The following is a 97,747-nucleotide window of genomic DNA, read 5'->3' on the forward strand; positions in this document are numbered from 1 at the left end:
GCGGGGGCGGTGACGGCGGTGGCGGCGGCGGCCTTGACGACCGTGCGCCGCGTGGGGGCGGGAGATATGGAGTGACTGGTCACGGCCAGTCAGATTACTGACGGGTATGAAAGGTTGACAGGCAGAAGCGGAAAGTTTTCCGGAGCTTCGCCCGCCGCTCACGACGATCTCCCGACGGCCCCTCGCTCCCCGGCCCGCGCGGGCCGGGAAGCGGAGGAGAGGCGTCAGCCGCCGAGGACCGGCGTGAGGGCGGCGTTGAACTCCTCGACGGTCAGCGGCGGGTTCTGCGAGCCCGCCGCCGTGAGGGTCTTGCCGTCCATCTTCAGCGTCGGGGTGCCCGTCACCCCGCTCTCGTCGAAGGTCTTCGACATCTTCATCGCCCAGGCGTCGAAGGTGCCGTCCTCCACGTTCTTCTTGAAGGCGGCGTCGGCCTTCAGGGCCGGGACGGTGTCCGCGACCTCCAGGAGGTAGGAGTCCTTCGCGAACTTGTCCTCGCTCTCCTCCGGGTGCCACTTCGCGGAGTAGAGCGCCGCCTTGTAGTCGAGGAAGGCCTCCGGGCTCACGTCGAGCGCCGCGCCCAGCGCCGACAGGGCGTTCTTCGAGCCCTCGCCCTGGTCCATGTTGTCGATGAAGGTGGCGCCGACGTACTTGACCTTGTACTTGCCGGCCTCGACGTCCTTCTCGACGGTGGGGCCGACGGACTGCTCGAAGGTCGCGCAGACCGGGCAGCGGGAGTCCTCGTACAGCTCCAGGGTCTTCTTCGCGGAGTCCTTGCCGATGACGACGGTCGTGCCGTTCTCGCCCTCGGTGTTCTTCGGAGCCGTGATCGTCTTCGCGTCGGCGGCGGTCTCCCACGCGGTGGGCTGGTTGGCCTGGACGACGGCGTAGCCGATGCCTCCGGCGGCGGCGAGCACGGCCACCGCCGAGACGCCGACGACCAGCTGCCGGCGGGCCCGGTCCTTCTTGGCCTGGGCCTCGCGCTCGGCGCGCAGACGCTCGCGGGCGGCAGCCTTGTTGGCCTGGTTGTTGCGTGCACTCATGATCGTGGTTCTCCGGAGAGGTGAAGGAGGTGAGGGGAGGGCCGGGGGAGCGCTCAGACGAGAGCGAGCGCCGCCCGCGGCGGTCCCCGCCGCCCCACGGAGTGCACCAGGAGACGCGTACGGGACGGGAGCGGCCGGGGCCCGGGGCGCGCCGGACCCGGCGCCGTCGGACGGTCCGCGCCCAGCAGGGCCGCGACCAGCCCCAGCGGCCGGAAGGCCGAGGCCGCCGCCGCGCCGAGCAGCCGGGCGAGCGCCCGCTCCCCGCCGCGCAGCCAGCCGGCCGCCGCGAGGCCGACCGTCACGTGGGCGCCGAGCAGCAGCCACGGCAGCGCCGGGTCGGGGGAGGCGAGCACCGCGGCGGCGCCGCCCCCGGGCGCCGCGACCCCGGGCAGCGGGGTGCCGACGGCCCCGCCGCACAGCACCTCCACCCCGAAGGACCGCAGCGCGCCCGCGACCGGCCCGCCGGCGGGGCCGTAACAGACGGCCTGGCCGGAGGTGAAGAGGGTGTCGGCGGCCAGCTCCAGCGGGACGAGCAGCCCCGCGATGGGGCCGAAGCCGCGCTCCCGGCCGGCCAGCGCGTACGCCACGGCGAAGACGCCGACGGCGACCGGGGCGACCGTGCCCAGCGGCAGCGGCGCCCGGGAGAGCAGCACATGGGAAGCCACGGACAGCGTCACGACCAGTGCCGTGAAGACCGCCGCCCGCAGCGCCCTCAGCCGCGTCCCTGCCATGTCCATCGGTGAACGAGTGTGCCATGGCCGGTCATAAGGGGCCCCTAAGAAGAAGCTGTGGCTCCGGTTACAGCGGGGCCCCGCCCGGGGGAGCGGCTCACAGACCCGGTATCCGGCCGTTGCGGAAGAGGTCCACGAAGACCTGGTGGTCGGCACGCGCGCGTGCGCCGTACGCGTGGGCGAAGTCCACCAGGAGCTCCACGAACCCCTCCTCGTCGGCCGCGATCGCGCCGTCGATGGCCCGCTCCGTGGAGAACGGCACCAGCGAGTGGCCGCTGGACTCGTCCGCCGCCGCGTGCATCGTCGCGGTCGCCCGGCCCAGGTCGGCCACGGTCGCCGCGATGTCCTCGGGGTCGTCGATGTCCGACCAGTCCAGATCGACCGCGTACGGCGACACCTCGGCGACCAGCTGGCCCGCGCCGTCCAGCTCCGTCCACCCCAGCCACGGGTCCGCGTGCGCCTGGAGCGCCCGCTGGGAGATCACGGTCCGGTGCCCCTCGTGCCGGAAGTAGCCCCGCACCGCCGGATCCGTGACGTGTCGCGAGACCGCCGGGGTCTGCGCCTGCTTGAGGTAGATCACCACGTCGTTCTCCAGGGCGTCGCTGTGCCCCTCCAGGAGGACGTTGTACGAGGGGAGGCCGGCCGAGCCGATGCCGATCCCGCGCCGCCCGACCACGTCCTTCACCCGGTACGAGTCCGGGCGGACCAGGCTCGACTCGGGCAGGGTCTCCAGATAGCCGTCGAAGGCCGCGAGCACCTTGGAGCGGGTCACCGCGTCCAGCTCGATCGACCCGCCGCCGGGCGCGAAGCGGCGCTCGTACCCGCGGATCTCGGTCATCGAGTCGAGCAGCCCGAAGCGGGTCTTCGCCCGCGCCTGGCGCAGCGCGCCGAGCAGCGCCCCGTCGGCGGTCTCCAGGGTGAAGGGTGCCCCGCCGTCGCCGTTGGGGCCGGAGGCCAGGGCGCGTATCCGCTCCCGGTAGGCCGCCGCGTAGATCCGGACCAGGCGGGTGATCTGCCCGTCGCTGAGCGCCTTGGTGTAGCCGATCAGGGCGAGCGAGGCGGCGAGCCGCTTGAGGTCCCAGGTGAAGGGGCCGACGTACGCCTCGTCGAAGTCGTTGACGTTGAAGATCAGCCGGCCGTTGGCGTCCATGTACGTGCCGAAGTTCTCGGCGTGGAGGTCGCCGTGGATCCACACCCGGCCGGTCCGCCCGTCCAGGAACGGGCCGCCGTCGGCCTCCTCCTCCAGGTCCTTGTAGAAGAGGCAGGCGGTGCCCCGGTAGAAGGCGAAGGCGGAGCCGGCCATCTTCCGGAACTTGACCCGGAAGGCCGCCGGGTCGGCGGCGAGCAGCTCTCCGAAGGCCGTGTCGAAGACGGAGAGGATCCGCTCGCCGCGCTCGGCGGCGGCGGGCTGGGGGACCGGCATCGAAGGTGCCTCCTGGTGCGTGACAGGGTCCGGACAAATGGGGCGGGTGTTCACTGACTCACAACGCGCGACCCTAGCCCTCGGTGCCCGACTCCTGTCACTCGGCCGACGTAGACTTCGACGTCGTCCCCCCAGAAGTTCATAGCCGGAGGCACCCCCTGTGACCAAGCCGCCCTTCACGCACCTCCACGTCCACACCCAGTACTCCCTGCTGGACGGTGCCGCGCGGCTGAAGGACATGTTCAACGCGTGCAACGAGATGGGCATGACCCACATCGCCATGTCCGACCACGGCAACCTGCACGGCGCGTACGACTTCTTCCACAGCGCCAAGAAGGCCGGCGTGACGCCGATCATCGGCATCGAGGCGTACGTCGCCCCCGAGTCCCGGCGCAACAAGCGCAAGATCCAGTGGGGCCAGCCGCACCAGAAGCGGGACGACGTCTCCGGCTCCGGCGGTTACACCCACAAGACGATCTGGGCGGCGAACTCCACCGGACTGCACAACCTCTTCAAGCTCTCCTCCGACGCCTACGCCGAGGGCTGGCTCCAGAAGTGGCCCCGGATGGACAAGGAGACCATCTCCCAGTGGTCGGAGGGGCTGATCGCCTCCACCGGCTGCCCCTCCGGCGAGCTCCAGACCCGGCTGCGCCTGGGCCAGTTCGACGAGGCCCTGAAGTCGGCCTCCGAGTACCAGGACATCTTCGGCAAGGACCGCTACTTCCTGGAGCTGATGGACCACGGCATCGAGATCGAGCGCCGGGTCCGCGACGGCCTCCTGGAGATCGGCAAGAAGCTCGGCATCCCGCCGCTGGTCACCAACGACTCGCACTACACCTACGCGCACGAGGCGACCGCCCACGACGCCCTGCTGTGCATCCAGACCGGCAAGAACCTCTCCGACCCGGACCGCTTCAAGTTCGACGGCACCGGCTACTACCTCAAGTCCACGGACGAGATGTACGCCATCGACTCCTCGGACGCCTGGCAGGAGGGGTGCGCCAACACCCTCCTGGTCGCCGAGCAGATCGACACCACCGGCATGTTCGAGGCGAAGAACCTCATGCCGAAGTTCGACATCCCCGAGGGGTACACCGAGGTCTCCTGGTTCCGCGAGGAGACCATGCGGGGCATGCACCGACGGTTCCCGGACGGCATCCCCGAGGACCGGCTCAAGCAGGTCGAGTACGAGATGGACACCATCATCTCGATGGGCTTCCCCGGCTACTTCCTCGTCGTCGCCGACTTCATCATGTGGGCGAAGAAGCAGGGCATCGCCGTGGGCCCCGGCCGGGGCTCCGCGGCCGGCTCGATCGTCGCGTACGCCATGGGCATCACCGACCTCGACCCCATCCCGCACGGCCTGATCTTCGAGCGCTTCCTCAATCCCGAGCGCATCTCCATGCCCGACGTCGACATCGACTTCGACGAGCGCCGGCGCGTCGAGGTGATCCGGTACGTGACCGAGAAGTACGGCGCCGACAAGGTCGCCATGATCGGCACCTACGGCAAGATCAAGGCCAAGAACGCGATCAAGGACTCCGCCCGCGTCCTCGGCTACCCCTACGCCATGGGCGACCGGCTCACCAAGGCCATGCCCGCCGACGTCCTCGGCAAGGGCATCGACCTCGACGGCATCACCAACCCCTCGCACCCGCGCTACAGCGAGGCGGGCGAGATCCGGGCGATGTACGAGAACGAGCCGGACGTGAAGAAGGTCATCGACACCGCCAAGGGCGTCGAGGGCCTGGTCCGCCAGATGGGCGTGCACGCCGCCGGCGTGATCATGTCCAGCGAGCCGATCGTCGACCACGCCCCCATCTGGGTGCGGCACACCGACGGCGTCACCATCACGCAGTGGGACTACCCGCAGTGCGAGTCGCTCGGCCTGCTGAAGATGGACTTCCTCGGCCTGCGCAACCTCACGATCATGGACGACGCCGTCAAGATGGTGAAGGCCAACAAGGGGATCGACCTCGACCTCCTGGCCCTGCCGCTCGACGACCCGAAGACCTTCGAACTGCTCCAGCGCGGCGACACCCTCGGCGTCTTCCAGTTCGACGGCGGCCCCATGCGGTCCCTGCTGCGGCTGATGAAGCCCGACAACTTCGAAGACATCTCCGCCGTGTCCGCGCTCTACCGCCCGGGCCCGATGGGCATGAACTCGCACACGAACTACGCCCTGCGCAAGAACGGCCAGCAGGAGATCACCCCGATCCACCCCGAGCTGGAGAAGCCGCTCGAAGAGGTGCTCGCGGTCACCTACGGCCTCATCGTCTACCAGGAGCAGGTGCAGAAGGCCGCCCAGATCATCGCCGGCTACTCGCTCGGCGAGGCCGACATCCTCCGCCGCGTCATGGGCAAGAAGAAGCCCGACGAGCTGGCGAAGAACTTCACCATCTTCCAGGCCGGCGCCCAGAAGAACGGCTACAGCGACGAGGCCATCCAGGCCCTCTGGGACGTCCTGGTCCCCTTCGCCGGCTACGCCTTCAACAAGGCGCACTCCGCCGCGTACGGCCTGGTCTCCTACTGGACCGCCTACCTCAAGGCGAACTACCCCGCCGAGTACATGGCGGGCCTGCTGACCTCGGTCAAGGACGACAAGGACAAGTCCGCCGTCTACCTGAACGAGTGCCGCCGCATGGGCATCAGGGTCCTGCCGCCGAACGTGAACGAGTCGGAGGCGAACTTCGCCGCCCAGGGCGACGACGTCATCCTCTTCGGCCTCACCGCCGTCCGGAACGTCGGCGCCAACGTCGTCGAGTCGATCATCAAGACCCGCAAGGCCAAGGGGAAGTACTCCTCCTTCCCCGACTTCCTCGACAAGGTCGAGGCCGTGGTCTGCAACAAGCGCACCATCGAGTCGCTGATCAAGGCCGGCGCCTTCGACACCATGGGCCACACCCGCAAGGGCCTCGTCGCCCAGCACGAGCCCATGATCGACACCGTGGTCGCGGTCAAGCGCAAGGAGGCCGAGGGACAGTTCGACCTCTTCGGCGGCATGGGCGAGGAGGAGAGCAGCGAGCCCGGCTTCGGCCTCGACGTCACCTTCACCGACGACGAGTGGGACAAGACCTACCTGCTCGCGCAGGAGCGCGAGATGCTCGGCCTGTACGTCTCCGACCACCCCCTCTTCGGCCTGGAGCACGTCCTCTCCGACAAGACCGACGCGGGCATCTCGCAGCTCACCGGCGGCGAGCACGCCGACGGCGCGGTCGTCACCATCGGCGGCATCATCTCCGGCCTCCAGCGGAAGATGACCAAGCAGGGCAACGCCTGGGCGATCGCCACCGTCGAGGACCTCGCCGGCTCCATCGAGTGCATGTTCTTCCCCGCCACCTACCAGCTGGTCTCCACCCAGCTGGTCGAGGACGCCGTCGTCTTCGTCAAGGGCCGGCTCGACAAGCGCGAGGACGTGCCCCGCCTCGTCGCCATGGAGCTGATGGTCCCCGACCTCTCCAACGCCGGGACCAACGCCCCCGTGATCCTCACCATCCCGGCCCTCAAGGTCACTCCGCCGATGGTGAGCCGACTGGACGAGATCCTCCGCCACCACAAGGGCAACACCGAGGTGCGGATCAAGCTCCAGGGCCCCCGCTCCACCACCGTGCTCCGCCTCGACCGGCACCGGGTCCAGCCCGACCCCGCCCTCTTCGGCGACCTGAAGGTGCTGCTCGGCCCCTCCTGCCTGGCCGGATAGGCAGGGACCCCACCCGCGCGCAAGGGGCGCGCCCGTCGTCACGGGCGCGCCCCTTTGCCGATGCTCCCGGCGTCGGCCGGGCGTCAGTTGTGCCCGAAGCGCTTCTGACGGCCCTTCCGCGCCATGTCACCGGGGGTGACCTGGGAGGCGCGGCTCTCGGCCTGGGACTCCATCGACGACTGCTGCGCCTGCTGGGCACCGCGCTCGGCCGGCGACTGCTGCTGCTTCTGACGGTTCTGGTTGCGGTTCTTGGCCATGGGGATGATGCCTCCTCGAAGGGATCTAGGGGCCAGGGCCGCTGTCAGACTCACATACGGGAGAAACCACCGCATGTTGGATCATTACGGTGCGTGAGGGACGCCCCTCGCGGGGGCGGGTTCCGGCTCCGCCACGCCGATGATCCAGTTCCGGCCGTCAACCCCCGGGCCGTCGGGCAGACTCGAAGGAACCCGGAACACCTGAGATCCCGACAGGGCCGAGATCCGAAAGAAGGTGGAGCACGTGGACCGATGCGTCGTCCTGGTGGACGCCGGCTATCTGCTGGGAGCCGCCGCCAGCCTGCTCGCCGGAGAACCGGCCCGCTCCCGCATCACCGTCGACCACGCGGGCCTCATCCGGCAGCTCAGGGAGCGGGCCGAGACCGAGACCGGCCTCCCGCTGCTGCGGATCTACTGGTTCGACGGCGCCCCCGACCGGGTGCCCCAGCCCGAACACCGCAGGCTGCGCGTGATGCCCCGGGTCACCGTCCGGCTGGGCGCCCTGACCCGCAGCGACGGCCGCTGGGCCCAGAAGGGCGTCGACGCGGCCATGCACACCGAGCTCACCGAGCTGGCCCGCAACCGCGCCTGCACCGACATCGTCCTCGTCACCGGCGACGGCGACCTGCTGCCCGGCCTCATGTCCGCCAAGGAGCACGGCGTCGCCGTCCACCTCTGGGCCGTCCAGGCCGCCGACGGCGACTACAACCAGTCGGAGGACCTGGTCGCCGAGGCCGACGAGCGGCGCGTCCTCGACCGGAGCTGGATCACCCGGGCCGTCCGCGCCAAGGACCTCGCCGGCCTCTGCTCCCCGCCGCCGGCGCCCCGCCCCGAGATCGCCGCCATCCTCTCGGCGCCGCTGCCCGAGGCCGCCCTCGCCTCCGCCGAACGCGCCGCGGAGGCCGCGGAGGCCGCCGCGGCCTCGCGGAACGGCGGCCCGTCCTCCGACCGGGCGCCCGCCCCCGCCGTCGACGGCCACGCGCACGGCCCCGGAACCACCGCCGTCCCGCCGCCCGCCGCGGGGAAGTCCGTCCCCACCCCCAAGGACCTCGCCGGGCTGCGCTCCGCCGCCGCTCCGCACCCCACCGCGCCCCAGTCCGCGAGCGCCCTGCGCTGGTCCTCCGACCGGGGCTGGGTCGAGCGGCCCCCGGCCGCCCTCGGCGAGCCCGCCGAGACCGCCTCGTTGCCCACCCTCGCCCACCTCACCAGCGCCGAGCAGCGCTGGGCCGACCGCGAGGAGGACATCACCACCGTCGGCGGCGACCCCTTCGAGGTCGGACAGGTGTTCGCCCGCCGGTGGCTGGAGAGGCTCCCCGAGCAGTCCCACGTCCAGCGGCTCTCCGTCCTCTACCCCCGCATCCCGCACCGCATCGACGGCGAACTCCTCCGCTACGCCGCCCGGTTCGGCCTCCTCGCCCACAAGGACGACCAGATCGACGAGCACGACCGCTACGCCATCCGGGCCGGCTTCTGGCGCGAGATCGACGTCCGCACCGCCGCCGAAACCGCCCCCGCGCCCGCCCCGGGAGCGGCGACCCCGTAGGCTCTCCCCCCGTGAGTACGGTGTGCGTGGTGCGGGATCTGGTCAAGACGTACCCCGCCACGCGCGGCAGGCGCGGAGCGCCCGCGACTCCCGAGGTGCGCGCCACCGACGGGATCAGCCTCGACGTGCGCGGCGGCGAGATCTTCGGGCTGCTCGGGCCCAACGGGGCGGGCAAGTCCACCCTGGTCCGGCAGCTGACCGGGCTGCTGCGCCCCGACTCCGGCTCCGTCACGCTCCTCGGCCACGACCTCGTCCGCCACCCGGAGCGTGCCGCCCGCCTCCTCGCCCACCTCGGCCAGGAGTCCACCGCCCTCGACGAGCTGACCGTCTCCCTCGCCGCCGAGACCACCGGCCGGCTCCGCGGCCTGAGCGCCGCCGACGCCCGCGCCGGACGGGACGCCGTCCTCGACGAGCTGGGCCTCGGCGAGCTCGCCGACCGGCCGCTGAAGAAGCTCTCCGGCGGCCAGCGCCGGCTCGCCTGCTTCGCCACCGCCCTGGTCGGCCCGCGGCCCGTCCTCGTCCTCGACGAGCCCACCACCGGCATGGACCCGGTCGCCCGCCGCGCCGTCTGGGCCGCCGTCGACCGCCGCCGCGCCGAGGACGGCACCACCGTCCTCCTCGTCACCCACAACGTCATCGAGGCCGAGACCGTCCTCGACCGGGTCGCCGTCCTCGACCGCGGCCGGGTGATCGCCTGCGACACCCCCGCCGGGCTGAAGGAACGCGTCGCCGACGAGGTCCGCGTCGAGCTGCTGTGGCGCGAGTCCGCCCCGCTCGACCTCCCCGAGGTCGCCGCCCTGCGCGGGCTCGCCCAGGAGTCCGGCCGCCGCTGGGTCCTCCGCCTCGCCCCCGACGCCGCCCGCGCCGCCGTCGCCACCGTCACCGGCGGCGCCGCCTTCGCGGCCCTCGACGACTTCACCCTCGCCACGCCCAGCCTGGAGGACGTCTACCTCGCCCTCGGCGGCGCCGCCCGCGAAGGACTGGTGAAGGCGTGAGCACCGCCCCTCCCGCCCCCGGCGTGACCCCCCACCTCCCGCACGTCACCCCCAGGAGCTGTCCGCGTTGAGCACCCTGCCCGCCGAGGCCCTGCCGGCCGGCGTGAAGGCCGCCCGGGCCCAGGGCGCCGAGGAGGCCGCGCCCCTCGCCCCGCCCGCCCGGCTGCTGCCCTCCCTCGCCGCCGTCTACCGGGCGCAGCTCAGCCGGGCCCGGGTGGCCCGGATCCCGCTGCTCTTCGTCGCCACCTTCCAGTCCATCGGCATCATGATCATGATGCGGGGGGTCGTCGACGGCGGCTCCGAGGCCCGCGCGGTCGTGGCCGGCTCCACCGTCCTCGTCGTCGCCTTCGTCGCCCTCAACCTGCTCGCCCAGTACTTCGGGCGGCTCCGCGCCGACGGCGGCCTCGACCACTACGCCACCCTGCCCGTGCCGCCCGCCGCCGTGGTGCTCGGCGCCGCCGGCGCGTACGCCTCCTTCACCGTCCCCGGCACGCTCGTCACCGCCGTCACCGGCGCCGTCCTCTTCGGCCTGCCGCTCGGCCACCTGTGGCTGCTCGCCGCCGTCGTGCCGCTCTCCGGCGCCGCCCTCTCCGGGCTCGGCGCCGCCCTGGGCCTGCTCGCCCCCCGCCAGGAACTGGCCACCCTGCTCGGCCAGCTCGGCATGTCCGCCGCCCTCCTCCTCGGGGTGCTGCCGGCCGAGCGGATGCCGGAGCCGATCGCCTGGGCGCGGGACCTGCTCCCGTCCACGTACGGCGTCGAGGCCCTGGCCCGGGCCTTCGACCCGCGCCCCGACTGGGCGGCCGTCGCCCTCGACCTCGCCGTCTGCGGCGTCGTCGGCGTGCTGTCGCTGGCCCTCGCGACCTGGGCGTACCGCAGGGCGGCGGTCCGCTGAGGCGGGTCGCGGGGACACCTGGCACCATGGCGGGGTGACCGCACCCCTGACTCCCTCCCAGCCGCCGCCGCACGATTCCGGGTGGCCGCCGCCCCCGCCGCACCAGGGGCCCGCCGGTGACCCGATCACGGCGGCCGAGGTCGTCCAGGGACTGGTGGTGACGGCCGCCTCCGCGGTGGCCGGGGCGGTGCTCGGCGCGCTCTGGGTGTGGCTGGCGCCCGCCGTCCAGCTGATCTCCGACGGCGAGGGCGTCTATCTGCGGAACTCCGAGGGGGAGGCCGCGATCGGCGCCGACGGCACCTTCGTCCTCCTCGCGCTCGCCTTCGGCGCGGTCGCCGGGCTCGTCGTGTTCCTGGCACGCCGCAAGGGCGGGGTGCCGCTCGTCCTCGGGCTGGCGATCGGCGGCGTCCTCGGATCGCTGCTCGCCTGGTGGCTGGGGACGAAGCTGGGGCCGACCGCCGACGTGGTCGCGCACGCCAAGGCCGTCGGCCCGAACGTCGTCTTCGACGCCCCGCTGAAGCTCCGGATGGGCGCCGCGGCGATGCTGGCCTGGCCACTCGCCGCGACGGTCGTCCACCTGCTCCTGACCGGGGTCTTCGGCCCCCGCGACCCGGAGCAGGGCCCCTGGGACGCGTACCGGCGCTGACCCGGGGTCAGCCGCGGCCGATCGGGGCGAGCACCGCCGAGGTGAGCGCGGCCAGGTCGGCGGGGGAGAGCTCGACCTCCAGGCCCCGCCGGCCGGCCGAGACGCAGATCGTCTCGTGCCCCGACGCCGAGGAGTCGAGCACCGTGCGCAGCCGCTTGCGCTGTCCCAGCGGGGAGATCCCGCCCCGCACGTAGCCGGTGGTCCGCTCGGCCGCCGCCGGGTCGGCCATCGCCGCCCGCTTGCCGCCGACGGCCGTCGCCAGCGCCTTCAGGTCCAGCTGCCCGGCGACCGGCACCACCGCCACCGTCAGCTCCCCGTCGACGTCCGCCACCAGCGTCTTGAAGACCCGGTCGGGCGTGACGCCGAGCGCCTCCGCCGCCTCCTCGCCGTACGAGGGGGCCGCCGGGTCGTGCTCGTAGGCGTGCAGGGTGTACGCCGTCCCGGCCGCGGCCAGCGCCACCGTCGCCGGGGTGCCTCCGGCGTTCTTCTGCTTCTTCTTCGCCACGGGGCTTCCTCGGTTCCCTCGGTCCGTCAGTTCGGGTGGGTGGGCGCCTGCGTCAGCTCCACCGCCGGCAGCGACGGGAGGTGGCGCAGCACCGCCGTCTCCGCCCGCAGCAGCGCCAGCTCCTCGCGCAGCCGGGCCGTGGTGTCCGGCGCCTCCAGGAGCCGCTGCTTCGTCGGCACGTCCACCATGGCCGCCGCCGCGACCAGATACGACACCACCGAGGGGTCGTCGGGCAGCTCCGCGGTGGTCAGCGAGCGCTCCCGCGCCCCCGCGAGCCGCTTCTGGTAGGAGCGGAAGGCCCGCAGCACGCCCTCGGCGAGCGCCTCCGCCTCCTCGCCCGGGTCCTCCGGCAGCTCCTCGGTCTCGGCCGTCAGGAAGGGGCCGCTCGCGTCCACCGAGCGCAGCCGCACCCGGGTGGTGCCGGTGACCATCACCTCGTACGAGCCGTCCGCGCGCTGCCGGATGCTCGCCGCGTCCGCGACGCACCCCACCGGGTGGAAGCTCCGGATCGGGTCCGGTCCGAAGCCGGCCGCCGGGCCCTTCTCGGGGAGGGCCGTCGGGTCCGGCATCCCGGGCGCGGTCGGCGCCACCTCGGACCCGTCCCGGATCGCGACCACGGCGAACCGGCGCGGCTCGGCGACGTCGATGTCGAGGAGCGCGCGCATCATGGCGCGATATCGCTCCTCGAAGACGTTGAGAGGCAGCACGAGGCCCGGGAACAGCACCGCGTTGAGCGGGAAGAGGGGCAGGCGAGCGGAGGTCACAGCGGCCAAGCCTAATGGCCGCGCGGACCGCTCCGTCCGGGGATCGCGCGAGCCCGTCCCCACAGCGGGGTCCGGCGCGCCAGCTCCGCCCGGGTCCGGTCCCGGGCGGCGAGGAACCGCCGCAGCGGATCGTGCCCGCCGACCGCCCACGGGAAGGAGGTGGCGTAGGGCCCCGTGCGGCCGAACTCGGCCAGCGCCTCCTCCCACCGCTCCCGCTCCACGAGGACGTACGCCAGCAGGTTCCGCACCTCCGCGGGCCACGGGTCGCCGGGGGCGAACGCCGCCGACAGCGCCAGGCCCCGGTCCGCGGCCCGGTCGATCCGCGCGCCGTCCGCCGCCGCCGGCCCGGCCGCCGTGCCCGCCTTTCCGGAGCCCGTCGGCCGGTCCCGGCCGGGACCGGCCGACGGGCGCAGCGCCTCGTGGGCGGCGCGCACCGGCAGCGCCCGCACCAGCGAGCCGGGCGCCGCGTCGTCGGCGGCCTGCTCCGCGAAGTCGAAGGCCGCCCGCTGCGAGCCGTACCACTGCGCCGACAGGTACTTCAGGGCGGCGACGTGGCAGCCGTAGTGGTGCGGGGAACGGAGCAGCGCCTGCTCCCACAGCCCTTCGAAGACCGCGTGCCCGGCGTGCGCCCCGCGCGCGTGGTCGAGGGCGAGCCGCCACGGCACCGGATCGCGCCCGGCCTCCTCGGTGAGCGGCCGCAGCAGGGGGTCGAGCTCGCGCAGCCGCTCGGCCCGGGCCGGCGACTCCCAGGCCCGGCGCACCGCGAGCTGGGCCGCCACGAGGAGCGCGTCGGGGTCCCGTGGCGCGGCCTCCCGCCACCGGTCCAGCCACTCGCCCCGGTGGTACGCGAAGGTGGCGAGCCGCCCCACGTAGCGGTCCCGGTCCTCCCACTCCGCGGCGTCCCGGGTGGTCGCGAGCAGCTTCGCAGCGGGCTCCGGGTCGCCGAGCGCGGCGGCGACCAGGGCGGGGGAGAGCCGCCCGTCGGGGGCGTCCAGCAACACGTCGTCGTCCGGCGTCAGCCCGGCGGCGAGACGCGGGGCGTGCCGGGCCGAGCGGGCGGTGCCGACCAGGGCGCGGAGGAAGGGCATGTCAGCTCGTATCCTCCCACCGGGCGGGGCCGGGGGCCCGCCGTCCGCCCCCGCCTTCACCCGGATCACACCCGCTCTCCCCCTGGCCGTCACGCCGCCCGTGCGGCCGCCCGTCGCGTCGGCCGTCACGAGAGCAGCCGGGGGGGGGCTCACCCCCGGCTGAGCAGCCGGGTCGCGCCCGCCGCCACCGTGGTGGCCAGGATCCAGCCGAGCAGGATCAGCACCGCCGCCGTCCACTGCCAGCCGCCCTCCAGCTTCCAGTAGCCGTCCTGGCCGAGGGTGATCACCGGGAGCAGCAGGTCCAGGGCGTACAGCGTGCCGTTCCACGCCGGGCCCTCGCCCTGTTTGATCGGCACCGGGTCGTACCGGGAGAAGGCCAGCGTGCCCGCCGCCCACAGCACCGCCATCCACAGCGCCGCCCGGCCCGGCCGGTAGCCGTACGCCACCGTCCAGTCCTGGACGTACCCCCACAGCTTCCCCGCGACGGGCAGCGTCTCCCGTCTGCGCCGCTGCTTGGCGAGCAGCACCTCCCGGGCGTCGGCGTCCTCCCCGCTGGCCCGCAGCACGGCCGCGAGGCGTTCGTACGGCTCCGGGGCGTACTCCGGGGTCGCCGCGGCCACCCAGGCGATCCGCCGGGCCAGCGGGAAGTGGCCGTACGGCACCAGGTTCTCGTAGACGAAGCCGCTCATCGCGAGGCCGCCCGGGCCCGGCCAGCTGGTCGACAGGTCGATCAGCGTCACCACCTTCGCGCCGTTCAGCACCACGCGGCCCTCCTCCGGCCGCTCGCCGTTGAACCTCAGCTCCGGGGTGACGATCCGGCGCAGCGACAGCTCCTCCCGGCGGGCGCCGCTCAGCAGGAAGCGGGCGTGGCTGAGGTCCACCGCGTCCCCGAACCGGCCGTCGTCGAGCCGCACCCCGCCGTGGAACTCGGCGGGCTTGCGCCGGGCGTCCCGGAGCGGCGCCACGCCGTACGGCGGGGTCGCCGTGGACGGGCCGTCGCCCGCGTACACCCAGGCGGCGTTCAGATACAGGGTCCGCTCCACCGTCAGCTGCGGGGCGTTCAGCGCGCGCCGGCCGCGGTCCCCGCGCAGCACGCTGCCCCGCAGGCTGAGCGAGACGCCGACCTTCGCCCCGCGCAGGCTGAACTCGCCGTGCGTCTCGATCAGCTCGGCCTGGAGGTCCTGCGCCACCGACAGGCCGTCCGCCGTGATCGCCCGGCCGCGGCCGTCCGGCCACACCCGGATCTGGTTGAGCAGCAGGTCCGTGCCGATCTGCGCGTCCGTCAGCCGGATGCCGCGCAGCACCCGGCAGCGCGGCAGGTGGAGGTCGCCCTCGGTGTGCAGCCGGGCCGCCTCCAGGCGGGGGAGGGCACAGCCGACCAGCCGCAACGTGCCGAACCGGGCCTCGGGCAGCAGCACCTCGTCGTCGAAGCGGCAGCCCTGGAGCTCCACGTACGGCCCTATGGAACCGCCCGCCAGGTCGAGCACGCCGGTGATCCGCACCCCGCGCAGCTTCAGCGCGGCCACCCGGCCCGGCCGGGCGGCGGGCCCGCCGAGCAGCAGCGCCGCCACCACGTCGGCGCGCACGCTCCGCTCCGGCCCCCACACCGCGTCCCCGAACGGGTCGTCCCGCTCCGGCACCCCCTCCGTCAGATCGCAGGTCCTGCCGATCCGGAACGCCTGCCACACGGCCCGCTCCGGGCCCGTGAGACCGTCCGGCATCCCGTCCTCGTGCGGCTCGGTCACTGCCGCCCCCTCGCTCTCCCCGATGCGCTCCCACCACTCCGCTCACCGGGAGCAGTGGATTCGTACAGTCGTTCTTCCCGCACTGTGACGGGCTGAACGCTAACGGTCAGGAGTGGCGAGGAGACGCCACAGTGGCGCGTATCGACCAACGGCAAGCCGTGTATCAGCCAGTGATACGGGAGTCCGGCGCCGTGGGCCGTCTGCGAGAATTGACCCGTGATCTCTCGAATCGATCTGCGCGACGAGGCCCTCCCCGAGGGTTCCGCCCTGCGCGACCTGCTGCCCCGTGCCGAGTTCGACGTGGAAGCCGCCCTGGAGACGGTGCGGCCGATCTGCGAGGACGTCCGGCATCATGGCGCGGCGGCGGTGATCGAGTACGGGGAGAAGTTCGACGGCGTGCGGGTCCCGGGCCTCCGGGTGCCCGCCGAGGCGATCGCCCGCGCCCTCGACGAGCTCGACCCGGCCGTCCGCGCGGCCCTGGAGGAGTCCATCCGGCGCGCCCGCCTGGTCCACCGCGAGCAGCGCCGCACCACCCACACCACCCAGGTCGTGCCCGGCGGCACGGTCACCGAGAAGTGGATCCCCGTCGACCGCGTCGGCCTGTACGTGCCGGGCGGCCGGGCCGTCTACCCGTCCTCCGTCGTGATGAACGTCGTCCCGGCCCAGGAGGCCGGCGTCCCGGGCCTGGCCGTGGCCTCCCCGCCGCAGAAGGAGTTCGGCGGCCTGCCGCACCCGACGATCCTCGCCGCCTGCGCCCTCCTCGGCGTCGACGAGGTCTACGCGGCCGGCGGCGCCCAGGCCGTCGCTATGTTCGCCTACGGCACGGAAGGCACCGCCGACGAGCCCGGCTGCGCCCCCGTCAACCTGGTCACCGGCCCCGGCAACATCTACGTCGCCGCCGCCAAGCGCCTCCTCAAGGGCCGCATCGGCATCGACGCCGAGGCCGGCCCGACGGAGATCGCGGTCCTCGCCGACGCCACCGCCGACCCGGCGCACGTCGCCGCCGACCTGATCAGCCAGGCCGAGCACGACCCCATGGCCGCCTCCGTCCTCGTCACCGACTCCGAGACGCTCGCCGAGGCCGTCGAGGCCGAGCTGGAGACCCAGGTCGCCGCCTCCAAGCACGTCGACGACCGGATCGCCCCGGCCCTGGCCGGCAAGCAGTCCGCGATCGTCCTCGTCACCGACCTGGAGGACGGCCTCAAGGTCGTCGACGCCTACGGCGCCGAGCACCTGGAGGTCCAGACCGCCGACGCCGCCGCCCTCGCCGACCGGGTCCGCAACGCGGGCGCGATCTTCGTGGGCCCCTGGTCGCCGGTCTCCCTCGGCGACTACTGCGCCGGCTCCAACCACGTGCTGCCCACCGGTGGCTGCGCCTGCCACTCCTCGGGCCTCTCCGTGCAGTCCTTCCTGCGCGGGGTGCACATCGTGGACTACACGCGCGACGCGCTCGCCGACGTGGCCCACCACGTGGTCACCCTCGCCGAGGCCGAGGACCTCCCGGCCCACGGCGCGGCGATCAAGGCCAGGTTCGGCTGGAAGGTGCCCGAGAACAAGTGAACGCGTACGACAAGACCGGGATCGACGACCTGCCGATCCGCGAGGAGCTGAAGGGCAAGTCGCCCTACGGCGCCCCCCAGCTCGACGTGCCCGTCCAGCTGAACACCAACGAGAACCCCTACCCGCTGCCCGAGCCCCTGGTGGCCCGGATCGCGGAGCGGGTCGCCGAAGCCGCCCGGAGCCTCAACCGCTACCCCGACCGGGACGCGGTGGAGCTCCGCACCGAGCTGGCCCGCTACCTCACCCGCACCGGGGGTCACCCGGTCGCCGTCGGGAACGTCTGGGCCGCCAACGGCTCCAACGAGGTCCTCCAGCAGCTCCTCCAGACCTTCGGCGGCCCGGGCCGCACCGCGATCGGCTTCGAGCCCTCGTACTCGATGCACTCCCTGATCGCCCGCGGCACCGGCACCGGCTGGATCTCCGGGCCGCGCAACGAGGACTTCACCATCGACGTCGGGGCCGCCGAGGCCGCGATCGCCGAGCACCGGCCCGACGTCGTCTTCGTCACCTCGCCCAACAACCCCACCGGCACCGCCGTCGAGGCCGCGGTCGTGGAGCGGCTGTACGAGGCCGCCCAGGCCGCGAAGCCCTCCCTGGTCGTGGTGGACGAGGCGTACGTGGAGTTCAGCCACCGCGCCTCGCTGCTGCCGCTCCTGGAGGGCAGGCCCCACCTGGTGGTCTCCCGGACCATGTCCAAGGCCTTCGGTGCCGCCGGACTCCGCCTCGGCTACCTCGCCGCCCACCCGGCCGTCGTCGACGCCGTGCAGCTGGTCCGGCTGCCGTACCACCTCTCCGCCGTCACCCAGGCCACCGCGCTCGCCGCCCTGGAGCACACCGACACCCTCCTCGGGTACGTCGAACAGCTCAAGGCCGAGCGCGACCGGCTCGTCGCCGAGCTGCGCGCGGCCGGCTACGAGGTCACCGAGTCCGACGCCAACTTCGTCCAGTTCGGGCGCTTCCCGGACACGCAGGAGGCGTGGCGGAAGATCCTCGACCGGGGCGTCCTGGTCCGGGACAACGGCGTACCCGGCTGGCTGCGGGTCACCGCCGGCACCCCCGAAGAGAACGACGCGTTCCTCGACGCGGTTCGTGAGCTGAAGAAGGAGCAGAACGCATGAGCCGCGTAGGCCGCGTGGAGCGCACCACCAAGGAGACCTCCGTCGTCGTCGAGATAGACCTCGACGGCACCGGGAAGGTCGACGTGTCGACCGGGGTCGGCTTCTACGACCACATGCTCGACCAGCTCGGCCGCCACGGCCTCTTCGACCTCACGGTCAAGACCGACGGCGACCTCCACATCGACTCCCACCACACCATCGAGGACACCGCCCTCGCCCTGGGCGCCGCCTTCAAGCAGGCGCTCGGCGACAAGGTCGGCATCTACCGCTTCGGCAACTGCACGGTCCCGCTGGACGAGTCCCTCGCCCAGGTCACCGTCGACCTCTCCGGCCGCCCCTACCTGGTGCACACCGAGCCGGAGAACATGGCGCCGATGATCGGCTCCTACGACACCACCATGACGCGCCACATCCTGGAGTCCTTCGTGGCCCAGGCGCAGATCGCGCTGCACGTGCACGTGCCGTACGGCCGCAACGCCCACCACATCGTGGAGTGCCAGTTCAAGGCGCTCGCCCGGGCCCTGCGCTACGCCTCCGAGCGCGACCCGCGGGCCGCCGGGATCCTCCCCTCCACGAAGGGCGCGCTGTAACCGTGACCGGCCTCTCCACCATCCTGATCGTCGTCGGGCTCTTCCTGCTCGGCGGCATCTACTCCTTCGTCAAGCAGCAGATGCCCAAGGGCCTCATCGTGCTGCTCTCCCTCGGCGCCGCCCTGTGCCTCACCGCCGGCGTGCTGCGACTGGACGTGTGGTCATGAGCACGACTCCCCAGAAGAAGGTCGTCGTCTTCGACTACGGCTTCGGCAACGTCCGCTCCGCCGAGCGCGCGCTCGCCCGCGTCGGCGCCGACGTCGAGATCACCCGCGACTACGAGACGGCGATGAACGCCGACGGGCTCCTCGTCCCCGGCGTCGGCGCCTTCTCCGCCTGCATGAAGGGCCTCAAGGAGGCCCGCGGCGACTGGATCGTCGGCCGCCGCCTCGCCGGCGGCCGCCCCGTCATGGGCATCTGCGTCGGCATGCAGATCCTCTTCGAGCGCGGCATCGAGCACGGCGTCGAGACCGAGGGCCTCGACGAGTGGCCCGGCACCGTCGAGCCGCTGAACGCCCCCGTCGTCCCCCACATGGGCTGGAACACGGTCGACGCGCCCGAGGGCACCGAGCTCTTCGCCGGGCTCGACGCCGACGCCCGCTTCTACTTCGTGCACTCCTACGCGGTGCGCGAGTGGAGCCTGGAGGTCGGCAATCCCAACATCCGCGCCCCGAAGGTCACCTGGGCCACCCACGGCGAGCCGTTCGTCGCCGCCGTGGAGAACGGCGCGCTGTGGGCCACCCAGTTCCACCCCGAGAAGTCCGGCGACGCCGGAGCCCAGCTCCTCACCAACTGGATCGGAACCCTGTGAGCACTCTCGAACTCCTCCCCGCCGTCGACGTCCGTGACGGCCAGGCCGTCCGGCTCGTCCACGGCGAGTCCGGCAGCGAGACCTCCTACGGCTCCCCGCTGGAGGCCGCCCTCTCCTGGCAGCGCTCCGGCGCCGAATGGCTCCACCTCGTCGACCTGGACGCCGCCTTCGGCACCGGCGACAACCGCGAGCTGGTCCGGCAGATCACCGAGGCCATGGACATCAAGGTCGAGCTCTCCGGCGGCATCCGCGACGACGCCTCGCTCGCCGCCGCCCTCGCCACCGGCTGCACCCGCGTCAACCTCGGCACCGCCGCCCTGGAGACCCCCGAGTGGGTCGCCAAGGTCATCGCCGAGCACGGCGACAGGATCGCCGTCGGCCTCGACGTCCGCGGCACCACCCTCAAGGGCCGCGGCTGGACCAGCGAGGGCGGCGACCTCTACGAGACCCTCGCCCGCCTCGACTCCGAGGGCTGCGCCCGGTACGTCGTCACCGACATCGGCCGCGACGGCACCCTCACCGGCCCCAACACCGAGCTCCTGAAGAACGTCTGCGCCGCCACCGACAAGCCGGTCGTCGCCTCCGGCGGCGTCTCCTCCCTGGACGACCTGCGGGCCCTCGCCGGTCTCACGCACCTGGGCGTCGAGGGCGCGATCGTCGGCAAGGCGCTCTACGCCAAGGCGTTCACCCTGGAGGAGGCCCTGCGGGCGGTGGCGTCCGCATGAGCGACTCCGTGCGCAAGGTCGTCACCGGCGCCCCCTGGGAGGAGCAGTTCGGCTACTCCCGCGCCGTCGAGCTGCCGAACGGCACCGTCCTCGTCGCCGGCTGCACCTCGGTGGTCGACGGCCAGATCGCCGACGGCGGCCCGTACGAGCAGGCCGTGAACTCCTTCCGCGTCGCCTTCGACGCCCTGAAGCAGCTCGGCCTCGGCGCCGAGGACGTCGTCCGCACCCGCATGTACCTCACCCACGCGCGGGACGTGGACGAGGTGGGCCGCGCCCACAAGGAGCTGTTCGACGCGGTCCGCCCGGCCGCCTCGATGATCATCGTCTCGGGCTTCGTCGACCCCCGCCTGGTGGTCGAGGTCGAGGTCGAGGCCTACAGGAGTGAAGCGGCATGAGCCTCGCCGTACGCGTGATCCCCTGCCTGGACGTGGACAACGGCCGGGTCGTCAAGGGCGTCAACTTCCAGAACCTGCGGGACGCCGGCGACCCCGTCGAGATGGCCAAGCTGTACGACGCCGAGGGCGCCGACGAGCTGACCTTCCTCGACATCACCGCCTCCTCCGGCAACCGCGAGACCACCTACGACGTGGTGCGCCGCACCGCCGAGCAGGTCTTCATCCCGCTCACCGTCGGCGGCGGCGTCCGCGCGGCGGAGGACGTCGACAAGCTGCTGCGGGCCGGCGCGGACAAGGTCGGCGTCAACACCGCCGCCATCGCCCGCCCCGAGCTGATCCAGGAGATCGCCGAGCGCTTCGGCCGCCAGGTCCTCGTCCTGTCCGTGGACGCCCGCCGGACCGCCTCCGGCTCCTTCGAGGTGACGACGCACGGCGGCCGCAAGGGCACCGGCATCGACGCCGTGGAGTGGGCCCACCGCGCCGCCGAGCTCGGCGCGGGGGAGATCCTGCTCAACTCGATGGACGCGGACGGCACCAAGGACGGCTACGACACCGAGATGATCACGGCCGTCCGCAAGCACGTCACGGTCCCGGTCATCGCCTCCGGCGGCGCCGGCAAGCTCGGCGACTTCGCCCCGGCCGTCGCCGCCGGCGCGGACGCGGTGCTCGCCGCCTCCGTCTTCCACTTCGGCGACCTGCGGATCGGCGAGGTCAAGGGAGCGCTGCGGGAGGCGGGGCACGAGGTCCGCTGAGACTTCGCTCCGCTTGTGGGGAGGGCCCCTTCGGGGGCCCTCTTCGTCGCCCGCACCGCGACCGCCTCCCAGCTCGCCGACCAGGTCGACGAAGCCGTCTCCCTGGTGAGCTACCACCTGCGCAAGCTCGCCGACGGCGGGCTCATCGAGGAGGCCGAGACGCAGTCCGCCGACGGCCGCGAACGCTGGTGGCAGCCCAGCTCCTACGGCTTCGGAATCCACGAGGAGGACGTCAAGGACGCCCCCGAACTCGCCGCGGCCAGCGCCGCCTTCGGCCGTACCGTCAGCGAGCAGCGGGCCGAGATGCACACCCGCTTCCTCGACGAGCGCCTCACCTGGTCCGACGCCTGGCGTTCCGCCTCGATCAGCTCCGAATGGCTGCCCCGGCTCACCGCCGCCGAACTCGCCGCCCTCGGCGCGGAGCTGGAGGCCGTCCTCCGCAAGTACGACCAGGCCGCCCGCGCCGCCGAGGCCGCCGGCGACACCGAGGGCCGCGAGAACGTCGCCGTCCATCTCCACGGCTTCCCCTACCGCCCGTGACCGCCGTCGTCGAGGCCCGCCCCGCCCGCCGCAGCCCCCAGGTCCTGCGCCGGCTCGGCGCCTACACCGCCTCCACCCTCGGCGACAGCGTCTTCTGCCTGGCCCTCTCCTGGGCCGCCGTCAGCGGCGGCACCCCCGCCCAGGCGGGGCTCGTCATGGCCGTCGCGGCCGTGCCCCGCGCGCTGCTCATGCTCTTCGGCGGGGTGATCGCCGACCGCTTCGGCCCGCGCCGAGTCGTCCTCGCCTCCGACACCGTCCGCTGCCTGGTCACCCTCGGCCTCGCGGCGACCCTCTTCCTCGCCTCCCCCGGCCTGGGGGCGCTCGCCGCCGTCGCCCTCGTCTTCGGCACCGTCGACGCCCTCTTCCTGCCGGCCGTCGGCGCCCTGCCGCCCCGGATCGCCGACCGCGACCAGCTCGCCCGCGTCCAGGGCATGCGCGGCATCGCCCACCGGACGGGCACCGTCGTCGGCGCCCCGCTCGGCGGCCTCGCCGTCGCCGTCGGCGGCACCGCGAACGCCTTCGCCGTCGCCGGCGCCCTCTTCGCGTGCTCCCTGCCCCTGCTCGCCGCGCTCCGGCTCCGCCCGCTGCCCCGCGAGGACGCCCCGGACGGCACCGCCCCGCGCGGCCTCGCCGACGGCCTGCGCCACCTCCGCGGCCACCCGGTGCTCGGCCCGCTGATGCTCGTCGTGCTCCTCAGCGACCTCGGCTTCACCGGCCCCCTCAACGTCGGCCTCGCCGTCCTCGCCGAACAGCGCGGCTGGGGCGCCTCCGGCATCGGCTGGGTCCTCGCCGGCTTCGGCGTCGGCGCGGGCGCCGCGTCCCTGCTGCTGACCGTCAGGGGACACGTCCCCCGGACCGGCCTCGTCATGGGCTGGACCATGGTGATCGGCGCCGTGGCGATCGGCGCCCTCGCCCACCTGCCCCAGCTCGCCCTCGCCGTCCTCACCGCCCTCACCGTCGGCCTGTTCGCGGGACTCTCCGGAGCCCTGTGCAACGCCCTGATCCAGACCGAGTGCGACCCCGCGTACCTCGGCCGGGTGAGCGCCGTCGCCGGCCTCGGCAGCCTCGGCATCGCACCACTGAGCTATCCGGTCACCGGCGCGGCGATCGGCCTCTGGGGGACCGGCCCGGTCTTCGCCGTCAGCGCCGCCGTCTGCGCCCTCTCCGGCGTGTACGCCCTCGCGGTCCGCGCCGTCCGCCGCGCCGAACTCCCGAAGCCCTAGCTAGAGCCCCAGCTGCTTCGTCGTGCCCAGCAGCTCGATCGCGTCCGGGTCGCCCTCCAGGCCCACCTTCGCCACCTCCGTACGCCCGTACAGGTACATCGTCAGCTCGGCCGGCTCCCCGGAGACCGTCACCACCGGGGTCCCCTTGTGCGCGACCACCGTCTGGCCGTTCGGGCGGCGCAGTACCAGGCCCACCGGGGCCTTGCGGCCGAGGAGGCGGGCGGCCTTCTCCAGGCGGGACCAGAGGGCGTCCGAGAAGACCGGGTCCAGCTCGCGGGCCGACCAGCCGGACTGGGCCCGCCGGACGTCCTCGGCGTGGACGTAGAACTCCACGACGTTCGCGCCCTCGTCCACCTGCTTGATCGTGAACGGGGAGAAGCGCGGCGGACCCGTACGGATGAGCCGGATCAGCTCCTCGTACGGCTTCGCGGCGAACTCCTCCTGCACCCGCTCCAGGCGCTCCTTCAGCGCGGGCACGAGCGTCCCGGCCGCCGCGTCGGGGCGCCGCTCCCGCACCACCACGTGCGCCGCGAGGTCCCGGGTCCGCCAGCCCTCGCACAGCGTCGGGGCGTCGGGACCGGCCGCCTCCAACAGATCAGCGAGCAGAAGCCGTTCACGTTTGGCATGGGTCGACATGACCGCCAGCGTACGATCTCGCCGCGCCGTCCGCCCAGTGGACACCCGGCCGGGCGCGCCCCCGCGCCACGGCACAATGGCGGCATGAGCAGCACGCCCCGGACCCCCAGCGCCCTCGACCCGGCCATCGCCGCCCGCCTCAAGCGCGGCGCCGACGGCCTGATCCCGGCCATCGCCCAGCAGTACGACACCGGCGAGGTGCTCATGCTGGGCTGGATGGACGACGAGGCCCTGCACCGCACCCTCACCACCGGCCGCTGCACCTACTGGTCCCGCAGCCGGAACGAGTACTGGGTCAAGGGCGACACCTCCGGGCACGTCCAGCACGTCAAGTCGGTCGCGCTCGACTGCGACGCCGACACGATCCTCGTCACGGTCGACCAGACCGGCGCCGCCTGCCACACCGGCGCCCGCACCTGCTTCGACGCCGACGTGCTCCTTCCCGCATCCGAGTAGGGTCTGGCGCCATGGATCTCGAGACCTTCCGCAAGCTGGCGGCCGACCGCCGCGTCATCCCCGTCAGCCGCAGGCTCCTCGCGGACGGCGACACCCCGGTCGGGCTCTACCGCAAGCTCGCCGGCGAACGCCCCGGCACCTTCCTCCTCGAATCCGCGGAGAACGGCCGCAGCTGGTCCCGCTACTCCTTCATCGGCGTCCGCAGCGACGCCACGCTCACGGTGAAGGACGGCGAGGCCCACTGGCTCGGCACCCCGCCCGTCGGCGTCCCCGTCGACGGCGACCCGCTCGCCGCCCTGCGCGCCACCGTCGAGACCCTCCACACCCCGCGCGACCTGGCCGGCGACCTGCCGCCGTTCACCGGCGGCATGGTCGGCTACCTCGGCTACGACATCGTCCGCCGCCTGGAGCGCATCGGCGACTCCACCCGCGACGACCTGGAGCTCCCCGAGCTCACCATGCTGCTCACCAGCGACCTCGCCGTCCTCGACCACTGGGACGGCTCGGTCCTGCTGATCGCCAACGCGATCAACCACAACGACCTGGAGACCGGCGTCGACGAGGCGCACGCCCACGCCGTCGCCCGCCTCGACGCGATGGAGGCCGACCTGGCCCGCCCCGTCGCCACCACCCCCGCCGCCCTCCCGCCCTCCGAGCTCCCCGGGTACTCCGCGCTCTGGGGCGGCCCCGCCTACCAGGACGCCGTCGAGGACATCAAGGAGCGGATCCGGGCCGGCGAGGCCTTCCAGGTCGTCCCCTCGCAGCGCTTCGAGACCCCCTGCACCGCCTCCGCGCTCGACGTCTACCGGGTCCTGCGGGCCACCAACCCGTCCCCGTACATGTACCTCTTCCGCTTCGAGAACGGCTTCGACGTCGTCGGCTCCAGCCCCGAGGCCCTCGTCAAGGTCGAGGACGGGCAGGCGATGCTCCACCCCATCGCCGGCACCCGGCACCGCGGCGCCACCCCGCAGGAGGACCACGACCTCGCCGAGGAACTGCTCGCCGACCCCAAGGAGCGCGCCGAGCACCTCATGCTCGTCGACCTCGGCCGCAACGACCTCGGCCGGGTCTGCGCCCCCGGCTCCGTCGAGGTCGTCGACTTCATGTCGATCGAGCGGTACTCCCACGTCATGCACATCGTCTCCACCGTCACCGGCCGGGTGGCCGAGGGGAAGACCGCCTTCGACGTCCTCACCGCCTGCTTCCCCGCCGGCACCCTCTCCGGCGCGCCCAAGCCCCGCGCGATGCAGATCATCGAGGAGCTGGAGCCGTCCCGGCGCGGACTGTACGGCGGCTGCGTCGGCTACCTCGACTTCGCCGGGGACGCCGACACCGCCATCGCCATCCGCACCGCGCTCCTGCGCGACGGCACCGCCTACGTCCAGGCCGGCGCGGGCGTCGTCGCCGACTCCGACCCGGCCGCCGAGGACGCCGAGTGCCGCAACAAGGCCGCCGCCGTCCTCCGCGCCGTCCACACCGCCAACCGGATGAAAGGTTCATCGCAGCCGTAGGGGATAGTGGGGTACGTGAGTGCCGTACCCGTACCCCAGCCCCGAGCCGCCCGCGCGGCCGTCACCTCCGGCGGCCGGCGGAGCCTCGCCGTCGCCCTGCTCCTCGGTGCCCTCGGAGCCACCGTCGTACTGCTCTCCGCCGGCCAGATCTGGGCCGAGGGCACCGCGTCGGTCGCCGGGGGCACCGTCCCCGTCGAGGCCGACGGCGGCACCGTCACCGGCGTCCCGACCGCCCTCGCGATCGTCGGACTCGCCGCCCTCGTCGCCGTCTTCGCCGTCCGCCGCACCGGCCGCACCCTCGTCGCCGGGCTCCTCGCGCTCAGCGGCGCCGGCGCCGCCCTCGCCGCCTTCCTCGGCGCCTCCGACAGCGCCGCCCTCGACGCGGAGGCCGCCCGGATCAGCGGCGACACCGCCGCGGCCGTCGCCGGCCTCACCCATACGGCCTGGCCGTACGTCGCCGCCGCCGGCGCCCTCCTCATCCTCCTCGCCGGCCTCTTCGCCCTCCGCTACGGCAAGAGCTGGCCCGCGATGGGCGGCCGCTACGAGCGCTCCGGCGCCCCCCGGCCGGCCCGCCGGCCCGCCACCGGCGACCCCGACCGCCCCGAGGACCTGTGGAAGGCGCTCGACCGCGGCGAGGACCCGACGCACGACGCGTGATCGTCCGGGACCCCCCGAGTCACCCCCGCGGGGTCATGTGCGGAAGAATGACGCCGTCATCACATGACGGCCGTCATCTTCGACGTCACCACCGAGCAACATCTACGAGGAGCAACTCATGGCGGGCAGCGCCCACGGACACACCCCGGCCGCCTGGACCGGTGTCATCATCTCCTTCATCGGCTTCTGCATCGCCGGAGTCTTCATGGTGGCGGCGAACATCCCCGGCTTCTGGGCCGGCATCGGCGTCGTCGTCCTCGGCGGTGTCGTCGGCGGCGCGATGAAGATCGCCGGTCTCGGCATGCCCAAGGAGTCCCAGGCCGTCGCCTCGGCCCGCGAGTCCGCGACCGCCGCGATCAGGTCCCGCGCCTGACACCCGGCCCCGTGTCCGGGACCCCCGCGTGACACGCGCGGGCCCGGAGCCACACGAACGGCGCAGTCCGGCACGGCCGGGCCGCGCCGTCGTGCGTCCCCGGGCGGCCCGGGCGACAATCACGGCGTGACCGCCGAGCCCACCCCCCAGACCGCCCCCCGGCCCCACGAGGCCGAGGAGTTCCGGCGCAGGCCGCTCGGGCGGCGGCTGCTCGCCCCGCTCGCCACCCTCGCCGGCGCCGGCGCCGCCTTCACGTACGTCGGCCTCGTCGACCCCAACGAGCCCGGTCACTACCCGGTCTGCCCGCTGCTCCGCTTCACCGGCCTGTACTGCCCCGGCTGCGGCGGTCTGCGCAGCGCCCACGCCGTCGCCCACGGCGACCTCGCGACCGCCCTCGGTGCCAACGCCCTCGCCGTCGCCGGCTACGCCGTCTGCGCGGTCCTCATGGCGGTCTGGCTGGTTCACGCCGTCCGCGGCAGGCCGACCCGGATCGTCCCGAGGCCCGCCTCGTGGTGGACGATCGGGGCGCTGACCGCCCTTTTCACGGTGGTCCGGAACCTTCCCGCCGGCTCCGCGCTGGTCCCCTGAAGTCCCAGCTTGTGGGACGCCGCGCCGCTCGATGCGGATCAGAGGCCCCGCTGCGGATACCATCGACATGGCTGAACCGTGTTCATTCAGGTTCCGTGGAACCGTCACCGTCCCGGAAGGGGGCCTCTCGCGTGAGTGTGCTCGACGAGATCATCGAAGGCGTGCGCGCCGACCTCGCAGAGCGGCAGGCGCGGGTCTCCCTCGACGAGCTCAAGGAGCGGGCCGCCAAGGCCCCGCAGGCCAAGGACGGGGTGGCCGCGCTGCGCGGCGACGGCGTCACGGTGATCTGCGAGGTCAAGCGCTCCAGCCCGTCCAAGGGAGCCCTCGCGGCCATCGCCGACCCGGCGGGGCTCGCCGCCGACTACGAGGCGGGCGGCGCCGCCGTCATCTCCGTCCTCACCGAGCAGCGCCGCTTCGGCGGCTCGCTCGCCGACCTGGAGGCCGTGCGCGCCCGGGTGGACATCCCGGTCCTGCGCAAGGACTTCATCGTCACCGCCTACCAGCTCTGGGAGGCCCGGGCGTACGGAGCGGATCTCGCGCTCCTCATCGTCGCGGCCCTGGAGCAGGAGGCCCTCGTCTCCCTCATCGAGCGCGCCGAGTCCATCGGACTCACCCCGCTCGTCGAGGTCCACGACGAGGAGGAGGTCGAGCGCGCGGTCGACGCCGGCGCCCGGATCATCGGCGTCAACGCCCGCGACCTCAAGACCCTCAAGGTCGACCGCTCCACCTTCGAGCGCGTCGCCCCGGAGATCCCGGCCGGCATCGTCAAGGTCGCCGAGTCCGGCGTCCGCGGCCCGCACGACCTCATCGCCTACGCCAACGCCGGCGCCGACGCGGTGCTGGTCGGCGAGTCGCTGGTCACCGGCCGCGACCCGAAGACCGCCGTCGCCGACCTGGTCGCCGCCGGCACGCACCCCGCCCTGCGGCACGGGCGGAGCTGAACCGACCGTGACCCCGCGCCGCGCCGTGCCGACCGCCCCGGGCTCCGCAGCCCGCGGGCCCGTCGGCATGCGCGCGGTCGCCGTGGTGCCCCACGCGCGGCTCGCCCGGGGCTGCCGGCCCCGGGGCTGCCGGGCGCCCGCCCGCCGGGTCCACGGCCGCCGGGTCCGCCACTGCATCGGCTCCGAACCGGGCACGGTCCCGGGCATGCGATGGCGCGCCTCCTCCGACACGCGCGCAGGCCTGTAGTCCGCTGATGCGGCGCCCCTGCCGGGCCCAGGCTTTCCGCGTCTGAACCCGCACCCGCCGTACGGCTCCGTACGGGTGCGGGTCCAGGCGCAGGTGCGGAGGCACCGCGAAGGTGCCGTTCCGTCGTGCCCGCCCGTTCCTCCCCCGAGGTCTTCGTCCAGGGGCCCCGAGCGGAACGACTGCCCACGACGGAGCGGCGGCGGCCGCAGTCGCCACGCGCGCGCGTACGAAGCGAGTCACGTCCTTTCACGACCGCATCGCCCCGCGAGGAGCAGCATCAGCATGACCAGCGAGTTCTTCATCCCGGACCCGGAGGGTCTGGTCCCGTCGCCCGAGGGCTACTTCGGCGCCTTCGGCGGCAAGTTCATCCCCGAGGCCCTCGTCGCCGCCGTCGACGAGGTCGCCGTCGAGTACGAGAAGGCCAAGAACGACCCCGAGTTCGCCCGCGAGCTCGGCGACCTCATGGCGAACTACACCGGCCGCCCGAGCGCCCTCACCGAGGTGCCCCGGTTCGCCGAGCACGCCGGCGGCGCCCGGATCTTCCTCAAGCGCGAGGACCTCAACCACACCGGCTCGCACAAGATCAACAACGTGCTCGGCCAGGCCCTGCTGACCAAGCGCATGGGCAAGACCCGGGTCATCGCCGAGACCGGCGCCGGCCAGCACGGCGTCGCCACCGCCACCGCCTGCGCCCTCTTCGGCCTCGACTGCACCATCTACATGGGCGAGGTCGACACCCGGCGCCAGGCCCTCAACGTGGCCCGGATGCGGATGCTCGGCGCCGAGGTCGTCGCGGTGAAGTCCGGCAGCCGCACCCTCAAGGACGCCATCAACGAGGCGTTCCGCGACTGGGTCGCCAACGTCGACCGCACCCACTACCTCTTCGGCACCGTCGCCGGACCCCACCCCTTCCCGGCGATGGTCCGCGACTTCCACCGGGTCATCGGCGTCGAGGCCCGCCGCCAGCTCCTGGAGCGGGCCGGACGCCTCCCCGACGCGGCGATCGCCTGCGTCGGCGGCGGCTCCAACGCCATCGGCCTCTTCCACGCCTTCCTGCCCGACACCGGCGTCCGGCTCATCGGCTGCGAGCCGGCCGGCCACGGCGTCGAGACCGGCGAGCACGCGGCCACCCTCACCGCCGGCGAGCCCGGCATCCTGCACGGCTCCCGGTCGTACGTCCTCCAGGACGACGAGGGCCAGATCACCGAGCCGTACTCGATCTCGGCGGGCCTCGACTACCCGGGCATCGGCCCGGAGCACTCGTACCTCAAGGACAGCGGCCGCGGCGAGTACCGGGCCGTCACCGACGACGCCGCCATGCAGGCGCTGCGGCTGCTCTCCCGCACCGAGGGCATCATCCCGGCCATCGAGTCGGCGCACGCGCTCGCCGGGGCCCTGGAGGTCGGCAAGGAGCTCGGCAAGGACGCGCTCCTCGTCGTGAACCTCTCCGGCCGCGGCGACAAGGACATGGACACGGCCGCCCGCTACTTCGGGCTGTACGAGACGGACGCGGAGGTGGCCGCCGACCGGGCCGGCACCGCCGAGATCGAGGGAGACGCCAAGTGACCGGCAACATCCAGCTGCTCGGCGACACCCTCGACCGGGCGAAGGCCGAGGGCCGGGCCGCGCTCATCGCCTACCTCCCGGCCGGTTTCCCGACCGTGGACGGCGGCATCAAGGCCGTCAAGGCCGCCTTCGAGGGCGGCGCCGACATCGTCGAGGTCGGCCTCCCGCACAGCGACCCGGTCCTGGACGGCCCCGTCATCCAGACCGCCGACGACATCGCCCTGCGCGGCGGCGTGAGGATCGCCGACGTCATGCGGACGGTGAAGGAGGCCCACGAGGCCACCGGCAAGCCGGTCCTCGTCATGACCTACTGGAACCCGATCGACCGCTACGGCGTCGAGCGCTTCGTCCGGGAGCTCGCCGAGGCCGGCGGCGCCGGCTGCATCCTGCCCGACCTGCCGGTGCAGGAGTCCGCGCTGTGGCGGGAACACGCCGACGCGCACGGTCTCGCCACCGTCTTCGTCGTCGCCCCCAGCAGCAAGGACGAGCGGCTCGCCACCATCACCGAGGCCGGCTCCGGCTTCGTCTACGCCGCCTCCCTCATGGGTGTCACCGGCACCCGCGAGTCGGTCGGCGAGCAGGCCGCCGACCTGGTCCGCCGCACCCGGGTCACCTCGAAGATCCCGGTCTGCGTCGGCCTCGGCGTCTCCAACGCCGTCCAGGCCCGCGAGGTCGCCGCCTTCGCCGACGGCGTCATCGTCGGCTCGGCCTTCGTCCAGCGGATCCTCGACGCCGACGGCGACGAGGCCGCCGGACTCGCCGCCGTGAAGGAACTGGCGGCCGAACTGGCGGACGGCGTGCGCCGCGACTGATCACCCGACGTAGTCCGTTCGGGTGGACATGGGACCGGGGAGGCGCGCAGGCGCCTCCCCGGTTCGTTGCTGTGGGCGTGAGCGAGAAGAACCGTGACGGTAGTGACAAGAGCGCGCGGGCGCGCCTCCAGCAGCAGCGCGAGCGCGACAAGGCCCGGGAGAAGCAGCGGCGGGTCCTGATCGTGACGGCGGGAGTGGTCGGCGTCCTCGGCCTCGCCGCCGTCGTCGGCGTGATCGCCGCGAGCGCCGACAAGGACTCCGGATCCGACAAGGCCGGACCCGTCGTCGCCCCCACCGGCGCCGTCGAGGGCGACAAACCGGCCATCCCCACCGGGAAGGCGGACGCCCCGTCCACCCTCCAGATCTGGGAGGACTTCCGCTGCCCGGCCTGTGCCCAGTTCGAGAACGTGATGAGGGACTCCATCCACGAGCTGGAGGCCGCCGGGGCGCTCAAGACCGAGTACCACCTCGCCACCCTCATCGACGGCAACATGGGCGGCAGCGGCTCGCTGCGCGCCGCGAACGCGGCGGCCTGCGCCCAGGACGCCGGCAAGTTCACCCCGTACCACGACACGCTCTACATGAACCAGCCGCAGGAGACCGACGACGCCTTCGGCGACAACGGCAAGCTGATCGAGCTGGCCGCCAAGGTCCCCGGCCTCGACACGCCGTCGTTCCGCTCCTGCGTCCAGGACGGCACGCACGACGGCTGGGTGGAGAAGTCCGACGAGGCCTTCCAGAACGGCGGCTTCCGCGGCACACCGTCCGTCCTGCTCAACGGAGAATCGATCTTCCCGACCAAGGGCTCCGAGCAGATCTCGCCGGAGAACCTGAAGAAGTGGGTCGCCGAGGCCAACAAGGGCAAGAAGCCGGGCACGGCCTCCCCTTCGGCCGGGTAGCGCCGGCGGGTTAGTTACCCAGACGTTGCCGGGCGGGCTGCCGGTCCGCCCGCCCGGCAGGGTAGCGTCGGACCTGCCATGGACCTTGCCTACATTCCCAGCCCGTCGACCGGTGTCCTCCACCTCGGACCGATCCCGCTGCGCGGCTATGCCTTCTGCATCATCCTCGGTGTCTTCGTCGCCGTCTGGCTCGGCAACAAGCGCTGGATCGCCCGGGGCGGCGCCGCCGGCACCGTCGCGGACATCGCCGTCTGGGCGGTGCCGTTCGGCCTCGTCGGCGGACGCCTCTACCACGTGATCACCGACTACCAGCTGTACTTCAGCGAGGGTGAGAACTGGGTCGACGCCTTCAAGATCTGGGAGGGCGGCCTCGGCATCTGGGGCGCCATCGCCTTCGGCGCCGTCGGCGCCTGGATCGGCTGCCGCCGCCGGGGCATCCCGCTCCCGGCGTACGCGGACGCCATCGCGCCCGGCATCGCCCTCGCCCAGGCCATCGGCCGCTGGGGCAACTGGTTCAACCAGGAGCTGTACGGCAAGCCCACCGACCTGCCGTGGGCCCTGGAGATCACCGAGAGCGCCAACCGCGAGGCCGGGCTCTACCACCCGACCTTCCTCTACGAGTCCCTCTGGTGCGTCGGCGTCGCCCTCCTCGTCATCTGGGCCGACCGCCGCTTCACGCTCGGCCACGGCCGCGCCTTCGCCCTGTACGTCGCCGCCTACTGCGCCGGCCGCGGCTGGATCGAGTACATGCGGGTCGACGAGGCCCACCACGTCCTGGGCCTGCGGCTCAACGTGTGGACCGCGATCGTCGTCTTCCTCCTCGCCGTCCTCTACATGGTCCTCTCGGCGCGGACGCGCCCGGGCCGCGAGGAGACCGTCGAGCCCCGCTCCCGCAAGCCGGTGGACACGGAGAAGACCGGGAAGACCGAGCAGACGGAGAAGACGGACGAGGCCGGGGACGCCGCTCCGGAGAACTCCGACGGCGCCGGTGACGCCGAGGACGTGGAGAACGGCGCCGGGAACGGCGCAGGGTCGGCCGCCAAGGGCTGACGCCCCCGCCGCGCGCCACGAGGGCCGCCGGGACCGAACGGGTCCCGGCGGCCCTCGCGCGTGGCCGGGTACGGGTCAGCGGAGGCGGTCCGCGAGGGCCAGGACCCGGTGGGCGCCCGCCACCACCGCCGCGTCCACGAACCGGCCGTCCGCCAGGGCCAGCGCGCCCCGGTCGGTCTCGGCCGCCGCCACCACCGCGCGGGCCGCGTCGACCTCCTGCGGGGTCGGCAGATAGGCCCGCTCGATCACCGGGAGCTGCCGGGGGTGGATGGCGGCCCGGCCGAGGAAGCCGAGCGCCCGGCCCCGGGCGCAGCCGGCGGCGAGCGCGTCGAGGTCGCCGACGTCGGCGTGGACCGACTGCACCGGCGGCGGCAGCCGCGCCGCCCGGGCGGCGACCACGATCCGGCTGCGCGGCCAGTCGAGCCCGCTGTCCTCGCGCACCCCCAGGTCGGCGCGGAGGTCGGCCTCGCCGAGGGCGAGGCCGCGCACCGCCGGGTGGGCGGTGGCGATGGCGTACGCGTGCTCCACGGCCAGGGCGTTCTCCAGGAGCGGGTAGAGCGGGAGGCCGGGCGCGAGCTCGCTGATCCGGTGGATGTCGGAGGGGTGCGTCACCTTGGGCACACGGAGACCGCCGAGGCCGGGGAGGGGGGCCAGGACGGGGATGTCGCGCGGGGAGTGGATGCGGACGTGCACCGGGACCGGGTGGGCGTCGGAGAGCAGGTCGACGGTGGCGTCGAGGGCGTACGCCCTGCGGTCCGGGGCGACCGCGTCCTCCAGGTCCACGATGACGACGTCGGCGCCCGAGCGGAGCGCCTTGCCGACCACCTCCGGGCGGTCGCCGGGGGCGTACAGCCAGGTGAGGGGGAGCCTGCCGCGCCGGCGCAGGCCGTTCTCCACCACGCCCGGGGCGCTCATACCGCCCCCTGGGCGCGCAGGGCGCTGATCTCGGCCGGGGCGAAGCCGGCCGCGGTCAGGACCTCGTCGGTGTCGGCGCCGTGCGGCCGGCCGGCCCAGCGGATCCCGCCGGGCGTCTCGGAGAGCCGGAAGAGGACGTTCTGCATGCGGATCGGGCCGAGTTCCGGGTCGGGGACCTCGGTGACCGTGCCGAGCGCCTGGTACTGGGGGTCGGCCAGGACGTCCCGGACGTCGTAGACCGGGGCGATCGCGGCCTCCGCCTTCTCGAAGGCGGCCATCGCCTCGTCGCGGGTGTGGCGGGCGATCCACGAGCCGACGGCCTCGTCGAGGACGTCGGCGTGGGCGGCCCGGCCCGTGCCGTCGGCGAACCACGGCTCGTCGATCAGCTCGGCGCGGTCCACCAGGCGCATCACGCGCTCGGCGATGGACTGCGCCGAGGTGGAGACGGCCACCCAGGAGCCGTCGGAGGTCCGGTAGGTGTTGCGGGGGGCGTTGTTCCGGGAGCGGTTGCCGGTGCGCGGCTGGACGTAGCCGAGCTGGTCGTACCAGAGGGGGTGGGGGCCGATGACGGAGAGCATCGGTTCGATGATGGCCATGTCGACGACCTGGCCGTGGCCGGTGGTGGTCCTGGCGGCGAGCGCCGTCATCACCGCGTACGCGGTGGCGAGGGCGGCGATCGAGTCGGCGAGGCCGAAGGGGGGCAGGGTCGGCGGGCCGTCCGGCTCGCCGGTGATCGCGGCGAAGCCGCTCATGGCCTCGGCGAGGGTGCCGAAGCCGGGACGGTGGGCGTACGGCCCGAACTGGCCGAAGCCGGTGACCCGGGCGAGCACGAGGCGGGGGTTGACCGTGGACAGCTCCTCCCAGCCGAGGCCCCAGCGCTCCAGGGTGCCGGGGCGGAAGTTCTCCACGATCACGTCGGCGTCGGCGGCGAGGCGCAGCAGGGCGTCCCGGCCGCCGGGGGTGGACAGGTCGAGGGTCACGGCCCGCTTGTTGCGGCCCAGGACCTTCCACCACAGGCCCACCCCGTCCTTGGCGGGGCCGTGGCCCCGGGAGGGGTCGGGTTTGCGGGGGTGCTCGACCTTGACGACGTCGGCGCCGAAGTCGCCGAGCATCATGGCGGCCAGCGGCCCGGCGAAGAGCGTCGCCAGGTCGAGGACGCGCAGCCCCTGGAGGGGCGGCGGCTTCTCGGGAGGGAGTCCCCCCGGCGGGGGAACGGACGGGGGGAGGGACGGGGGAGCGGCGGTCATGCGGGATCGGCCTCCAGGGACGAGGGGGAGCCGAGGGCCGCGTCGATCTCGGTGCGGTACGGCATCGAGGTCGAGGCGCCCTCGCGCCGGACGGACAGCGCGGCGGCGGCGGACGCCCACGCCAGGGCGTCGGGCATGCGACGGCCCTCGCCGAGGGCCACCGCGAGGGCGCCGACGAAGGTGTCGCCGGCCGCGGTGGTGTCCACGGCCCGTACCCGTGGGGCGGGCACGGTGAGCGGCTCCGCGTCGCGCGCCACGTAGAGGCAGCCCGCCGCGCCGAGGGTGACGACCACCTCGGGGACGACGTCGAGGAGGGCGAGGGCGGCGGCGTGCGGGTCGGCGCGGCCGGTGAGCGCGGTGGCCTCGTGCTCGTTGGGCACCAACAGGTCGGTGGCGTCGAAGAGTTCGGGCGGCAGGGGCTGGGCGGGGGCCGGGGTGAGGACGGTGCGGACGCCGCGCCGCCGGGCGTGCTCGGCGCCGTCGACGACGACGGAGAGGGGGAGTTCGAGCTGGAGGAGGAGCAGGTCGGCGCCGGTGATCAGGGCCTCGTCGCCCTGGCTGAGGGAGGTGACGGTGCCGTTGGCGCCGGGGACGACGACGATCGCGTTGCCGCCCTCGTCGTCGACGACGATGTGCGCGGTGCCGGACGCGCCCTCCACGGTGCGGAGCAGGTCGGTGTCGACGGAGCAGTGCTCCAGGACGTCGCGGAGGCGGTGGCCGAAGTCGTCGGCGCCGACCGCGCCGATCATGGCGACCTCGCCGCCGGCGCGGGCGGCGGCGACCGCCTGGTTGGCGCCCTTGCCGCCGGGGACCGTGCGGAAGGCGCGGCCGGTGACGGTCTCGCCGCGGGCCGGGGCCTTCGCCACGTACGCGACGAGGTCCATGTTGGTGCTCCCGAGCACCACGATGCTGGTCATGGGCGTACTGCCTCCAGATGGGTGAGGTCGGCGAGGGTGTCGAACCCGATGCCGTCGAAGGACGCCACCGAGGTCGAGAGCCGGTTCTTCAGGGGGGAGGTCCAGCGGTCCGGGAGCCGGTCCGGATGCCCGGCGAGGAGACCGGCGACGGAGCCGGCGGTGGCGCCGTTGGAATCGGTGTCCCAGCCGCCCGAGACCGCCGCGCAGACCGAGCGGGTGAAGTCGCCGTCGGCGTGGGTGAGGGCGGCGGCGAGCAGCGCGGTGTTCGGCACGGCATGGACCCAGTGGTACCCGCCGTAGCGGGCGTGCAGCCGGTCGACGACGGTGTCGAAGGCGGGGACGGCGCGGGCGGTGGCGATGCCGTACCGGACGGCCTCGGCGAGCCGGGAGCGGGGCGGGACGACGCGGAGGCCGGCGGCGAGCGCGCGGTGCGCGTCGCCGGTGCCGTCCGCGGCGGCGGCCAGGGCCGCGGCGACGAACATCGCGCCGTGGACGCCGGCGGCGGTGTGGCTGAGGACGGCGTCCCGGTGGGCCTGGGCGGCGGCCCCGGCCGGGTCGCCGGGGCGGGTCCAGCCGTGGACGTCGGCCCGGATCTGGGCGCCGATCCACTCCCGGAAGGGGTTGCGGCGGACGGCGGTCAGCGGGGGTTCGACGCCGTCGAGGAGGTTGCGGTAGGCGATCCGCTCGGCGGTGAAGGTCCGTCCCGCGGGGAGTTCGTCCAGCCACAGGCGGGCGACGTCGGCGGTGGTGAAGCCGCGGCCGTGGCGGCGGAGGAGGAGCAGGGCGAGGAGGGGGTAGTTGAGGTCGTCGTCCTCGGGCATGCCGTCGATGTTCTCGGCGAGCGAGGTGGGGGCGGAGCGGCGGTTCCAGGGATGCGCGGCCAGCAGCTCCGGCGCCACTCCGCGCGCGGTGAACCAGTCGTCGAGCGGCCAGTTCCCCGCGGCCCGGGCGAGCGCCCGGATCGCGTTCAGCGGCAGCTTCTCGACGGGCTTCCCGAGCAGACAGCCGACGGCCCTGCCGAGCCAGGCGGCGTGCAGGCGGTCGCGGAGGGCGGGATCGTGCGGGGGAGTACCGCGCGCCGGCGGGGCCGGCCAGTCGGGGCAGGCGGTGACGATCGCGTCGAGGGCGGTGGGCTCGTCGGCGGCGAGGGGGGAGGGGAGGGCGGCGAGCGCGTCGAGCAGCTCCTCGGCGAGCGGCCGCAGCTCCGGCCGCGCGTGGGCGGAGGCGCCGGCGGCGGGCGGCGCGGGCGGCCCGCCGGCGGCGTACCAGCGCGCCGCGAGGTCCCGCGCGTCCCGCCCGTCCTCGGCGGCCAGCCGCAGCTCGTGCCCGACGAGGTCCTCGGGCTGCACCCAGGTGAGACGGAGAGCGGGCACGGGTCCGGGGACGGCAGGGGGCCCGGCGGGGGGTGCCGGGCGGGCCGGGGCGAGGGGGGCCGTCGGGCGTGCCGGGCCCGCCGCCCGGGACGCGTCGGTGGTGGGCGCCGGCGCGGGGGAAGGGGGCGGGGGAGCGTGGGCGGCGACGGGGGCGGGTGCGGGTGCGGGGTCCGTCACCGGGACGGGCCCGTCAGGGTGGCGCGGGCGGACTCGCAGGCGCGGCGGCGGGCGGCGTCGCGGGCGAAGACCTCGGCGGTCACCGCGGCGAGGGAGCGGGCCGGGGCGTGGAGGTCGAGGCGGCTGGCCTCCGCCACCCGCTTCGCCCACTCCGCGGGGACGGCCGCCTCGCCGTGCAGGGCGCCGGCGATCGCGCCCGCCATGGTGGCGATGGAGTCGCAGTCGCGGCCGTAGTTGACCGCGCCGAGGACCGTACGGCGGTAGTCGCCCTCGCCGACCAGGAGCATGCCGAGCGCGATCGGCAGCTCCTCGATGGAGTGCAGGCGGGAGGGGCGGCGGGCGTCGAGGCCGGGGGCGCGGTAGTCGGGGCCGACGGAGTCGTACGGGGCCACCGCCCTGCGGAGCGGTACGAGCGCGGACTCGAAGTCCCGGTGGCGGTCGGCGACTTCGGCGACCGCCTCGATCGCGGCGCGGGTGCCGTCCTTGGCGAGGCCCAGGACGGTGTCGACGACCGCGCGGGGGGTCGCGCCGGGGACGCAGGCCGCCGCGACCGCCGCCGCGAAGACGCCCGCCGCCTCGCGGCCGTACGAGGACTGGTGGGCGCCCGCGACGTCGATCGCCTCGGCGTACGCGCCGTGCGGGTCGGCGGCGTTGACCAGGCCGACCGGGGCCATGTACATCGCGGCGCCGCAGTTGACGATGTTCCCGGTGCCGGCCTCGCGGGGGTCGTGGTGTCCGTAGTGGAGGCGGGCGACCAGCCACTTCTCGGCGAGGAAGATCCGCTGGAGGGGGAGCGCCTCCGCCTCCAGCTCGGGGATCCACACGGGGGTGCCCATGAGTTCGGGGACGAGGTGGTCCGCGACCGCGTACGCGTCGAGGTGGTCGCGGACCCTCTCGTACACCCGGACCAGTGCGTGGGTCATCAGGGTGTCGTCGGTGACGTGGCCGTCGCCCTTGTGGTACGGGGCGATGGGGCGGGCGGTGCGCCAGGCGTCGCCGTTCCAGGGGCCGACGATGCCGGTGACGCGGCCGCCGTGGCGTTCGGTGATCTGCTCGGGGGTGTACCCCTCCACGGGGCCGCCGAGGGCGTCGCCGACGGCGGCACCGAGGAGACTTCCGGTGATCCGGTCATCCAGTGTGGGTGTCATGTCGGAATTGTCCACCGGGGGGTGCCGGTTCCGTGGCTCCCAGGAGCCCGGCGAGTTCCACCAGGTCCGTACCGGCGAGGCGGGGCAGCGCGCAGCCGGAGAGCGTCCGGCAGGCGTCCCGCCAGCTCGCCGGGACCGAACGGCCGCCGCCCAGCGCGCCGGTGAGCGCGCCGGCCAGGGCGGGGGCGGAGTCGGCGACCCGGGACAGGCAGGCGGCGGCCGGGACGGCGGCGGTCATCGCGCCGCGCGCGGCGAGGGTCAGCGCGAGGGCGACCGGGACGGTCTCGGCGGCGGCGATGCCGTAGCTGTAGACGTGGTCGACGATCTGGTGCTCCAGGAGGGGGACCAGCTCGAAGGCGGTGTCGGCGGTGCGGGCCAGCTTCACGGCGTGGCGGGCGTTGCGGCCGATCTCGGTGACGTGCGGCAGCTCGGCGAGCGCGGCCTCGACGGCGGTCTCGGGGTCCGCGCCCCCGAGCGCCGCGGCGACGGCCGCGGCGGTGGCCCGGGCGCCGTGGACGCCGTCGCCGTCCTGGGTGTACCGGGCGTCGAACTCGGCGAGTTCGGCGGCGGCGCGCGGGTCGCCCGGGTGGACGGTCGCGAGGACGGCGGCGCGGACGCAGGCGGCGTCGTCGAAGTAGTGCGGGTTGTCGTGGCCGGTGGCGGGCGGGCGCAGACCGGTCGCGAGGTTGCCGAGGCCGGCGCGGACGGAGATGCGGGCACGGAGGGGGAGGACGGCGGACTCGATCTCCGGCGCGCGGTCGGCGGCGGCCGCGACCTGGCCCGCGAGGTGGTTCCACGCGAGGTCGACGGCGGCGCGGAGGCGGCGCTCCGGGGCGAGGGCGGCGAAGAGGGGGCCGGTGGCGGCCAGCACCGCCTCCGCGGTGAAGGCCGCCCACTCGGCGTCGTCGGAGGGGCCGAGGCGGAGGGGTTCCGGGGGCTGGTTCAGGGCGATGGGGACGGGGAGGGTGGTCGTCGCGTTCTGCTCGGCGAAGGTGTCGAGCTCGCGGGTGAGGCGGCGGGTCCATTCGGGCATGCGGGCGGCGCGGTGCCGTGCGGCGGGCCAGCCGGCGGCGTCGCCCGCGGCGAGCCCGAGGAGGAGGCCCTCGATCCTGTCGCGGCCGGCCCCGGCCCGGTCGGCCGGCCGCAGTGCCGCCTGGGACGGGCCCCAGGGGCCGGGGGCGGCCGCGGCCGTGGGGGCGGTCGTGGCCGTAGGGGCGGGGGCGGGGGCGGTAGCGGTGGTGGTCGCGGTCGCGGGACCTGTGGTGGTCGTGGTGGCGGTCGCGGCGGCGGGGCCTGGGGTGGCGGCCGCGGTGGCGGGGCCCGTGGTGGTCGTGATCGCGGGGCCGGTGGTGGCCGTGGTGGTGGGGGCGCTCATGGGGTGGGCTCCGGGGTGAGGAGGTCGGCTACTTCCAGGACGTGGTGGCCGCGCATCGTGGGCAGGCAGCTGCCGGTGACCGGGGCGATGGCGGTCGCCCATTCCCGCGGGATCGCCGTCAGGCCGCCCGCCGCGCCGGCCAGGGCGCCGGCCACCGCGGCCGTGGTGTCGGCGTCGCGGCCCATGTTCACGGCCGTCAGGACCGCCGTGCGGAAGTCGCCGCGGGCCGCCGCGAAGGCGCCGAAGGCGAGGCCGACGGCCTCCGGGGCGAGGTCGGTCCAGGGGTAGCCGCCGATGACCACCGCGGAGCGGACCTGGCGTTCGCGGGTGAGCGGGTCCGGCTGGACCCGCTGGGCCGCGACCACCGCGCGCCGCAGCGAGCGGGCCGTCCACGAGTCCATGGGGATCACCGAGAGGGCCGCCGCGATGACGGAGGTGACCGTCGCGCCGGACATCGCCGCCGCGACGCCCGCCGCCACCGCCTGGCCGCCGTAGATGCCCTCGCCCTCGTGGCTGACGCTGCCGTCGATGGCGACCAGGCGGGCGGCCTCCGCCGGACGGCCGGCGGCGAAGACGCCGAAGGGGGCGGCCCGCATGGCCAGGCCGTCCGACCACGCGTGACGGTGCTGGGCGGAGATGGGTGCCGCCAGTCCGCGCCGGAGGTTCTCCAGGGTGCCGCGCTCCGAGAAGCCGGCGCCGCGGAAGGGGCCCTCGTCGAGGTCGGCGATCCAGCGGTGCCAGGCCCGTTCGACGTGGGCGACGGTCAGCGCCGAGCCGTGCCGGGCGAGCAGCAGCGCCGAGAAGATCGCGTACTCGGTGTCGTCGGTGCCGGCCGGACGGTCCGTCAGGAAGCCCTCGATCCGGCCCCAGCGACGGCGGATCTCGGAGGGCTTCATGTTCTCGGCGGGGGCGCCGAGCGCGTCGCCGACGGCGAGGCCGAGCAGCGCCCCCCTCGCCCGTTCCCGGGTGTCGCATGTCGTGGCCACCATCCGCGCGCCCCTTTTCTCGGTGCGGGCACCGCTTCGGCGGTACCCCTTCGCCTGGATCTGTGCCACGGCGGGCCGAGGACTCGCCGGTGGGCGGCGTCTGTCACCCGTCTGTCGGCGGGTCGGAGGAGGTTGAGGGGGCGTCAGGCAAGGCTTCCCACACTGAGGCGGGCCTTACTAAGTACGGCCTGCCTTGCTGGCGAGACCCTTACATCGGGCGTATTTTCGAGTGAGTAGGGGGCGGCGGGAGCGACCCGGCCCGCCGCGACGAGGGGAGAGCCATGTCCATCATCGAAGCCCAGGCGCCACTGCACGAGGCGCACCGCGACAACCACACCCACCGTGACGTGAACGGCGGTTGGCTGCGGCCCGCGGTCTTCGGCGCGATGGACGGACTGGTCTCCAACCTCGCCCTGATGACCGGCGTCGCCGGCGGTGCCGTCTCCTCGCAGACCATCGTGATCACCGGCCTCGCCGGCCTCGCGGCGGGCGCCTTCTCCATGGCGGCCGGCGAGTACACCTCCGTCGCCTCGCAGCGCGAGCTCGTCCAGGCCGAACTGGACGTGGAGCGCCGGCAGCTGCGCAAGCACCCGATCGACGAGATGGAGGAGCTCGCCGCCCTCTACGTCTCCCGGGGCGTGGAGCCCGCGCTCGCCCGCGAGGTCGCCATGCAGCTGTCGAAGGACCCCGAGCAGGCGCTGGAGATCCACGCCCGCGAGGAGCTCGGCATCGACCCCGACGACCTGCCGTCGCCCACCGTCGCCGCCGTCTCCTCCTTCGCCTCCTTCGCGCTCGGCGCGCTGCTGCCGCTGCTGCCGTACCTGCTCGGCGCGACCGCGCTCTGGCCGGCCGTCCTCCTGGCGCTCCTCGGGCTCTTCGGCTGCGGCGCGCTGGTCGCCCGGGTCACCGCCCGCGGCTGGTGGTTCAGCGGCCTGCGCCAGCTGCTCCTCGGCGGTGCCGCGGCGGCCGTCACGTACGGCCTCGGCATGGCCTTCGGCGCCGCGCTCTAGCGGCCGCCCCGAGGTCGCGTGCGGAACGGAATCCGCGCCCGTCCCCACGCCCGAGAGGCTCCCGCAAGGGGCCTTTCGGGCTTTTCGGGGTGACTTTTCGGCAGTAAAGCCGCATTCTCGCTGTGACGCATATCCCTGTTCGGAATCCCCGCGGCGGTGAGACACTATGCATGACGCCACATATGTAGCCGGTTACCCGGCGGTTTCGAACCCGTGACCACCGGGAAAGAGGCAGAAGCGTCGTCGGGCAACGAGGCCCACCCGAGACGGGCCGGCACGGCTCCGTCCCCCGCGGACCAGTCACGGTGCAGTCACTGCCTCCGCATCCAGAAGAAACAGGTGAACGCACACCACCGCTCCGTGGCGGAGGTGTCCGCATGCTGGAACGAGCTATCCGCTAGGCGAGAAGCGCGCCATCATGTAACCTGCACGAAATTTCGCGGAGGGCCAACGTCGTCCCTCGGCATCTGCATATGCCACGACGACGACGGGAGAGCCGATGCGTTCCGACGCCTGGTCGCCCATGGACGGTCGCCCCGCCCCCCAGGGCATGTACGACCCCCGTAACGAGCACGACGCCTGTGGCGTCGGGTTCGTGGCCACCCTCACCGGTGTGGCCAGCCACGCGCTGGTCGAGCAGGCGCTGACCGTACTGCGCAATCTCGAACACCGCGGCGCCACCGGCTCCGAGCCGGACTCCGGCGACGGCGCCGGCATCCTGCTCCAGATCCCGGACGCCTTCTTCCGCGAGGTCACCGGCTTCGAGCTGCCCGCGGCCGGTGCGTACGCGGTGGGCACCGCCTTCCTCCCGGTCGACGCCGCCGATGAGACGGCCGCCGCCGTCGAGGCCATCGCCGCCGACGAGGGACTCACCGTCCTCGGCTGGCGCGAGGTCCCCGTCGCCCCCGCCCTGCTCGGCGCCACCGCCCGCTCCACCATGCCGGTCTTCCGCCAGCTCTTCGTCACCGACGGGGAGTCCACCGGCATCGCCCTGGACCGCAAGGCCTTCGTGCTGCGCAAGCGCGCCGAGCGCGAGGCGGCGGCGTACTTCCCGTCGCTCTCCGCCCGCACCCTCGTCTACAAGGGCATGCTGACCACCGGTCAGCTGGAGCCCTTCTTCCCGGACCTGTCGGACCGGCGCCTGGCCTCCGCCATCGCCCTCGTCCACTCCCGGTTCTCCACCAACACCTTCCCGAGCTGGCCGCTCGCCCACCCGTACCGCTTCGTCGCCCACAACGGCGAGATCAACACGGTCAAGGGCAACCGCAACTGGATGACGGCCCGCGAGGCCCAGCTCGCCGGCGACGTCTTCGGCGAGAGCAAGGCCGGCCGGGGCCTGGACCGGATCTTCCCGATCTGCACGCCGGACGCCTCCGACACCGCCTCCTTCGACGAGGTCCTGGAGCTGCTCCACCTCGGCGGCCGCTCGCTGCCCCACTCGGTCCTGATGATGGTCCCCGAGGCGTGGGAGAACCACGACTCCATGGACCCGGCCCGACGCGCCTTCTACCAGTACCACTCCACGATGATGGAGCCCTGGGACGGCCCGGCCTGCGTCACCTTCACCGACGGCGTCCAGGTCGGCGCGGTCCTCGACCGCAACGGCCTGCGCCCCGGCCGCTACTGGGTCACCGACGAGGGCCTCGTCGTCCTCTCCTCCGAGGTCGGCGTCCTCGACATCGACCCCGCCAAGGTCGTCCGCAAGGGCCGCCTCCAGCCCGGCAAGATGTTCCTCGTCGACACCGCCGAGCACCGCATCGTCGAGGACGACGAGATCAAGGCCGGCCTCGCCGCCGAGCTGCCCTACGCCGAGTGGCTGGAGACCGGGGAGATCGAGCTCTCCGACCTCCCCGAGCGCGAGCACATCGTCCACACCCACGCCTCGGTCACCCGCCGCCAGCAGACCTTCGGCTACACCGAGGAAGAGCTCCGCGTCATCCTCGCCCCGATGGCCCGCACCGGCCTGGAGCCGATCGGCTCCATGGGCACCGACTCGCCGATCGCGGCCCTCTCCGAGCGCCCCCGGCTGCTCTTCGACTACTTCACCCAGCTGTTCGCGCAGGTCACCAACCCGCCGCTGGACGCCATCCGCGAAGAGCTCGTGACGAGCCTCCGCTCCTCCCTCGGCCCCCAGGGCAACCTGCTCGACCCGACCGCGGCCTCCTGCCGCTCGGTCACCCTGCCCTTCCCGGTGATCGACAACGACGAGCTGGCCAAGCTCATCCACATCAACCACGACGGCGACATGCCGGGCATGAAGGCCGCCACGCTCTCCGGCCTCTACCGGGTCTCCGGCGGCGGCGACGCCCTCGCCGCCCGCCTCGACGCCATCTGCGCCGAGGCCGACGCGGCGATCGAGGGCGGCGCCCGCCTGATCGTCCTCTCCGACCGGCACTCCGACGCCGAGCACGCGCCGATCCCCTCGCTGCTGCTCACCGCCGCCGTCCACCACCACCTCATCCGCACCAAGCAGCGCACCATGGTGGGCCTGCTCGTCGAGGCCGGTGACGTCCGCGAGGTCCACCACGTCGCCCTGCTCATCGGCTACGGCGCCGCGGCGGTCAACCCGTACCTCGCCATGGAGTCCGTCGAGGACCTGCTCCGCGCCGGCACCTTCCTGTCGGACATCGAGCCCGAGAAGGCCATCCGCAACCTGATCTACGCCCTCGGCAAGGGCGTCCTCAAGGTCATGTCGAAGATGGGCATCTCCACGGTCGCCTCCTACCGCGGCGCCCAGGTCTTCGAGGCCGTCGGCCTCGACGAGGAGTTCGTCGGCCGCTACTTCAACGGCACCGCCACCAAGATCGGCGGCGCCGGCCTCGAGGTCGTCGCCAAGGAGGTCGCCGCCCGCCACGCCAAGGCGTACCCGGCCACCGGCATCGCCTCCGCGCACCGCGCCCTGGAGATCGGCGGCGAGTACCAGTGGCGCCGCGAGGGCGAGCCGCACCTCTTCGACCCCGAGACCGTCTTCCGCCTCCAGCACGCCACGCGGAACAAGCGGTACGACATCTTCAAGAAGTACACGGACCGGGTGAACGAGCAGTCCGAGCGCCTGATGACGCTCCGCGGCCTGTTCGGCTTCGCCACCGAGGGCCGCACCCCGATCTCCCTCGACGAGGTCGAGCCGGTCTCCGAGATCGTCAAGCGCTTCTCGACCGGCGCCATGTCGTACGGCTCCATCTCCCAGGAGGCGCACGAGACCCTCGCCATCGCCATGAACCGGCTCGGCGGCAAGTCGAACACCGGTGAGGGCGGCGAGGACCCGGAGCGCCTGTACGACCCGGCGCGCCGCTCCTCGATCAAGCAGGTCGCCTCCGGCCGCTTCGGCGTCACCTCCGAGTACCTGGTGAACGCCGACGACATCCAGATCAAGATGGCCCAGGGCGCCAAGCCCGGCGAGGGCGGCCAGCTGCCCGGCCACAAGGTCTACCCGTGGGTCGCCAAGACGCGTCACTCGACGCCCGGCGTCGGCCTCATCTCGCCGCCGCCGCACCACGACATCTACTCCATCGAGGACCTGGCCCAGCTGATCCACGACCTGAAGAACGCCAACCCGGCGGCCCGCATCCACGTGAAGCTGGTCTCCGAGGTCGGCGTCGGCACGGTCGCGGCCGGCGTGTCCAAGGCCCACGCGGACGTCGTCCTCATCTCCGGCCACGACGGCGGCACCGGCGCCTCCCCGCTCACCTCGCTGAAGCACGCGGGCGGCCCCTGGGAGCTCGGCCTCGCCGAGACCCAGCAGACGCTGCTGCTCAACGGCCTGCGCGACCGGATCGTCGTCCAGACCGACGGCCAGCTGAAGACCGGCCGCGACGTCGTCATCGCCGCGCTGCTCGGCGCCGAGGAGTTCGGCTTCGCCACCGCGCCGCTCGTCGTCTCCGGCTGCGTCATGATGCGCGTCTGCCACCTCGACACCTGCCCGGTCGGCATCGCCACCCAGAACCCGGTCCTCCGCGACCGCTTCTCCGGCAAGGCCGAGTACGTCGTCAACTTCTTCGAGTTCATCGCGCAGGAGGTCCGCGAGCTCCTCGCCGAGCTGGGCTTCCGCACCATCGAGGAGGCCGTCGGCCACGCCGAGCTGCTCGACACCAGCCGCGCCGTCTCCCACTGGAAGGCGCAGGGCCTGGACCTGGAGCCGCTCTTCTACGTGCCGGAGCTGCCCGAGGGCGCGGTCCGCCACGCCCTGATCGAGCAGGACCACGGTCTGGAGAAGGCGCTCGACAACGAGCTGATCCAGCTCGCCGCCGAGGCGCTGAACGCCGCCTCCGCCGAGGAGGCCCAGCCGGTCCGCGCCCAGGTCGCGATCCGCAACATCAACCGCACGGTCGGCACCATGCTCGGCCACGAGGTGACGAAGAAGTTCGGCGGCGCCGGCCTCCCGGCCGACACCATCGACCTCACCTTCACCGGCTCCGCCGGCCAGTCCTTCGGCGCCTTCCTGCCGGCCGGTGTCACCCTCCGCCTGGAGGGCGACGCCAACGACTTCGTCGGCAAGGGCCTCTCCGGCGGCCGCGTGATCGTCCGCCCGGACCGGGGCGCCGACCACCTGGCCGAGTACTCCACCATCGCGGGCAACACCATCGCGTACGGTGCCACCGGCGGCGAGCTCTTCCTGCGCGGCCGCACCGGCGAGCGCTTCTGCGTCCGCAACTCCGGCGCCCTGGTCGTCTCCGAGGGCGTGGGCGACCACGGCTGCGAGTACATGACCGGCGGCACGGCGGTCGTCCTCGGCGAGACCGGCCGCAACTTCGCGGCGGGCATGTCCGGTGGCGTCGCCTACGTCATCGACCTCGACCGGTCCCACGTCAACTCCGGCAACCTCGACGCCGTCGAGGCCCCGTCGGACGCCGACAAGGCGTGGCTGCACGACGTCGTGCGCCGCCACCAGGAGGAGACCGGCTCGACCGTGGCCGAGAAGCTCCTGGCCGACTGGGACGCGGCGGTGAGCCGCTTCAGCAAGATCATCCCGACCACGTACAAGGCAGTGCTCGCCGCCAAGGACGCCGCTGAGCTCGCCGGTCTCTCCGAGCGGGAGACCACCGAGAAGATGATGGAGGCGGCGACCCATGGCTGACCCGAAGGGCTTTCTCACCACCGGCCGCGAGGTCGCCGAGACCCGCCCGGTCGCGGAGCGCGTCCGCGACTGGAACGAGGTCTACGTCCCCGGCTCCCTGCTGCCGATCATCAGCAAGCAGGCCGGCCGCTGCATGGACTGCGGCATCCCGTTCTGCCACAACGGCTGCCCGCTCGGGAACCTGATCCCCGAGTGGAACGACTACGCCTACCGCGAGGACTGGTCGGCGGCGTCCGAGCGCCTCCACGCCACCAACAACTTCCCTGAGTTCACCGGCCGCCTGTGCCCGGCTCCGTGCGAGTCGGCGTGCGTGCTCGGCATCAACCAGCCGGCCGTCACCATCAAGAACGTCGAAGTCTCCATCATCGACAAGGCGTGGGACGCGAACGACGTCATCCCGCAGGTGCCCGAGCGGCTCTCCGGCAAGACCGTCGCCGTCATCGGCTCCGGCCCGGCCGGTCTCGCCGCCGCCCAGCAGCTGACCCGGGCCGGCCACACCGTGGTCGTGTACGAGCGCGCCGACCGCATCGGCGGCCTGCTGCGCTACGGCATCCCCGAGTTCAAGATGGAGAAGCGGCACATCAACCGCCGCATCGAGCAGATGCGCGCGGAGGGCACCAAGTTCCGCACCGGCGTCGAGGTCGGCCGCGACATCACCGCCACCGACCTGCGCAAGCGGTTCGACGCGGTCGTGGTCGCCGCCGGCGCCACCACCGCCCGCGACCTGCCCGTCCCGGGCCGCGAGCTCAAGGGCATCCACCAGGCGATGGAGTACCTGCCGCTCGCCAACAAGGTGGTCGAGGGCGACTTCGTGACCTCGCCGATCACCGCCGAGGGCAAGCACGTCGTCGTCATCGGCGGCGGCGACACCGGCGCCGACTGCGTCGGCACCGCCCACCGCCAGGGCGCGGCCTCCGTCACCCAGCTGGAGATCATGCCGAAGCCGGGCGAGGAGCGCGGCGCCCACCAGCCCTGGCCGACCTTCCCCATGCTGTACAAGGTCACCTCGGCGCACGAGGAGGGCGGCGAGCGGGTCTACTCCGTCTCCACCACCCACTTCGAGGGCGACGAGGACGGCAACGTCCAGTTCCTGCACCTCGTCGAGGTCGAGTTCGTCGACGGCAAGCTGACCCAGAAGCCGGGCACCGAGCGGAAGATCCCCGCCCAGCTGGTCACCCTCGCCATGGGCTTCACCGGCACCGACGTCGCCAACGGCCTGGTCTCGCAGTTCGGCGTGGAGCTCGACGAGCGGGGCAACATCGCCCGCGACGCGGACTTCGCCACCAACGTCGACGGCGTGTACGTCGCCGGCGACGCCGGCCGCGGCCAGTCGCTGATCGTGTGGGCCATCGCGGAGGGCCGCTCGGCCGCCCGCGGCGTGGACCGCTACCTCACCGGTGCCAGCTCCCTGCCGGCCCCGATCCGCCCGACGGACCGGTCCCTGCTGGTCTGACCGGCCCCCGAACGTCCCGTACAACGGCGTACGGAACCGAACGACGCCCGTCCCGTCCCCGACCAAGGACCCGGGGGCGGGCGTCGTGGTGTTCCCGGCCCTCCCGGGATGCCGCCTTCGTACCGCGCCCCGCCGCCGCGCCGGCCCGCCCCCGCTTCCCCCGCCCGCCCCGAACGGTCATGATGCCCGGAGGGAAAGGGGTGCTCATGGCATTGAGTCTGCGGAAGGTCGAGGAGGAGGCGCCCGCGCTGGTCAGCCTCTACAAGACGGCCGGGGAGTCGCTGCGCCGGCACGGCGTCGAGGGGCAGCGCGTCGCCGTCTACCTGGTGGTCGACTACTCCGGCTCGATGAGGCCGTACTACCGGGACGGCAGCGTCCAGGCCCTCGCCGACCGGGTCCTCGGGCTCTCCGCCCACCTCGACGACGACGGGCGGGTGCCGGTCGTCTTCTTCTCCACCGACGTCGACGCCGAGACCGAGATCCGCCTCGACGACCACCGGGGCCGGGTGGACCGGATCGTCGCCGGCCTCGGCCACATGGGCAAGACCAGCTACCACCTCGCCATGGACGCGGTCATCGACCACTACCTCGACAGCGGCGCCACCGCGCCCGCCCTCGTCGTCTTCCAGACCGACGGCGGCCCTGTCAACCGGCTGGCCGCCGAACGGTACGTCTGCAAGGCGGCCCGACTGCCGCTCTTCTGGCAGTTCGTCGGCTTCGGCGACCCTGCCAGCAAGCAGTTCGACTTCCTGCGCCGGCTCGACGAACTCGCCGTCCCCGAGCGCCGGTGCGTCGACAACGTCGGCTTCTTCCACGCCGGGAAGGACCCCGGCCGGGTCCCCGACGCGGAGCTGTACGACCGGCTGGTCGCCGAGTTCCCCCGCTGGCTCACCGCCGCCCGCGCCCGGGGCATCGTCGGGTCATGACGCCGACGCGGCCGACAGCCGGGCGAACTGCCCGTCCGTGAGCCGTACGTCCAGCGCGCCCAGGTTCTCCCTCAGGTGGTGCTCGGAGGAGGTGCCGGGGATCGGCAGGACGTGCGGCGCCCGGTGCAGCAGCCAGGCCAGCGCCGTCTGCGACGGGGTGGCCCCGACCTCGCGGGCCACGTCCGCGACCGGGCCGCCCGGCCCCGCGTGCCCGCCCATCGCGATCGGGAAGAAGGGCACGAACGCGGTCCCGCGCCCCGCGGTGTGCTCCAGGACCGCCTCGTGGTCGCGGGCCTCCAGGTTGTACAGGTTCTGCACCGCCGCGACCGGCGCCACCGACTCCGCCTCCGTCAGCTGCGCCACCGTCACCTCGGACAGGCCGATGTGCCGGACCTTCCCCTCCTCCTGGAGCCGCCGCAGGGCCCCGACCTGCTCGGCCACCGGCACGTTCCCGTCCAGCCGGTGCAGGTACAGCAGGTCGATCCGCTCGGTACGGAGCCGGCGCAGGCTCAGCTCGGCCTGCTGGCGCAGGTAGGCGGGGTGGCCGAGCGGCACCCACTCGGTGGGGGAGGGCCGCACCACGCCCACCTTGGTCGCGACGGCGATCTCGTCCCCGTACGGGGCGAGCGCCTCGGCGAGCAGCTCCTCGCCGGCGCCCAGGGCGTACGCGTCCGCCGTGTCGAAGAGCGTCACCCCCGCGTCGGCGGCCGTCCGCAGCAGCCGGACCGCCGCCGCCCGGTCGGCCGGCGCCGTCCAGATCCGCGCCTCGGGGCCGGTGGGGTCGCCCGGGCCGTCGGCGAGCCGCATGGTGCCGTAGCCGATGCGGCGGACGGGGAGATCGCCGCCGAGGAGGAAGGAGTCGGAGAGGATGGAGGCGTTCGCGTCGTTCGTGTTCGTCGTCATGGGGGAGACGCTAGGAGCTCACACGGATGTGAGATTCAAGCTCCGGCCAGGCGATGTGAGGGGGGTCACATGAAGATCGGTGAGCTGTCGAAGGAGACCGGCGTCGCCGTCCGGCTGCTGCGCTACTACGAGGAGCAGGGCCTGCTCGTCCCGGACCGCACCCCGGGCGGCCAGCGCCGCTACGGCCCCGACGCCCCGGCCGTCGTCCGCCGCATCCGCGCCCTCCTCGGCGCCGGCCTCCCCACCCGGGTCATCGCCGAGGTCCTGGACTGCGTCTGCGGCAGCGAGGCGGAGATCGAGCCCTGCCTCAGCCCCCTCCTGGTCGCCCGGCTCGACGCGATCGACGCGCGGATCCACGACCTCCAGGACGCCCGCTCCTCGCTGGCGGCCCTGGTCGCCGCCGCCGAGGGCAAGTCCCTCGCGGACGCGGCCGGGTGACGAGCCGTCGAAATCCCCTCGCCGTCGCTCGGCCCGCCGGGGAATCATGGCGCCATGAGCTCTCTCGTACGCCACGTGACCATCGACTGCGCCGACGCCTACGCCCTCGCCACGTTCTGGGCGGAGGTCCTGGACGGCACGCTCGCCGACGACGACCACCCCGGTGATCCCGAGGCCCTGGTGGAGTCGGCGGGCGCGAGCCTGCTCTTCATCCGGGTGCCCGAGGGCAAGACGGTGAAGAACCGCGTCCACCTCGACCTCCAGCCGCAGGACCGCAGCCGGGACGAGGAGGTCGAGCGGCTGCTCGCCCTCGGCGCGAAGCTGGTCGGCGACCACCGGAAGCCGGACGGCACCGGCTGGGCGACGATGGCCGACCCGGAGGGCAACGAGTTCTGCGTGGAGCGCAGCAAGGCGGAGCGCGCGGGCGCCTGAGGCGGCGGGGGCGAGCGGCCGCGGAGCCCGGGACCACCGGTGGTCCCGTATTCCGGCGGTCCGGGAATTCCCCGTTCCTTCCGGAGCAATCCGGACCGTAGGTGTCGGGTATCCGGTGTCTGCTGGAGCCCATGACGGACACCGGTACCCCCTGGGCGGCCTTCGAGGCCGCCGAGCCCGCGTTCGCCGCGACCGTGCGCGAGCGATTCGGGCAGTACACCCACCACGCCCTCGCCACCCTCAGGAAGGACGGCTCGCCGCGGCTCAGCGGCATCGAGGCCGACTTCCGGGGCGGCGAGCTGTGGCTCGGCATGATGCCGAACTCGCGCAAGGCGCTGGACCTGCGCCGCGACCCGCGCCTCGCGCTGCTCGCCAACCCGGGCGCCGGCACGGACATGGGAGGCGGGGACGTCCGCGTCTCCGGACGGGCCGTCGAGGTCACGGACCCGGACGCGCTCGCGCGGTACGCCGCCGAGGCCGGGGCGCCGCTGCCCTTCCACCTCTTCCGGGTGGAGCCCGCCGAGGTGGTGCGGACCCGGGTGGAGGGCGAGGAGATCCACTTCACCACCTGGCGCCCCGGGCGCCCGCTCCACACCCTGCGGCGCGGCAACGACGACGCCCCGCCGCGCGAGGACGGGTGAGCCCGCCGGCGCGGACCGCCGGGCGCGGACCGACGACAATGGGCGGGTGTCAGCGACCAAGAAGAAGAACCAGGTGACCGCACCCGCGCCCGAGCGGCGCCGGGAACTCCTCGACACCGCCGCCGAGGTGTTCGCCGCCCAGGGGTACAACGCCACCACCGTCCGCAAGATCGCGGACGCCGCCGGCATGCTTGCCGGCAGCCTCTACTACCACTTCGACTCCAAGGAGTCGATGCTCGACGAGATCCTCTCCACCTTCCTCACCGAGCTGTGGGAGGGGTACGACGCCGTCCTCGCCGCCGGTCTCGGCCCCCGGGAGACCATCGAGGCCCTCGTCACCGAGTCCTTCCGGGAGATCGACCGGCACCGCGCCGCCGTCGCCATCTACCAGAAGGAGTCCCGCCACCTGATGGACCTGCCCCGCTTCCACCACCTCGCGGACTCGCAGCGCCGGTTCGAGAAGGCGTGGCTCGGCACCCTGGAGCGGGGCGTGGCGGACGGGGTGTTCCGCGGCGACCTGGACGTCCGGCTCACGTACCGCTTCGTCCGGGACACCGTCTGGGTCGCGGCCTCCTGGTACCGGCCGGGCGGCGGGCACAGCCCCGAGGAGATCGCCCGCCAGTACCTGTCGATGGTCCTCGACGGCATCGCGGTGGACGGCTGACGCCCCTTCGTCCTCGTCGTGTGCGGGCGGGCGCGGCCCCCGCTCGGGCCGCGCCGCGCCCCGCGTCAGCCGGACCAGCCGCTTCCGCAGCGCCGCGAGGGCGCGCGGGTCGAGGCCCAGGCCGGCCGTCACGTAGCGGTACAGGCCGCCGTAGCCGGCACCGACCTCGGCGAGGGCCGCGTCCAGGTACTCCCGGCGGACCTCCTGGAGGGGCACGATCGGCTCCGGGTCCCGCATGAGGCCGTCCTGTCTCAGCCCCTCGCGGACGCGGGCGTCGTGGGCGGCGCGGAAGGCGTTGGAGGCCAGGTAGTCCTCGGTGGCGAACCGCTCCGGCACGCCGACGAGGCGGAGCAGCAGCCGACTGGCCCAGCCGGTGCGGTCCTTGCCCGAGGTGCAGTGGTGGAGCGCCGGGCCCGAGCCGGGCGCGGCGAGTTCGCGCAGGGTCCGCCCGAAGGCCGCCCTGTTGGCCGCGTCGGTGACGAAGGTCCGGTACACGTCCGCCATGAAGACGGCCGCCCGCCCGCCGCCGGGCATCTGCTCCTGCCGCACCGGGTCGCGCGAGCCGATCGCGGCCGTCAGCTGCCCGAAGAGGCCGTTGTCGGTGACGGGCCGGGAGACCGCGGCCACCCCGGCGGGGAGCCGGTCGGCGCCGTCGTGCCCGACCTCCGTCGGGATCCGGAGGTCGACGGCGCGGGCGAGTCCGAGGCCGGCGAGGGTGAGCAGGTCGGCGTCGGTGAGCTTCCCGAGGTGGTCGCCCCGGTAGACGAGCCCGTGGCGGACCCGTGCGCCGTCGCGGGTGGGGCGGCCGCCCAGGTCGCGGACGTTCACCGCGCCCTGGAGCGGGATCCGGCGGATCGGACCGCCGGTCCCGGGGCGGGCGGCGGCCGGAGGGGCGACCGCGGCCAGGACGGCGGCGCCGGCGGTCCCGGCGGTGCTCGGCAGTGCGCGTCCCGTCGGAGACGGGGTCGACGGAGACGCGGTCGACCTCGGCATGGCCGACTTCCTTTACACCAAACGTTAGTTAGGTGACATCGGGGGAAGGCAGCAGCCCGACGGGGCGCGCGGGGAGGGTCGTGCCGAGGCTCCGTCCGTCATCGGCGGCGCGGGGCGGTCCACTCCAGCCGGGTCCTGACCCGGACGTCGCGCACGAACTCCAGGGCGGCCAGCGCCGTCTCCCGGGAGGCGCCGTCCGGGTCGCCGTCCGCCAGGACCGCCGCCAGCGCGTCCACCGCCCGCGGGTCCTGCCGGATGGCGAGCCCGCGGGCCGCCTCCGCCGCCGTCTCCGGATCGGGGTCGGCGAGCCGCTCCGCCAGCGCCTCCCGTACGAGCGGGGTGTCGTCCGGCAGCTCGGCGAGGGCGAGGACCGCCCAGTCCCGCACCCGCGCGTCGCCGTCCCGGCTCAGCGCGAGCAGCACCCCGAGCGCCTCCAGGTGCCCGGCCGGCACGAGCCCGGCGAGCGCGCCCGCCACCGCCCGCCGCACCTCGGGGTCCGGGTGGGCCGCGGCGGCCAGCAGCTCCGGCACGGCCGCCGGGTCCGCGCACGCCCCGAGCGCCGTCACCACCGACAGCACCGGCTCCCGCGCCGGCTCGGCCGCCTCCACCGCCACCCTCCGCAGCACCGGCACCGCGCTCGCCGCGAACCCCGGCAGGGCGCCCAGGACCCGTGCGCCGAGCGCCCGCCGCAGCGGATCGCGGTCGGCGCACCAGGCCGCGGCCGCCACGAAGGTCTCCTCGTCGGCCCGCCCGGCGAGCGCGTCCACCGCCGTCGTCCAGTCGTCCAGCTCCGGGTCGCCGCAGCGCAGCGCCCGCGCGGCCAGCTCCTCGTGCGGCACCCGCCGTCCCAGCGCCACCTCCAGGAGCGTCGCGACCGCGGCGTGCCCGGTCTGCCGCTCGTCGCCGCGCCCGGGCCGCCCGTCCTCCCGCAGCAGCTCGACGACCACGGTCACCCCGCCGTCCTCCCGCACCCGCCGCACCACGGCCTCGTACGTCTCCCCGCCGCCGTTCCCCGCGACGAGCCCGCGCCGCAGCTCGGCCGCCACGTCCACCCCGATCCACCGCCGGGCCTCCCGCAGCGCGTCCTCCGCGCCCCGCGCCCCGTGGTCGAGCAGCGCCCGTACGCAGGCGGCGGAGCCCCGCCGGGCGGCGGCGGCCAGCGGGTCCAGCCCGTCGGGTCCGGCCCGGTCGGGATCGGCCCCGGCCGCGAGCAGCTCCCGTACGACCTCCGCCTGTCCGAGCCGCACCGCCCAGGCGAGCGCGGTGAACCCGAACTCCTCCTCCTGATCGGGTACGGCGCCCGCCGCGAGCAGCGCCCGCACGGTCCCGGCGTGCCCGCCGCAGGCCGCCCCGCAGAGGGGCAGGTCGCCGCCGTCCGGTCCGCTCGTCCGCCCGGGATCGGCCCCGGCGGCGAGCAGCAGCCGCACGATGCCCGCCTCGTCCGCGACCGCGGCCCGGTACAGCGCGGTCTCCCCGTCGTCGACGGCCTCGGGATCGGCTCCCGCGCGCAGCGCCCGTACGACCGCGTCCTCGTCCCCGGCGGCGATGCCCTCGAACAGCGTGCTCATGGAACGACCCTGACCCCCCGTCCGCTCCCGGCGCAAATCCGTCCCGTTCCGGTCAGGGCTTGCGGGCCTCGATGAGGAAGCGGGTGGTGTGCGCGACGAAGGGGCCCTCCTCGGCGATCCGTCCGTGCAGCTCGCGGAGCCGGTCGCGGTAGGCGTCCACCGTGAAGCCGGGCACCATCCAGATCACCTTCCGGAGGAACCAGACCACCGCGCCCACGTCCAGGAACTCGGTCCGCAGCGACTCCGCCCGCAGGTCCACCACCTCCAGGCCGGCCGCCTCGGCGGCCCGCCGCGCGTCCTGCGGGTGCCGGGCGCGGCGGACCTCCTCCGGCTGCGGCCCGAGGAAGTACTCGACGAGCTCGAAGACGCTGGCCGGGCCCACCTGCTGGGAGAAGTACGTGCCGCCGGGCCGCAGCACCCGCCCGATCTCCTCCCACCAGACGGTCACCGGATGGCGGCTGACGACCAGGTCGAAGGCGGCGTCTCCGAAGGGCAGCGGCGGCTCGTCCTCGTCGTGGACGACGACCGCGCCGAGGGGGTGCAGCAGCCGGGTCGCCTTCGCCACGTTCGGCGGCCAGGACTCGGTGGCGGCCGTCAGCGGCGGCAGCTTCCCGGCCCCGGCGAGCACCTCGCCGCCGCCGGTCTGGACGTCGAGCGCGGCCGAGGCCCGGCCCAGCCGTTCGCCCAGCAGCCGCTGATAGCCCCACGAGGGGCGCTGTTCGGTCGCCCTGCCGTCGAGCCAGGAGAAGTCCCAGCCCTCCATCGGGGCGGCCTCGGCCTCCGCCACCAAATCCTCGAAACTTCGCGTCATGTCCGTATTGTCGCCGTCGGTGGTGGGGAAGTCGCGGCGTTTTCCGCCGGGGGCACGGTCAGGTGGCGCAGTCGAGGACCGTCCCGCACAGCCGGCAGCGGGCTCGCAGGTGCCGGCCGGTCGGGAGGCGCAGGCGCTGGTGGCAGGCGGGACAGGGGAAGGTGACGGCGGTCGCGGGGACGGCGCCGTCGAAGGCGTACGGGGCGCCGGGGGCGGGGCGGCCGAGGCGGCGGTCGTGGGCGTAGCGGCGGCGGGCCGTCCAGCCCGCGGCGGCGAGCGGGGGCAGGCGCAGTTCGCGTTCCGCCTCGGCCCGGCCGCGGCGCCAGGCCTCGTACGCGGCCGCGCCGGTGAACCAGGGGGAGGGGTCCTCGGCGAAGCGTTCGGCGCGCCGGGCGAGGACCCAGCCGAACTCCTCCGGGGTGAGGTAGCCGAGTTTCTGGCTCTCGGCGCCGTCCTGCCGGAAGGCGTCGAGAAGCAGCCAGCCCGTGCCGAGGTAGGCGGTCACGACGTCGGTGAGGATCTCGTTCCGTTCCCCGTCGGGGAAGCCCAGGTCGAGGCGGTGCAGCAGGATGTGGGTGATCTCGTGGGCGAGGGCGGCGCCGATGTCCCGGGGGCGGCCGCGGAAGCGCGCGTTGAGTTCGACGGAGTACTCGGGCCCCGCGGCGAGTTCGACGGCGGCGGCGTGTTCCATCGCCCGGAACGAGACCACGACGCGGGCCTCGGGGAGGCGCAGGTGGCGGACCAGGGCCCCGGCGACGCGGGTGGCGCCGAGGAGCGGGTCCTCGCCGGGGGAGAGGGCCACGTCGGCGGCGGTCACGCTGGTCGGGTAGCGGTCGACGCCGGTGGCTCCGAGGCGCCGGTAGAGCGCGGTGAGCGAGGCCCGTACGGCCTCCCGGTGAGGGAAGCCGTGCTCCACCCCATGGGTGTCCTCGCGGACCCGGTCGGCCCCATGACGGTCCGTCATGCGTGATCACCCCCGCCCTCCACTGTACGGTCCGGGTGCGGTGTCTGGCCGAAAAGGCTTCCTTGTGGCGGCAGTTGAAGCTGTCCATAATCCGGACATGACTTGACGGGCGCATGTCAGTAATCGGGGCGTGCGCGACCCACCGTCAGCGCCGCACCCCCCATGCAGCACCCCCCACGAACGAAGGGCAGACCGTGCAGAAGAACAGGTTCGTCCGCACCCTGCAGAAACTCGCCGCCGCCGGCGCCGTCGCGCTCGCCGCGCTCAGCCTCCAGCCCACCTCCACCGCCACCGCGGCCCCCGCGCCGGTCGTCGGCGGCACCCGCGCCGCCCAGGGCGAGTTCCCCTGGATGGTCAGGCTCTCCATGGGCTGCGGCGGCTCCCTGATCAGCCCCCAGATCGTCCTCACCGCCGCCCACTGCGTCAGCGGATCCGGCAACAACACCTCCATCACCGCCACCGCCGGCGTCGTGGACCTCCAGTCGAGCAGCGCCATCAAGGTCCGCTCCACCAAGGTCCTCCAGGCCCCCGGCTACAACGGCAAGGGCAAGGACTGGGCGCTCATCAAGCTCGCCAGCCCCATCACCTCGCTGCCCACCCTGAAGATCGCCGAGACCACCGCGTACAACAGCGGCACCTTCACCGTGGCCGGCTGGGGCGCGGCCCGCGAGGGCGGCGTGCAGCAGCGCTACCTCCTCAAGGCCAACGTCCCCTTCGTCTCGGACGCCTCCTGCCAGGCCGCGTACGGCAGCGACCTCGTCCCGTCCGAGGAGATCTGCGCCGGCTACAGCCAGGGCGGGGTCGACACCTGCCAGGGCGACTCCGGCGGCCCGATGTTCCGCAAGGACAACGCCGGCGCCTGGATCCAGGTCGGCATCGTGAGCTGGGGCGAGGGCTGCGCGCGGGCCGGCTACCCCGGCGTCTACACGGAGGTCTCGACCTTCGCCGCCGCGATCAAGTCCGCCGCGGCGACACTGTAACCCACCGGAAGACCGGGGCCCCGGGGCGGCACAGCGCCCCGGGGCCCCTCCCCGCGTGATCGCCTTGTTCAGTTCGAGAATGGGTAGGACAGCTCCACGGCCTCCGGCCCGGACCCCTCCAGCTCCAGTACCCACACCTCGTTCGCCCCCTCCCGCAGCACCGGCCCCGGGACGAACAGGCCCTCCTGCGGGCCCGCCGAGGGCCAGTACCGGCCCAGGCAGAAGCCGTTCGCCCAGACGAAGCCCCGGCCCGCGCCCGGCAGCCGCAGCTCCGCGTCCCCGGCGCCCGCCACCTCCACCGACGCCCGGTACAGGCCCCGGCCGTCGTACCGCTCCGACACCTTCCGGAACGGCACCCGGCCGCCCACCGCCTCCGCCGTGAACGCGTCCAGGCGCAGCCCCCGGGCCCGCACCCCGTGCACGTACTGCCGCTCGTGCAGCAGCCCGCCGGTGATCCCCTTCGGCTCGGCCAGCCGCGGCCCGTAGTTCACCCGGCCCAGCGACTCCACCCACAGCTCCACCACCGCGGGCCCCGCCACCGGCTCCGGCAGGACCGCGTCCTCCTCCGTGAGCACCCCGGCGAAGGCGCCGTCCACCCACACCTGCGCCCGGTCCCGCAGCCCCGTCACCCGGAGCGGATACGGCTGCCGGGGACCCGGCACGGAGAAGCGGTAGCGCACCAGGCCCCGGTCCACGCCCAGCTCCTCGAAGACCGGCGGCGCCCCCGCCTCGACCTCCTCGCCGCCCAGCGCCCCCAGCACCGCGTCCAGCGGCGCCCACTCCGCCGCGTCCGCCCGCACCGGAGCCGCCAGCCGGGCCGGCGGCTCCGGCACCTCCGGCAGCGGGCCCGCCGCGTACTCCGCGAGCACCGCCCGGAAGCGGTGGTACTTCTCCGTCGCCCGCCCCCACTCGTCCACCGGCGCGTCGTAGTCGTACGAGGTCACCGTCGGCAGCAGCCGGCCGTCGTGCAGGTCGCCGGAGCGGTTCGCGCCCGCCCAGCCGCCGAAGTTCGAGCCCCCGTGCGCCATGTAGACGTTCACCGACGCCCCGCACTCCAGGACCTCCCGCAGCGCCCCGGCCGCGTCCTCCGCGCCCCGCGCCGCGTGCTCCGTCCCCCAGTGGTCGAACCAGCCGCACCAGAACTCCATGCACATCAGCGGCCCCGACGGCCGGTGCCGTCGCAGCGCCGCGAAGCCCTCCGCCGCGCCCGAGCCGAAGTTCGCCGTCGCCAGCACCCCCGGCACCGAGCCGCCCGTCAGCATGTGGTCCTCGGGACCGTCCGAGGTGAAGAGCGGCACCGTCACCCCGCACTCCCGCAGCAGCCCCGCCAGCCACTTCAGATAGCGGGCATCACTTCCGTAACTCCCGTACTCGTTCTCCACCTGGACCATCAGCACCGGCCCGCCCCGGTCCACCTGCCGCGCCACCACCTGCGGCAGCAGCCGCCGGAACCACCGTTCCACCGGCGCCAGGAACTCCGGGTCCCGGGTCCGCACCCGTCGTCCGAGGGGCCCCGTCACCCAGTGCGGCAGCCCGCCGTTCTCCCACTCGGCGCAGACGTACGGCCCCGGGCGCACGAGCGCCCGCATCCCCGCCGCCGCCACCGCGTCCAGGAAGCGGCCCAGCGCCTCCGGATCCGCCCACCGGCCCGGCTCCGGCTCGTGCAGGTTCCACGGCACGTACGTCTCCACGCACTCCAGGCCCATCGCCCGCAGCATCCGGAGCCGGTGCCCCCAGTGCCCCTCGTGCACCCGGAAGTAGTGCAGCGCCCCCGACAGCAGCCGCACCGGCCGCCCGTCGAGCAGAAAGTCCTCGTCACCCACAGCGAACGTGCTCATGGCCCCACCCTCGCCCCCTGGCGGCGAGCCGGTCCATGGACAAAGATCGTCGCAGTTTGGACCTTGGACAGCGCGCGGAAGGGCGGACGGCGGATGTACCACACCTGGATGCGCTACTTCACGCCCGGCCCCGTCCACCACCGCCTCGGCCTCGTCTGCCTCGGCGTCGGACTCCAGCACGGCCGCCTCCCCGTCGTCGGCCCCCGCACCCTCGACCACCACGTCGCCGTCCTCGTCTCCGCCGGCGGCGGCTGGTACCGCTCCGCCGACGGCCGCACCACCCCCGTCGCCGCCCCCGCGCTCCTCTGGCTCACCCCCGGCGTCCCCCACCACTACGGCGCCGACCCCGCCACCGGCTGGGACGAGTCCTTCGTCGACTTCACCGGACCCGCCGCCGCCACCTACACCGAACTCGGCTACATCGAGCCCGACCGGCCCGTCGTCCCCCTCGCCGACGCCGGCCCCGCCCGCGCCGCCATCGGCCGCATCGCCCGCGCCGCCCGCCCCGGCAACCCGCTCCTGGAGGTCGAGACCGCCGCCGCCGTCCACGAACTCCTCGTCGCCCTGCGCCGCGCCCGCGCCGACACCGACGCCGACGGCGACCCCGTCCTCACCGGCCTCGCCCGCGACGCCTTCCAGCCGTTCTCCGTCGCCGAACACGCCGCCCGGCACGGCATGACCGCCGCCGAGCTGCGCGCCGCCGTCCGCCGCGCCGCCGGCTGCAGCCCCAAGGACTACCTGCTCACCGTCCGCCTCGGCCGCGCCAAGGAACTCCTCGCCGCCACCGAGCTGCCCGTCGCCTCCGTCGCCCGCCGCGTCGGCTACGACGACCCCGCCTACTTCTCCCGCCTCTTCACCCGCAGGGTCGGACTCGCCCCCGTCCGCTTCCGCGAGCAGCAGGGCCGCGCCGTCCACGGCGGCTGGAGCGACCGCGTACCGGATCCCGAACACCCGCCCACCCTCACCGGGGACTCCGGCTAGGCTCGCTGACCATGAGCGACACCAGGAACGACTCCCGCGACATCGACCCCGCCGTCCGAGCCGAGCTGACCCGGCTGCGCGAGTCGATCGACAACATCGACGCCGCCGTCGTCCACATGCTCGCCGAACGCTTCAAGTGCACCCAGCAGGTCGGCGTCCTCAAGGCCGAGCACCAGCTGCCGCCCGCCGACCCGGCCCGCGAGGCCCGCCAGATCGCCCGGCTGCGCGAACTCGCCGAGAGCGCCAAACTGGACCCGGCCTTCGCGGAGAAGCTCCTCAACTTCATCATCGCCGAGGTCATCCGCCACCACGAGACGATCGCGGACGGAGCGCGCTGATGACCCGCGTCCCGACCGCGGAGGGAGCCCGCCGATGACCCGCGTCACGGTCTTCACCCTCGGAGGGACCATCTCCGCGCGAGGCGGTGACGCGGCCCGGATGACCGGCCCCGAGGTCCTCGCGGCCCTCGGCGCCCCCGGGGACGTCGAACTCCGCGACTTCCGCCGGCTCCCCTCCTCCTCCCTCGCCCCCGAGGACCTCGCCGCCCTCGCCGCCGAGGTGGACGAGACGGTCGCCGCCGGCTCCGGCGTGGTCGTCGTCCAGGGCACCGACACCCTGGAGGAGACCGCCTTCCTCCTCGACCTGCTCTGCCCCACCGAGCGCGCCCCCGTCGTCGTCACCGGCGCCATGCGCCGCACCGACCTGCCCGGCGCCGACGGCCCCGCCAACCTCGCCGCCGCCCTCGCCGTCGCCGCCGACCCCGCCTGCCGGGGCCTCGGCGTCCTCGTCGTCCTCGCCGACGAGATCCACGCCGCCCGGCACGCCCGCAAGACCCACACCACCTCGGTCGCCACCTTCGCCTCGCCCGGCGCCGGCCCCCTCGGCGCCGTCGTCGAGGGCACCCCGCGGATCCTGCTCCGCCCCACCGTGCCCACCGCGCCCTGCCGGCTCTCCTACGACCCCGCCGTCCGGATCGCCCTCGTCACCCTCGCCCTCGGCGACCGCGGCGAGCTGCTCACCGCCGTCGACGACCGCTTCCAGGGCCTCGTCGTCGCCGCCTTCGGCGCCGGCCACGCCCCCTCCTGGCTCGTCGAACCCCTCGCGGAGCTCGCCCGCCGCATCCCGGTCGTCCTCGCCTCCCGCACCGGAGCGGGCACCGGCCTCACCGGGACCTACCGCGGCCCCGGCTCCGAGCACGACCTCCTCCACCGCGGCCTGATCCCGGCCGGCCCGCTCGACCCCGCCAAGGCCCGGCTGCTGCTCGCCGCCCTCGTCTCCAGCGGCGCCGCCGGACCCGCCGGCTACGACCGCCCCCGGATCACCGCCGCCTTCGCCCACCTCGACGGCACCGGCCTCGCCTGACCCCCGCCGGACCCGGCTTCGGCAACCCCCCTGCCCGCCGACCGGACGATCGGGCAGCATAGGGCCCATGTCCGTACTGACGCGCGACGAAGCGCAGACCCGTGCCCAGCTGCTCGACGTCCACCACTACGCGGTGGACCTCGACCTCACCGACGGCGACGAGACCTTCGGGTCCACCAGCCGCATCCGCTTCACCGCCCGCGCCGCCGGGTCCACCTTCGTCGAACTCAAGCCGGACACCCTGCACTCCGCGACCCTCGACGGCGCGCCGCTCGACCCCGCCGCGCTGGACGGGAACCGGCTCCCGCTCGACCTCACCGAGGGCGAGCACGAGCTGACCGTCACCGCCACCATGCGCTACTCGCACACCGGCGAGGGCATGCACCGCTTCCTCGACCCCACCGACGGCGAGTCCTACGTCTACACCCAGCTCTTCATGGAGGACGTCCAGCGCGTCTTCGCCGCCTTCGACCAGCCCGACCTGAAGGCCGTCTTCGACGTCGCCGTCACCGCCCCCGAGGGCTGGACCGTCCTCTCCAACGGCATCACCGAACGGCAGGAGGACGGCCGCTGGACCGCGGCCACCACCCCGCCGCTCTCCACCTACTTCGTCTGCGTCGCCGCCGGGCCCTGGCACTCGGTCCGGACCGAGCACGCCGGACTGCCCTTCGGCATCCACTGCCGCCGCTCGCTCGCCCCCCACCTCGACGCCGACGCCGACGAGATCATCGCCGTCACCAAGGCCTGCTACGACCGCTTCCACGAGAAGTTCGACGAGCCCTACCCCTTCGACTCCTACGACCAGGCCTTCGTCCCCGAGTTCAACGCCGGCGCCATGGAGAACCCCGGCCTCGTCACCTTCCGCGACGAGTTCGTCTTCCGCTCCGCCGTCACCGCCACCGAGCGCATGACCCGCGCCATGGTCATCGCCCACGAGATGGCCCACATGTGGTTCGGCGACCTCGTCACCCTCCGCTGGTGGGACGACATCTGGCTGAACGAGTCCTTCGCCGAGTACATGGGCTACCAGACCGTCAACGAAGCCTGCTCCGACCTCTTCGCCGACACCTGGATCGACTTCGGCGTCGCCCGCAAGGCCTGGGGGTACGACGCCGACCAGCGCCCCTCCACCCACCCCGTCGCCCCGGACCCCGAGGCCGTCCCCGACACCGCCTCCGCCCTCCTCAACTTCGACGGCATCTCCTACGCCAAGGGCGCCTCCGCCCTCCGCCAGCTCGTCACCTGGCTCGGCGAGGCCGACTTCCTCGCCGGCATCAACATCCACTTCAAGCGGCACAAGTTCGGCAACGCCACCCTCGCCGACTTCATCGACAACCTCGCCGCCGCCACCGACCGCGACGTCCACGCCTGGGCCGAGCAGTGGCTGCGCACCACCGGCGTCGACACCCTCACCCCCCGCCTCACCGGCGAGGGCAGCCGCTGGGAGCTCACCGTCGACCGCGCCGGCAGCCGTCCCCACCGCATCGAGGCCGGCCTCTACGACCGCCGCCCCGACGGCGAACTCGCCCTGCGCGAGCGCGTAGCCCTCGACGTGCCGCAGCGGGAGCCCGCCCGCCTCACCGGCCCCCGCCCCGCCCTCGTCGTCCTCAACGACGGCGACCTCAGCTACGCCAAGCTCCGCTTCGACGAGGTCTCCGAGGAGTCCGCCCTCCGCGGCCTCTCCCGCATCCCCGACCCGCTCACCCGCGCCGTCGTCTGGAACAGCCTCCGCGACATGGTCCGCGACGGCGAACTGGCGCCCGCCGCCTACCTGGAGACCGCCCGCGCCCACCTCACCGAGGAGACCGACCTCGGCATCGTCCAGGGCGTCCTCGCCTTCGCCCGGCAGCAGGTCGCCGACCGGTACGTCCCCGAGGACCGCCGTCCCGCCGCCCTCGCCGGCCTCCGCGAGATCGCCCGCGCTCTGCTCCGCCGCACCGAGGACGGCGAGGACCCCGGACTGCGCCTCACCGCCGTCCGCGCCCTCATCGACAGCGCCACCACCCCCGACCAGATCGCCTCCTGGCTCGACGAGGGCACCGTCCACGGCGGCCCCGAGCTCGACCCGGAGCTGCGCTGGCGGATCCTCGCCCGGCTCGCCGTCCTCGGCGCCACCGACGAGGCCGCCATCGCCGCCGAGCTGGAGCGCGATCCCAGCGCCACCGGCCAGGAGGGCGCGGCCCGCTGCCGCGCCTCCCTTCCCGACCCGGCCGCCAAGGCGGCGGCCTGGGCCGCCATGTTCGACTCCGACGACCTGTCGAACTACCTCTTCACCGCCACCGCGCTCGGCTTCTGGCAGCCCGAGCAGGCCGACCTGGTGAGCGCGTACGTCGAGCGCTTCTACGACGACGCCGCCGCCCTCGGCGACCGCCGGGGCCCCGCGATGGCCGAGGCAGCCGGCCGCTACGCCTTCCCCGCGTACGCGGTCGACGCCGACTCCCTCGCCCTCGGCGAACGCCGGCTCGCCGACGACGCCGTGATCCCCGCCCTGCGGCGCAAGCTCGTCGACCAGCTCGACGACCTGGCCCGCGCCCTGCGCGTCCGCCAGGGCTGAGCAGGAGGGACGGCACCCCGCCGGGGTGCCGTCCCCCGTTCGGGTCACGTGTTCGCGGTCGCCGGACAGGGCCCCGCCGGCCCCGGCACCCTGTCGTCCATGCGTGTCGCACCCCCGCCGCCCCTCGCCGCCCAGCCCACCCCGCTCAGCCGCCTCCTCGGCATCACCCTGGACGCGCTGCGCACCGGCGCCGAGGAACGGGGCGGGCCGCTGCCGCCCGGCGGACCGGCGGCCGTCACCGCACGGGTGCGCACCGCCCTCGGAGACGTACTCCCCGACACCGGGACCGGAGCCGACGAGGCGCTGCGCACCCTCGTGCACCTGGTCGCCGCCGGCGCCGCCGACCCCGCGCACCCGCTGTGCGCCGCCCATCTGCACACCCCGCCGCTGGCCCTCGCCGCCGCGGCCGACCTCGCCGCCGCCGCGCTCAACCCCTCGATGGACTCCTGGGACCAGGCCCCGGCCGCCTCCGCCCTGGAGGCCGAGGTGACCGCCGCGCTCGCCGCCGAGGTCTTCCCGGCGGCCGACCGGCCGGACGCGCTCGTCACCACCGGCGGCACCGAGTCCAACCAGCTCGCCCTGCTCCTCGCCCGCGAGCGGCACGGCCCCGGCCTCACCACCGTCACCGGCGCCCGCGCCCACCACTCCGTCCGCCGCGCCGCCTGGCTCCTCGGCCTCCCCGAACCGGTCACCGTCCCCACCCCGCGCGGGGTCCTCGACCCGGAGGCCACCGCCCGCGTCCTCGCCGCCCAGGACGGGCCCGTCCTCCTCGCCGCCACCGCCGGCACCACCGACGAGGGACTGATCGACCCGCTGCCCGCCCTCGCCGACGCCTGCGCCGCGCACGGCGCCGAACTGCACGTCGACGCCGCCTACGGCGGCCCGGTCCTCCTCAGCGCGGCCCACCGCCACCTCCTGGACGGCCTGGACCGGGCCCGCACCGTCACCCTCGACCTGCACAAGCTCGGCTGGCAGCCGGCCGCCGCCGGACTCCTCGCCGTCCGCGAGACCGGCGACCTCGCCGCCCTCGCCCACACCGCCGACTACCTCAACGCCGACGACGACACCGAGGCCGGCCTCCCCGACCTCCTCGGCCGCTCCCTGCGCACCACCCGCCGCCCCGACGTCCTCAAGGCCGCCGTCACCCTGCGCGCCCTCGGCAGGACCGGCCTCGGCGCCCTGGTCGACCGGTGCATGGAGCTGGCCGGGGACCTCGCCGACCTGGTGGAGAAGCACCCCGGGCTCGAACTCCGGGACCGGCCCGTCCTCACCACCGTCCTCTTCCGTCCGGCCGGCGCCGACGACGCGGCGGTCGCCCGGGTCCGCCGCCGGCTCCTCGCCGAGGGCCGCGCCGTCCTCGGCCGCGCCGAGGCCGACGGCCGGCTGTGGCTCAAGGCCACCCTCCTCAACCCCCACACCACCCCCGACGACCTGGACCGGCTCGTCACCCTCACCCTCGCGGCACTCGTGGAAGGCGGCACCGACCGATGACCGGCAGCACCCCCCAGCAGGACCTCGACCGCCCGCACGACCTGGTGGGCGTCGGCATCGGCCCGTTCAACCTCTCGCTCGCCGCCCTCGCCGACGGCGTCCCCGGCGGGATCGCGGCGAGCTTCTTCGAACAGCGTCCGGCCTTCCACTGGCACCCGGGCCTCCTCATCGAGGGGGCCACCCTCCAGGTGCCCTTCCTCGCCGACCTGGTGACCCTCGCCGACCCGGCCAGCCCCTGGTCCTTCCTCGCCTACCTGAAGAGCCGCGAGCGCCTCTTCCCCTTCTACTTCGCGGAGAAGTTCCACATCCAGCGGGCCGAGTACGACGCCTACTGCCGCTGGGTCAGCGAGCGGCTGCCCGGCCTGCACTTCGGCCACCAGGTCGACTCGGTCCGCTGGAACCCCGAACGGAAGCTGTTCGAGGTCGACTTCACCCAGCTCGACCCGGACGGCGAGGCCGCCGCCCTCGGCCGCGCCTACACCCGGAACGTGGTCCTCGGCGTCGGTACCGAGCCGTACGTCCCCGAACCGCTGCGCCCGCTCGCCGACGCCCCCGGCGTGCCGGTGATCCACGCCGCCGACTACCTCGCCCACCGGGAGTCGCTGCTCGCCGCCGGGCACGTCACCGTCATCGGCTCCGGCCAGTCCGGCGCCGAGGTCTTCCTCGACCTGCTGCGGGGCCGCCCGGCCGGCGCCGAGCGGATCAGCTGGCTCTCCCGCACCGAGGCCTTCGCGCCGATGGAGTACTCGAAGCTGGGCCTGGAGCACTTCACCCCCGACTACACCCGCTACTTCCACGCCCTGCCCGAGCAGGTCCGGGGCGAACTGATGCCCCGCCAGTGGCAGTTGCACAAGGGGATCGACGCGGAGACCATCGCCGCCGTCCACGACGAGCTCTACCGCCGCACCCTGCACGGCGGCTGGCCGGACGCCGTCCTCACCCCCGGCGTGCGGGTCCGCACCGCCGGCCGGGTCGCCACCACCCAGGTCGAGCTGCACCTGGAGCACGTCCAGCAGGGCACCCGGTCCCGGCTCACCACCGACGCCGTCGTCCTCGCCACCGGCTACCGGGAGCGCCCGGTCGACCGGATGCTGGCCGGCCTCGACCCGTACCTGCGGCACGACGCGGCGGGCCGGGCGAAGATCGACGAGCACTACCGGCTCGTCCTCGACCGGTCCGTCACCGGCGGGGTCTACGTGCAGAACGCGGAGCGCCACACCCACGGCGTGGGCGCCCCCGACCTGGGGCTCGCGGCCTGGCGCAGCGCCGTGATCCTCAACGCGGTGACCGGCAAGGAGCCGTATCCGCTGCCCCGCCGGACCGCCTTCACCAGCTTCGGCCTGGTGGCGCGAGAGGCGCCGAGCATCCCGTCGCAGGAACGGAAGCTGACGCCTCTCGTGGAGCACTGAGCCCTCGGGCCTGTCTGACCATTCCCGTCGGGTCCGGCCCGCCCGGCACGCACGCTCGCCGCACGGCCGAAACGCCCGAGCAGCTCCGCTACGAGGAAGCCCCTGCCGCACGCCGATCGCACGCACCGACGACCCGGCCTGATCCGACGCGAATGGTCAGTAAGGCCTTAGAAGACCGGGATGCCGTCCCGGGTCAGCCTCCAGTCCACGGACGCGAACGTCGCCGGGTCGACCGTGCCCTTGGCCTGGACCCACTGGATGATCGTGTTGCGGATCTCGTCCGAGTCCGCCCACAGCTGCTCGGCCGTGGCGACGTGCGGGAAGGCGCCGCCGCCGCCGGCGCGGTAGTTGTTGACGGCGAGGACGAACTTCGCGGCCGGGTCGAGCGGCTTGCCCTCGAAGGAGAGGCCGGTGATCCGCTGCCCGACCGGCTGGGCGATGTCGATGTCGTACGTGAGCCCGGAGACGGCGTCGTAGTTGTAGTCCGGGGTGTTGTCCGCGTTGGTGAGCTTCGCGGTGTCGACGGGAGCGCCCGCCGGGGTCCGGACGTAGTACTTCGCCGAGTACTCCAGGTACTCCTTCAGCTGGGCGCCCGTCATCAGGCGGGCCTCCAGGGTGTTCTCGAAGGGGTAGAGCCCGGCGGCGTCCTTGATGGTGATCTCGCCGGCCGGGATGCGGGCCGTGCGGGAGAAGCAGGAGGCCTGCGAGAGCACCGGCAGGGCCGCGTACGCGCCGCCGGCCAGGGCCGCCTTCACCGTCTCGGCCTGGACGACGTTGATCAGGTCGATGATCGGCTCGTCCTTCCACGGCGCGTCGGCCGTGGTCATGGCGGCGGTGGAGGTGCCGATGACGGTGTTGACGTACGCCACGACCTTCCGGTGCTCGTCGGCGAGCAGACCGGTGATCTCCGGGTCCTCCTCCACGGTGTTGGAGTTGAGGACCTGGGCGGCGGCCTTCTCCACCGTCCAGCGGCCCTTCTCCCACACCAGGTCGAAGTCGAAGAGGGTGAGGCGCTGGCCCCACTTGAGGGGCTCGGAGAGGACGACCTCCTTGCCCGTCTCCTTGTTGGCGATCCGGTACTCGGGGATCTCGGTGTGGGCGTGGCCGACGAGGATCGCGTCGATGCCGGGGACCTGCTCGGCGACGAGGCCGGCCGCGTTCTCGACGTGGGGGAGCTGGTCGCCGTACGAGGAGGTGCCGCTGGAGCCGGAGTGGGCCGAGACGATCACGACGTCGGCGCCCATGGAGCGCAGCTTCGGCACCCACTTCGCGGCCTGCTCCTCCAGGCCGGGGAAGACCATCTTCCCGTTGACGTTGGCCTTGTCCCAGAGGGCGATGCCGGGGTTGGTCAGGCCGAGCACAGCGACCCTGACGTCCTTGCCGTGCGGGGTGCGCAGCCGGTGGACGCTGTACGGCGGGAAGGCCGGGCGCAGCGTCTTCGCGTCGAGCGCGTTGGCGCCGAGCAGCGGGAAGTCGCACTGCTCCTCGAACTTCCGGAGCACCGGGATGCCGTAGTTGAACTCGTGGTTGCCGAGCGCGGCGGCGTCGTAGCCGATGGCGTTCATGGCCTGGGCCATCGGGTGGACCGGGCCGCCCTCGCGGGTGATCGGGTCGACCTTGGCGTAGTAGTACGAGAGCTGGGTGCCCTGGATGGTGTCGCCGGCGTCGATGAGGAGGGTGTTGCGGCGGCCCCTGTCGGCGCGGACCTGGTTCACCAGGGTGGAGATCTTGGCGAGGCCGATGTCGTTGTGGGCCTTGTCGTCGAACTCCTTGTCCGTGAAGTAGTCCCAGTTGAGGACGTTGCCGTGCAGGTCGGTGGTGCCCATGACGGTGAAGGAGTACCGCTTGACCGGCCGGGGGCGGGCTCCGTGGGCCTCGGCGGGGGCGGCGGTCCCGGCGGCGAGGGCGGCCCCGGCCCCGAGGGCGGCGGAGCTCTCCAGGAAGGTCCGGCGGTTCAGCGGCATGTGTGTCTCTCCTTGTTCCGTGGCACTGTCTCGGGTGCACAACGCGCGTAGATTCTGGCTCAGACCCTTCGTGGGCAACAGCCCTTTCGGGTTACGGAGTGGGAAAGTGTTCGCATGCCACCGATCCCCGGTCCGGAGGAGCCCGTCGTGACGCACGCCCACCCCACCCCGCAGGCGCCCCAGGTGACGGTCCGCGGCGAGGGCCTGATCGAGGTCGAGCCGGAGCTGGCGCGCCTCGCGGTGACCGTCACCGCGCGGGGCACCGACCGGTCCCCGGTCCTCGCGGACCTCACCCGGCGCAACGCCGAGGTCCTCGACCTGGTCAGGGCGCGCGGGGCGGCCGTGGCCACGCTGGAGACGAGCGGCCTCTCGATCGCCCCGGAGCGGCCCCGCCGGGGGAAGGGTGAGCGGACGCGGATCCACCGGGGGCACGTGCGGATCACCGCCGAGCTCACCGACTTCGCCGCCCTCGGCGAGCTGGTGGCCGAACTCGCCGACCGGGAGCAGGTCGAGGTGGACGGCCCGTGGTGGGAGCTGCGCCAGGACTCGGAGGCGTACGCGGAGGCGCGCCGGCTCGCGGTGGCGGAGGCGGTGCGGCGGGCGCGGGCCTACGCGGAGGCGCTGGGCACCTCGCTGGGCTCACTCCTCGAACTGTCGGACGCCGGGCCGTCCGGGCCGGGTGCGGGACGGGGCGGCGGCTTCTCCCCGGTGCTCACCGCCTTCGCGGCGGAGGAGCCCGGAGGGGCCCCCGCGCTCGACCTCGAACCGCAGCGCCGGACGGTGACCGCCGAGGTCGTCGCGCGGTTCACGATGCTGCCGCCCGCACTCTGAGACGAGGCGCCGGAGGGCGACGAAAACGCTCATCGGAGCAGGGCGGCGCACAGATTCAAGTCTTGTCAACAACGTTTCACGGAAAGGTTGTTGAGTAGTCATGCGGGACCCGGCGGCTACTGATGGGTAAGGCCCTAGGCTCGTTTCATGCGCCGAGCGAAAATCGTTTGTACCCTTGGGCCCGCCACCGAAACGTACGACCAGATCAAGGCGTTGATCGAGGCCGGAATGGACGTGGCCCGCCTCAACCTCAGCCACGGCACCTACGCCGAGCACGAGGAGCGATACCGGCGGGTCCGCAAGGCGGCCGACGAGTCCGGCCGCAGCGTCGGCGTCCTCGCCGACCTTCAAGGCCCGAAGATCCGACTCGGTCGTTTCCTCGAGGGACCGGTACTCCTTGAACGCGGCGACGACTTCACCATCACCGTCGAGCCGAGGGAGGGCGACCGCCACGGCTGCGGCACCACCTACGCCGGCCTCGCCGGGGACGTGACCGCCGGTGAGCGGATCCTCGTCGACGACGGCCGGGTCACCCTGGAGGTCACCTCCGTCGACGGCCCCCGGGTGCACACCCGGGTCGTCGAGGGCGGCATGGTCTCCGACCACAAGGGGCTCAACCTCCCGGGCGTCGCCGTCTCCGTCCCCGCCCTCTCCGATAAGGACGTCGAGGACCTCCGCTGGGCCCTGCGCACCGGCGCCGACGTCATCGCCCTCTCCTTCGTCCGCTCCGCCCGGGACGTCGAGGACGTCCACCGGATCATGGACGAGGAGGGCCGCCGCCTCCCGGTCATCGCCAAGATCGAGAAGCCGCAGGCGGTCGAGAACATCGAGGAGATCGTCGCCGCTTTCGACGGCATCATGGTCGCCCGCGGCGACCTCGGCGTCGAGATGCCGCTCGAACAGGTGCCGATCGTCCAGAAGCGCGCGGTCAAGCTGGCCAAGCGGAACGCCAAGCCGGTCATCGTCGCCACCCAGATGCTGGACTCGATGATCGACAACTCCCGGCCCACCCGCGCCGAGGCCTCCGACGTCGCCAACGCCGTCATCGACGGCACCGACGCCGTGATGCTCTCCGGTGAGACCAGCGTCGGCCGCCACCCGATCGAGACCGTCCGCACCATGAGCCGGATCGTGGAGGCCGCCGAGGGGGACGTCCTCGCCAAGGGCCTCCCCCCGCTGACCGAGCGGAACAAGCCGCGGACCCAGGGCGGCGCGGTGGCCCGGGCCGCCGCCGAGATGGGCGACTTCCTCGGCGCCAAGTTCCTGGTCGCCTTCACCCAGTCCGGCGACACCGTCCGGCGGCTCTCCCGCTACCGCTCGCCGATCCCGCTGCTCGCCTTCACCCCGGATCCGGCGACCCGCTCGCAGCTCAACCTCACCTGGGGCGTCGAGACCTTCCTCGGCCCGCACGTCGACTCCACGGACGCCATGGTCGCCCAGGTCGACGAGGAGCTGCTGCGCATCGGGCGCTGCAAGAAGGGGGACGTGGTGGTGATCACGGCCGGCTCGCCGCCCGGCGTCTCGGGCTCCACCAACCTCGTCCGCGTCCACCACATCGGGGACCCGCTCTCGTAGTCGCATGCGACGGAACACCGGAAAGAGCTCAGCCATCGCTTCTGGCGGCTGGGCTCTCGCGTTCCCGGAGTACTTGGCACGTCATGCGCAAGTGACGACGCGGAAACCCTGACGCCGCGTCACCCCGAGGCCCGGCTCCGCCGGGTCCGAACCTCGACCGGGTGGCGGTGGTCAGTGTTTGGGGCCCACGTGGGCGTCCATGAGCGCGACGGAGGCCTTGCGGGCGATGGAGACGTTCTGCGCGGTCCGCGATTGGTTGGTGGCCTTCCAGTCGACACCGACGCGGTCGAGGGCATGCGTGAAGAGCCCGAGGATGTCGGTGGACGAGTTGGTGAAGAAGTAGCGGGGGTACTCGTACCGCTTCCGCTCGCCGCCGACGAGCCGGGTCGTCCAGTTCGTGATCCGGCTTCCGTCGGAGTGGATGAGTCCCCGGATGAAGGCCCAGGGATGAGCGTCGACGATCTCCCGCTGCCAGGCTTCGAGCGCGATGCGCCGCTCGTGCTTCTTACCGGGGCCGTGCTGCGGGAAGAGGCAGGTGAGGTGCTTGGAGTAGACCTTGACCTCGAAACACCCCTGCCTCCGGACCCTCGACGCATGATTGCCCGGCAGGACGGATTCCATGACCCGCACGCAGGCGTCGATGAGGCCGGGCCGGCTGTCGGTGCAGGAGATGGAAAGACTGGGAACCCGCATGGCACGGCTCTGAGCGATGTGGCCGTCGCCGAGGTGGAGCCCGAGCAGGTATGCGTACGCGACTTCGTCGAGCTCGCACCCGTCGCACCGTGGACACAAGGGGCTGCGTCTGCCTGGGCACTCGCCACGCTTCGCGCGGTCCATATGCTTCCAGTAGCCGATCGTGCCGAGTGGAACGCTCGGCATCCTGGCGACAGCCGAGTTCTTCGCGCCGCTACGCAGAAGGGTGAGTGCCTGTTGGCGCGTTCCCGTGTCGTACATGCGGTCGAGCGTGACCGATTCGCCCCAGTGGCTGTCTGCGGATGGGTGGAATTCGCGCGTGAGGGTGACGATTATTCGTTACCCGGCTACCTTCGAATTGAAGGAAAAGTGCCCCGGGTCGGACTCGAACCGACACTGTGTGGGTTTTGAATCCACTGCCTGCTGCCAATTGGGCTACCGGGGCCCGCGGAATCAAAGGTTTCCCCCGACCCTCTGCGCGTCCACCATACCGCAGCTAGGTAGGCTCATGGGGAGCTGTATCCGCCTCGGAACGAGGCCATCGAACGAGGAGCCCGCGTGACCGCCCCCGAGTCGCCCCAGCCCGCCGCCGACGACGCCGACGGGTCCCACGTCCCGCCGCTGACCACCCGAGTCGTCATCGCCGAGGACGAGGCGCTGATCCGCCTCGACCTCAAGGAGATGCTGGAGGAGGAGGGCTACACGGTCGTGGGCGAGGCGGGTGACGGCGAGACCGCCGTCGAGCTCGCCCGCGAGCACCGCCCCGACCTGGTCATCCTGGACGTGAAGATGCCCAAGCTCGACGGCATCTCCGCGGCCGAGAAGATCGCCGGCGAGTCCATCGCCCCGGTCCTCATGCTCACCGCCTTCTCCCAGCGCGACCTCGTCGAGCGCGCCCGCGACGCCGGCGCCATGGCCTACCTGGTCAAGCCGTTCAGCAAGAGCGACGTCGTCCCCGCCATCGAGATGGCCGTCTCCCGCTTCGCCGAGCTGCGCGCCCTGGAGCGGGAGGTCGCCGACCTCAGCCAGCGCCTGGAGACCCGCAAGCTCGTCGACCGCGCCAAGTCGATCCTCCAGACCCAGTACGGCCTCTCCGAGCCGGCCGCCTTCCGCTGGATCCAGAAGACCTCCATGGACCGCCGCATGTCCATGCAGCAGGTCGCCGAGGCCGTCATCGAGGACGCCGAGGAGAAGAAGGCCGCGAAGGGGCAGTAGCCCGGACCGGTGCACGGCAGGAGGCCCGCCCCGCGCGACGCGGGGCGGGCCTCCTCGTGTGCGTACGGGTCAGTCCTCGCCGAGGTACGCCTTGCGCACCGACTCGTCGTGCAGGAGGTCGCCGCCCGTGCCCGAGAGCACGATCTTGCCGATCTCCATCACGTGACCGTGGTCCGCGAGCGCCAGCGCGGCCTGGGCGTTCTGTTCGACGAGCAGGATCGTGGTGCCCTGGGCCTTCAGCTCCGCGATGGTCGCCATGATCTTCTGCATCATGATCGGCGAGAGGCCCATGGAGGGCTCGTCGAGCATCAGCAGCTTCGGCTGGGACATCAGTGCCCGGCCCATGGCGAGCATCTGCTGCTCACCGCCGGAGAGCGTGCCGGCCGCCTGCTTGCGACGCTCGCCCAGGATCGGGAAGAGGTCGTAGGCGCGCTGCACGTCCTTGGCGATGCCGGCGCTGTCCTTCCGGAGGAAGGCGCCGAGGAGCAGGTTCTCCTCGATGGTCATGCGCGGGAAGATGTGCCGGCCCTCGGGGGAGTGGGCCAGACCCAGCGAGACGATCTTGTGCGCGGGGATCTTGCGGAGGGACTTGCCCTCGAACCTGATCTGGCCGCCGACCGGCTTGAGGAGCCCGGAGAGGGTCCGCAGGGTGGTGGTCTTCCCGGCGCCGTTGGTGCCGATGAGGGTGACGACCTCGCCCGCCTCCACGGAGAAGGAGATGCCCTTGACGGCCTCGATCTTTCCGTAGGCGACGCGCAGGTCCTCGACTTCGAGCAGTGCGGTCATGCGTCGTTCTCCTTGCCCGGAGCGGCGTCCTTCGCGGCGTCCGCCGCGTCCGCCGGGGTGTCGTCCTCGGCCGGGGTCCCCCCGGCCGGAGCGTCGTCGTCCGCCGGGGCTTCGTCGTCCGCCGGGGCCTCGTCGGCCTCGTCGACCTCGTCCGCGCCGGCCTCGTCCGCCGGAGCCTCGGCCTCGGCTTCGGTCTCCGCCGGGGCGTCCGTCTTCGCGGGCCCGTCCTTCGGGGCCTCCTCGATCGGCTCGCCGAGGTACGCGGCGATGACCCGCTCGTCGCTCTGGACGGTCTGGCTGTCGCCCTCGATCAGCTTCTGGCCCTGCACGAGCACGGCGACCCGGTCGCACAGGTTGAAGATGAAGCGCATGTCGTGCTCGATGACGAGCACGGCGATGCCCATGTCCCGGATGGCGAAGATGAGTTCCTCGGCCGCCCGGGTCTCCTGCGGGTTCATGCCGGCGGTCGGCTCGTCCAGCAGGATCAGGCCCGGGTCGCTCGCGAGGGCACGGGCGATCTCCAGCTTGCGCTGCTCGCCGTACGGCAGGTTCTTGGAGAGGTGCTGCGCCTTCTCCGCGAGCCCGACGAACTCCAGGAGCTCCATCGCCCGCTTCTCGGAGGCCGCCTCGGCCCGCTTGAAGCCCGGGCCGCGCAGCAGGGCGGACCAGAGGCCCTCCTTGGTGCGGGTGTGCCGGCCGACGAGCACGTTCTCCAGGACCGTCATGTTGTTGAAGAGACGGATGTTCTGGAAGGTACGGGCGATGCCGGCCGCGGTGACCTTGAAGGACTTCGGCGGCAGGACCTGGCCCTTGTAGCGGACCTCGCCCTCGGTGGGCACGTACAGGCCCGTCAGGCAGTTGAAGAAGGTCGTCTTGCCGGCGCCGTTCGGGCCGATCAGACCGACGATCTCGCCGGCGTTGACGGTGAGGTTGACGTCGCGGACGGCGGTCAGGCCGCCGAAGCGCATGGTGACCCCGCGCGCGTCGAGCACGGTCTCGCGGGCGGCCGGCTCCGCGGTGGCGTCGGCCTTGGTGGTGGTCGTCGTCATGGTTCAGGCACCTGCCTTGGCGGGCGTAGCGTCCGGCTGCTCGTCGTGCTCGTGGAACTCCAGCTGACGGCGGCGGTCGGCCACCATGCCCTCAGGACGGAAGCGCATGATCAGGATGAGAGCCACGCCGAAGGCGAGGAGCTGGAACTCGTCCATGAACTGGAGCTTGTTCGGGATGAGGAACAGCAGGGCCGCGCCGATCAGCGGACCGCTCATCGTGCCCATGCCGCCGAGGACGACGGCCGCGAGCAGGAAGGCGGAGTTGGGCGGGATGGGACCGGCGAAGAGGTACTGCTCCGGGGTCACCGTGTACGTGACGTGCGCCTGCACCGTACCGGCGAGGCCGGCCAGACCGGCACCGAGCGCGAAGGCCACCAGCTTCACCCGGAAGCCGTTGATGCCCATCGCGAGCGCGGCGGTCTCGTCCTCGCGGATCGCGACCCAGGCGCGGCCGATGCGGGAGTCGCCGGAGCGCCGGAAGACCAGCACGACGACCGCCGTGATCAGCAGCATCAGGAAGAAGTAGTTGGCGAAGCGGCCGATGGTGAAGCCGGCGATGGTGTGCGTCTGGCCGAAGTCGAACCCGAAGAGGTTCAGGTTCGGGATGGACGCGATGCCGTTGGAGCCGTTGGTGATGTCCGGGCCGGAGGTGCCGTCGGTGTTCATCACCGTGATGCGGAAGATCTCACCGAAGCCGAGCGTCACGATGGCGAGGTAGTCGCCGCGCAGCCGCAGGGTCGGCGCGCCGATCAGGACGCCGAAGACCACCGAGGCCGCGGCGCCGACCAGGATCGCCGCCCAGAAGGGGAAGTGCACGCCGAACGGGGAGGTCGGGGCGCCTGAGACGAGGGCCGCCGCGTAGGCGCCGACGCCGAGGAAGGCGACGTAACCGAGGTCGAGCAGACCCGCCAGGCCGACGACGATGTTCAGGCCCAGGGCCACCGTGGCGAAGATCAGGATGTAGACGCCGAGCGTCGCGTACTGGTCGTCGGACTGGGTGAAGGGGAACAGCGCCGCGGCGATGAACGCACCCGCGATCGTGAGGTTCTGGTGCTTCGAGGTGAGCTGGGTGGCCCTCTGGAGGAGACCGGAGGCGCTGACCGCGGCGAAGCCGAGGCCGGCCGTGATCAGGAAGCCGAGGAACAGTTCGTCGTACTCGGTGCCGATGCCGTACGTGAAGACGCCCAGCGCCAGACCGAGGATGGCGGCGATGATCAGGATCTCGGCGGCGGACGGCAGCGGCGGGAGCTTCTTCACCGGGTGCGGGGCGGCGAAAGCGGCCTTGAAGGAGGCCCAGCCGTTGCCGGCCCGATGCTTGAACTGGTCCCAGCCGGTGTCCTCCGGATCGACCGGCAGCACGGCCGGACGGGTGAAGGGCAGGTCCAGTGCGGCGAGCAGGGTGGCCAGGGTGGCGATGGCGAGCACCGCGCCGCCGGGCTCCAGGTTGACCAGACCGCCGAGTTCGACGCTGATGGCGCCGAGGGTGAACCAGGCGGTGGCGAAGGATGCCAGCGCGCCGAACTTGATGGCGGCGTCGGCGCCGGCCGGCGTGAGCCAGCCGAGTCCCTTGATCCTGTACGAGGAGAGGGCGAAGAGGGCGGTCAGGACACCGAGCACCAGTACCTGGAGCTGGAGGCCGGCCGGGTAGCCGTACACGGTGAGGTCACCCGGGAAGCTGCGGTCCCAGGTCCAGGCGAGGAAGCAGCTCGCCACCGTCAGGACGGAGCCGCCGAGCGCGACAGCGCGGGCGATCGGCTCCGGCAGGAAGCCGATCAGGCCGCGGTCGGCGGTCTTGACGGCATCCGTGGCGGCGGGGGCCTGAGAGTTCTCGGAGATGGTGGTCATGGTGCTCACGCCCTGTCCGCGACGCGCTCGCCGAGCAGACCCTGGGGCCTGGCGAGGAGGACGACGATGAGGAGTACGAAGGCCCAGACGTTGGCCCAGGACTGGCCGCCGAGCTGTTCCATGCCGGGGACCTGGTCGATGTAGGCGGTCGCCATCGTCTCGGCGACGCCGAGGACGAGGCCGCCGATCATGGCGCCGTAGATGTTGCCGATGCCGCCGAGGACGGCGGCGGTGAACGCCTTGAGTCCGAGGAGGAAGCCCATCTTGTAGTCGACGACGCCGTACTTGAGGCCGTAGGCGACCGCGCCGACCGCGGCGAACGCGGCACCGAGGGCGAACGCGATCACGATGATCCGGTCGGTGTTGACGCCCATGAGCTTCGCCGTGTCCGGGTCCTGCGCGGTGGCCTGCATGCCGCGCCCGGTGCGGGTGCGCATGACGAAGAAGGCGAGGAAGGCCATGCAGATCGGGGCTGCGATCAGGAGGAAGACATCACCGGTCTGGATGGTGACCGAACCGAGTTCGATCGGGCCGCCGGGAATCTGCGGGAAGGTCCGGGCGGACTTCGCCTCGGGATACAAGGCCCAGACGGCTTGCTGGAGTGCGAGCGAGAGGCCGATGGCCGTGATGAGCGGGGTGAGGCGCGGGCCGCCGCGCAGCGGACGGTAGGCGAAACGTTCCGCTCCGACGGCTATGGTCGTCGCGACGATCACGGCACCGATGATCATGAGGGGCAGAGCGACCCACATGCTGGTGCCGCCGGGCAGGATGAGCCAGACCGTCAGGGCCCCGAAGCCGCCGGTCATGAAGATCTCGCCGTGGGCGAAGTTGATGAGCTGGACGATGCCGTAGACCATCGTGTAGCCGACGGCGACCAGCCCGTACATGGATCCCAGTAGCAGGCCGTTGACCAGCTGCTGCGGCAGTTCGTTCACCGCATTGTCCTCCGAGACTTTCGACGGATATGACACCGCGCGGGGTGCCTGTGGTGTGCGGCCCCCCGCGCGGTGAAAGATCGTGCTGAGTGGTGCTGTGTGGTGCTGGAGTGGGGTGGAGCTGAGGGTCAGCCGCCGGAGCCCTCGGTCACTCGCCGAAGGTGTCGGACTTGACCGGCGTGTGGGCGCCGTTCTTGACCTGGTAGACGGTCAGCTGCTTGTTGGTGGTGTCACCGAACTCGTCGAAGGAGACCTTGCCGGTCACACCGTCGAAGGAGACGCCCTGGACGGCCTCGACGACCTTGGCGCGGGCGTCCTCGGGGAGCTTGCCGCCGTTGCCGTCGACGACCTTCTTCACGGCCTCGATGAGCGCCCAGGTCGAGTCGTAGGAGTAGCCGCCGTAGGCCTCGTAGGCCTCCTTGTAGTTCTCGGCCTTGTAGTTGGCCAGGAACTCCTTGGCGGAGGCGAGGGTCTCGATCGGGGCGCCGACGGAGGTGGCGAAGTCGCCCTCGGCCGCGGCGGCACCGGCCAGCTTCACGTACTCGGGGCTGAAGAGCGCGTCACCGCCGACGAGGGTGACCTTGGCGCCGGCCTCCTTGATCTGCTTGGCCAGCGGACCGGCGGCCGGGTACTCGCCACCGAAGTAGACGACGTCCGCGCCGGAGCTCTTGACCTGGGTGGCGACCGCGGAGAAGTCCTTGGTGTCGGGGTCGATGTGCTGGGTGCCGACGACCTTGCCGCCGAGCTTCTCGAACTCGCCCTTGAAGGTGCCCGCGAGGCCGGCGCCGTAGGTCTTCTTGTCGTCGATGATGAACGCCTTGGTCTTCTTGGCGTCGTTGAAGACGTACTGCGCGGCGAACGGACCCTGGATGGCGTCCGTGGTGGCGGTGCGGAAGTACGACTTGTAGCCGCGCTTCTTGTCGCCGGAGGCCCAGTTCGGGCCCTGGGAGAGCGCCGGGTTGGTGTTGGCCGGGGAGATCTGCGCCAGCTTGGCGTCGTCGAAGACCTTCTGCATCGACTCGGCGACGCCGGAGTTCAGCGGGCCGACCACGCCGAGGACGGTCTTGTCGGCGACCAGCTTGGTGGCGTTCTGCTGGCCGGCGGAGGGCTGGGCCTGGTCGTCCAGGGCCTCCAGCTTGAAGGTGACGCCCTTGACGTACTGCTTCTTGTTGGCCGTCTTGACCGCGAGGTCGGCCGAGTTCTTGATGCCGAGGCCGAGGGCCGAGAGCTCGCCGGTGAGCGGGGAGTCCAGACCGATGGTGACGGTGACGCCGCCGCCCTCGCCAGAGCTGTCGCCGCCCTTGTCGTCGCGGGAACCGCAGGCGGTGAGGGTGAGTGCTCCCGCGGTGACCGCGGTGGTGAGTATGAGCAACGAACGGTTTCGCACGAAGGGTCCTTTCCCAGGCGCGGCCCCCTCTGCCGAGGCGGTGCCGTGGAGCTGCGGAGCAAGAGGTGCCGTAAGTGAATGCCGGGCCGTACTGCGTGGTGGTACGAGGCCGTGCAGGAGGTCCCGCTCCAGTGGCGCGGTGACTGGCCGTGACTCTAAGCGCAGGTGGGGAGGGTCGGGGAGCGGCGAGGGAAGGATGTGACTGTCTTGTTATGCCGACGGGTGGAGCGAGGCTGAGAGGTCATGCCAAAAGCGGGCATTGCGGTCCGTGGCGCGGTGTTCACATCGTGAGAACGTGCAGTTCCGCTAAGGGGCTTGAGGGAATCTTGGTGCTGACGTGGAGGTTTGGTGGCTCTCCGGATATCGGACGCGACGCCCGAACTGAGCGGACGGATGTCAAGCCTCGACGCCCTTTCGGCATCCTCCGTTGACGATCACCCAGTGTGACGAAAACCGCCTCCCGAAAGGTCGGTCGGTCACGCTCCCTTCGGCTGGAACCCGCCCCTCTCGAACGTACCTACGAGGGAGGTGAGTTGGGAGGGGCTGGCGTGAAAAAGGCATTCGGGAAAAGGAGTTGGGGCGCGGAGGGTGACCGCGGAGGGGAATCGGCGCGGTGGGACCCGCGCGCGCGGTTTCCCGTGAAGTGCCCGGATCCGTCCCGCGCATGCCGGAGGGGGCGGTACGCGCTCCGCGTACCGCCCCCTCCGGCGAAACAGGATGGCCGTCCGGCCGGCCCGCCCGGCTCAGGCGCCGGCGAGCTTCGCCTCCGGCGGCAGGTTGCCCGCGTCCAGCGGACCGATCTCCCGCAGCATGCAGGTGAGGCGGGCCGAGCAGACCCGACGCCCCTCCTCGTCGCTGATGACGATCTCGTACGTCGCCGTCGACCGCCCGCGGTGCACCGGGGTCGCCACGCCGGTCACCAGACCGCTGCGCGCCCCCCGGTGGTGGGTGCAGTTCAGGTCCACGCCCACCGCGATCTTCGACGAGCCGCCGTGCAGCATCGAGCCCACCGAGCCCAGCGTCTCCGCCAGCACCGCCGAGGCGCCGCCGTGCAGCAGCCCGTACGGCTGGGTGTTGCCCTCCACCGGCATCGTGCCGACGACCTTCTCCGCCGAGGCCTCCAGGATCTGGACGCCCATCCGGTTCCCCAGGTGCCCCGCCGAGAACAGCGCCGGCAGATCCACGCCGAGCGCGGCGTACTCGTCGATGACCTCCTGCGGGAACTTCACGTGCTGCTGCTCACCCATGGCCCGGCTCCGTTCGTCGTCGTACGACTGATCCTTCCGTCGCCCGGCTGGCTGAGCAAGCGCTTAGGCGGACGGCTGCGGAGATTCTTCCAGACGCACGATCACGGACTTGCTCGCGGGGGTGTTGCTGATGTCGGCCGTCGACTCCAGCGGGACCAGCACGTTCGTCTCCGGGTAGTACGCCGCCGCGCAGCCCCGGGCCGTCGGATAGTGCACCACCCGGAAACCGGGCGCCCGCCGCTCGCTGCCGTCCGTCCACTCGCTCACCAGGTCCGCGTACGCCCCGTCGGCCAGACCCAGCGCCGCCGCGTCCTCGGGGTGCACCAGGACCACCCGGCGGCCGCCCCGGATCCCCCGGTAGCGGTCGTCCAGGCCGTAGATCGTGGTGTTGTACTGGTCGTGCGAGCGGAGCGTCTGCAGCAGCAGCCGGCCCTCCGGCACCCTCGGGTACTCCACCGGCGCCGCCGTGAAGTTGGCCCTGCCGGTCTTCGTCGGGAAGCGCCGCTCGTCCCGCGGCGCGTGCGGCAGCGCGAAACCGCCGGGGTTCGCCGCGAGCCGCGCGTTGAAGTCCTCGAAGCCGGGCACCACGCGCGCGATCCGGTCCCGCACCGCCGCGTAGTCCGCCTCGAAGTCCTCCCACGGCGTCCGCGACGCCTCGCCGAGCACCGCCCGCGCCATCCGGGTCACGATCGCCGGCTCGGAGAGCAGGTGCGGGCTCGCCGGCGGCAGATTGCCGCGCGAGGCGTGCACCAGGCCCATCGAGTCCTCGACCGTCACGAACTGGCGCCCGCTCTTCTGCACGTCCTTGTCCGTGCGGCCCAGCGTCGGCAGGATCAGCGCCCGGGCGCCGGTCACCACGTGCGAGCGGTTCAGCTTCGTCGACACGTGCACCGTCAGCCGGGCCCTGCGCATCGCCGCCTCGGTCACCTCGGTGTCCGGGGTCGCGTCGACGAAGTTCCCGCCCATCGCGAAGAAGACCTTCGCCTCGCCGTCCCGCAGCGCCTGGATCGAGCGCACCACGTCGAAGCCGTGGTGGCGCGGCGAGACGATTCCGAACTCCTTGTCCAGCGCGTCCAGGAACGCCGGCGCCGGGCGCTCGAAGATGCCCATCGTCCGGTCGCCCTGCACGTTCGAATGCCCGCGCACCGGACACACGCCCGCGCCGGGCCGGCCGATGTTCCCCCGGAGCAGCAGCAGGTTGACCACCTCGCGGATGGTCGGCACGGAGTGCTTGTGCTGGGTCAGGCCCATCGCCCAGCAGACGATCGTCCGCTCCGAGGCCAGCACCATCTCCAGGGCCCGCTCGATCTCCGCGCGGGACAGCCCGGTCGCCGCGAGGGTCTCCGCCCAGTCGGCCTCCCCGGCCGCCGCCGCGAACTCCTCGAAGCCGTGGGTGTGCTCCCGTACGAACTCCTCGTCGACCGCCCCCGGCGTCTCCAGGACCAGCTTGTTGAGGAGCCGGAAGAGGGCCTGGTCGCCGCCGATCCGGATCTGGAGGAAGAGGTCGGTGAGCGCCGTCCCCTTCAGCATGCCCTGCGGGGTCTGCGGGTTCTTGAACCGCTCCAGACCGGCCTCCGGCAGCGGGTTCACCGAGATGATCCGCGCCCCGGCCGCCTTCGCCTTCTCCAGCGCGGAGAGCATCCGCGGATGGTTCGTGCCCGGGTTCTGCCCGGCCACGACGATCAGGTCCGCCCGGTGCAGGTCCTCCAGGGAGACGCTGCCCTTGCCGATGCCGATCGTCTCGGTCAGCGCCGAGCCCGAGGACTCGTGGCACATGTTCGAGCAGTCGGGGAGGTTGTTGGTGCCGAACTCGCGGGCGAAGAGCTGGAGCAGGAACGCGGCCTCGTTGCTGGTCCGGCCCGAGGTGTAGAAGAGCGCCTCGTCGGGGGAGGAGAGCGCGGTCAGCTCCTCCGCGAGGATCGCGAAGGCCCGCTCCCAGGTCACCGGCTCGTAGCGGTCGGCGCCCTCCGGCAGGTACATCGGCTGCGTGATCCGGCCCTGCTGCCCCAGCCAGTAGCCGCTGCGCTCCGCCAGCTCCGCCACCGGGTGCGCGGCGAAGAACCCCGGCGTCACCCGCCGCAGCGTCGCCTCCTCGGCGACCGCCTTCGCGCCGTTCTCGCAGAACTCCGCGAGGTGCCGCTTGTCGCCCTCGGGCCAGGCGCAGCCGGGACAGTCGAAACCGTCCTTCTGGTTGACCTTGAGGAGGGTGCGCGCGGTGCGCACGGCACCCATCTGCTCCTGCGCGATCCGCAGGGTGTGCCCGATCGCGGGCAGACCGGCGGCGGCGTGCTGCGGCGGCGTGACCTGCGGTGCGTCCTGGACCGGGTCGCCGGCCGGCGGCTTGCTGACCATCGCGCTCTCCCTTGAGCGATCGTCCTGCGTCGTACGCCCTCGATCCTGTCACGCGGCACCGACAACCCGGCACCCCGGCCGGTGTGGAAGGGATTGTCGGCGGCCCGTGGCAGGATCGTCCCGTGGCCGAGACAGCATCGAAGAACCCCGCAGACACCCGCCCCCGCCTGCTCCTCATGGACGGGCACTCGCTCGCGTACCGGGCGTTCTACGCACTGCCCGTGGAGAACTTCACCACCGCGACCGGGCAGCCGACGAACGCGATCTACGGCTTCGCGTCGATGCTGGCGAACACCCTGCGCGACGAGGCGCCCACGCACTTCGCGGTCGCCTTCGACGTGTCCCGCAGGACCTGGCGCTCGCAGGAGTTCCCCGAGTACAAGGCGAACCGCTCCAGCACCCCCGACGAGTTCAAGGGCCAGGTCGAGCTGATCGGCGAGCTGCTCGACGCCATGCACGCGCCGCGGTTCGCCGTCGACGGCTTCGAGGCCGACGACATCATCGCCACCCTCGCCACCCAGGCCGAGGCCGAGGGCTTCGAGGTCCTCATCGTCACCGGCGACCGGGACTCCTTCCAGCTGGTCACCGACCGCACCACCGTGCTCTACCCCACCAAGGGCGTCTCCGAGCTGACCCGCTTCACCCCGGAGAAGGTCCAGGAGAAGTACGGCCTCACCCCCTCCCAGTACCCGGACTTCGCCGCCCTGCGCGGCGACCCGTCCGACAACCTCCCGGGCATCCCCGGCGTCGGCGAGAAGACCGCCGCCAAGTGGATCAACCAGTTCGGCTCCTTCGCCGAGCTCGTCGAGCGCGCCGACGAGGTCAAGGGCAAGGCCGGGCAGAACTTCCGGGACCACCTGGAGTCCGTCAAGCTCAACCGCGTCCTCACCGAGATGGTCCGGGACGTCGAGCTGCCGAAGACCGTCGCCGACCTCGCCCGCGAGCCGTACGACCGCAAGGCCGTCGCCCTGGTCCTCGACACCCTGGAGATCCGCAACCCCTCGCTGCGCGAGCGGCTCCTCGCCGTCGACCCCGGCTCCGCCGAGGAGGCCGAGCCGGCCCCCGCCCCCGGCGTCGAGCTCGACTTCGCCGTCCTCGGCTCCGGCGAGCTCGCCCCCTGGCTGGCCGCCCACGGCGAGCAGCCCCTCGGCGTCGCCACCGTCGACGCCTGGGCCCTCGGCACCGGCTCCGTCGCCGAGATCGCCCTGGCCGGCGCCGGCGGCGAGGCCGCCTGGTTCGACCCCAGCGAGCTCGACGAGGCCGACGAGCGGGCCTGGGCCGCCTGGATCGCCGACCCGGAGCGCCCCAAGGTCCTGCACAACGCCAAGGGCGCGATGCGGGTCTTCCCCGAGCACGGCTGGAGCGTCGCCGGCGTCACCATGGACACCGCGCTCGCCGCCTACCTGGTCAAGCCCGGCCGCCGCTCCTTCGCCCTGGACGCCCTCTCCCTGGAGTACCTCGGCCGCGAGCTCGCCCCGGCCGCCGCCACCGAGGGCCAGCTCGCCTTCGGCGCCGAGGACCACGCCGAGGCCGAGGCCCTCATGACCCAGGCCCGCGCCGTCCTCGACCTGGGGGCCGCCTTCGAGTCCAGGCTCGACGAGGTCGGCGCCCGCGAGCTGCTGTACGACATCGAACTGCCCACCTCCGTCCTCCTCGCCCGCCTGGAGCGGCACGGCATCGCCGCCGACCGCGACCACCTGGAGGCGATGGAGCAGCAGTTCGCCGGGGCCGTGCAGCAGGCCGTCAAGGAGGCCCACGCCTCCGTCGGCCACGAGTTCAACCTCGGCTCGCCCAAGCAGCTCCAGGAGGTCTTCTTCGGCGAGCTCAACCTCCCGAAGACCAAGAAGACCAAGACCGGCTACACCACCGACGCCGACGCGCTCGCCTGGCTGGCCGGCCAGACCGAGCACGAACTGCCGGTGATCATGCTCCGCCACCGCGAGCAGGCCCGGCTCCGCTCCACCGTCGAGGGCCTGATCAAGACGATCGCCGCCGACGGCCGGATCCACACCACCTTCAGCCAGACCGTCGCCGCCACCGGCCGGCTCTCCTCCACCGACCCCAACCTGCAGAACGTGCCGGTGCGGACGGACGAGGGCCGCGCCATCCGGCACGGCTTCGTCGTCGGCGAGGGCTTCGAGTCCCTCATGACCGCCGACTACAGCCAGATCGAACTGCGCGTCATGGCCCACCTCTCCGAGGACGAGGGCCTCATCGAGGCCTTCACCTCCGGGGAGGACCTGCACACCACCGTCGCCTCGCAGGTCTTCGGCGTCGAGCGGTCCGCGGTCGACGCCGAGATGCGCCGCAAGATCAAGGCCATGTCGTACGGCCTCGCCTACGGCCTCTCCGCCTTCGGTCTCTCCCAGCAGCTGAACATCGACCCGGGCGAGGCCCGCGGCCTGATGGACACCTACTTCGAGCGCTTCGGCGGGGTGCGGGACTATCTGCGCCGGGTCGTCGACGAGGCCCGCGCCACCGGTTACACCGAGACCATGCTCGGCCGCCGCCGCTACCTGCCGGACCTCAACAGCGACAACCGCCAGCGCCGCGAGGCCGCCGAGCGGATGGCGCTCAACGCCCCGATCCAGGGCACGGCCGCCGACATCGTCAAGGTCGCCATGCTCAAGGTCGACCAGGCCCTCACCGAGGCCGGCCTCGCCTCCCGGATGCTCCTCCAGGTCCACGACGAAATCGTCCTGGAGATCGCCCCCGGCGAGCGCGAGCGCGTCGAGGCCCTGGTCCGCGAGCAGATGTCGGCCGCCGCGGAGCTCCGCGCCCCGCTCGACGTCTCCGTCGGCTTCGGCCCGGACTGGGACTCCGCCGCGCACTGACCCCGTACCGTTCCGCCGGTGGCCGCACCTCCCCGAGGGGCGCGGCCACCGGAGCCGCCCCGCCCGCCGCCCCCGCCTCCGGGATCAGCGAACGCCCGGACGGGAGCGCGCCGTACGGTCCGCGGGCTCTCCCTCCGTTCCCGCTCCCCTTTCCCTTCCCGTTCCCGCACCGGCGGCCGCTCCCCGCCCTCGCAGCCGGGCCGCCGTCCCGTACAGCAGCAGCCCCGCGACGAGGCCCGCGCCCGCCCCGAAGCAGGCGGTCGGGATGATGTCGAGCGGGGTCTCGATGCGGCCCCAGCCCCAGTACGCCGCCCAGCGCAGCACCCGGTGCGCGATCCCCGCCAGCACGCAGGCCCCGATCAGCAGCAGTGCCGCCCGCCGCTCGCGCCGCCCCGGCACCGGCACCGCGGCGGGCGGCTCCGCACCGGCCGGCACCGCCCGCAGCGCCCGGGCCGTGAACCAGCCCAGCAGGGCGAGCGCCAGCGCCGAACCGCCGTACTGCACGTACAGATAGACGGGGAAGCCGGCCACCACCTCCGACAGGAAGGGGAGCGCCCGCGTCCCCCACCGGTCGAGGTGGGTGAAGGCGTCCCAGACCACGTGCGTGACCGCGCCGAGCACCGCCGAGACGGCGAACCAGGCGACGAGCCCGGCCGGCCGCCGCTCCCGCCACGGCCGGCCGCGCACCACCCCGTACACCCGGCCGCGCCACCGCGCCGGCAACAGGCCCACCAGCGGCTCGCGGACCGTCAGCCACAGCCCCACCAGGGCGGCGGCGATCAGCACGTCGACGGTGAGGATCCCGACGGGGGAGTGGGTCACGTCCCCGAACGCCATCGCCTCGGGGACCACCGTCGCCGCGAAGTAGGTGAGGTCGGGGGAGAAGCTTCCGGCGACGAGGGCGGAGGCGACCAGCGGCCCCCGCGCGGTCCCGTCCCGCCGCAGCCCCGGCAGGACGGCGGCGGCGTGGCTCAGGGTGAAGGGCACGGAGAACCTCCCGGTCGTACGCATGATCGGCCCGAGTGCAAGAGGCACCGGACCGCCCACGCGGTTCCCACGCATCCCGTACGCCCCGTACGTCCCGAGGGGTTCGGGGGCGCCGCACTCCGGAGGTCCGGTCTCCGGAGTGCGGACCTCCGTGTCCGGCCGCCGGGAGGCCAAGGGGTGACGAAAGCGTGAAACACGGTCAGGCCGTGGTGTCGTGTGCTAGGGACATCGCATAGGGTCGCCTGAGGCCGCACGCGGGGAGCGTGGGGCCGCAGTCGACTGGGGAGGGAGTTCCGGAATGGCAGCGCAATTCGGCCGCCGCCTGCGCAGGGGAGCGACGAGCGGCGCGATCGTCGCCGCCGCGGTCGCGGCGCTGGCCGCCTCGCAGGGCCCGGGGGCGATCCCGCCGCCGACCGACAACCTCAGCGGCGACACCGCCATCGGTGCCGGCGACGCCACGACCCCGCACGGCGGAGGGGACGCCGGCGGCTCGGCGACCGGCGACTCGCCCTACTACACGGACCTGCCGCCGCTGAACCCCCCGAAGGTGCCCGGAGTGGCGCCCACCGCTCCCCAGGTGCCGATCGTCACCGGCCCCGCCGCGGCCGGCATACCCGCGACCGTCCTCGCCGCCTACCAGCGGGCCGAGGCCGCGATCCGTGCCTCCGACCCCTCCTGCAACCTGCCCTGGCAGCTCCTCGCCGGCATCGGCAAGGTGGAGTCCGGGCAGGCGAGCGGCGGCCGCGTCGACGGCAACGGCACCACCTTGACCCCGATCCTCGGCCCGGCCCTCGACGGCAACGGCTTCGCCCTCATCCAGGACACCGACGACGGTGCCTTCGACGGCGACACCACCCACGACCGGGCCCTCGGCCCCATGCAGTTCATCCCGTCCACCTGGGCCGCCTGGGGCCAGGACGCCAACGGCGACGGGAAGAAGGACCCCCAGAACGTCTACGACGCCGCCCTGGCCGCGGGCATGTACCTGTGCGCCGGCGACCGGAACCTGGCGATCAAGGCCGACCTCGACAAGGCGATCCTCAGCTACAACCGTTCCACGGAGTACCTGACGACCGTCCTCAACTGGTTCGAGTACTACGGGCGCGGCGCCCACACCGTCCCGGACGGCGCGGGCCAGCTGCCGGTCGACCGCAGCGACCGCCCCGCCCCCGGCCGGTCCCCCGTCCCGGTCTCGCCGAGCTCGCCGACCGCGCCGTCTCCGCGCCCGTCGCAGGACAGGCCGTCGCCGAAGCCCTCCGACCCGGCCACGACCCCGCCGCCGAAGCCCGCGGAGCCGACGAAGCCGCCGACCGCGGACCCGAGCCGGCCGGACGTCGGCACGCCCGTCGAGGTCCCGCCGACCCTCCGGGTCGCCCGCCTCAAGGCCGGCACGGCGACCCTCACCGCAGTCACCGGCAGCGCCTTCGCCCAGGCCGCGTCCGTCACCGCCGTGGACGCCTCCGGCCGCCCGGTCGCCGGCGTCAGCGTCCGCTTCGCGCTCCCCGCCACCACCGACGCCCGCTTCCCCGCCGGCGCCACCACGGTCACCGTCGTCTCGGACGCGCGGGGCGTCGCCGAGGCGCCCGCCCTGCGCGCCGGCGAGAAGGCCGCCTCCTTCACCATCCGCGCCACCGTCCCCGGCCGCTCCTCCCTGCCGGCCGCCGAACTGAAGGCGACCGTCGAGGTCCGCAAGGCCGACGCCCTCACCCGCGTCGGCGACACCGCCCTGACGGCCGAGACCGGCGCCCGCTACGCCGACGTCACCGTGGAGGCCCGTCTCGCCGGCGCCCTCGCCCAGGGCGTGACCGTGACCGCCGTCATCACCGACTCCTCGGCCTCCGACGCCCAGAGCGCCGACGGCCCGTCCTTCGGCAAGGACGCCGCCGGCAACCCGATCCGCACCAAGGTCCTGAAGACCGACGCCCAGGGCCGCCTGGTCGTCGCGGGCCTCGTGGCGGGCCAGAAGGCCGGCGACTACGTCCTGCTGCTCACCGCGCCCGGCGGCGGCACCGCGAAGGTGGCGCTCGAGGTCACGGCCCCGGCCCCCACGTCGCCCACGGACCCGACCGAGAAGCCGACCACGGACCCGGCGCCGACCCCCTCCACGTCCCCGTCGACCTCTCCCTCGACCTCGCCGTCCGCCACCGCCTCGCCCACCGCGAGCGCCTCGCCCTCCGCCTGACCCGCGCCTCCTCTCTCCGCCCCGCCCCCGCCGTCCCCTCCCGGGACGCCGGGGGCGGCGCGCGTTCCGGTCCGTCCCGCCACGAGCTGTTCTCATCCCACGGCCGCGTTGCTACGGTGCCCCCGTCCTGACGACCCATCAGATCACTTGCCGGGAGGCCGACATGCGCGCCCTCGTCGCCGCGGCGATCGGACTCGTGCCCGTCCTGCTCTTCGTCCTGCTCGTCTCCCTGGTCGATCTGCCGCCCGACGGCCCCACCTCGCCCAGACCCCTGCTCACCGCCGACCCCGGCCCCAAGAAGCAGGGAGTCCCCGTGCGCCGCCGAGCCGGCCTCGTCCTCCTCTCCTTCGCCGTCCTCTTCGCCGCCATGGCGCCCACCCTGCGCTGGTACGCCTTCCCCCGGCTGGCCAAGGTCCCGCCGAACCAGTACCAGGAGGTGGTCCTGGAGGCCCGCCCCGCGACCCTCCTCGACCACGGCACCCTCAAGTCCCGCGAGGTCGAGAAGATCACCATCGTCCAGACCCTCAAGGGCAACGTGGAGGAGTCGCGGCGGATCGAGGCCGGCACCGACCGCGACGTCGTGGTCTGGGACGCCCTCTCCTACGTCATGGGTCCCGACGGCGGGATGGTGTCCAAGATCCCGGAGCGGTACGTCTTCGACGGCCACACCCAGGACCCGGTGAACGCCCCCGGCGAGATGGTCGACGGCGACCCGGTCGAGCGCGAGGGCATCGAGTTCAAGTGGCCCTTCCTCACCGAGAAGCGCGACCACCTCCACTTCGACGCCCAGACCCGCACCGCCGCCCCCATCCACTACGCGGGCACCCGCACCTTCCGCGGCCTGGAGGTCTCCTACTACGAGCAGACCGTCCCCTGGACCCGGGCCCCCATGCCCAAGACCATGCCGATCGAGGGCATCACCCCCGAGCTCATCGCCTCCACCGGCCTCACCCGCTGGTACACCACGAAGCGCATGTTCTGGGTCGAGCCCGTCACCGGCGCCCCCGTCAACGGCGAGGAGATCCACCAGGAGGAGCTCCGCGGCGCCAAGGCCCTCCTGGGCACCGACACCCTCACCGTCTTCGACGGCCACGTGAAGATGCGCGAGGACTACATCGCCGACACCGTCGAGCTGGTCTCCGCCCACCGCACCACCGTCCTCCTCCTGGTCTCCCGGCTCCCCTGGACCTTCACCTTCCTCGCCCTCCTCCTCTTCGCCCTCGCGCTCCGGCTGGAGCACCGCTCCCGCCGTCCCGCCCCGGAGCCGGCGCCGCGGCCCGCCCCCGAGCCGGTGGTCACCCCTCCCGTCTGAGCCGCGCGCTCGTGTGCCGGGTCGGCACCGCCGCCGAGGGGTCCTCCGGCCACGGGTGCCTCGGGTACCGCCCCCGCAGCTCCGCCCGCACCGCCCGGTACCCGTCCCGCCAGAACGAGGCCAGATCCGCGGTCACGGCCGCCGGCCGCCCGGCGGGGGAGAGCAGATGGACGAGGACCGGCACCCCCGCCACCCGAGGCGTGTCGGCCAGCCCGAACATCTCCTGGAGCTTCACCGCGAGCACCGGCCGCCCCTCCCCGTACGCCACCCGGATCCGCGAACCGCTCGGCACCTCGATCCGCTCCGGCGCCAGCTCGTCCAGCCGCCCCGCCTCGCCCGACGCCCACGGCAACAGCCGCCGCAGCGCCTCCCCGGCGTCGATCCGCTCCAGATCCGCCCGCCGCGCCGCCCGCGACAGCTCCGGCTCCAGCCACTCCTCGGCCCGCTCCACCAGCGCCTCCTCCGCCACGTCCGGCCACGCCCCGCCGACCGCCCCGTGCAGGAACGCCAGCCGCTCCCGCAGCTCCACCGCCTCCCGCCCCCACCGCAGCAACCCCGTCCCCTCCCGCCGCAGCCCGTCGAGGAGCGCCTCCCGCACCAGCGCCGGATCCGCCCCCGCCCCCAGCGGCCGCACGGTCAGCTCCACCGCCCCGAGCCGCTCCACCGACCGCGCCACCACGTCGCCGTCCTCCCAGCGCACCTCCTCGCCCGAGCGGAGCAGGTGCCCCGCCGCCCGCCGCGCCACGGCCTCGTCCACCACCGCGGCGAGCCGCACCCGTGCCGTCGCGTCCCGGGCCGTCCGGTCCGCCACCGCCACCGCCAGCCACGGCGCCGACCGCAGCCCCGAACCCTCCGCGAGCCGCGCCCCGCTCCCGGACACCATCAGGTGCCCGCCCCGCTCCCGCGCCCGCGCCACCCGCTCGGGGAACGCCAGCGCCGTCACCACCCCCGCCACCGCGTCGTCCCCGGCCGCCCGCCCTTCCCCGGCCCCGCCCTCCGCCTCCGAGGCCGCCGCCCGCTCCAGGCGCCGCACCTCCGCCCGCCACCTGGCCCCGTACGCGTCCCCGCCCAGGCGGGCCTCCCGCCACGCCGCCGCCAGATCGTCCCCGTACTCCCGCGGCGGCTCCTCGCTCAGCAGCGCCACCACCTCGGCCGCCCGCCGCGCGCCCACCTCCGCCGCCCCGTCGAGCAGCGCCCGCCCGAGCCGCGGATGCACCCCGAGCCGGGCCATCCGCACCCCCCGCCCGGTCGCCTTCCCCGCCCCGTCCACCGCCCCGATCGACGCGAGCACCGAACGGGCCGCCGCCAGCGCCCCGGCCGGCGGCGCGTCGAGCAGCGCCAGGCCCTCCGCCGTCGGATCGCCCCAGCAGGCGGCCCGCAGCGCGAACCCGGCCAGGTCGGCGATCCGGATCTCCGGCGCAGGGAACCGCGCCCGCCCGCTCTCCTCCGCCTCCGACCAGCACCGGTACACCGTCCCCGGTGCCTCACGCCCCGAGCGCCCCGCCCGCTGCGTCGCCGCCGCGGCCGACACCGGCACCGTCGCCAGCGACCCCAGGCCGCGCGCGTGGTCCATCCGCGGCTCTCGGGCGAGCCCCGCGTCCACCACGACCCGGACCCCCGGCACCGTGAGGCTCGACTCCGCCACCGACGTCGACAGCACCACCCGCCGCCGCCCACCGGGCCCCGCACCCCGCAGCACCGCGTCCTGCACCGCCCCCGGTGCCCGCCCGTGCAGCTGGAGCACCTCGGCGTCCACCCCGTCGAGCAGCCCGGCCGTGCGCGCGATCTCCCCGGTGCCCGGCAGGAAGCAGAGGACGTCTCCCTCGTGCCGCGCCAGCGCCTCCCGGACCGTCGCCGCCACGTGCCGCAGCAGCGCCGGATCCACCCAGGTGCCGTGTGCCGGCCGGATCCCCGCCGGCGGCGGCGCGTGGACCACCGCGAACCCGTGCCCCTCGCCCTCGCTGCGCACCACCGGCGCGGGCCCGCCGCCCTCCTGGGAGGTCAGCAGCCGGGCCCACGCCTCCGCGTCACTGGTCGCCGAGGCCGCGACGACCCCCAGCTCCGGCCGCAGCGCGGCCCGCACGTCCACCAGGAACGCGAGGGCGGTGTCGGCGTCCAGATGGCGCTCGTGGCACTCGTCGAGCAGCACCACGTCCACCCCCGCGAGCTCGGGATCCCGCTGGAGCCGCTGGAGCAGCAGGCCGGTCGTCACCACCTCGACCCGCGTCGCGGGCCCCGCCCGCCGTTCGCCGCGCACCGCGAAGCCGACCGTGCCGCCGACGCCCTCGCCCAGCAGCCAGGCCATCCGTCCGGCCGCCGCCCGCACCGCCATCCGGCGCGGCTCGGCCACCAGCACCCGCCGCTCCGGCCCGTTCCCTGTCAGCCCCGCGAGGGCCAGCGGCACCAGCGTGGTCTTGCCGGTGCCGGGCGGCGCGTGCAGCACCGCCGTGCCGCGCCCTTCGAGCGCGGCCAGCAGCTCGGGAACGGCATGCCGGACGGGAAGCAGATCGAGTACGTCGTTTCGGATCACGCACTCAGTCTCGTACGCGAAGGAAAAAGGGCGGGCCCGGTTGTCCACAGGCCCGCCCATAAGTACGACTGTCGGACATCCGGCGGTCGGTGTGCGAAGGGACCTCAGTCCTCGCGCTCGCACACGAAGATCGCCGTGCCCGGGATGAGGTTCCCCCGGAGCGGGGACCAGCCGCCCCACTCCTGGCCGTTCCACTCCGGCCACTCCGGCTCGACCAGGTCCACCAGCCGGAAGCCGCCCGCCACCACGTCCCGCACCCGGTCGCCGAGCGTCCGGTGGTGCTCCACGTACACCGCGCGCCCCCGCTCGTCCTGCTCGACGTAGGGCGTGCGGTCGAAGTAGGAGGCGGCGACCGACAGGCCCTCCGGCCCCGGCTCGTCCGGGAACGCCCAGCGGATGGGGTGGGTCACCGAGAACACCCAGCGACCGCCCGGCCGCAGCACCCGGCGCACCTCGCGGAAGACCCGCACCGGATCGGCCACGAACGGCACCGCGCCGTACGCCGAGCACGCGAGGCCGAAGGAGCCGTCGCGGAAGGGGAGCGCCCCCGCGTCCGCCTCGACCAGCGGCACCTCCCCGCCGATCCGCAGGGCGTGCTGGAGCTGTCGGTGCGAGAGGTCCAGCGCCACCGGCTTCGCTCCCTGCGCCGCCAGCCACCGGGAGCACTGCGCGGCGCCGGCGCCGATCTCCAGGACGTCGAGCCCCTTCAGTCCCTCCGTCGGCCCGAGCAGTCCGGCCTCGGCCTCGTCGAGCCCCTCCGGGCCCCACACGAAGCGGTCGTCGCCGAGGAAGGCGCCGTGGTCGTTCTGGTACTCGTCGGCGTTCCGGTCCCACCAGCCCCGGCTGGCCCGGCTGCTCTCCGCGTCACCGGCGTCACGCCGGGTCGCCACCGCCTCGTCGGCGTCCGTCTCGAAGCGGTCGTCCTGTCCGTACTCTTGGTTCATCTCGCCCGTCGATGTAGTTTGCGCTCAGTGCCACGGAACGGCGGAGGCCCGCCGACGGCCCGCTGACGGACACGAGTTGTGCCGGGTTCGCGCACTTCCGTCCCGGCTGCGCGCTTCGCGCATTGACCCTGTCCGGCCGCCCCCGTATGCTAAAGGTTGCGCTGCGGGCCTGCGCGCCTCAGACGGAGCAGGCCGCGCTCGCACCTGTTGCAGTCCCCTCGGTTTTCGAGGCGCCCCCGGGTCTCCGGGAAGGCGCTTCATCAGCTGTCCGGCTTCTTCAGTGCGATACGGGCTCTCGGCGTAGCAGTACCTACGACTTTCTGTCCGTAACCGGAGCCCTTTCCCACATGACGAGCAGCACCGAGACCACCGCCACCACCCCGCAGGTTGCGGTCAACGACATCGGTAACGAGGAAGCCTTCCTCGCCGCGATCGACGAGACGATCAAGTACTTCAACGACGGCGACATCGTCGACGGCGTCATCGTGAAGGTCGACCGGGACGAGGTCCTGCTCGACATCGGTTACAAGACCGAAGGTGTCATCCCGAGCCGCGAGCTCTCGATCAAGCACGACGTCGACCCGAACGAGGTCGTCAAGGTCGGCGACGAGATCGAGGCCCTTGTTCTCCAGAAGGAGGACAAGGAAGGCCGCCTGATCCTCTCGAAGAAGCGCGCCCAGTACGAGCGCGCCTGGGGCACCATCGAGAAGATCAAGGAAGAGGACGGCATCGTCACCGGTACCGTCATCGAGGTCGTCAAGGGTGGTCTCATCCTCGACATCGGCCTCCGCGGCTTCCTCCCGGCCTCCCTGGTCGAGATGCGTCGTGTCCGCGACCTCCAGCCCTACGTGGGCAAGGAGCTCGAGGCGAAGATCATCGAGCTGGACAAGAACCGCAACAACGTGGTCCTGTCCCGCCGCGCCTGGCTGGAGCAGACCCAGTCCGAGGTCCGCCAGACCTTCCTCACGACCCTCCAGAAGGGTCAGGTCCGCTCCGGCGTCGTGTCCTCGATCGTCAACTTCGGTGCCTTCGTGGACCTGGGCGGCGTCGACGGTCTCGTCCACGTCTCCGAGCTGTCCTGGAAGCACATCGACCACCCGTCCGAGGTCGTCGAGGTCGGCCAGGAGGTCACCGTCGAGGTTCTCGACGTGGACATGGACCGCGAGCGTGTCTCCCTGTCGCTGAAGGCGACGCAGGAGGACCCGTGGCAGCAGTTCGCCCGCACGCACCAGATCGGCCAGGTCGTCCCCGGCAAGGTCACCAAGCTGGTTCCGTTCGGTGCGTTCGTCCGCGTGGACGAGGGCATCGAGGGCCTGGTCCACATCTCCGAGCTGGCCGAGCGCCACGTGGAGATCCCGGAGCAGGTCGTCCAGGTCAACGACGAGATCTTCGTCAAGGTCATCGACATCGACCTCGAGCGTCGCCGGATCTCGCTGTCCCTGAAGCAGGCCAACGAGTCCTTCGGTGCCGACCCGGCGTCGGTCGAGTTCGACCCGACCCTGTACGGCATGGCCGCGTCCTACGACGACCAGGGCAACTACATCTACCCCGAGGGCTTCGACCCCGAGACCAACGACTGGCTCGAGGGCTACGAGACCCAGCGCGAGGCCTGGGAGGCCCAGTACGCCGAGGCGCAGGCGCGCTTCGAGCAGCACCAGGCCCAGGTCATCAAGTCCCGCGAGGCCGACGAGGCCGCCGCTGCCGAGGGCGCTGCCGCCCCGGCCGCCGGCAACGCCGGTGCGGGCATCTCGGGTGGCTCCTACTCCTCCGAGTCGGACGACTCCGCCGGCGCCCTGGCGTCGGACGAGGCCCTCGCCGCCCTCCGCGAGAAGCTCGCCGGCGGCCAGAGCTGAACAGGCTCACCGCTGAGCGGCGCTAGTCGCTAGCAGTACACCGGGGCCCGCTCCCTCCCGGGGGAGCGGGCCCCGGTCGTTTTTCCGCCACATCGGCCCGAACGAGCCCTGGCGGGAATGACCTTGCGCCGTAGGACGTTCTCCCGGGAGACGCGAGGAGGAGCGGTAACCGTGCTTGATCCCCAGGATTTGTACGAATGGGACGCCAAGGGCCTGGCCGTGGTCGACCTGGCCCTGGCACAGGAGTCGACCGGGCTGGTCATGCTGTACCACTTCGACGGCTACATCGACGCGGGCGAGGCCGGCGAGCAGATCGTCGAGCGGGTGCTCGACACCCTTCCTCACCAGGTCGTCGCCCGCTTCGACCACGACCGGCTGGTGGACTACCGGGCCCGCCGCCCCCTGCTGACCTTCCGGCGCGACCGCTGGGCCGGGTACGAGACCCCCGCCATCGAGGTCCGCCTCGTCCAGGACGCCACCGGCGCCCCCTTCCTGTTCCTCTCCGGCCCGGAGCCGGACGTCGAGTGGGAGCGCTTCGCCGCCGCCGTCGCCCAGATCGTCGAGCGGCTCGGCGTACGGCTCGCCGTCAACTTCCACGGCATCCCCATGGGCGTGCCGCACACCCGGCCCGTCGGCCTCACCCCGCACGGCAACCGCACCGACCTCATGCCCGGCCACCGCAGCCCCTTCGACGAGGCCCAGGTGCCCGGCAGCGCCCAGTCCCTCATCGAGTTCCGGCTCTCCGAGGCCGGTTTCGACACCCTCGGGGTCGCCGCCCACGTGCCGCACTACGTGGCCCGCTCCCCGTACCCGGACGCGGCGCTCACCGTGCTGGAAGCCGTCACCGCCGCCACCGGCCTCGTCCTCCCGGGCGTCGCCCACGCGCTGCGCACCGAGGCCCGCCGCACCCAGACCGAGATCGACCGGCAGATCGGCGCCGGGGACGAGGAGCTCGTCGCCCTGGTCCAGGGGTTGGAGCACCAGTACGACGCGGTGGCCGGTGCGGAGACCCGCGGCAGCCTGGTCGCCGAGCCCGTCGACCTGCCCTCCGCCGACGAGCTGGGGCGCGAGTTCGAGCGCTTCCTCGCCGAGCGGGAGGGCGACTCCTAGGGTCGCGGGAGCGGGGGCCTAAGCTGCCGCTCATGCTGAAGATCGGACTGACCGGCGGCATCGGCGCCGGCAAGAGTGAGGTGTCGCGGCTGCTCGTCTCGTACGGGGCCGTGCTGATCGACGCGGACCGGATCGCCCGCGAGGTGGTCGAGCCGGGCACCGAGGGGCTCGCGGCCGTCGTGGCCGCCTTCGGGGAGTCCGTCCTCACCGAGGACGGCACTCTCGACCGGCCGAAACTCGGTTCCATCGTCTTCGCCGACCCGGAGCGGCTGGCCACGCTCAACGCGCTCGTGCACCCGCTCGTCGGCGCCCGGTCGGCCGAGCTGGAGAGCGCCGCCGGCCCCGGGGACGTGGTGGTCCACGACGTGCCGCTGCTGACCGAGAACGGCCTCGCCCCGCTCTACGACCTCGTGGTCGTCGTCGACGCCTCGCCCGAGACTCAGCTCGACCGGCTGGTACGGCTCCGGGGCATGGCCGAGGAGGAGGCGAGGGCCCGGATGGCGGCGCAGGCCACCCGGGCGGCCCGGCTGGAGATCGCGGACCTCGTGATCGACAACGACGGCCCCCTCGACGCGCTGGAGCCGCAGGTGCGGAAGGTGTGGGAGGAGCTGGTGCGTCGGGCGGCCGAGACGGCCTAGGGTCTGTTGCGAAAGTGGATCTTGTTCGTTGATGATCACGTCCTGTGGGACGTGGGGATCTGACGAACG

Annotated in this window: 84 protein-coding genes, 1 tRNA gene and 1 pseudogene (1 of these 86 cut by a window edge); 50 read left to right on the top strand and 36 right to left on the bottom strand. The window is 73.4% G+C overall.

Translation table 11 applies throughout. The features are described from left to right. The 4 genes from IE245_RS03410 to IE245_RS03425 form a co-directional block, all read right to left on the bottom strand. Window positions 1-83, bottom strand: partial view of an alkaline phosphatase D family protein gene (locus IE245_RS03410; RefSeq protein WP_189945178.1) — the beginning only. 1,567 nt of this gene lie to the left of the window's left edge; 83 of the gene's 1,650 nt are visible here — the first part of the coding sequence; the start codon lies at window positions 81-83; the stop codon falls past the left edge of the window. Window positions 84-224: 141 nt separating this feature from the next. After that, window positions 225-1,040, bottom strand: a complete 816-nt coding sequence (locus tag IE245_RS03415) for a DsbA family protein (protein ID WP_189945179.1) — start codon at window positions 1,038-1,040, stop codon at window positions 225-227. Between the two features lie 53 nt (window positions 1,041-1,093). Then, window positions 1,094-1,777 (bottom strand): hypothetical protein, encoded by a 684-nt coding sequence (locus tag IE245_RS03420; RefSeq protein ID WP_189945180.1) that lies wholly within the window; start codon window positions 1,775-1,777, stop codon window positions 1,094-1,096. Window positions 1,778-1,868: 91 nt separating this feature from the next. Further along, the gene (locus IE245_RS03425) at window positions 1,869-3,194 is read right to left on the bottom strand and encodes a DUF2252 domain-containing protein (RefSeq protein ID WP_189945181.1); all 1,326 of its coding nucleotides are present in this window, start codon (window positions 3,192-3,194) and stop codon (window positions 1,869-1,871) included. 160 nt (window positions 3,195-3,354) lie between these two features. On the opposite strand from IE245_RS03425, the gene dnaE reads away from it, so the two are divergent. Beyond that, a complete protein-coding gene (gene dnaE / locus IE245_RS03430; RefSeq protein WP_189945182.1) occupies window positions 3,355-6,894 on the top strand; it encodes a DNA polymerase III subunit alpha in 3,540 nt (1,179 codons plus the stop codon). Between the two features lie 83 nt (window positions 6,895-6,977). Here the strand turns inward: dnaE and IE245_RS03435 are convergent, their stop codons facing one another. Continuing rightward, a complete protein-coding gene (locus tag IE245_RS03435; RefSeq protein WP_189945183.1) occupies window positions 6,978-7,151 on the bottom strand; it encodes a hypothetical protein in 174 nt (57 codons plus the stop codon). 235 nt (window positions 7,152-7,386) lie between these two features. Here IE245_RS03435 and IE245_RS03440 point away from each other — a divergent pair, with 235 nt between their 5' ends. From IE245_RS03440 to IE245_RS03455, 4 genes are all read left to right on the top strand, one after another. After that, window positions 7,387-8,694 (top strand): NYN domain-containing protein, encoded by a 1,308-nt coding sequence (locus tag IE245_RS03440; protein WP_189945184.1) that lies wholly within the window; start codon window positions 7,387-7,389, stop codon window positions 8,692-8,694. Window positions 8,695-8,705: 11 nt separating this feature from the next. Next, window positions 8,706-9,689, top strand: coding sequence for an ABC transporter ATP-binding protein (locus tag IE245_RS03445; RefSeq protein ID WP_189945185.1), 984 nt, complete (start codon window positions 8,706-8,708; stop codon window positions 9,687-9,689). Between the two features lie 67 nt (window positions 9,690-9,756). Beyond that, entirely contained in the window at window positions 9,757-10,581 is an 825-nt protein-coding gene (locus IE245_RS03450) for an ABC transporter permease (RefSeq protein WP_373305257.1), read from the top strand. A gap of 34 nt (window positions 10,582-10,615) precedes the next feature. Continuing rightward, window positions 10,616-11,227, top strand: a complete 612-nt coding sequence (locus IE245_RS03455) for a DUF2567 domain-containing protein (protein WP_189945186.1) — start codon at window positions 10,616-10,618, stop codon at window positions 11,225-11,227. Between the two features lie 7 nt (window positions 11,228-11,234). On the opposite strand, the gene ybaK is transcribed toward IE245_RS03455, so the two are convergent. The 4 genes from ybaK to IE245_RS03475 form a co-directional block, all read right to left on the bottom strand. Beyond that, window positions 11,235-11,732: a Cys-tRNA(Pro) deacylase gene (gene ybaK / locus IE245_RS03460; protein ID WP_189945187.1), complete on the bottom strand. Its 498-nt coding sequence runs from the start codon at window positions 11,730-11,732 to the stop codon at window positions 11,235-11,237. Between the two features lie 26 nt (window positions 11,733-11,758). Next, a complete protein-coding gene (locus IE245_RS03465) occupies window positions 11,759-12,496 on the bottom strand; it encodes an LON peptidase substrate-binding domain-containing protein (protein ID WP_189945188.1) in 738 nt (245 codons plus the stop codon). Window positions 12,497-12,507: 11 nt separating this feature from the next. After that, complete coding sequence (locus tag IE245_RS03470; RefSeq protein ID WP_189945189.1) at window positions 12,508-13,584, bottom strand: hypothetical protein; 1,077 nt, start codon at window positions 13,582-13,584, stop codon at window positions 12,508-12,510. Between the two features lie 149 nt (window positions 13,585-13,733). Beyond that, on the bottom strand, window positions 13,734-15,329 hold the full coding sequence (locus tag IE245_RS03475) for an oxidoreductase (RefSeq protein WP_189945190.1): 1,596 nt from the start codon (window positions 15,327-15,329) through the stop codon (window positions 13,734-13,736). A 216-nt stretch (window positions 15,330-15,545) separates the two neighbouring features. On the opposite strand from IE245_RS03475, the gene hisD reads away from it, so the two are divergent. Genes hisD through IE245_RS03525 form a run of 10 tightly spaced genes read left to right on the top strand, consistent with a single transcriptional unit; the run spans window position 15,546 to window position 23,043 of the window. Continuing rightward, window positions 15,546-16,889, top strand: a complete 1,344-nt coding sequence (gene hisD / locus IE245_RS03480; protein WP_189945191.1) for a histidinol dehydrogenase — start codon at window positions 15,546-15,548, stop codon at window positions 16,887-16,889. Further along, window positions 16,886-18,007 (top strand): histidinol-phosphate transaminase, encoded by a 1,122-nt coding sequence (locus tag IE245_RS03485; RefSeq protein ID WP_189945192.1) that lies wholly within the window; start codon window positions 16,886-16,888, stop codon window positions 18,005-18,007. The genes hisD and IE245_RS03485 overlap by 4 nt, the downstream gene beginning before the upstream one ends. Continuing rightward, the gene (gene hisB / locus IE245_RS03490) at window positions 18,004-18,597 is read left to right on the top strand and encodes an imidazoleglycerol-phosphate dehydratase HisB (RefSeq protein WP_030492957.1); all 594 of its coding nucleotides are present in this window, start codon (window positions 18,004-18,006) and stop codon (window positions 18,595-18,597) included. Before IE245_RS03485 ends, hisB begins: the two co-directional genes overlap by 4 nt. A gap of 2 nt (window positions 18,598-18,599) precedes the next feature. Continuing rightward, complete coding sequence (locus tag IE245_RS03495) at window positions 18,600-18,764, top strand: CG2302 family histidine operon protein (RefSeq protein WP_189945193.1); 165 nt, start codon at window positions 18,600-18,602, stop codon at window positions 18,762-18,764. Beyond that, entirely contained in the window at window positions 18,761-19,408 is a 648-nt protein-coding gene (hisH, locus tag IE245_RS03500) for an imidazole glycerol phosphate synthase subunit HisH (RefSeq protein ID WP_189945194.1), read from the top strand. The genes IE245_RS03495 and hisH overlap by 4 nt, the downstream gene beginning before the upstream one ends. Beyond that, entirely contained in the window at window positions 19,405-20,133 is a 729-nt protein-coding gene (priA, locus tag IE245_RS03505; RefSeq protein ID WP_189945195.1) for a bifunctional 1-(5-phosphoribosyl)-5-((5-phosphoribosylamino)methylideneamino)imidazole-4-carboxamide isomerase/phosphoribosylanthranilate isomerase PriA, read from the top strand. The genes hisH and priA overlap by 4 nt, the downstream gene beginning before the upstream one ends. After that, window positions 20,130-20,528, top strand: a complete 399-nt coding sequence (locus IE245_RS03510) for a RidA family protein (RefSeq protein ID WP_189945196.1) — start codon at window positions 20,130-20,132, stop codon at window positions 20,526-20,528. Before priA ends, IE245_RS03510 begins: the two co-directional genes overlap by 4 nt. Further along, the gene (hisF, locus tag IE245_RS03515) at window positions 20,525-21,280 is read left to right on the top strand and encodes an imidazole glycerol phosphate synthase subunit HisF (RefSeq protein WP_189945197.1); all 756 of its coding nucleotides are present in this window, start codon (window positions 20,525-20,527) and stop codon (window positions 21,278-21,280) included. The genes IE245_RS03510 and hisF overlap by 4 nt, the downstream gene beginning before the upstream one ends. A 15-nt stretch (window positions 21,281-21,295) precedes the next feature. Continuing rightward, a complete protein-coding gene (locus tag IE245_RS03520; protein WP_189945198.1) occupies window positions 21,296-21,820 on the top strand; it encodes a winged helix-turn-helix domain-containing protein in 525 nt (174 codons plus the stop codon). Further along, window positions 21,817-23,043: an MFS transporter gene (locus tag IE245_RS03525; protein ID WP_189945199.1), complete on the top strand. Its 1,227-nt coding sequence runs from the start codon at window positions 21,817-21,819 to the stop codon at window positions 23,041-23,043. Before IE245_RS03520 ends, IE245_RS03525 begins: the two co-directional genes overlap by 4 nt. Here the strand turns inward: IE245_RS03525 and IE245_RS03530 are convergent, their stop codons facing one another. Next, window positions 23,044-23,679 (bottom strand): TIGR03085 family metal-binding protein, encoded by a 636-nt coding sequence (locus tag IE245_RS03530; protein ID WP_189945200.1) that lies wholly within the window; start codon window positions 23,677-23,679, stop codon window positions 23,044-23,046. 84 nt (window positions 23,680-23,763) lie between these two features. Here IE245_RS03530 and hisI point away from each other — a divergent pair, with 84 nt between their 5' ends. The 11 genes from hisI (at window position 23,764) to lgt (ending at window position 32,779) form a co-directional block, all read left to right on the top strand. Further along, on the top strand, window positions 23,764-24,135 hold the full coding sequence (hisI, locus tag IE245_RS03535) for a phosphoribosyl-AMP cyclohydrolase (protein WP_189945201.1): 372 nt from the start codon (window positions 23,764-23,766) through the stop codon (window positions 24,133-24,135). Window positions 24,136-24,146: 11 nt separating this feature from the next. Continuing rightward, complete coding sequence (locus IE245_RS03540; protein WP_189945202.1) at window positions 24,147-25,646, top strand: anthranilate synthase component I; 1,500 nt, start codon at window positions 24,147-24,149, stop codon at window positions 25,644-25,646. 6 nt (window positions 25,647-25,652) lie between these two features. Beyond that, entirely contained in the window at window positions 25,653-26,303 is a 651-nt protein-coding gene (locus IE245_RS03545; RefSeq protein WP_189945203.1) for a TIGR02234 family membrane protein, read from the top strand. A gap of 118 nt (window positions 26,304-26,421) precedes the next feature. After that, window positions 26,422-26,676: an HGxxPAAW family protein gene (locus IE245_RS03550; protein ID WP_189945204.1), complete on the top strand. Its 255-nt coding sequence runs from the start codon at window positions 26,422-26,424 to the stop codon at window positions 26,674-26,676. A gap of 126 nt (window positions 26,677-26,802) precedes the next feature. Continuing rightward, window positions 26,803-27,264 (top strand): DUF2752 domain-containing protein, encoded by a 462-nt coding sequence (locus tag IE245_RS03555; protein ID WP_189945205.1) that lies wholly within the window; start codon window positions 26,803-26,805, stop codon window positions 27,262-27,264. A gap of 131 nt (window positions 27,265-27,395) precedes the next feature. Then, on the top strand, window positions 27,396-28,205 hold the full coding sequence (gene trpC, locus IE245_RS03560) for an indole-3-glycerol phosphate synthase TrpC (RefSeq protein ID WP_189945206.1): 810 nt from the start codon (window positions 27,396-27,398) through the stop codon (window positions 28,203-28,205). A gap of 67 nt (window positions 28,206-28,272) precedes the next feature. Continuing rightward, the gene (gene trpM, locus IE245_RS36675; protein ID WP_229851056.1) at window positions 28,273-28,452 is read left to right on the top strand and encodes a tryptophan biosynthesis modulator TrpM; all 180 of its coding nucleotides are present in this window, start codon (window positions 28,273-28,275) and stop codon (window positions 28,450-28,452) included. Window positions 28,453-28,734: 282 nt separating this feature from the next. Next, window positions 28,735-30,018 carry a tryptophan synthase subunit beta gene (gene trpB, locus IE245_RS03565; protein WP_189945207.1) on the top strand — a complete coding sequence of 428 codons (1,284 nt, stop codon included), beginning with the start codon at window positions 28,735-28,737 and terminating at the stop codon, window positions 30,016-30,018. After that, complete coding sequence (gene trpA / locus IE245_RS03570) at window positions 30,015-30,830, top strand: tryptophan synthase subunit alpha (RefSeq protein WP_189945208.1); 816 nt, start codon at window positions 30,015-30,017, stop codon at window positions 30,828-30,830. Before trpB ends, trpA begins: the two co-directional genes overlap by 4 nt. Window positions 30,831-30,907: 77 nt before the next feature. Further along, window positions 30,908-31,729: a DsbA family protein gene (locus tag IE245_RS03575; RefSeq protein WP_189945209.1), complete on the top strand. Its 822-nt coding sequence runs from the start codon at window positions 30,908-30,910 to the stop codon at window positions 31,727-31,729. A 78-nt stretch (window positions 31,730-31,807) separates the two neighbouring features. Continuing rightward, a complete protein-coding gene (gene lgt / locus IE245_RS03580; RefSeq protein ID WP_189945210.1) occupies window positions 31,808-32,779 on the top strand; it encodes a prolipoprotein diacylglyceryl transferase in 972 nt (323 codons plus the stop codon). 75 nt (window positions 32,780-32,854) lie between these two features. Here the strand turns inward: lgt and IE245_RS03585 are convergent, their stop codons facing one another. From IE245_RS03585 to IE245_RS03615, 7 genes are all read right to left on the bottom strand, one after another. Further along, a complete protein-coding gene (locus IE245_RS03585) occupies window positions 32,855-33,694 on the bottom strand; it encodes an HpcH/HpaI aldolase/citrate lyase family protein (RefSeq protein WP_189945211.1) in 840 nt (279 codons plus the stop codon). After that, on the bottom strand, window positions 33,691-34,941 hold the full coding sequence (locus tag IE245_RS03590; RefSeq protein WP_189945212.1) for a CaiB/BaiF CoA transferase family protein: 1,251 nt from the start codon (window positions 34,939-34,941) through the stop codon (window positions 33,691-33,693). The genes IE245_RS03585 and IE245_RS03590 overlap by 4 nt, the downstream gene beginning before the upstream one ends. Continuing rightward, the gene (gene rbsK / locus IE245_RS03595) at window positions 34,938-35,858 is read right to left on the bottom strand and encodes a ribokinase (RefSeq protein ID WP_189945213.1); all 921 of its coding nucleotides are present in this window, start codon (window positions 35,856-35,858) and stop codon (window positions 34,938-34,940) included. Before rbsK ends, IE245_RS03590 begins: the two co-directional genes overlap by 4 nt. Next, complete coding sequence (locus IE245_RS03600; protein WP_189945214.1) at window positions 35,855-37,231, bottom strand: ADP-ribosylglycohydrolase family protein; 1,377 nt, start codon at window positions 37,229-37,231, stop codon at window positions 35,855-35,857. The genes rbsK and IE245_RS03600 overlap by 4 nt, the downstream gene beginning before the upstream one ends. 173 nt (window positions 37,232-37,404) lie before the next feature. Next, the gene (locus tag IE245_RS03605; protein ID WP_189945215.1) at window positions 37,405-38,556 is read right to left on the bottom strand and encodes an ADP-ribosylglycohydrolase family protein; all 1,152 of its coding nucleotides are present in this window, start codon (window positions 38,554-38,556) and stop codon (window positions 37,405-37,407) included. Next, window positions 38,537-39,931 (bottom strand): ADP-ribosylglycohydrolase family protein, encoded by a 1,395-nt coding sequence (locus tag IE245_RS03610; protein WP_229851049.1) that lies wholly within the window; start codon window positions 39,929-39,931, stop codon window positions 38,537-38,539. The genes IE245_RS03605 and IE245_RS03610 overlap by 20 nt, the downstream gene beginning before the upstream one ends. Then, window positions 39,928-40,920 carry an ADP-ribosylglycohydrolase family protein gene (locus IE245_RS03615; protein ID WP_189945217.1) on the bottom strand — a complete coding sequence of 331 codons (993 nt, stop codon included), beginning with the start codon at window positions 40,918-40,920 and terminating at the stop codon, window positions 39,928-39,930. Before IE245_RS03615 ends, IE245_RS03610 begins: the two co-directional genes overlap by 4 nt. Window positions 40,921-41,198: 278 nt before the next feature. On the opposite strand from IE245_RS03615, the gene IE245_RS03620 reads away from it, so the two are divergent. The 4 genes from IE245_RS03620 to IE245_RS03635 all read left to right on the top strand — a co-directional run bounded on the left by IE245_RS03620 (window position 41,199) and on the right by IE245_RS03635 (window position 49,380). Further along, a complete protein-coding gene (locus tag IE245_RS03620) occupies window positions 41,199-41,927 on the top strand; it encodes a VIT1/CCC1 transporter family protein (RefSeq protein WP_189945218.1) in 729 nt (242 codons plus the stop codon). 499 nt (window positions 41,928-42,426) lie between these two features. Then, the gene (gene gltB, locus IE245_RS03625; protein WP_189945219.1) at window positions 42,427-47,001 is read left to right on the top strand and encodes a glutamate synthase large subunit; all 4,575 of its coding nucleotides are present in this window, start codon (window positions 42,427-42,429) and stop codon (window positions 46,999-47,001) included. Next, the gene (locus IE245_RS03630) at window positions 46,994-48,454 is read left to right on the top strand and encodes a glutamate synthase subunit beta (protein ID WP_189945220.1); all 1,461 of its coding nucleotides are present in this window, start codon (window positions 46,994-46,996) and stop codon (window positions 48,452-48,454) included. Before gltB ends, IE245_RS03630 begins: the two co-directional genes overlap by 8 nt. Before the next feature lie 206 nt (window positions 48,455-48,660). Continuing rightward, window positions 48,661-49,380 (top strand): VWA domain-containing protein, encoded by a 720-nt coding sequence (locus IE245_RS03635; RefSeq protein ID WP_189945221.1) that lies wholly within the window; start codon window positions 48,661-48,663, stop codon window positions 49,378-49,380. Here IE245_RS03635 and IE245_RS03640 read toward each other — a convergent pair. After that, window positions 49,375-50,283 (bottom strand): aldo/keto reductase, encoded by a 909-nt coding sequence (locus tag IE245_RS03640; RefSeq protein WP_189945222.1) that lies wholly within the window; start codon window positions 50,281-50,283, stop codon window positions 49,375-49,377. The genes IE245_RS03635 and IE245_RS03640 overlap by 6 nt on opposite strands. Before the next feature lie 69 nt (window positions 50,284-50,352). On the opposite strand from IE245_RS03640, the gene IE245_RS03645 reads away from it, so the two are divergent. The 4 genes from IE245_RS03645 (at window position 50,353) to IE245_RS03660 (ending at window position 52,458) form a co-directional block, all read left to right on the top strand. Further along, window positions 50,353-50,721, top strand: coding sequence for a MerR family transcriptional regulator (locus IE245_RS03645; protein ID WP_189945223.1), 369 nt, complete (start codon window positions 50,353-50,355; stop codon window positions 50,719-50,721). Between the two features lie 54 nt (window positions 50,722-50,775). Then, a complete protein-coding gene (locus IE245_RS03650; RefSeq protein WP_189945224.1) occupies window positions 50,776-51,153 on the top strand; it encodes a VOC family protein in 378 nt (125 codons plus the stop codon). A 131-nt stretch (window positions 51,154-51,284) separates the two neighbouring features. Next, entirely contained in the window at window positions 51,285-51,794 is a 510-nt protein-coding gene (locus tag IE245_RS03655; protein WP_189945225.1) for a pyridoxamine 5'-phosphate oxidase family protein, read from the top strand. Window positions 51,795-51,840: 46 nt separating this feature from the next. Then, a complete protein-coding gene (locus tag IE245_RS03660) occupies window positions 51,841-52,458 on the top strand; it encodes a TetR/AcrR family transcriptional regulator (RefSeq protein WP_189945226.1) in 618 nt (205 codons plus the stop codon). An 84-nt stretch (window positions 52,459-52,542) separates the two neighbouring features. On the opposite strand, the pseudogene IE245_RS03665 reads toward IE245_RS03660, so the two are convergent. From IE245_RS03665 to IE245_RS03680, 4 genes and pseudogenes are all read right to left on the bottom strand, one after another. Beyond that, window positions 52,543-53,451: pseudogene (locus IE245_RS03665) on the bottom strand (tyrosine-protein phosphatase); the annotation flags it as partial. A 98-nt stretch (window positions 53,452-53,549) separates the two neighbouring features. Next, window positions 53,550-55,019 (bottom strand): ankyrin repeat domain-containing protein, encoded by a 1,470-nt coding sequence (locus IE245_RS03670; RefSeq protein WP_189945227.1) that lies wholly within the window; start codon window positions 55,017-55,019, stop codon window positions 53,550-53,552. Between the two features lie 52 nt (window positions 55,020-55,071). After that, the gene (locus IE245_RS03675) at window positions 55,072-55,830 is read right to left on the bottom strand and encodes a methyltransferase domain-containing protein (RefSeq protein WP_189945228.1); all 759 of its coding nucleotides are present in this window, start codon (window positions 55,828-55,830) and stop codon (window positions 55,072-55,074) included. A 58-nt stretch (window positions 55,831-55,888) separates the two neighbouring features. Then, window positions 55,889-56,794 carry a hypothetical protein gene (locus IE245_RS03680; protein WP_189945229.1) on the bottom strand — a complete coding sequence of 302 codons (906 nt, stop codon included), beginning with the start codon at window positions 56,792-56,794 and terminating at the stop codon, window positions 55,889-55,891. 194 nt (window positions 56,795-56,988) lie between these two features. On the opposite strand from IE245_RS03680, the gene IE245_RS03685 reads away from it, so the two are divergent. Beyond that, the gene (locus IE245_RS03685) at window positions 56,989-57,774 is read left to right on the top strand and encodes a S1 family peptidase (protein ID WP_189945230.1); all 786 of its coding nucleotides are present in this window, start codon (window positions 56,989-56,991) and stop codon (window positions 57,772-57,774) included. 68 nt (window positions 57,775-57,842) lie between these two features. Here IE245_RS03685 and IE245_RS03690 read toward each other — a convergent pair whose 3' ends face one another. Next, window positions 57,843-59,612: a glycoside hydrolase family 35 protein gene (locus IE245_RS03690; RefSeq protein ID WP_189945231.1), complete on the bottom strand. Its 1,770-nt coding sequence runs from the start codon at window positions 59,610-59,612 to the stop codon at window positions 57,843-57,845. 93 nt (window positions 59,613-59,705) lie between these two features. On the opposite strand from IE245_RS03690, the gene IE245_RS03695 reads away from it, so the two are divergent. The 6 genes from IE245_RS03695 (at window position 59,706) to IE245_RS03720 (ending at window position 67,409) form a co-directional block, all read left to right on the top strand. Then, on the top strand, window positions 59,706-60,593 hold the full coding sequence (locus tag IE245_RS03695) for a helix-turn-helix domain-containing protein (protein ID WP_189945278.1): 888 nt from the start codon (window positions 59,706-59,708) through the stop codon (window positions 60,591-60,593). Window positions 60,594-60,604: 11 nt separating this feature from the next. Next, the gene (locus IE245_RS03700) at window positions 60,605-60,931 is read left to right on the top strand and encodes a chorismate mutase (protein ID WP_189945232.1); all 327 of its coding nucleotides are present in this window, start codon (window positions 60,605-60,607) and stop codon (window positions 60,929-60,931) included. A 34-nt stretch (window positions 60,932-60,965) separates the two neighbouring features. Beyond that, a complete protein-coding gene (locus tag IE245_RS03705) occupies window positions 60,966-61,955 on the top strand; it encodes an asparaginase domain-containing protein (protein ID WP_189945233.1) in 990 nt (329 codons plus the stop codon). A gap of 67 nt (window positions 61,956-62,022) precedes the next feature. Beyond that, window positions 62,023-64,509 carry an aminopeptidase N gene (gene pepN, locus IE245_RS03710; protein ID WP_189945234.1) on the top strand — a complete coding sequence of 829 codons (2,487 nt, stop codon included), beginning with the start codon at window positions 62,023-62,025 and terminating at the stop codon, window positions 64,507-64,509. Between the two features lie 99 nt (window positions 64,510-64,608). After that, on the top strand, window positions 64,609-66,000 hold the full coding sequence (locus IE245_RS03715) for a pyridoxal phosphate-dependent decarboxylase family protein (RefSeq protein WP_189945235.1): 1,392 nt from the start codon (window positions 64,609-64,611) through the stop codon (window positions 65,998-66,000). Next, a complete protein-coding gene (locus tag IE245_RS03720; RefSeq protein ID WP_189945236.1) occupies window positions 65,997-67,409 on the top strand; it encodes a lysine N(6)-hydroxylase/L-ornithine N(5)-oxygenase family protein in 1,413 nt (470 codons plus the stop codon). Before IE245_RS03715 ends, IE245_RS03720 begins: the two co-directional genes overlap by 4 nt. 167 nt (window positions 67,410-67,576) lie before the next feature. On the opposite strand, the gene IE245_RS03725 is transcribed toward IE245_RS03720, so the two are convergent. Next, on the bottom strand, window positions 67,577-69,373 hold the full coding sequence (locus tag IE245_RS03725; RefSeq protein ID WP_189945237.1) for a bifunctional metallophosphatase/5'-nucleotidase: 1,797 nt from the start codon (window positions 69,371-69,373) through the stop codon (window positions 67,577-67,579). 114 nt (window positions 69,374-69,487) lie between these two features. On the opposite strand from IE245_RS03725, the gene IE245_RS03730 reads away from it, so the two are divergent. Further along, window positions 69,488-70,204 carry an SIMPL domain-containing protein gene (locus tag IE245_RS03730; protein WP_189945238.1) on the top strand — a complete coding sequence of 239 codons (717 nt, stop codon included), beginning with the start codon at window positions 69,488-69,490 and terminating at the stop codon, window positions 70,202-70,204. Between the two features lie 147 nt (window positions 70,205-70,351). Continuing rightward, the gene (gene pyk / locus IE245_RS03735; RefSeq protein WP_189945239.1) at window positions 70,352-71,779 is read left to right on the top strand and encodes a pyruvate kinase; all 1,428 of its coding nucleotides are present in this window, start codon (window positions 70,352-70,354) and stop codon (window positions 71,777-71,779) included. Between the two features lie 171 nt (window positions 71,780-71,950). On the opposite strand, the gene IE245_RS03740 is transcribed toward pyk, so the two are convergent. Both IE245_RS03740 and IE245_RS03745 read right to left on the bottom strand, forming a co-directional pair. After that, a complete protein-coding gene (locus IE245_RS03740) occupies window positions 71,951-72,733 on the bottom strand; it encodes a helix-turn-helix domain-containing protein (protein WP_189945240.1) in 783 nt (260 codons plus the stop codon). Between the two features lie 109 nt (window positions 72,734-72,842). Continuing rightward, window positions 72,843-72,917 (bottom strand) — tRNA-Leu (locus tag IE245_RS03745). A gap of 113 nt (window positions 72,918-73,030) precedes the next feature. Here IE245_RS03745 and IE245_RS03750 point away from each other — a divergent pair. Further along, window positions 73,031-73,687 (top strand): ANTAR domain-containing response regulator, encoded by a 657-nt coding sequence (locus IE245_RS03750; RefSeq protein WP_189945241.1) that lies wholly within the window; start codon window positions 73,031-73,033, stop codon window positions 73,685-73,687. A 69-nt stretch (window positions 73,688-73,756) separates the two neighbouring features. Here the strand turns inward: IE245_RS03750 and IE245_RS03755 are convergent, their stop codons facing one another. The 7 genes from IE245_RS03755 to IE245_RS03785 all read right to left on the bottom strand — a co-directional run bounded on the left by IE245_RS03755 (window position 73,757) and on the right by IE245_RS03785 (window position 83,288). Next, complete coding sequence (locus IE245_RS03755) at window positions 73,757-74,473, bottom strand: ABC transporter ATP-binding protein (RefSeq protein WP_189945242.1); 717 nt, start codon at window positions 74,471-74,473, stop codon at window positions 73,757-73,759. Continuing rightward, entirely contained in the window at window positions 74,470-75,522 is a 1,053-nt protein-coding gene (locus IE245_RS03760; RefSeq protein ID WP_189945243.1) for an ABC transporter ATP-binding protein, read from the bottom strand. Before IE245_RS03760 ends, IE245_RS03755 begins: the two co-directional genes overlap by 4 nt. A 3-nt stretch (window positions 75,523-75,525) precedes the next feature. Continuing rightward, complete coding sequence (locus IE245_RS03765) at window positions 75,526-77,376, bottom strand: branched-chain amino acid ABC transporter permease (RefSeq protein WP_373305258.1); 1,851 nt, start codon at window positions 77,374-77,376, stop codon at window positions 75,526-75,528. Further along, window positions 77,373-78,302 carry a branched-chain amino acid ABC transporter permease gene (locus IE245_RS03770; protein WP_189945245.1) on the bottom strand — a complete coding sequence of 310 codons (930 nt, stop codon included), beginning with the start codon at window positions 78,300-78,302 and terminating at the stop codon, window positions 77,373-77,375. Before IE245_RS03770 ends, IE245_RS03765 begins: the two co-directional genes overlap by 4 nt. Window positions 78,303-78,450: 148 nt before the next feature. Continuing rightward, window positions 78,451-79,689 (bottom strand): branched-chain amino acid ABC transporter substrate-binding protein, encoded by a 1,239-nt coding sequence (locus IE245_RS03775; RefSeq protein WP_189945246.1) that lies wholly within the window; start codon window positions 79,687-79,689, stop codon window positions 78,451-78,453. A 743-nt stretch (window positions 79,690-80,432) separates the two neighbouring features. Further along, entirely contained in the window at window positions 80,433-80,936 is a 504-nt protein-coding gene (locus IE245_RS03780; protein ID WP_189945247.1) for a PaaI family thioesterase, read from the bottom strand. A gap of 63 nt (window positions 80,937-80,999) precedes the next feature. Continuing rightward, window positions 81,000-83,288: an FdhF/YdeP family oxidoreductase gene (locus tag IE245_RS03785; protein WP_189945248.1), complete on the bottom strand. Its 2,289-nt coding sequence runs from the start codon at window positions 83,286-83,288 to the stop codon at window positions 81,000-81,002. Window positions 83,289-83,410: 122 nt separating this feature from the next. Here IE245_RS03785 and polA point away from each other — a divergent pair, with 122 nt between their 5' ends. Then, entirely contained in the window at window positions 83,411-86,122 is a 2,712-nt protein-coding gene (gene polA / locus IE245_RS03790) for a DNA polymerase I (protein WP_189945249.1), read from the top strand. An 84-nt stretch (window positions 86,123-86,206) separates the two neighbouring features. Here polA and IE245_RS03795 read toward each other — a convergent pair whose 3' ends face one another. Next, the gene (locus IE245_RS03795; RefSeq protein ID WP_189945250.1) at window positions 86,207-87,109 is read right to left on the bottom strand and encodes a DUF4184 family protein; all 903 of its coding nucleotides are present in this window, start codon (window positions 87,107-87,109) and stop codon (window positions 86,207-86,209) included. 298 nt (window positions 87,110-87,407) lie between these two features. Here IE245_RS03795 and IE245_RS03800 point away from each other — a divergent pair, with 298 nt between their 5' ends. Then, a complete protein-coding gene (locus tag IE245_RS03800; RefSeq protein WP_189945251.1) occupies window positions 87,408-89,291 on the top strand; it encodes a lytic transglycosylase domain-containing protein in 1,884 nt (627 codons plus the stop codon). Window positions 89,292-89,454: 163 nt separating this feature from the next. After that, window positions 89,455-90,603 (top strand): cell envelope lipid trafficking protein PgfA, encoded by a 1,149-nt coding sequence (gene pgfA, locus IE245_RS03805; protein WP_189945252.1) that lies wholly within the window; start codon window positions 89,455-89,457, stop codon window positions 90,601-90,603. On the opposite strand, the gene hrpB is transcribed toward pgfA, so the two are convergent. Both hrpB and IE245_RS03815 read right to left on the bottom strand, forming a co-directional pair. Next, on the bottom strand, window positions 90,587-93,133 hold the full coding sequence (gene hrpB / locus IE245_RS03810) for an ATP-dependent helicase HrpB (protein ID WP_189945253.1): 2,547 nt from the start codon (window positions 93,131-93,133) through the stop codon (window positions 90,587-90,589). The two genes, pgfA and hrpB, sit on opposite strands and share 17 nt — an antisense overlap. Before the next feature lie 104 nt (window positions 93,134-93,237). Then, entirely contained in the window at window positions 93,238-94,077 is an 840-nt protein-coding gene (locus IE245_RS03815) for a class I SAM-dependent methyltransferase (RefSeq protein ID WP_189945254.1), read from the bottom strand. Between the two features lie 347 nt (window positions 94,078-94,424). On the opposite strand from IE245_RS03815, the gene rpsA reads away from it, so the two are divergent. The 3 genes from rpsA to coaE all read left to right on the top strand — a co-directional run bounded on the left by rpsA (window position 94,425) and on the right by coaE (window position 97,678). Further along, window positions 94,425-95,930, top strand: a complete 1,506-nt coding sequence (gene rpsA, locus IE245_RS03820) for a 30S ribosomal protein S1 (protein WP_031002689.1) — start codon at window positions 94,425-94,427, stop codon at window positions 95,928-95,930. A gap of 171 nt (window positions 95,931-96,101) precedes the next feature. After that, window positions 96,102-97,040 carry a PAC2 family protein gene (locus IE245_RS03825; RefSeq protein WP_189945255.1) on the top strand — a complete coding sequence of 313 codons (939 nt, stop codon included), beginning with the start codon at window positions 96,102-96,104 and terminating at the stop codon, window positions 97,038-97,040. A gap of 32 nt (window positions 97,041-97,072) precedes the next feature. Next, the gene (coaE, locus tag IE245_RS03830) at window positions 97,073-97,678 is read left to right on the top strand and encodes a dephospho-CoA kinase (RefSeq protein WP_189945256.1); all 606 of its coding nucleotides are present in this window, start codon (window positions 97,073-97,075) and stop codon (window positions 97,676-97,678) included. The last annotated feature ends 69 nt before the right edge of the window (window positions 97,679-97,747 follow it).

The organism is Streptomyces roseolus (genome assembly GCF_014649855.1).
GTDB lineage: Bacteria > Actinomycetota > Actinomycetes > Streptomycetales > Streptomycetaceae > Streptomyces > Streptomyces roseolus.

What these genes read in the sequence shown, in the direction of transcription:
- IE245_RS03530 (WP_189945200.1), bottom strand. Translation starts at nt 23,679, where the DNA reads ATGTCGACCCATGCCAAACGTGAACGGCTTCTGCTCGCTGATCTGTTG.
- IE245_RS03420 (WP_189945180.1), bottom strand. Translation starts at nt 1,777, where the DNA reads ATGGACATGGCAGGGACGCGGCTGAGGGCGCTGCGGGCGGCGGTCTTC.
- IE245_RS03425 (WP_189945181.1), bottom strand. Translation starts at nt 3,194, where the DNA reads ATGCCGGTCCCCCAGCCCGCCGCCGCCGAGCGCGGCGAGCGGATCCTC.
- IE245_RS03755 (WP_189945242.1), bottom strand. Translation starts at nt 74,473, where the DNA reads ATGACCGCACTGCTCGAAGTCGAGGACCTGCGCGTCGCCTACGGAAAG.
- IE245_RS03605 (WP_189945215.1), bottom strand. Translation starts at nt 38,556, where the DNA reads ATGACACCCACACTGGATGACCGGATCACCGGAAGTCTCCTCGGTGCC.
- IE245_RS03540 (WP_189945202.1), top strand. Translation starts at nt 24,147, where the DNA reads ATGGATCTCGAGACCTTCCGCAAGCTGGCGGCCGACCGCCGCGTCATC.
- coaE (WP_189945256.1), top strand. Translation starts at nt 97,073, where the DNA reads ATGCTGAAGATCGGACTGACCGGCGGCATCGGCGCCGGCAAGAGTGAG.
- IE245_RS03780 (WP_189945247.1), bottom strand. Translation starts at nt 80,936, where the DNA reads ATGGGTGAGCAGCAGCACGTGAAGTTCCCGCAGGAGGTCATCGACGAG.
- rpsA (WP_031002689.1), top strand. Translation starts at nt 94,425, where the DNA reads ATGACGAGCAGCACCGAGACCACCGCCACCACCCCGCAGGTTGCGGTC.
- IE245_RS03655 (WP_189945225.1), top strand. Translation starts at nt 51,285, where the DNA reads ATGACGGACACCGGTACCCCCTGGGCGGCCTTCGAGGCCGCCGAGCCC.
- IE245_RS03645 (WP_189945223.1), top strand. Translation starts at nt 50,353, where the DNA reads ATGAAGATCGGTGAGCTGTCGAAGGAGACCGGCGTCGCCGTCCGGCTG.
- IE245_RS03720 (WP_189945236.1), top strand. Translation starts at nt 65,997, where the DNA reads ATGACCGGCAGCACCCCCCAGCAGGACCTCGACCGCCCGCACGACCTG.
- IE245_RS03715 (WP_189945235.1), top strand. Translation starts at nt 64,609, where the DNA reads ATGCGTGTCGCACCCCCGCCGCCCCTCGCCGCCCAGCCCACCCCGCTC.
- IE245_RS03800 (WP_189945251.1), top strand. Translation starts at nt 87,408, where the DNA reads ATGGCAGCGCAATTCGGCCGCCGCCTGCGCAGGGGAGCGACGAGCGGC.
- IE245_RS03725 (WP_189945237.1), bottom strand. Translation starts at nt 69,373, where the DNA reads ATGCCGCTGAACCGCCGGACCTTCCTGGAGAGCTCCGCCGCCCTCGGG.
- IE245_RS03635 (WP_189945221.1), top strand. Translation starts at nt 48,661, where the DNA reads ATGGCATTGAGTCTGCGGAAGGTCGAGGAGGAGGCGCCCGCGCTGGTC.
- trpB (WP_189945207.1), top strand. Translation starts at nt 28,735, where the DNA reads ATGACCAGCGAGTTCTTCATCCCGGACCCGGAGGGTCTGGTCCCGTCG.
- IE245_RS03785 (WP_189945248.1), bottom strand. Translation starts at nt 83,288, where the DNA reads ATGGTCAGCAAGCCGCCGGCCGGCGACCCGGTCCAGGACGCACCGCAG.
- pyk (WP_189945239.1), top strand. Translation starts at nt 70,352, where the DNA reads ATGCGCCGAGCGAAAATCGTTTGTACCCTTGGGCCCGCCACCGAAACG.
- IE245_RS03415 (WP_189945179.1), bottom strand. Translation starts at nt 1,040, where the DNA reads ATGAGTGCACGCAACAACCAGGCCAACAAGGCTGCCGCCCGCGAGCGT.
- IE245_RS03675 (WP_189945228.1), bottom strand. Translation starts at nt 55,830, where the DNA reads ATGACGCGAAGTTTCGAGGATTTGGTGGCGGAGGCCGAGGCCGCCCCG.
- IE245_RS03630 (WP_189945220.1), top strand. Translation starts at nt 46,994, where the DNA reads ATGGCTGACCCGAAGGGCTTTCTCACCACCGGCCGCGAGGTCGCCGAG.
- IE245_RS03740 (WP_189945240.1), bottom strand. Translation starts at nt 72,733, where the DNA reads ATGTACGACACGGGAACGCGCCAACAGGCACTCACCCTTCTGCGTAGC.
- IE245_RS03760 (WP_189945243.1), bottom strand. Translation starts at nt 75,522, where the DNA reads ATGACGACGACCACCACCAAGGCCGACGCCACCGCGGAGCCGGCCGCC.
- IE245_RS03615 (WP_189945217.1), bottom strand. Translation starts at nt 40,920, where the DNA reads ATGGTGGCCACGACATGCGACACCCGGGAACGGGCGAGGGGGGCGCTG.
- IE245_RS03510 (WP_189945196.1), top strand. Translation starts at nt 20,130, where the DNA reads ATGAGCGACTCCGTGCGCAAGGTCGTCACCGGCGCCCCCTGGGAGGAG.
- IE245_RS03640 (WP_189945222.1), bottom strand. Translation starts at nt 50,283, where the DNA reads ATGACGACGAACACGAACGACGCGAACGCCTCCATCCTCTCCGACTCC.
- IE245_RS03690 (WP_189945231.1), bottom strand. Translation starts at nt 59,612, where the DNA reads ATGAGCACGTTCGCTGTGGGTGACGAGGACTTTCTGCTCGACGGGCGG.
- hisI (WP_189945201.1), top strand. Translation starts at nt 23,764, where the DNA reads ATGAGCAGCACGCCCCGGACCCCCAGCGCCCTCGACCCGGCCATCGCC.
- IE245_RS03585 (WP_189945211.1), bottom strand. Translation starts at nt 33,694, where the DNA reads ATGAGCGCCCCGGGCGTGGTGGAGAACGGCCTGCGCCGGCGCGGCAGG.
- IE245_RS03610 (WP_229851049.1), bottom strand. Translation starts at nt 39,931, where the DNA reads ATGAGCGCCCCCACCACCACGGCCACCACCGGCCCCGCGATCACGACC.
- IE245_RS03435 (WP_189945183.1), bottom strand. Translation starts at nt 7,151, where the DNA reads ATGGCCAAGAACCGCAACCAGAACCGTCAGAAGCAGCAGCAGTCGCCG.
- IE245_RS03650 (WP_189945224.1), top strand. Translation starts at nt 50,776, where the DNA reads ATGAGCTCTCTCGTACGCCACGTGACCATCGACTGCGCCGACGCCTAC.
- gltB (WP_189945219.1), top strand. Translation starts at nt 42,427, where the DNA reads ATGCGTTCCGACGCCTGGTCGCCCATGGACGGTCGCCCCGCCCCCCAG.
- IE245_RS03670 (WP_189945227.1), bottom strand. Translation starts at nt 55,019, where the DNA reads ATGAGCACGCTGTTCGAGGGCATCGCCGCCGGGGACGAGGACGCGGTC.
- IE245_RS03590 (WP_189945212.1), bottom strand. Translation starts at nt 34,941, where the DNA reads ATGACCGCCGCTCCCCCGTCCCTCCCCCCGTCCGTTCCCCCGCCGGGG.
- IE245_RS03700 (WP_189945232.1), top strand. Translation starts at nt 60,605, where the DNA reads ATGAGCGACACCAGGAACGACTCCCGCGACATCGACCCCGCCGTCCGA.
- lgt (WP_189945210.1), top strand. Translation starts at nt 31,808, where the DNA reads ATGGACCTTGCCTACATTCCCAGCCCGTCGACCGGTGTCCTCCACCTC.
- pgfA (WP_189945252.1), top strand. Translation starts at nt 89,455, where the DNA reads ATGCGCGCCCTCGTCGCCGCGGCGATCGGACTCGTGCCCGTCCTGCTC.
- pepN (WP_189945234.1), top strand. Translation starts at nt 62,023, where the DNA reads ATGTCCGTACTGACGCGCGACGAAGCGCAGACCCGTGCCCAGCTGCTC.
- IE245_RS03695 (WP_189945278.1), top strand. Translation starts at nt 59,706, where the DNA reads ATGTACCACACCTGGATGCGCTACTTCACGCCCGGCCCCGTCCACCAC.
- IE245_RS03620 (WP_189945218.1), top strand. Translation starts at nt 41,199, where the DNA reads ATGTCCATCATCGAAGCCCAGGCGCCACTGCACGAGGCGCACCGCGAC.
- hisF (WP_189945197.1), top strand. Translation starts at nt 20,525, where the DNA reads ATGAGCCTCGCCGTACGCGTGATCCCCTGCCTGGACGTGGACAACGGC.
- rbsK (WP_189945213.1), bottom strand. Translation starts at nt 35,858, where the DNA reads ATGACCAGCATCGTGGTGCTCGGGAGCACCAACATGGACCTCGTCGCG.
- trpM (WP_229851056.1), top strand. Translation starts at nt 28,273, where the DNA reads ATGCGCGCGGTCGCCGTGGTGCCCCACGCGCGGCTCGCCCGGGGCTGC.
- IE245_RS03730 (WP_189945238.1), top strand. Translation starts at nt 69,488, where the DNA reads ATGCCACCGATCCCCGGTCCGGAGGAGCCCGTCGTGACGCACGCCCAC.
- IE245_RS03680 (WP_189945229.1), bottom strand. Translation starts at nt 56,794, where the DNA reads ATGACGGACCGTCATGGGGCCGACCGGGTCCGCGAGGACACCCATGGG.
- IE245_RS03550 (WP_189945204.1), top strand. Translation starts at nt 26,422, where the DNA reads ATGGCGGGCAGCGCCCACGGACACACCCCGGCCGCCTGGACCGGTGTC.
- hisB (WP_030492957.1), top strand. Translation starts at nt 18,004, where the DNA reads ATGAGCCGCGTAGGCCGCGTGGAGCGCACCACCAAGGAGACCTCCGTC.
- hisH (WP_189945194.1), top strand. Translation starts at nt 18,761, where the DNA reads ATGAGCACGACTCCCCAGAAGAAGGTCGTCGTCTTCGACTACGGCTTC.
- IE245_RS03705 (WP_189945233.1), top strand. Translation starts at nt 60,966, where the DNA reads ATGACCCGCGTCACGGTCTTCACCCTCGGAGGGACCATCTCCGCGCGA.
- IE245_RS03470 (WP_189945189.1), bottom strand. Translation starts at nt 13,584, where the DNA reads ATGCCCTTCCTCCGCGCCCTGGTCGGCACCGCCCGCTCGGCCCGGCAC.
- IE245_RS03815 (WP_189945254.1), bottom strand. Translation starts at nt 94,077, where the DNA reads ATGAACCAAGAGTACGGACAGGACGACCGCTTCGAGACGGACGCCGAC.